This window comes from Pseudomonas sp. zfem004, from assembly GCF_032621715.1.
Classification (GTDB): Bacteria; Pseudomonadota; Gammaproteobacteria; order Pseudomonadales; family Pseudomonadaceae; genus Aquipseudomonas; species Aquipseudomonas sichuanensis.
Window position 1 is genome coordinate 1 of sequence record NZ_JAVYJF010000013.1, and the last position, 113,571, is coordinate 113,571.

The 113,571-nt window shown below is 65.1% G+C and carries 97 protein-coding genes, 6 pseudogenes and 2 riboswitches (1 of these 105 only partly in view); of the genes and pseudogenes, 37 read left to right on the forward strand and 66 right to left on the reverse strand.

Annotated elements, in window-relative coordinates:
* Nucleotides 1-172: 172 nt before the first annotated feature.
* The 9 genes from RTH46_RS15190 to RTH46_RS15230 form a co-directional block, all read right to left on the reverse strand.
* Nucleotides 173-736 carry an NUDIX hydrolase gene (locus tag RTH46_RS15190; protein ID WP_153788092.1) on the reverse strand — a complete coding sequence of 188 codons (564 nt, stop codon included), beginning with the start codon at nt 734-736 and terminating at the stop codon, nt 173-175.
* Between the two features lie 2 nt (nt 737-738).
* On the reverse strand, nt 739-1,491 hold the full coding sequence (locus tag RTH46_RS15195) for a GntR family transcriptional regulator (RefSeq protein WP_110996546.1): 753 nt from the start codon (nt 1,489-1,491) through the stop codon (nt 739-741).
* Between the two features lie 90 nt (nt 1,492-1,581).
* A complete protein-coding gene (locus tag RTH46_RS15200; protein ID WP_153788093.1) occupies nt 1,582-1,971 on the reverse strand; it encodes a carboxymuconolactone decarboxylase family protein in 390 nt (129 codons plus the stop codon).
* 155 nt (nt 1,972-2,126) lie between these two features.
* Entirely contained in the window at nt 2,127-2,612 is a 486-nt protein-coding gene (locus RTH46_RS15205; RefSeq protein ID WP_153788094.1) for a flavin reductase family protein, read from the reverse strand.
* A gap of 12 nt (nt 2,613-2,624) precedes the next feature.
* On the reverse strand, nt 2,625-4,106 hold the full coding sequence (locus tag RTH46_RS15210; RefSeq protein ID WP_316906016.1) for an aldehyde dehydrogenase: 1,482 nt from the start codon (nt 4,104-4,106) through the stop codon (nt 2,625-2,627).
* A complete protein-coding gene (locus tag RTH46_RS15215; RefSeq protein ID WP_153788096.1) occupies nt 4,103-4,936 on the reverse strand; it encodes an alpha/beta fold hydrolase in 834 nt (277 codons plus the stop codon). The genes RTH46_RS15210 and RTH46_RS15215 overlap by 4 nt, the downstream gene beginning before the upstream one ends.
* A gap of 68 nt (nt 4,937-5,004) precedes the next feature.
* Nucleotides 5,005-5,601, reverse strand: a complete 597-nt coding sequence (locus RTH46_RS15220; RefSeq protein ID WP_003256068.1) for an amino acid synthesis family protein — start codon at nt 5,599-5,601, stop codon at nt 5,005-5,007.
* Nucleotides 5,602-5,925: 324 nt separating this feature from the next.
* Nucleotides 5,926-6,966 carry an LLM class flavin-dependent oxidoreductase gene (locus RTH46_RS15225; RefSeq protein WP_153788097.1) on the reverse strand — a complete coding sequence of 347 codons (1,041 nt, stop codon included), beginning with the start codon at nt 6,964-6,966 and terminating at the stop codon, nt 5,926-5,928.
* A gap of 65 nt (nt 6,967-7,031) precedes the next feature.
* Nucleotides 7,032-7,517: a flavin reductase family protein gene (locus RTH46_RS15230; protein WP_316906017.1), complete on the reverse strand. Its 486-nt coding sequence runs from the start codon at nt 7,515-7,517 to the stop codon at nt 7,032-7,034.
* A gap of 318 nt (nt 7,518-7,835) precedes the next feature.
* On the opposite strand from RTH46_RS15230, the gene RTH46_RS15235 reads away from it, so the two are divergent.
* Nucleotides 7,836-9,239, forward strand: coding sequence for a purine-cytosine permease family protein (locus RTH46_RS15235; RefSeq protein WP_153788099.1), 1,404 nt, complete (start codon nt 7,836-7,838; stop codon nt 9,237-9,239).
* Nucleotides 9,240-9,339: 100 nt separating this feature from the next.
* On the opposite strand, the gene RTH46_RS15240 is transcribed toward RTH46_RS15235, so the two are convergent.
* Nucleotides 9,340-10,965, reverse strand: coding sequence for a methyl-accepting chemotaxis protein (locus tag RTH46_RS15240; protein WP_316906018.1), 1,626 nt, complete (start codon nt 10,963-10,965; stop codon nt 9,340-9,342).
* Nucleotides 10,966-11,194: 229 nt separating this feature from the next.
* Nucleotides 11,195-12,394 carry an NAD(P)/FAD-dependent oxidoreductase gene (locus RTH46_RS15245; RefSeq protein WP_316906019.1) on the reverse strand — a complete coding sequence of 400 codons (1,200 nt, stop codon included), beginning with the start codon at nt 12,392-12,394 and terminating at the stop codon, nt 11,195-11,197.
* Nucleotides 12,395-12,664: 270 nt separating this feature from the next.
* On the opposite strand from RTH46_RS15245, the gene RTH46_RS15250 reads away from it, so the two are divergent.
* The 3 genes and pseudogenes from RTH46_RS15250 to RTH46_RS26315 form a co-directional block, all read left to right on the forward strand.
* Nucleotides 12,665-13,210, forward strand: coding sequence for an Rrf2 family transcriptional regulator (locus RTH46_RS15250; RefSeq protein WP_316906020.1), 546 nt, complete (start codon nt 12,665-12,667; stop codon nt 13,208-13,210).
* A 972-nt stretch (nt 13,211-14,182) separates the two neighbouring features.
* Nucleotides 14,183-14,899, forward strand: a pseudogene (locus RTH46_RS26310) (PAS domain-containing protein); the annotation flags it as partial.
* Between the two features lie 102 nt (nt 14,900-15,001).
* Nucleotides 15,002-15,436 (forward strand): annotated as a pseudogene (locus tag RTH46_RS26315) (methyl-accepting chemotaxis protein); the annotation flags it as partial.
* Here RTH46_RS26315 and RTH46_RS15260 read toward each other — a convergent pair.
* The 7 genes from RTH46_RS15260 to RTH46_RS15290 all read right to left on the reverse strand — a co-directional run bounded on the left by RTH46_RS15260 (nt 15,411) and on the right by RTH46_RS15290 (nt 21,912).
* Nucleotides 15,411-18,701, reverse strand: coding sequence for a transporter substrate-binding domain-containing protein (locus RTH46_RS15260; RefSeq protein WP_316906021.1), 3,291 nt, complete (start codon nt 18,699-18,701; stop codon nt 15,411-15,413). The pseudogene RTH46_RS26315 and the gene RTH46_RS15260 sit on opposite strands and share 26 nt — an antisense overlap.
* A 3-nt stretch (nt 18,702-18,704) precedes the next feature.
* Nucleotides 18,705-19,319, reverse strand: coding sequence for a response regulator transcription factor (locus tag RTH46_RS15265; RefSeq protein ID WP_110994472.1), 615 nt, complete (start codon nt 19,317-19,319; stop codon nt 18,705-18,707).
* Nucleotides 19,320-19,524: 205 nt separating this feature from the next.
* A complete protein-coding gene (locus tag RTH46_RS15270; protein WP_110994473.1) occupies nt 19,525-19,767 on the reverse strand; it encodes a DUF1272 domain-containing protein in 243 nt (80 codons plus the stop codon).
* A 62-nt stretch (nt 19,768-19,829) separates the two neighbouring features.
* The gene (cobM, locus tag RTH46_RS15275; RefSeq protein WP_316906022.1) at nt 19,830-20,582 is read right to left on the reverse strand and encodes a precorrin-4 C(11)-methyltransferase; all 753 of its coding nucleotides are present in this window, start codon (nt 20,580-20,582) and stop codon (nt 19,830-19,832) included.
* A gap of 28 nt (nt 20,583-20,610) precedes the next feature.
* On the reverse strand, nt 20,611-21,021 hold the full coding sequence (locus RTH46_RS15280; protein WP_153788904.1) for a cobalamin biosynthesis protein: 411 nt from the start codon (nt 21,019-21,021) through the stop codon (nt 20,611-20,613).
* Entirely contained in the window at nt 21,021-21,716 is a 696-nt protein-coding gene (locus RTH46_RS15285) for a CbtA family protein (protein ID WP_279848177.1), read from the reverse strand. The genes RTH46_RS15280 and RTH46_RS15285 overlap by 1 nt, the downstream gene beginning before the upstream one ends.
* Nucleotides 21,717-21,726: 10 nt before the next feature.
* Nucleotides 21,727-21,912, reverse strand: a complete 186-nt coding sequence (locus RTH46_RS15290) for a CbtB domain-containing protein (RefSeq protein WP_153788906.1) — start codon at nt 21,910-21,912, stop codon at nt 21,727-21,729.
* A gap of 96 nt (nt 21,913-22,008) precedes the next feature.
* Nucleotides 22,009-22,235, reverse strand: a riboswitch (cobalamin riboswitch).
* A gap of 60 nt (nt 22,236-22,295) precedes the next feature.
* Nucleotides 22,296-22,495: riboswitch (cobalamin riboswitch) on the forward strand.
* Nucleotides 22,496-22,595: 100 nt separating this feature from the next.
* On the opposite strand from RTH46_RS15290, the gene cobW reads away from it, so the two are divergent.
* Genes cobW through RTH46_RS15310 form a run of 4 tightly spaced genes read left to right on the forward strand, consistent with a single transcriptional unit; the run spans nt 22,596 to nt 29,103 of the window.
* Nucleotides 22,596-23,663, forward strand: a complete 1,068-nt coding sequence (gene cobW / locus RTH46_RS15295; protein WP_153788907.1) for a cobalamin biosynthesis protein CobW — start codon at nt 22,596-22,598, stop codon at nt 23,661-23,663.
* A 3-nt stretch (nt 23,664-23,666) separates the two neighbouring features.
* Nucleotides 23,667-27,428, forward strand: a complete 3,762-nt coding sequence (gene cobN / locus RTH46_RS15300; RefSeq protein ID WP_316906023.1) for a cobaltochelatase subunit CobN — start codon at nt 23,667-23,669, stop codon at nt 27,426-27,428.
* 2 nt (nt 27,429-27,430) lie between these two features.
* Entirely contained in the window at nt 27,431-28,435 is a 1,005-nt protein-coding gene (locus tag RTH46_RS15305) for an ATP-binding protein (RefSeq protein ID WP_316906024.1), read from the forward strand.
* Between the two features lie 53 nt (nt 28,436-28,488).
* Nucleotides 28,489-29,103: a vWA domain-containing protein gene (locus tag RTH46_RS15310; protein WP_256671416.1), complete on the forward strand. Its 615-nt coding sequence runs from the start codon at nt 28,489-28,491 to the stop codon at nt 29,101-29,103.
* A 106-nt stretch (nt 29,104-29,209) separates the two neighbouring features.
* Here the strand turns inward: RTH46_RS15310 and RTH46_RS15315 are convergent, their stop codons facing one another.
* On the reverse strand, nt 29,210-29,476 hold the full coding sequence (locus tag RTH46_RS15315) for a hypothetical protein (protein WP_279848173.1): 267 nt from the start codon (nt 29,474-29,476) through the stop codon (nt 29,210-29,212).
* Nucleotides 29,477-29,809: 333 nt separating this feature from the next.
* Between RTH46_RS15315 and RTH46_RS15320 the strand changes: the two genes are divergently transcribed.
* The 6 genes from RTH46_RS15320 to RTH46_RS15345 all read left to right on the forward strand — a co-directional run bounded on the left by RTH46_RS15320 (nt 29,810) and on the right by RTH46_RS15345 (nt 38,484).
* On the forward strand, nt 29,810-31,141 hold the full coding sequence (locus tag RTH46_RS15320) for a sigma-54 dependent transcriptional regulator (protein ID WP_153788911.1): 1,332 nt from the start codon (nt 29,810-29,812) through the stop codon (nt 31,139-31,141).
* A gap of 95 nt (nt 31,142-31,236) precedes the next feature.
* Nucleotides 31,237-32,385 carry an L-threonine dehydrogenase gene (yiaY, locus tag RTH46_RS15325; RefSeq protein WP_316906025.1) on the forward strand — a complete coding sequence of 383 codons (1,149 nt, stop codon included), beginning with the start codon at nt 31,237-31,239 and terminating at the stop codon, nt 32,383-32,385.
* Nucleotides 32,386-32,890: 505 nt separating this feature from the next.
* A complete protein-coding gene (locus tag RTH46_RS15330; protein ID WP_316906026.1) occupies nt 32,891-34,804 on the forward strand; it encodes a sigma-54-dependent Fis family transcriptional regulator in 1,914 nt (637 codons plus the stop codon).
* A gap of 3 nt (nt 34,805-34,807) precedes the next feature.
* Nucleotides 34,808-36,535 (forward strand): ABC transporter ATP-binding protein, encoded by a 1,728-nt coding sequence (locus RTH46_RS15335; RefSeq protein WP_316906027.1) that lies wholly within the window; start codon nt 34,808-34,810, stop codon nt 36,533-36,535.
* Entirely contained in the window at nt 36,525-37,202 is a 678-nt protein-coding gene (locus tag RTH46_RS15340; protein WP_316906028.1) for a S8 family serine peptidase, read from the forward strand. Before RTH46_RS15335 ends, RTH46_RS15340 begins: the two co-directional genes overlap by 11 nt.
* Nucleotides 37,195-38,484 (forward strand): NAD(P)/FAD-dependent oxidoreductase, encoded by a 1,290-nt coding sequence (locus RTH46_RS15345; RefSeq protein ID WP_316906029.1) that lies wholly within the window; start codon nt 37,195-37,197, stop codon nt 38,482-38,484. The genes RTH46_RS15340 and RTH46_RS15345 overlap by 8 nt, the downstream gene beginning before the upstream one ends.
* A 172-nt stretch (nt 38,485-38,656) precedes the next feature.
* Here the strand turns inward: RTH46_RS15345 and RTH46_RS15350 are convergent, their stop codons facing one another.
* The gene (locus tag RTH46_RS15350) at nt 38,657-39,970 is read right to left on the reverse strand and encodes a hypothetical protein (RefSeq protein WP_316906030.1); all 1,314 of its coding nucleotides are present in this window, start codon (nt 39,968-39,970) and stop codon (nt 38,657-38,659) included.
* 120 nt (nt 39,971-40,090) lie between these two features.
* Entirely contained in the window at nt 40,091-41,584 is a 1,494-nt protein-coding gene (locus tag RTH46_RS15355) for an aldehyde dehydrogenase family protein (protein WP_316906031.1), read from the reverse strand.
* Between the two features lie 410 nt (nt 41,585-41,994).
* Here RTH46_RS15355 and peaA point away from each other — a divergent pair, with 410 nt between their 5' ends.
* The 5 genes from peaA (at nt 41,995) to RTH46_RS15380 (ending at nt 48,290) form a co-directional block, all read left to right on the forward strand.
* Nucleotides 41,995-43,560, forward strand: a complete 1,566-nt coding sequence (gene peaA, locus RTH46_RS15360) for a quinohemoprotein amine dehydrogenase subunit alpha (RefSeq protein WP_153786987.1) — start codon at nt 41,995-41,997, stop codon at nt 43,558-43,560.
* Nucleotides 43,561-43,613: 53 nt separating this feature from the next.
* The gene (peaB, locus tag RTH46_RS15365) at nt 43,614-45,044 is read left to right on the forward strand and encodes a quinohemoprotein amine dehydrogenase maturation protein (RefSeq protein WP_316906032.1); all 1,431 of its coding nucleotides are present in this window, start codon (nt 43,614-43,616) and stop codon (nt 45,042-45,044) included.
* A gap of 1 nt (nt 45,045) precedes the next feature.
* Nucleotides 45,046-45,369 carry a quinohemoprotein amine dehydrogenase subunit gamma gene (qhpC, locus tag RTH46_RS15370; RefSeq protein WP_046855356.1) on the forward strand — a complete coding sequence of 108 codons (324 nt, stop codon included), beginning with the start codon at nt 45,046-45,048 and terminating at the stop codon, nt 45,367-45,369.
* Between the two features lie 19 nt (nt 45,370-45,388).
* A complete protein-coding gene (gene peaD / locus RTH46_RS15375; RefSeq protein ID WP_110994492.1) occupies nt 45,389-46,510 on the forward strand; it encodes a quinohemoprotein amine dehydrogenase subunit beta in 1,122 nt (373 codons plus the stop codon).
* 106 nt (nt 46,511-46,616) lie between these two features.
* Nucleotides 46,617-48,290 carry a fatty acid CoA ligase family protein gene (locus RTH46_RS15380; protein WP_316906033.1) on the forward strand — a complete coding sequence of 558 codons (1,674 nt, stop codon included), beginning with the start codon at nt 46,617-46,619 and terminating at the stop codon, nt 48,288-48,290.
* 127 nt (nt 48,291-48,417) lie between these two features.
* On the opposite strand, the gene mobA is transcribed toward RTH46_RS15380, so the two are convergent.
* The 3 genes from mobA to RTH46_RS15395 all read right to left on the reverse strand — a co-directional run bounded on the left by mobA (nt 48,418) and on the right by RTH46_RS15395 (nt 53,365).
* Complete coding sequence (mobA, locus tag RTH46_RS15385; protein ID WP_316906034.1) at nt 48,418-48,993, reverse strand: molybdenum cofactor guanylyltransferase MobA; 576 nt, start codon at nt 48,991-48,993, stop codon at nt 48,418-48,420.
* Between the two features lie 62 nt (nt 48,994-49,055).
* Entirely contained in the window at nt 49,056-52,178 is a 3,123-nt protein-coding gene (locus RTH46_RS15390) for an efflux RND transporter permease subunit (protein WP_316906035.1), read from the reverse strand.
* Nucleotides 52,179-52,189: 11 nt separating this feature from the next.
* A complete protein-coding gene (locus RTH46_RS15395; RefSeq protein ID WP_316906036.1) occupies nt 52,190-53,365 on the reverse strand; it encodes an efflux RND transporter periplasmic adaptor subunit in 1,176 nt (391 codons plus the stop codon).
* 158 nt (nt 53,366-53,523) lie between these two features.
* On the opposite strand from RTH46_RS15395, the gene RTH46_RS15400 reads away from it, so the two are divergent.
* Nucleotides 53,524-54,225, forward strand: coding sequence for a response regulator transcription factor (locus RTH46_RS15400; protein ID WP_316906037.1), 702 nt, complete (start codon nt 53,524-53,526; stop codon nt 54,223-54,225).
* 6 nt (nt 54,226-54,231) lie between these two features.
* Nucleotides 54,232-55,530: an ATP-binding protein gene (locus RTH46_RS15405; protein WP_316906038.1), complete on the forward strand. Its 1,299-nt coding sequence runs from the start codon at nt 54,232-54,234 to the stop codon at nt 55,528-55,530.
* A 97-nt stretch (nt 55,531-55,627) separates the two neighbouring features.
* On the opposite strand, the gene RTH46_RS15410 is transcribed toward RTH46_RS15405, so the two are convergent.
* From RTH46_RS15410 to wecB, 5 genes are all read right to left on the reverse strand, one after another.
* Nucleotides 55,628-56,716, reverse strand: coding sequence for a sensor domain-containing diguanylate cyclase (locus RTH46_RS15410; protein WP_153786994.1), 1,089 nt, complete (start codon nt 56,714-56,716; stop codon nt 55,628-55,630).
* 103 nt (nt 56,717-56,819) lie between these two features.
* A complete protein-coding gene (locus RTH46_RS15415; RefSeq protein WP_153786995.1) occupies nt 56,820-57,659 on the reverse strand; it encodes a DUF4434 family protein in 840 nt (279 codons plus the stop codon).
* Nucleotides 57,659-60,661 carry a phage receptor gene (locus tag RTH46_RS15420; protein WP_316906039.1) on the reverse strand — a complete coding sequence of 1,001 codons (3,003 nt, stop codon included), beginning with the start codon at nt 60,659-60,661 and terminating at the stop codon, nt 57,659-57,661. Before RTH46_RS15420 ends, RTH46_RS15415 begins: the two co-directional genes overlap by 1 nt.
* Nucleotides 60,658-62,832: a cyclic di-3',5'-guanylate-activated glycosyltransferase NrfB gene (gene nrfB, locus RTH46_RS15425; protein ID WP_153786997.1), complete on the reverse strand. Its 2,175-nt coding sequence runs from the start codon at nt 62,830-62,832 to the stop codon at nt 60,658-60,660. The genes RTH46_RS15420 and nrfB overlap by 4 nt, the downstream gene beginning before the upstream one ends.
* Nucleotides 62,829-63,983: a non-hydrolyzing UDP-N-acetylglucosamine 2-epimerase gene (gene wecB, locus RTH46_RS15430; protein ID WP_153786998.1), complete on the reverse strand. Its 1,155-nt coding sequence runs from the start codon at nt 63,981-63,983 to the stop codon at nt 62,829-62,831. Before wecB ends, nrfB begins: the two co-directional genes overlap by 4 nt.
* Before the next feature lie 251 nt (nt 63,984-64,234).
* On the opposite strand from wecB, the gene RTH46_RS15435 reads away from it, so the two are divergent.
* The gene (locus tag RTH46_RS15435) at nt 64,235-64,672 is read left to right on the forward strand and encodes a PACE efflux transporter (protein ID WP_153786999.1); all 438 of its coding nucleotides are present in this window, start codon (nt 64,235-64,237) and stop codon (nt 64,670-64,672) included.
* 186 nt (nt 64,673-64,858) lie between these two features.
* Nucleotides 64,859-66,415: a threonine ammonia-lyase, biosynthetic gene (gene ilvA, locus RTH46_RS15440; protein ID WP_316906040.1), complete on the forward strand. Its 1,557-nt coding sequence runs from the start codon at nt 64,859-64,861 to the stop codon at nt 66,413-66,415.
* Nucleotides 66,416-66,433: 18 nt separating this feature from the next.
* On the opposite strand, the gene RTH46_RS15445 is transcribed toward ilvA, so the two are convergent.
* From RTH46_RS15445 to RTH46_RS26325, 11 genes and pseudogenes are all read right to left on the reverse strand, one after another.
* Nucleotides 66,434-68,635, reverse strand: a complete 2,202-nt coding sequence (locus tag RTH46_RS15445) for an LTA synthase family protein (RefSeq protein WP_153787001.1) — start codon at nt 68,633-68,635, stop codon at nt 66,434-66,436.
* A gap of 136 nt (nt 68,636-68,771) precedes the next feature.
* Nucleotides 68,772-70,049, reverse strand: a complete 1,278-nt coding sequence (locus RTH46_RS15450; RefSeq protein ID WP_316906041.1) for a hypothetical protein — start codon at nt 70,047-70,049, stop codon at nt 68,772-68,774.
* Nucleotides 70,050-70,095: 46 nt separating this feature from the next.
* Nucleotides 70,096-70,839 carry a hypothetical protein gene (locus tag RTH46_RS15455; RefSeq protein WP_153787003.1) on the reverse strand — a complete coding sequence of 248 codons (744 nt, stop codon included), beginning with the start codon at nt 70,837-70,839 and terminating at the stop codon, nt 70,096-70,098.
* Nucleotides 70,840-70,871: 32 nt separating this feature from the next.
* Nucleotides 70,872-71,552: a C39 family peptidase gene (locus RTH46_RS15460; RefSeq protein ID WP_153787004.1), complete on the reverse strand. Its 681-nt coding sequence runs from the start codon at nt 71,550-71,552 to the stop codon at nt 70,872-70,874.
* 66 nt (nt 71,553-71,618) lie between these two features.
* Nucleotides 71,619-73,070, reverse strand: coding sequence for a heme utilization protein (locus tag RTH46_RS15465; RefSeq protein ID WP_153787005.1), 1,452 nt, complete (start codon nt 73,068-73,070; stop codon nt 71,619-71,621).
* Nucleotides 73,071-73,119: 49 nt separating this feature from the next.
* A complete protein-coding gene (locus RTH46_RS15470) occupies nt 73,120-73,692 on the reverse strand; it encodes an adhesin (RefSeq protein WP_279846412.1) in 573 nt (190 codons plus the stop codon).
* A gap of 1 nt (nt 73,693) precedes the next feature.
* The gene (locus RTH46_RS15475; RefSeq protein WP_153787007.1) at nt 73,694-74,131 is read right to left on the reverse strand and encodes a hypothetical protein; all 438 of its coding nucleotides are present in this window, start codon (nt 74,129-74,131) and stop codon (nt 73,694-73,696) included.
* A gap of 297 nt (nt 74,132-74,428) precedes the next feature.
* Nucleotides 74,429-74,980 (reverse strand): AAA family ATPase, encoded by a 552-nt coding sequence (locus RTH46_RS15480; RefSeq protein WP_153787008.1) that lies wholly within the window; start codon nt 74,978-74,980, stop codon nt 74,429-74,431.
* Nucleotides 74,977-75,543: a nicotinamide riboside transporter PnuC gene (gene pnuC, locus RTH46_RS15485; RefSeq protein WP_153787009.1), complete on the reverse strand. Its 567-nt coding sequence runs from the start codon at nt 75,541-75,543 to the stop codon at nt 74,977-74,979. Before pnuC ends, RTH46_RS15480 begins: the two co-directional genes overlap by 4 nt.
* A gap of 234 nt (nt 75,544-75,777) precedes the next feature.
* Nucleotides 75,778-76,512 (reverse strand): methyl-accepting chemotaxis protein, encoded by a 735-nt coding sequence (locus RTH46_RS26320; protein ID WP_371923701.1) that lies wholly within the window; start codon nt 76,510-76,512, stop codon nt 75,778-75,780.
* 138 nt (nt 76,513-76,650) lie between these two features.
* Nucleotides 76,651-77,412, reverse strand: a pseudogene (locus tag RTH46_RS26325) (cache domain-containing protein); the annotation flags it as partial.
* A gap of 297 nt (nt 77,413-77,709) precedes the next feature.
* Here RTH46_RS26325 and RTH46_RS15495 point away from each other — a divergent pair.
* On the forward strand, nt 77,710-78,540 hold the full coding sequence (locus RTH46_RS15495; protein ID WP_125466206.1) for an undecaprenyl-diphosphate phosphatase: 831 nt from the start codon (nt 77,710-77,712) through the stop codon (nt 78,538-78,540).
* Complete coding sequence (locus tag RTH46_RS15500; RefSeq protein WP_153787011.1) at nt 78,540-78,962, forward strand: DUF1294 domain-containing protein; 423 nt, start codon at nt 78,540-78,542, stop codon at nt 78,960-78,962. Before RTH46_RS15495 ends, RTH46_RS15500 begins: the two co-directional genes overlap by 1 nt.
* 55 nt (nt 78,963-79,017) lie before the next feature.
* Here RTH46_RS15500 and RTH46_RS15505 read toward each other — a convergent pair whose 3' ends face one another.
* Complete coding sequence (locus RTH46_RS15505; protein WP_316906043.1) at nt 79,018-79,380, reverse strand: MmcQ/YjbR family DNA-binding protein; 363 nt, start codon at nt 79,378-79,380, stop codon at nt 79,018-79,020.
* On the reverse strand, nt 79,373-80,275 hold the full coding sequence (locus RTH46_RS15510; RefSeq protein WP_153787012.1) for a LysR substrate-binding domain-containing protein: 903 nt from the start codon (nt 80,273-80,275) through the stop codon (nt 79,373-79,375). Before RTH46_RS15510 ends, RTH46_RS15505 begins: the two co-directional genes overlap by 8 nt.
* 133 nt (nt 80,276-80,408) lie before the next feature.
* Between RTH46_RS15510 and RTH46_RS15515 the strand changes: the two genes are divergently transcribed.
* Entirely contained in the window at nt 80,409-81,020 is a 612-nt protein-coding gene (locus RTH46_RS15515; protein WP_153787013.1) for an FMN-dependent NADH-azoreductase, read from the forward strand.
* 134 nt (nt 81,021-81,154) lie between these two features.
* A complete protein-coding gene (locus RTH46_RS15520; protein ID WP_316906044.1) occupies nt 81,155-82,213 on the forward strand; it encodes a dienelactone hydrolase family protein in 1,059 nt (352 codons plus the stop codon).
* Here RTH46_RS15520 and RTH46_RS15525 read toward each other — a convergent pair.
* From RTH46_RS15525 to RTH46_RS15535, 3 genes and pseudogenes are all read right to left on the reverse strand, one after another.
* On the reverse strand, nt 82,163-83,353 hold the full coding sequence (locus RTH46_RS15525; RefSeq protein ID WP_316906045.1) for an MFS transporter: 1,191 nt from the start codon (nt 83,351-83,353) through the stop codon (nt 82,163-82,165). The genes RTH46_RS15520 and RTH46_RS15525 overlap by 51 nt on opposite strands.
* Before the next feature lie 226 nt (nt 83,354-83,579).
* The gene (locus RTH46_RS15530) at nt 83,580-85,166 is read right to left on the reverse strand and encodes an ABC-F family ATPase (protein WP_153787016.1); all 1,587 of its coding nucleotides are present in this window, start codon (nt 85,164-85,166) and stop codon (nt 83,580-83,582) included.
* 32 nt (nt 85,167-85,198) lie between these two features.
* Nucleotides 85,199-85,575: pseudogene (locus RTH46_RS15535) on the reverse strand (integrase).
* A gap of 321 nt (nt 85,576-85,896) precedes the next feature.
* Between RTH46_RS15535 and RTH46_RS15540 the strand changes: the two are divergent.
* Nucleotides 85,897-86,157 carry a hypothetical protein gene (locus tag RTH46_RS15540; protein ID WP_153787017.1) on the forward strand — a complete coding sequence of 87 codons (261 nt, stop codon included), beginning with the start codon at nt 85,897-85,899 and terminating at the stop codon, nt 86,155-86,157.
* 648 nt (nt 86,158-86,805) lie between these two features.
* Nucleotides 86,806-87,102 carry a hypothetical protein gene (locus tag RTH46_RS15545; RefSeq protein ID WP_279846488.1) on the forward strand — a complete coding sequence of 99 codons (297 nt, stop codon included), beginning with the start codon at nt 86,806-86,808 and terminating at the stop codon, nt 87,100-87,102.
* Nucleotides 87,103-87,195: 93 nt separating this feature from the next.
* On the opposite strand, the gene RTH46_RS15550 is transcribed toward RTH46_RS15545, so the two are convergent.
* From RTH46_RS15550 to RTH46_RS15560, 3 genes are all read right to left on the reverse strand, one after another.
* Nucleotides 87,196-87,741, reverse strand: a complete 546-nt coding sequence (locus RTH46_RS15550) for a DUF4410 domain-containing protein (RefSeq protein ID WP_153787020.1) — start codon at nt 87,739-87,741, stop codon at nt 87,196-87,198.
* A 60-nt stretch (nt 87,742-87,801) separates the two neighbouring features.
* Nucleotides 87,802-88,230, reverse strand: a complete 429-nt coding sequence (locus RTH46_RS15555) for a hypothetical protein (protein ID WP_153787021.1) — start codon at nt 88,228-88,230, stop codon at nt 87,802-87,804.
* A 74-nt stretch (nt 88,231-88,304) separates the two neighbouring features.
* Nucleotides 88,305-88,511 (reverse strand): hypothetical protein, encoded by a 207-nt coding sequence (locus RTH46_RS15560; protein WP_153787022.1) that lies wholly within the window; start codon nt 88,509-88,511, stop codon nt 88,305-88,307.
* 279 nt (nt 88,512-88,790) lie between these two features.
* On the opposite strand from RTH46_RS15560, the gene RTH46_RS15565 reads away from it, so the two are divergent.
* On the forward strand, nt 88,791-89,135 hold the full coding sequence (locus RTH46_RS15565) for a hypothetical protein (RefSeq protein ID WP_256671361.1): 345 nt from the start codon (nt 88,791-88,793) through the stop codon (nt 89,133-89,135).
* Nucleotides 89,136-89,229: 94 nt separating this feature from the next.
* A complete protein-coding gene (locus RTH46_RS15570; RefSeq protein ID WP_153787024.1) occupies nt 89,230-89,733 on the forward strand; it encodes a methylated-DNA--[protein]-cysteine S-methyltransferase in 504 nt (167 codons plus the stop codon).
* A gap of 6 nt (nt 89,734-89,739) precedes the next feature.
* Here the strand turns inward: RTH46_RS15570 and RTH46_RS15575 are convergent, their stop codons facing one another.
* Nucleotides 89,740-89,982, reverse strand: a complete 243-nt coding sequence (locus tag RTH46_RS15575; protein WP_125464155.1) for a hypothetical protein — start codon at nt 89,980-89,982, stop codon at nt 89,740-89,742.
* 136 nt (nt 89,983-90,118) lie between these two features.
* Between RTH46_RS15575 and RTH46_RS15580 the strand changes: the two genes are divergently transcribed.
* Entirely contained in the window at nt 90,119-90,628 is a 510-nt protein-coding gene (locus RTH46_RS15580) for a DUF2867 domain-containing protein (RefSeq protein ID WP_316906046.1), read from the forward strand.
* Between the two features lie 3 nt (nt 90,629-90,631).
* Here RTH46_RS15580 and RTH46_RS15585 read toward each other — a convergent pair whose 3' ends face one another.
* Nucleotides 90,632-91,144: a DUF3016 domain-containing protein gene (locus RTH46_RS15585; RefSeq protein ID WP_316906047.1), complete on the reverse strand. Its 513-nt coding sequence runs from the start codon at nt 91,142-91,144 to the stop codon at nt 90,632-90,634.
* 75 nt (nt 91,145-91,219) lie between these two features.
* On the opposite strand from RTH46_RS15585, the pseudogene RTH46_RS15590 reads away from it, so the two are divergent.
* Nucleotides 91,220-91,786: pseudogene (locus tag RTH46_RS15590) on the forward strand (metallophosphoesterase); the annotation flags it as partial.
* Between the two features lie 106 nt (nt 91,787-91,892).
* Here RTH46_RS15590 and RTH46_RS15595 read toward each other — a convergent pair.
* The gene (locus RTH46_RS15595) at nt 91,893-92,513 is read right to left on the reverse strand and encodes a LysE family translocator (protein WP_316906048.1); all 621 of its coding nucleotides are present in this window, start codon (nt 92,511-92,513) and stop codon (nt 91,893-91,895) included.
* Nucleotides 92,514-92,575: 62 nt separating this feature from the next.
* On the reverse strand, nt 92,576-93,391 hold the full coding sequence (locus tag RTH46_RS15600) for an AraC family transcriptional regulator (protein ID WP_316906049.1): 816 nt from the start codon (nt 93,389-93,391) through the stop codon (nt 92,576-92,578).
* 136 nt (nt 93,392-93,527) lie between these two features.
* Here RTH46_RS15600 and RTH46_RS15605 point away from each other — a divergent pair, with 136 nt between their 5' ends.
* Complete coding sequence (locus tag RTH46_RS15605; RefSeq protein WP_279846495.1) at nt 93,528-94,151, forward strand: LysE family translocator; 624 nt, start codon at nt 93,528-93,530, stop codon at nt 94,149-94,151.
* 181 nt (nt 94,152-94,332) lie between these two features.
* Here the strand turns inward: RTH46_RS15605 and RTH46_RS15610 are convergent, their stop codons facing one another.
* The 14 genes and pseudogenes from RTH46_RS15610 to RTH46_RS15675 form a co-directional block, all read right to left on the reverse strand.
* Nucleotides 94,333-96,765 carry an autotransporter outer membrane beta-barrel domain-containing protein gene (locus RTH46_RS15610; RefSeq protein ID WP_316906050.1) on the reverse strand — a complete coding sequence of 811 codons (2,433 nt, stop codon included), beginning with the start codon at nt 96,763-96,765 and terminating at the stop codon, nt 94,333-94,335.
* Between the two features lie 131 nt (nt 96,766-96,896).
* Entirely contained in the window at nt 96,897-97,172 is a 276-nt protein-coding gene (locus RTH46_RS15615) for a peptidylprolyl isomerase (RefSeq protein ID WP_008095636.1), read from the reverse strand.
* A 36-nt stretch (nt 97,173-97,208) separates the two neighbouring features.
* Nucleotides 97,209-99,167: an acetoacetate--CoA ligase gene (locus RTH46_RS15620; RefSeq protein WP_316906051.1), complete on the reverse strand. Its 1,959-nt coding sequence runs from the start codon at nt 99,165-99,167 to the stop codon at nt 97,209-97,211.
* 65 nt (nt 99,168-99,232) lie between these two features.
* A complete protein-coding gene (gene eco, locus RTH46_RS15625) occupies nt 99,233-99,712 on the reverse strand; it encodes a serine protease inhibitor ecotin (protein WP_153788559.1) in 480 nt (159 codons plus the stop codon).
* A gap of 55 nt (nt 99,713-99,767) precedes the next feature.
* Nucleotides 99,768-100,538, reverse strand: coding sequence for a 3-hydroxybutyrate dehydrogenase (gene hbdH, locus RTH46_RS15630; protein WP_110994957.1), 771 nt, complete (start codon nt 100,536-100,538; stop codon nt 99,768-99,770).
* 10 nt (nt 100,539-100,548) lie between these two features.
* A complete protein-coding gene (locus RTH46_RS15635; RefSeq protein ID WP_110994958.1) occupies nt 100,549-101,940 on the reverse strand; it encodes a GntP family permease in 1,392 nt (463 codons plus the stop codon).
* A 252-nt stretch (nt 101,941-102,192) separates the two neighbouring features.
* A complete protein-coding gene (locus tag RTH46_RS15640; protein WP_316906052.1) occupies nt 102,193-103,578 on the reverse strand; it encodes a sigma-54 interaction domain-containing protein in 1,386 nt (461 codons plus the stop codon).
* Between the two features lie 132 nt (nt 103,579-103,710).
* On the reverse strand, nt 103,711-104,727 hold the full coding sequence (locus RTH46_RS15645; RefSeq protein ID WP_153788563.1) for an ABC transporter permease: 1,017 nt from the start codon (nt 104,725-104,727) through the stop codon (nt 103,711-103,713).
* Entirely contained in the window at nt 104,727-105,785 is a 1,059-nt protein-coding gene (locus tag RTH46_RS15650) for a microcin C ABC transporter permease YejB (RefSeq protein ID WP_316906053.1), read from the reverse strand. The genes RTH46_RS15645 and RTH46_RS15650 overlap by 1 nt, the downstream gene beginning before the upstream one ends.
* A complete protein-coding gene (locus tag RTH46_RS15655) occupies nt 105,782-107,614 on the reverse strand; it encodes an extracellular solute-binding protein (protein ID WP_316906093.1) in 1,833 nt (610 codons plus the stop codon). The genes RTH46_RS15650 and RTH46_RS15655 overlap by 4 nt, the downstream gene beginning before the upstream one ends.
* A 127-nt stretch (nt 107,615-107,741) precedes the next feature.
* A complete protein-coding gene (locus RTH46_RS15660; protein ID WP_003258780.1) occupies nt 107,742-108,023 on the reverse strand; it encodes a peptidylprolyl isomerase in 282 nt (93 codons plus the stop codon).
* A gap of 83 nt (nt 108,024-108,106) precedes the next feature.
* Nucleotides 108,107-109,168 carry a 3-deoxy-7-phosphoheptulonate synthase gene (locus RTH46_RS15665; protein WP_110994962.1) on the reverse strand — a complete coding sequence of 354 codons (1,062 nt, stop codon included), beginning with the start codon at nt 109,166-109,168 and terminating at the stop codon, nt 108,107-108,109.
* Nucleotides 109,169-109,862: 694 nt separating this feature from the next.
* Nucleotides 109,863-110,108, reverse strand: a pseudogene (locus tag RTH46_RS15670) (DUF3077 domain-containing protein); the annotation flags it as partial.
* Nucleotides 110,105-110,344, reverse strand: a complete 240-nt coding sequence (locus tag RTH46_RS15675) for a hypothetical protein (RefSeq protein WP_316906054.1) — start codon at nt 110,342-110,344, stop codon at nt 110,105-110,107. The gene RTH46_RS15675 and the pseudogene RTH46_RS15670, both read right to left, overlap by 4 nt.
* Before the next feature lie 564 nt (nt 110,345-110,908).
* Between RTH46_RS15675 and RTH46_RS15680 the strand changes: the two genes are divergently transcribed.
* The 3 genes from RTH46_RS15680 to benB form a co-directional block, all read left to right on the forward strand.
* Nucleotides 110,909-111,874, forward strand: coding sequence for an RHS repeat-associated core domain-containing protein (locus RTH46_RS15680; protein WP_316906055.1), 966 nt, complete (start codon nt 110,909-110,911; stop codon nt 111,872-111,874).
* A gap of 253 nt (nt 111,875-112,127) precedes the next feature.
* Nucleotides 112,128-113,486 carry a benzoate 1,2-dioxygenase large subunit gene (benA, locus tag RTH46_RS15685; protein WP_316906056.1) on the forward strand — a complete coding sequence of 453 codons (1,359 nt, stop codon included), beginning with the start codon at nt 112,128-112,130 and terminating at the stop codon, nt 113,484-113,486.
* On the forward strand, nt 113,483-113,571 hold the start of the coding sequence (benB, locus tag RTH46_RS15690) for a benzoate 1,2-dioxygenase small subunit (RefSeq protein ID WP_153787809.1). It continues 397 nt past the right edge of the window; the window shows 89 of its 486 coding nt (coding positions 1-89); it begins with the start codon at nt 113,483-113,485; its stop codon lies beyond the right edge, outside the window. Before benA ends, benB begins: the two co-directional genes overlap by 4 nt.

Sequence of the window (113,571 nt, forward strand, 5' to 3'; positions counted from 1 at the left end):
AGGGGCCGTATGATGGAGCGGGCGGCTTTGCCTACTTTGGCCAAGACCAAAGTAGGCCGCCGTAAGGGCGGAAAGGTGACTATGCGTCGCCATCGCCGCTGAATGCGCATACATCTATCAAAACCAACACACTAAGCCCCGAACCCGAACCCGAACCCGAACCCGAACCCACTTAACGAATGAAATGCACCTTCCCAGTATCATCATTCCCCATATAGATCCCATACACCCCCGCCTGCCGCTCAAGAATGTACCGCTCCAGAATCTGCCGAATCGCCGGGTAGTAAATCTCGTCCCACGGAATCTCGTCAGGCTCGAAGAACTTGTAAGCCAGGGTCTCAGGTCCATACTCCCCAGTCTCCTCGGTCGCAATGGCCCGGAAGATGATGTAAACCTCGCTGATCTGCGGCACGCTGAAAATCGAGTAGGGCGAGACGATCTCGCCCCGCACGCCACTCTCTTCCCACACCTCGCGCAACGCCGCCTGCTCGGTGGTCTCGCCGGCCTCCATGAACCCCGCCGGCAAGGTCCAGGTCCCCGGCCGCGGCGGAATGGCCCGCTGGCACAACAGGTACTTGCCATCACGTTCGATGATGCAACCGGCAATGATCTTCGGGTTGATGTAGTGGACGTAGCCGCAGCCGGTGCAGTGCAGACGTTCGTGGGTGTCGCCGTTGGGGACGCCCCGGGCCAGTTCCGTGGTGCAGTGCGGGCAGTAGCGCGGGGCGGTGGGCATGGTCAGCGGCCTATGCGAGGGTCCTTGAGGGGCAGGGGAGCGACGATTTCGCGGACCTTGGCGTTGTCGTCCTGTTTCTGGCGCAGGTAGTCCAGTGCCACCTTCGCAGCAGCGCGTACGTGGTCGACCGAGGCCTGGTGGGCGACTTGCGGGTCGCCGCTCTTGATCGCCTCGACGATCTTTTCCATTTCACGGTTGCTGGCGCTGCGGCGGTTCTCTTGCGACACCGAAGTGGCGCGCAGGTAGCTGATGCGCGCCTGCAACTGGCGCAGTTGCTGGGCGGCCACCTGGTTGCCCGAGCCCTCGAGCAGCACGTCGTAGAAGCCTTGCACCGAGTCGAGCACCTGCTGCAGCTCGCCGTCTTCCAGCGCTTCGCGGTTGACTTCCAGAGCGCGCTCCAGGGCGCGGATGTCCTTGGTCTTGGCGTTGAGGGTGAACAACTGGACGATCAGGCCTTCGAGCACGCAACGCAGCTCGTAGATGTCGCGGGCGTCTTCCAGGGTGATGATGGCCACGCGCGGGCCCTTGGCGTCGGCGAACTCCACCAGGCCTTCGGATTCGAGGTGGCGCAGGGCTTCGCGGACCGAAGTGCGGCTGACACCGAGGCGATCGCAGAGGTCGCGCTCGACCAGGCGATCGCCCGGCAGCAGGTGGAAGTTCATGATCGCGCTGCGCAGTTTGTCCAGCACGATTTCACGCAGGGTAACGGGGTTGCGGTTGACCTTGAAGCTGTCGTCGAGTGGCTGGCGTTTCATCAGGGGCGCTCTTTTATGAGGCTGTTGCGCCAACATCGCGAAGGGCCACGAACCGTGGCGCTCCTTGCAGTGGTTCGAAACAGCCCGTTGTTAACGGGTTGACTCTGCATCGGCTTCGGCGAAGGCCTCGCGGGCCAGGCGGAAACTGTCCACCGCCGCAGGTACGCCGCAATAAATGCCGACTTGGAGCAGGATCTCGCGAATCTGTTCGCGGCTCAGGCCATTGCGCAAAGCGCCGCGGATGTGCAGCTTGAGCTCGTGGGGCCGGTTGAGCGCGGAAATCATGGCCAAGTTTATCATGCTGCGCTCTTTGAGCGACAAGCCATCGCGGCCCCAGACGTGGCCCCAGCAGTACTCGGTAACCAGCTCCTGGAGCGGCTTGGTGAACTCGTCGGCGTTCTGGATCGAGCGGTTGACGTAGTCCTCGCCGAGTACCTGGGTGCGGATCTTGAGGCCTTGCTCGTACTTTTCGTTGCTCATCTGCCGAGGTCCTTGAACGTTGAATAAAAATGGGGGCCGCAACCGAAGGTGAGGGGGTATGCGCGGCCCCCGGAAACTTTGGGGCGCCTATCGCGGGGCAAGCCCGCTCCCACGCATGTGACTTCGTGGGAGCGGGCTTGCCCCGCGATGGGATTTCAACCCAACGGCGGCAGCGCGCCGAGCTTGCCCTTGTGGTAGACCATCGGGGTAACCGGGTCGGCAGGCAGCACCAGGTTCTTCACCGCACCGACGATGATCGCGTGGTCGCCACCGTCATACTCGCGCCACAGTTCGCACTCGATGATCGCCGTGGCCTTGGTCAGCAACGGGTTGCCCAGTTCACTCAACTGCCAGTCGATGCCCTTGGCCTTGTCCTTGCCCTTGCCGGCGAAGGCATAGGCCTCGGCGGTCTGGTCGGCGGACAGCAGGTGGATGGCGAACTGCTTGCTGTCGCGCAGGATCGGGTAGGTGTCCGAGGCGTAGTTGGGGCAGAACAGCACCAGCGCCGGGTCGATCGACAGCGCGCTGAACGCGCTGGCGGTGATGCCGACGATGGCGCCGTCGGCGTCCAGGGTGGTGACCACGGTGACACCGGACGGGAACGAGCCCATCACGTCTTTGTAGATGCCGGGTTCGATCATCTCGTGTTCCTCTTAACGCATCACGAACGGGTCGGGCATGGACGCGGTGGAGAGGTTGATCCACACCGTCTTCAGCTCGGTATAGGCGAGCACCGAATCGATGCCGCTCTCACGGCCATAGCCGCTGTTCTTGAAACCGCCGATGGGGGCCATGGCCGATACCGCGCGGTAGGTGTTGACCCAGATGATCCCCGAACGCACGTCGCGGGCCAGGCGGTGGGCGCGGCCCAGGTCGCGGGTCCAGATGCCGGCGGCCAGGCCGAACTGCGAGTCGTTGGCCATCGCCAGGGCCTGTTCTTCGGTCTTGAAGCGGATCACCGCCGCGACCGGGCCGAACACTTCTTCCTGCATGATGGTCATCGAATTGCTGTCGCACTCGAACAGGGTCGGCTCGTAGAACCAGCCGTCACCTTCGACCTCGGCACGCTTGCCACCCATGCGCAAGGTGGCGCCTTCGGCCTTGGCCGCGGCCACCAGGCCTTCGATCACGGCCAGTTGCTGGGAGGTGGCGATGGGGCCCATTTCGCTGCGTTCGTCCTGCGGGTTGCCGATGCGGATGCTTTGGGCGCGGGCGATCAAGCGTTCGACGAATTCGTCGAAGATCTCGTCCTGCACCAGCAGGCGCGAACCGGCCACGCAGCTTTGCCCGGAGGCGGCATAGATGCCGGCCACGGCGCCGTTGATGGCGCTGTCCAGATCGGCGTCGGCGAAGATGATGTTCGGCGACTTGCCGCCCAGCTCCAGCGACAGCTTGGCGAAGTTCTCGGCGCTGCTGCGCACCACATGGCGGGCGGTGGCGGCGCCGCCGGTGAAGGCGATCTTGCGCACCAGCGGGTGGCGGGTGAGCGCCGCACCGGTGCTTGGGCCGTAGCCGGTGACCACGTTGACCACGCCAGCCGGGAAGCCGGCTTCGAGGGCCAGGCGGGCCAGCTCGAGGATGGTCGCCGAGGCGTGCTCGGAGGGCTTGAGCACGATGGTGTTGCCGGCGGCCAGGGCCGGGGCGAGCTTGATCGCGGTCAGGTACAGCGGGCTGTTCCAGGGGATGATCCCGGCGACCACGCCGATTGGCTCGTGCACGGTGTAGGCGAACAGGTCCGGCTTGTCCAGCGGCAGGGTGCCGCCTTCTAGCTTGTCGGCCAGGCCCGCGGTGTAGTGGAAGAACTCCGGCAGGTAGCCGACCTGGCCGCGGGTTTCGCGGATCAGCTTGCCGTTGTCACGGCTCTCGAGCTGGGCCAGGTGTTCCTTGTTCTCGGCGATCAGGTCGCCCAGGCGGCGCAGCAGTTTGCCCCGGGCGGTGGCGGTGAGGCCGCGCCAGGCTTTGCTGTCGAAAGCGCGCTGGGCAGCCTGCACGGCCAGCTCGACGTCGGCTTCGGCGGCGTCTGGCAGTTGCGCCCAGGCCTGGGCGGTGGCCGGGTCGAGGCTGTCGAAGGTCTTGCCGCTCTGGGCATCGAGCCACTGGCCGTCGATGCACATCTGGAAACGAACGAGGGTCATGCAACAATCCCCTTGGCGGATTCGGTGAGGGTGCGGGCTTGCTTGAGGAAGTCCAGCAGCATCTTGTTGACTTCGCGCGGCGCTTCCACCGGCATCATATGCCGTTGCTCGGCGAGGACCACGCTCTGCGCGCCGGGGATACGCGCGGCGAGCTGGCGGGTCATGGCCGGGGTGGAGCCGCTGTCGAGTTCGCCGGTGGCGATCAGCGTCGGCACCTGGATGCTGCCCAGGTCGCCTTCGCGGTACATGTCCTGGGTGGCGAACAGCGAATAGGTGGTGTGGTAGCCCTGCGGGTCGTTGCTGGCCAGCACTTGGCGGATGGCGGCGACCTGGGCTGGGTTGGCCGCCTTGTATTCGCGGCTGAACCAGCGGTCCAGGGCTGCGTCGACGTTAGCGTCGGGGCCCTGTTCAAGGGCTTGCGCGGCACGGGCGATCACCCCGGCGCTCTGCTCGGGGCTGCGGTTGAACACGCTGTTGAGTACCACCAGCGCGGCCAGGCGTTGCGGGTAATCGAGCGCGAAGGCGCGGGCCACCAGGCCACCCATGGAAAAACCGATCACGGTGGCCTGGGCGATCTGCAGGTGGTCGAGCAATTCGGCGAGCTGTTCGGCGTAGCCTTCGAGCGGCGTGTCGGCGGCGGGCACACGGCTCTGGCCATGGCCGAGCATGTCGTAGGTGATGACGCGGTAGTCGTTGGCCAGGCCGACGATCTGCCCGCCCCACATTTCCTTGTTCAGGCCCACGCCGTGGATCAGTACCACGGGCTGGCCCTGGCCCAGGTCCAGGTAACTGGTCCCGGTCGGTGTACGTTCAGCGACAGGCTGAATCATGGAGGGCGCTCCTTGAAGGTCGGGCGCGGCGGGTATGCTCGCCACGCCCAGGCCCGTCTTGGTTGTTGTTATTGAGCGTTGGCTTTTTCGGCAGCCAGTTCTTCCAGGTCGATGTAGCGGTTACCGATGCGCGGGTGCAGGCGACCACCGTCGGCGGCGCCCAGCACCACGACGATCTCGTCGGCGCGCGGGGCGTCTTCGATCTGCATTTCCAGGGTGATGTAGTGCGAGCGCAGGCCTTCGTCGTCCTTCTGCATCATCGGGATCTGGATCGAGGTGCCCGGGCCGCCGCGCTTGTTGGTGAAGCTCAGGTAGCTCTTGGCCTGCACGGCTTCGCGGTAGTGGTTGCCAAAGCGCAGGGTGTGGATCACCGCCGAGGCGTGCTCGATCTCGCCGTCGGCGCCGACCACGGCGGCTTTGCCGTAAGCCTCGATCTTGTCGGCACCGCCGATGGCGGCGGTCAGGCGCTCGACCATCAGTGCGCCCAGTTCGGAGCAGTTGGCGCGGATTTCCGGCTTCAAGTCTTCAACGAAACCGCGACCGGCCCATGGGTTCTTGATCACCACGGCCAGGCCGACCATGGTCACCGGCTTGTCGGTGGCCTTGCCGCCTTCGATGCGGGTTTCTTCGGAGTAGGTGACGATCTTGCGGATTTCGAAACTCATGGGGGGCTCCTGGTTAGGGTTATCAGCTCTTGTTGTCTGATGGTATACCATAATATTTGATGTGCAAGAGGTGACCGAAAATTTGTTTGGGCAGGGGACGAAAGGTCGGCTGATGCCTTGATATGTGTGCTGTCTGTACTGGCCTCTTCGCGGGTAAACCCGCTCCCACAGGTACAGCGCAACCTTTCAAGGCAGCGCAAACCCTGTGGGAGCGGGTTTACCCGCGAAGAGGCCAGATGCCGTTGTGAAAAAAAGCCCGCTCACGCGGGCCACAGGGGCCCACGGGAGCGGGCTGGTTCCCGCAAGATTTCAGGCAAAGGGAATTCAGGCGAAGGCCGGCACCACTTCCTTGATGAACAGCTCCAGCGACTTTTTCTTCTCGGCATGGGGCAGGCTGTTGTCGCACCAGAAGCTGAACTCGTCGACACCGAGTTCCTGGTAGTACTTGATGCGCGCAATGATCTCTTCGGGGGTGCCGATCATGGTGTTCTTGCGGATGTTGTCCAGCTCGAACGCTGGCACTTCGGCGAACTTCGATTCAGGGCTGGGCGCAAGGAAGCCATTGACCGGGGTGGTCTTGTTGCCGAACCAGGCGTCGAAGGTGCGGTAGAAGCGCGAGATGGCCTGGGCGCCGACTTTCCAGCCTTCAGGCTCCGCCGGGCTGTGCACGTGGGTGTGGCGCAGTACCATCAGTTGCGGGCGCGGCACATCCGGGTTGTTGTCCAGGGCGGCCTGGAACTTGTTCTTCAGGTCCAGCACTTCTTCGTCGCCCTTCATCAGTGGGGTGACCATGACATTGCAGCCATTGGCCACGGCGAAGTTGTGCGAGTCGGGGTCGCGGGCGGCGATCCACATCGGCGGCGTGGCGTTGAACGGCTTGGGCACGCTGGTGGAGGTGGGGAACTTGTAGACTTCGCCGTCATGGGCGTAGTCGCCTTCCCACAGTTTGCGCACCACCGGCACCATTTCGCGCAGGGCCTTGCCACCGTCGGTGGCCGGCATGCCGTTGGCCATGCGGTCGAATTCGAACTGGTAGGCACCGCGGGCCAGGCCCACTTCCATGCGACCGTTGCTGATCACATCGAGCAGGGCGCATTCGCCGGCCACGCGGATCGGGTTCCAGAACGGCGCGATGATGGTGCCGGCGCCCAGGCGGATCTTCTCGGTGCGTGCGGCGAGGTAGGCCAGCAGCGGCATCGGGCTCGGCGAGATGGTGTATTCCATGGCGTGGTGTTCGCCGATCCACACGGTGCTGAAACCGCCGTCTTCGGCCATCAAGGTCAGTTCGGTCAGGTCTTCGAACAGCTGGCGGTGGCTGACCTGTTCATCCCAACGTTCCATGTGCACGAACAACGAAAATTTCATGGGGCTTTCCTCGGAGCTTGTTGTCTTGTTGTTGCCTGCCGGGGCAGGGTTTCAGATGGGTTGCATCAGGCGAAGGCCGGCAGGCTGGCCATCTTGCCGCGGCAGTAGACCATTGGCCGTGGTGCCTCTTGCGGCACGATCAGGTTGTGCACCTTGCCGACCATGATGGCGTGGTCGCCACCTTCGTATTCGCGCCACAGTTCGCATTCGATGACGGCGGTGGCGCCGGCCAGGATCGGGTTGCCGAGGTCGCTCAGGGTCCACTCGATGCCGTTGGCCTTGTCCTTGCCCTTTTTCGCGAAGGCATAGGCCTCGGCTTGCTGCTCACCGGACAACAGGTGAATGGCGAAGCGCTTGTTCTTCATCAATACAGGGTAGGAGTCGGAGCTGTAGTTGGGGCAGAACAGCACCAGTGGCGGGTCCATCGACAGCGAAGAGAAGGCGCTGGCGGTGAGGCCGACGATCGAGCCGTCGTCGTCCAGGGTGGTGATGACGGTAACGCCGGACGGGAAGGAGCCCAGGACGTTCTTGTAGACAGTTGCGTCGATCATCTTGTGTACCTCGGAAGGGGCTGCGGTGGTCCGCGGTTTTTATCGTTGATGTGTCTGATGGTATACCGTAATACCTATTTTGCAAGCGGAATTTTCTGGTGCACGGATATCGCGATGAACGGTCAAGCCCCCGTATTCATTGGGTTTTGCAGTGAATTAGCTGCGCCAAGGCGGGGCGCCAGGCAGATCAGATGCGCTGAAAAAGCGCGGAGCAGTGTTGTCAAAAGTTTGGAATACCATAATATGGTCCGCAGCTGAGAGGCCGCCTTGAGCGGTTTCCATACAAAGATAAAAAACGACCTTTCGAGCTGAAAACCTATGTCCCAACCGTCGTCGCAACACCAGTTTGTCGAAAATCACACGGTCGATTACGTCCCACCTGCCGAGCGCCATGGGAAGGCGCGCGACCTGTTCACCCTGTGGTTCAGCACCAACATTGCACCACTGCCCATCGTCACCGGGGCCATGGTGGTGCAGGTGTTCCACCTGAACCTGTTGTGGGGCCTGATCGCCATCGCGCTGGGCCATCTGCTGGGCGGTGTGGTACTTGCCCTGGCCTCTGCGCAGGGACCGCAGCTGGGCATTCCGCAGATGGTGCAGAGCCGTGGCCAGTTCGGCCGCTACGGCGCGCTGCTGATCGTGTTCTTCACCGCGCTGATCTACGTCGGCTTCTTCATTTCCAACATCGTCCTGGCGGGCAAGTCGATCCACGGCATCGCCCCCAGCGTGCCGATGCCCAGCGCCATCGTCATCGGTGCCCTGAGCGCCACCGCCATCGGCGTGATCGGCTACCGCTTCATCCACATCCTCAACCGCATCGGTACCTGGGTGATGGGTTCGGCGCTGCTGGCCGGCTTCATCATGATGTTCGCCCAGGACCTGCCGGCCGACTTCTTCAGCCGTGGCGCGTTCAACCTGTCGGGCTTCATCGCCACTGTGTCGCTGGGCACCATCTGGCAGATCAGCTTCTCTCCATACACCTCCGACTACTCGCGTTACCTGCCGCGTGAGATCGGCATTGCCAAGCCGTTCTGGGCCACCTACTTCGGCGCCACCCTGGGTACCATCCTGTGCTTCAGCTTCGGTGCGGTGGCGGTGCTGTGCGTACCGGAAGGTACCGACGCCATGGCGGCGGTCAAGCAGGCCACCGGCTGGTTGGGGCCGATCCTGATGGTGCTGTTCCTGCTCAACATCATCAGCCACAACGCCCTCAACCTGTATGGCGCGGTGCTGTCGATCGTCACCGCGATCCAGACCTTCGCCGCCCAGTGGACGCCGAGCATCAAGGTGCGCGTGGTGCTGGCGACGGTGATCCTGGTGGCTTGCGGCATGGTCGCGCTGAACGCCTCGGCCGACTTCATCGGTGAGTTCATCGGCCTGATCCTGGCACTGCTGCTGGTGCTGGTGCCGTGGGCGTCGATCAACCTGGTGGACTTCTACCTGATCAAGAAGGGTGAGTACGACATCGCCTCGATCTTCAGCGCCGACGGCGGCATCTATGGCCGCTTCAACCACCACGCGATCATCGCCTACGCCTGCGGTATCCTGGTGCAGCTGCCGTTCGCCAACACGTCGCTGTATGTCGGGCCTTACTCGAACATCGTCGAAGGGGCAGACCTGTCGTGGCTGTTCGGCTTGATCGTGACCGTGCCGCTGTATTACTGCTTGGCCAGCCGTGGGCAGCCGGTGAAGGCGGGCAGGGTGGTTGGCGCGAACGACTGATTCATCGCGCAGATACATCGCGGGGCAAGCCCGCTCCCACAGAGTTAGCGTGGGAGCGGGCTTGCCCCGCGATGTTTTCATGCCGTGCAAAGCCCTCGGATCAAACCTTGAACTGCGCCACCATGGCGTTCAATTCCACTGCCAGGCGCGACAGGTCTTGCGCAGCCGCGCTGGTCTGGTTGGCGCCGGCGGAAGTCTGCATGGCCAGGTCGCGAATGTTCACCAGGTTACGGTCCACTTCCCGTGCCACCTGCGCCTGTTGCTCCGATGCACTGGCGATCACCAGGTTGCGCTGGTTGATCGAGGCGATGGCCTCGGCGATCAGTTCCAGCGCCTGGCCGGCCGACTGCGCCACTTCCAGCGTACCGTTGGCGCGGCCCTGGCTGCTGTGCATGGCGCTGACCGCACGCCCGGTGCCGTCCTGAATCCCTCCAATCATCTGCTCGATCTCAGCGGTGGACTGCTGGGTACGGTGGGCCAGAGCCCGTACTTCGTCGGCGACCACTGCAAAGCCGCGCCCGGCCTCGCCGGCGCGGGCTGCCTCGATGGCCGCGTTGAGCGCCAGGAGGTTGGTCTGCCCGGCAATCGAGCCGATCACGTCCAGTACCCGGCTGATTTCGTTGGCGCTGCTGGCCAGTTGTTCGATTTCCTGGGAGGTGCCGGTGACGTCGTCGACCAGGTGCTGGATCGAGCTCAAGGCCTGGTTGACCTGGTCGCGGCCGTCGCGGGTGGTCTGGTCGGCACCCTTGGAGGCATCGGCGGTGCTCACCGCGTTGTTGGCCACTTCCTCGACCGCAGCGGTCATCTGGTTGACGGCCGTGGCGGCCTGGTCGATCTCGGCGCTCTGCTGGTGCAGGCCGCGGCTGGTGTCTTCGGTGACCGTGTGCAGTTCTTCGGAGGCCGAGGCCAGTTGGTCGGAGGAGGCGGCGATCTTGCGCAGGGTATCGCGCAGGCTCTGTTGCATCTGGCTCAGGGCGCGCAGCAGCAGTGCCGGCTCGTCGCGGCCGCTGACCTGGATGTCGCGGGTGAGGTCGCCGGTGGCCACACGCTCGGCCACGGCTACGGCGTCGGCCAGTGGGACGACGATGCTGCGGGTAAGCAGGGTGGCGATGGCAATGAGGGCGATGATGATGACCAACAGTGAGCTGACGATCACGGTGAAGGCCTCGTCGGCCACGTCGCTGCTGCGCTGCGAAGCATCATCGGCGCCCTTGCCGTTGTAGGCGATAAGGGCCGCCATGGCTTTCATCATGCTGTCGGCATGCTGGGTGAGCGGGCCGCTGATCTTGCGCTTGGCATCGGCCGCGCGGCCGGCGTTGATGTCCTGCACGACTTCCTGCTGCAGGCCGTAGTACTGCTGGTAGGCAGCGTTGAAGGCATTGAACAGGGCACGGTCATCGGCGGCGATTATGGTGTCTTCGTAGGCTTTGAGGGCGGCTTGCAGCTGACCGTTGACGGTCTGCAGCAAGGCAGTGTTGCGGCCTCGCTCGTTGCTGTCGTCATCCAGAGCGGTGCGCAGGGTTACCGCACGGACGCGACCGAGGTTGCTGCTGATGTCGTTGAGGGCAACGATGGCGGGGATCCAGGTGATGCGAATTTCGTCGGTGGCGCTGTCCATCTGCCGGGTTTCGTAGAGAGAAAGCAGGCCCATTGCCAGAACCAGTGCACCTAAAAGTGCGAACACGCTGGCGGCGCGTTTGCCGATCTTCATATTCCGTAACTGCATGGCATGCTCCTTGACGTTGGCGTGCAGGCGTCAAGAGCATGGTTTGAGGGCCGTGATGGCGGGGCGCCAGGCTCTCGATGCGCTGCGGATTGAGTGTGTTCCTCACCTTCTCGATGTTTTTTTGGCGCCAATGATGCCATATGGCCATTATTATTGACCAGTCATTCAATGTAACAGCACGTACAGGCTGATCCGTCATTATCTGACGGATCAGTCAGTTTTAGTTCCCTTATACGATGGCAATCGCCGGGTCCGCGGCCGCCAGCGCCTGTTCACGGTCGGCTGCCGGTGGGTAGATCCATACGGTGTTGATCTGGCGCTTGAGGTTCTTGCCTTCCTGGCCTTGCAGCACCAGTTCGCGCTCCCAGCCCTCGCTGTAGGCCGCGCCCCATTCGCCCAGGTCCAGGCAGGTGACGTACTTCGGCTGGCGATATACCACTGGTGCCAGGCCCAGCAGGTCGGCCATGGCGTTGTTGCCCGAATGGCGACCCATGGGGATGGCGTGCTGGCAGGTCATCAGCGCGTGGTTGCCGATGTCGTCCACGGCGGCCCAGGCGACGTCGCCGGTGGCGTAGATATGCTCCTGGCCGACCACTTTAAGGTGCGGGTCGACCCGCAGCCGGCCCAAGGCGTCGCGCTCGCCTGCAACTTGCGCGGTCAGCGGGCTGGCCTTGACGCCGGCCGTCCAGATCACGGTGTTGCTGGCGATGTGTTGGCCGTTGTCGAGGGTCACGCCGCCTGCCTCCACGGCCACTACCGAAGCACCGGTCAGCCACTCGACACCGGCGTGTTCCGAGGCGGCGATGATGGCCGGGGTGATGCCGGCGCCAAGTGCAGCACCGATGCTGTCGGCACGGTCCACCAGCACCACGCGGACATTGCCTTCACCGAGGATGGCACGCAGGCGAGGCGTCATTTCGGTGGCGGTCTCGATGCCGGTGAAGCCGCCGCCGCACACCACCACGGTGTTGCGTGCCGGCGAGGCAGGCAACTGGGCCAGGCCAACCAGGTGTTTCTCCAGGCGTACCGCCGATTCCATCTGGTCGACATCGAAGCTGTGCTCGGCCAGGCCCGGCACGGCGGGGCGAGCGACCTGGCTGCCGGCGGCGAGGACCAGGCGGTCGTAGCCCAGTTGCTGGCGCTGGCCGTTGGCGTCGATGTAGCCGACCTGGCGCGCGGCGCTGTCGATGCTTTCGGCGTTGCCGTGGATGAACTGCACGCCAACCACATCGAACAATTCGCTCAGCGGGGCCTGCAAGGTGTGGGCATCGGCTTCGTAGAAGCGTGGGCGGATGCGCAGCTCCGGCTGCGGCGCCAGCACGCTGATGCGCACGTCGCCGGCCTGGGCCTGGTCGAGCAGGCGAGCGGCGCTCAGGGCGCTCCATACACCGGCAAAGCCGGCACCGATGATCAGGATATGTGGGGTCATGTGAGTGCTCCGCGAGGTGGGGGAAAGGGCTTCGGTGGTGCGTTGGCTGCCTCCCGAATAACTGCGACTGTATTGATCGTAGTTTGTCTCGGCAAGTATTTTTTTCAGCCCATCGCCGCCGAGGTTTTGGCAAGGGCGCTCAGAGCCTGCGGTTTTGCTGGATCGCAGGGGTTTTTTGTGCTGATAGGTTGGCGACGGGCGGCGAGCTGAAGCTTTGCCAGTTACCTTTTATGGGCGTAGTATTTGCGACAAATTCAGTCGGAGATTGACATGTCGCTCTACAGTGCCGGCGTCGAGTACGGTATCCATTGCCTGTTGTTCCTGGTCGACGAGCGTGGCGACAGCCGCGAGTCCAGCGTGCGTGACCTGGCCGAGTTGCAGGGTGTACCGCAGGAGTACCTGGCGAAGGTGTTTACCAAGCTGGCTCGGGCCGGGTTGGTTGCGGCTACCGAGGGTGTACGGGGTGGTTTCCGCCTGGCGCGGCCTTCGGATGAAATAACGGTGCTGGATATCGTCACGGCCATCGATGGGCACAAGAAGATTTTCGACTGCCGTGAGATTCGTGAGCGTTGCGCGGTGTTCGAAGGCTCGGCACCGGCTTGGGCGGTCGAGGGGACCTGTGCGATCAATGCGGTGATGCTGGGGGCGCAGAAGCGCATGGAGGAGGCGCTGGCGCAGCAGACGATCCTGGACCTGGCGCGGCGCTTTGGGCGCAAGGCGCCGGCGGCGTTTGGGCAGCAGGTTAATGAGTGGATGGGGGAGCGGCGGGAGGGGAAGGGGAGTGGTAGCGGGGATATACCGGTAGTGGCTGTTTAAGTTGTTCTAGGACTGCTGTTTCCTTTCTAGATTTTATTCAGTAAAAGCATTTTTGTTTTGATAGGTTTATGCGCATTCATTTGCGATGTCGACGCATAGTCACCTTTCCGCCCTTACGGCGGGTTACTTTGGTCTTGGCCAAAGTAACCAAAGCCGCTCGCTCCCATCATACCTACATCTCGCGCCTTCGGCTGCGCCGAAGGGTGCTGCGCACCAGGGCCCTCCAGACGCCTACGCTCAGCCTCCTGAAGTCGCAAAGTTAGGGGCGGCGCCTGGGCTGGCGTTAGCTGTCGCTAGTTGGATTAAGTGGGAACTCCGGATTGCAATCGCTGGCAAGTCGCAGCGGCGAACCGCAGCTCCCACAGGTTAGTGCGAAACTCACAGACTTGCGCTGTACCTGTGGGAGTCGGCTTGCCGGCGATAGGGCCCGAATAAACAATACATAAACAACAGCCAGGCTCAGATATACGCATTGCTGCTCTTGATCTTCTCTTGATCTTCTCTTGATCTTCTCTTGATCTTCTCTTGATCTTCTCTTGATCTGCTCTTGATCTTGCTTCTAAGCGCGCGATAGTCCAGGCAACACACGAGGGGACCCCGGAGCGCAGCGCAGGGGCCGTATGATGGAGCGGGCGGCTTTGCCTACTTTGGCCAAGACCAAAGTAGGCCGCCGTAAGGGCGGAAAGGTGACTATGCGTCGCCATCGCMAATGAATGCGCATACATCTATCAAAACCAACACACTAAGCCCCGACCCCGACCCCGACCCCGACCCCGACCCCGACCCCAAACACAAACCAGACCAACGGCTCAAATACCTAATCCAAAAGTGATATCAAAGCGCTTGCACGCCGGTAACGCCCATCTATGCTCAGGACATCCCGGGGGGGCAAAGGAGTCCCAGCGCATGTTCGAGTACCACCGCAAGTCCGACCTGGTCGAAATCCAGCGCTGCCGCCAGGCCCTGGCCGCCATGGAAGCGAAGCTCGCCGCCATCAGCCGCTCCATGGCCATGATCGAGTTCGCCCCCGATGGCACCATCCTCGAGGCCAACGACCACTTCTGCACGACGATGGGCTACAGCGCTGACGAGATCCGCGGCAAGCACCACCGAATATTCTGTGACCCCGCCTACGCCAAAAGCGCCGAGTACCAGCAACTGTGGCGTGAGCTGGGGCAGGGCAAGGCCATCAGCGGCACCTTCGAACGGCTGGACAAGGCCGGCCGCGAAGTCTGGCTCGAAGCCAGCTACATGCCGGTGATCGACGACCGCCAACAAGTCACCAGCGTCATCAAGGTGGCATCCGACATCACCCGCCATGTGATCGAAGAGCACGAGAGCGAGAGCCTGCTCAAGGCCATCGGCCGCTCCATGGCGGTGGTCGAATTCACCCCGGCCGGCAGGGTGATCAAGGCCAACCAGAACTTCCTCGACACCATGGGTTATCGCCTGGAGGAAGTGGTGGGCCGCCACCACGGCCTGTTCTGCCTGGCCCACGAACGTGAATCGGCCCAGTACCGCGAGTTCTGGGCTTCGCTGAACCGCGGCGAATACCACTCGCACCGCTTCGAACGGGTCAACAAGCAAGGCCAGACCGTGTACCTGGAGGCCTCTTACAACCCTATCTTCGACAACAAAGGGCGATTGACCAAAGTGGTTAAGTTCGCCAGCGACATCACCAACCAGGTCAGCACCCAACAGACCGCTGCCGATGCTGCCCACGCAAGCTCGGTGCAAACCGACGCCTGCGCGCGCAAGGGTACCCAGGTGGTGCAGCAGACGGTCGAGGTGATCGAGCAGATTTCTGCCGAGCTCAACCAGGCCGCACTCAGCCTCGATGCGGTGAGCAGGCAGTCCGAGCTGATCGGCCAGATTGTCCTGACCATTCGTGGCATTGCCGACCAGACCAACCTGCTGGCACTCAACGCAGCGATCGAAGCCGCCCGGGCTGGCGAGCACGGGCGTGGCTTTGCCGTGGTCGCCGATGAAGTGCGCAGCCTGGCCGCGCGCACCAGCAAGGCAACGCTGGAGATCGTCGAAGTGGTGCGGCAGAACCATGACCTGTCACTGAATGCCGTGGCCAGCATGCAGTCGAGCCTTACCCGCACCGGGCTGGGGGTGGAACTGGCCAATGAAGCGGGCACGGTGATCATGGAAATCCAGCAGGGCTCACGGCACGTGGTGGACGCGATCAGCCAGATCAGTTCGACCCTTCAATTGCATTGATACCCTGGCGCAGCTCTTGCTCCAGGCTCTGCAGGCTGGCCAGCAGACGGGCAAGCAATTGCTCGGTTGGCTGGCCCAGGGCCATGGCCCGCTCAATGGCTTCGCAGTCCTTCACCACGCCCCGCACCTTGAGCATCTTGGCGCCGCCCTTGATGCGGTGCACCGCCATGGCGAGGGCATCAGGGGGCGGTGAGGCTCCTAGCTCGTGCAGCGCTTGCAGGTCTTCTTGGGTGCTCTCGGCCAGCTGCTGCAGCAGGCGCAGGGTCAGTTGCTCGTCATCCTGGGTGAGGTGGCGCAATTGCTCCAGCGCAAATCCGCTTTGGCCAGGCGGCGGTGTGGCAACCATGGCTGCAACCGCCGGCAGCACGCTCGCCGACGCCAGGCCTGCACGCAGGTCTTGCAGGCCAATGGGCTTGAACAGGCACTCGTCCATACCATCGTCCAGGCAGCGTTGACGCTCTTGCGCCTGGGCATTGGCGGTGACGCCGATGATCACGCAGGCAGGCAGGCCCTGGTCACGTTCCAGCGTGCGAATGCTTCGGGTCAGTTCGTGCCCGTCCATGATCGGCATGTTGCAATCGGTGATCAGCACATCGAAAGGGTGCTTTCGCCACAATGCCAACGCGTCCTGGCCCTGTTCGGCGAGCACTACCCTATGGCCCAGCGTGCGCAGTTGCTTGTCGAGCAGCAACAGGTTGGCAGGGTAGTCATCGACCACCAGCACTCTCAATGAGGGGCTCTCGGCAGGGGGCGCAGCAGGCGTGGGTAATAGGCCCTCGGACGCAACGGCGATCGGCAGGTCGAGGTGGACATCCACCTGGGTGCCAAGGCCCTCGAGGCTTTGCAGGGTCAGGGTGCCACCCATCAGCTCGCACAGGTCGCGGCAGATCACCAGGCCCAGCCCCGCGCCTTGGCGAGCCCGGCGTCCGTCCATCTGGGTAAAGCTGGTGAACAGTCGCGCCTGGTCAGCGCTGCTGATACCCACGCCGCTATCCTTCACCTGCAACATGACACCCACCGATTGCTCGTCGTGCGCAGCCACCTCCAGTGCAACGTCTATCCGCCCCTCCTCAGTGAATTTGATCGCGTTGCTCAACAGGTTGGACAACACCTGCTTTAGCCGCAGGGGGTCGCCGAGCACCCAGCAGTGCTCCGTGGGTAGCGTGGCACGCAGATGAATGCCCTTGGCACGCGCATTGCCTTCGAATACCCGTTGTGTGGCGCGCACCAGTCCGACCAGTTCCATGGGCACCGGTTGCAGGGTCATGTGCCCGGCTTCGATGCGTGAAATATCGAGAATGTCGCCAATCAGCTCAAGCAGCCCGGTCGCCGAGCCATGGGCGGTTTCCAGCGCCTGGCCATCGATGCGGCCATGACGGCTGTCTTCCAGGGCCAGTTCGAGCAAGCCGATGACCGCGTTCATCGGCGTGCGGATTTCATGGCTCATGACCGCGAGAAACGTGCTTTTGGCTTGGTTGGCCTGTTCAGCGTCCTCTTTCGCCTGGCGCAACTGCTCCAACAGCCCGCGGCTGAGCTGCAGTTGATCCTGCAGTGCATGCTGGGCCTCGGTGCGCTGATGGATGAGTTTGCGCAGGTAGCTGTTCCAGAACACCACGCCCGCCAGCAAAACGCTGGCCGCCACCAGCACCTGGAGTGCCAGGGTTCGGTAGTTGCGCCAGGGACTGTCGCTGACTACCGCACTGGTACGCCAGCGATTGACCAGTTGTTCAAGCTCGTCAGGCGCAATGCTCAATAGCGCCTTGTCGAGGATGGCTTGCAGCTGGGGTTGTGCAGGGGCGACGGCGAAAGCCGCGAGCGCGGGTTCATCACCCAGTTGCGCAGCGATCCGCAGGTCACCCTTGAACACCTGGCTGATGAAGTAGCTGGCGTTGATATAAGGGCTGAGCGCGACATCGGCTTTGCGTTTGAGCACCGCTTCCATCAGTTGCAAGGGATTGTCCACCTCGACTGGGCGCACGCGAGGTGCCTGCTGCAGTAGTCCCTCGAGCAATGGCGAGCCGCGCAACAGCGCCACCCGCTGGTCGTTCAGCGGCTGTGCCGGGTCCAATGGCGGGGAGCCAGTGCGCATCACCAGCACCTGCGCAGTGGCCAGGTACGGGCGGCTGTAACGCAAGCGAGTGGCCAGCTGCGGGTCATAGCCAATGGCGCCGAGCATGTCGACCTTGCCCTGAGTCGCGGCATCGACCATCTCGCCGAACGACTGTGCGCCGACCACGTCGAAACGCAGGCCGGTGCGCAGGCTGATATGTTCCAGCACGTCCATGGTCAGGCCGCGTGGTTGCTGCTGGCTATCGGTGAAAGTCAGCGGTGCGAGGGCAGTATTGATCATTACCTTCACCGTGCGGTGCTGGGTGATCCAGGCGCGCTCTTCGGCGGTAAGGGCGTCCAGCCGGCGATCGAGCAGGATGCTGGTGCTGCCACTGGTCCAGCGGCGCAGGATGTTCAGTCGTTCGCTGTCGGCGATGCGTCCCAAGGCCTGGTCGATCAGGGCGCGCAGACGCTGGTTGTCGCGGTCCAGGGCAAACGCGAAAGTGCCGGCCGGCAGTTTGACGAAGTGATCGACCTTGACTGCGCCCTGGTAGCTTCTGCTGATCACGTAGTCGCTGCTGATAGCGTCGCCCAGGTAAGCATCTGCCTGGCCCAGCGCGACCGCCGCGACCCCGGCCAGGGTAGAGCGGTACAGGGTTATCTGGGCGCTGGGGTAGAGCTGCTGGACGGCTTGCAGGGGCAGGTAGTGATCGACCAGGGCCAGGCGCTGGCCGGCCAGGTCGCTGCCCTCCAGCAGAGCACCGCCCTGTCGGCTGACGAGTACCGGCAGGTCATCGGCATAGGGCAGGCTCAGGGCGAGTTCGGCGTCGTCGGCTTCGAAAGCGTTGGAGGTGCCCAGCAGGTCGATCTCGCCACGGCGCAGGGCAGCAATGGCCTGCGCGCGGGTAGGATAGCGCCGTACCTGGATGGGAATCCCCAGTTGCTCGGCGATCAGGCCGGCGTAATCGGCGCTCAGACCTTCGTAGTCGTCCTGGCTGGTGTTGATGTCGAAAGGCGGGTAGTCGGGGCGCGAACCACCCAAGGTCAGTACCCGGCGTTCGCGCAGCCATTGGCGGTCGTTTTCGTCCAGGGGCAGTGGCGCTGCGGCGCTCTGGGCACGGGCCAGCAGGTGACGGTCCTCGCTGGTGGTCTGGGACAGTCCCTGAAGCGGCACCAGCAAGGTCAGCACCAGGCACAGCAGTGTGCCCCTGCTCATGCTTCAGCCCGCGTTGTTACGTTTGGCCAGGTCGACCATTTCCACCAGTGATTCGACCTTGAGCTTCTCCATGATCCGGCCGCGGTAAGTACTGATGGTCTTGGCGCTGAGGTGCATCTGCTCGCCGATCAGCTTGTTGCTCTGCCCCGCGCAGAGGCGGCGCAGTACCTCCATTTCACGGTTTGACAGGCTGCCCAGTCGTTCACCCTCGCTTTCCAGGGTGTTGCTGTTGACTGCCATCTGCGGGAAGGTCGAATAGCCTTTCACCAGTGCCTTGAGGGCAAAGACCAGGGCGTCGAGGTCCTCGTCCTTGTTGACGAAGGCCGAGATTCCGGCGTCCATGCACCGGCGTACGTACAGGTCAGCCGGCTGGCCGGTCAGCGCCATGATTCTGGGGGAGGGGTTGAGCAGTTTGAGGCGTTTGATCACTTCCATGCCATCGAGGTCGGGCAGGCCGATATCGAGGATGACCACATCCGCCTTGGTCTGCTCGGCCAGGCGTGCGGCATCCTTGCCTTTACCGGTTTCGCCGACGACGGTGAAGCGCTCCCCCTCGAGCAGCATGCGTACAGCAAGGCGAACAATGTGATGGTCATCGACCAGCAGCACGGATGTCATGTGAAACTCCTGTCGGATTGAGCCCATGTCCTGTCTTCCATCAGGCTCCCGCCTGCGGATCAACTGGGCTGCGCGCACATTACGGTGATTCCGAACCCTTGGTAATAGGCGAGTATAGGCGCGTTGAAAAGACAACAGGGATTTGTAGAAAAGGACTACAAAAGGGGCGTGGGAGCGCCCCAGGAAAGGCATTGAGGCAGGCGGCTCAGCTGCAGGCGGGATGTGCCTTGAGGATGCGCTCGCTGGAGGCGGGGTTGTTCTTCAGGGCCTGGCCCACCCGGGGCGGGCGGCTGAGCAGCGGGCCGCCGCAGTTGGGGCAGCGGCCGTGCAAGTGCTGGTCATTGCAGCTGCGACAGAAGGTGCATTCGAACGAGCAGATCAAAGCGTCCGGGCTGTCGCCCGGCAGGTCGCTGTTGCAGCACTCGCAGTTGGGGCGTAGTTCGAGCATGGGCGTGGCTCCGTAAGGTGACAGGGCAGTGTGCGCCGTCGCCACCTCTGGCGGCAATCGCTTCAGTTGCCCGGGCGGTACAGGTGGGCATGGCCGGCGCGGTACAGCGCCGATTCGGCGAACGGCGCATCGCCCAACACATGGCCGACCAGGATCAGCGCCGTGCGCCGGAAGCCCTTGCTGGCCACGCGCTCGACGATGTCCGCCAGGGTGCCCCTCGCCCAGTCCTGATCGGGCCAGGTGGCTCGGTGAACCACGGCGATCGGGCAGTCGGCGCCGTAATGGGGCAGGAGTTCCTCGACGATCCGCGCCAGGTTCTTGATGCCCAGGTGGATGGCCAGGGTGCTGCCATGCCGGGCCAGGTCGGCCAGTTGTTCGCCGGCCGGCATCGGTGAGCTGTCGCCGTAACGGGTCAGGATCACCGTCTGCGACACCTGCGGCAGGGTCAGCTCGCAACCCAGCAGCGCGGCGCTGGCGGCGGTGGCGGTCACGCCGGGGATGATCTGGTAGTCGATGCCCAGTTCGCGCAGGTGGCGGATCTGTTCACCGATGGCGCCGTACAGGCTGGGGTCGCCGCTGTGGACGCGGGCAACGTCCTGGCCGTTGAGGTGGGCCTGGTGCATGGCCTCGACGATCTGCTGCAAGTGCAGTTCGGCACTGTTGATCACGGTTTCGGCACGGTGCCCTTCGAGCACGGCAGCGGGGACCAGGGAGCCGGCATAGATGATCACCGGGCACTGGCGGATCAAACGCTGGCCTTTGACCGTGATCAGTTCCGGATCGCCGGGACCGGCGCCGATGAAGTAGACCGTCATGGGGAGTCCTTGCAGGTAAAAGGGCGGATTATCCGCCGATGGCCAGCGCCAGGGTAGCGCCGCCGAGTCGCTGGCGCGTTACGCGCAGGCCAGGCTGTACCGAATCGCGGGCAGCCAGGGCCAATGCGGTGCTTTCGGCCACACCCCAGCAGCCGGTCTGGGCGAACGCGATGGCCGAGCGCTGGCTGAGCAGCGGCTCGTAGCCGAGCAGTTGCCCGGCATCGAAACAAGTGAACGGCAGCCCGAGCCGCTCGGCCAAAGCCAGCAGGCCAGGTTCGCGGGCCTTTGGCGCGATGCTGGCGATGCCGCGCAGCGCGCTGAGCGGCAGGGCGTGCTCAGCCAGGGTCTGGCGCAGCAGGACCGCCAGGGTCTCCACCGGGCAGCCGCGGCGGCAGCCAAAGCCGGCGTACAGCGCCGGCGGCTTGGCAGATTCCAGCATCAGGCTTGGCTGGATCGACGGTACAGCCAGGCGCTGAGCAGGCCCAGGGCCACCCAGAACGCGGCATTGGTCAGCCAGGAAGCGATCTTGAACTGGGTTTCCAGTGCTTCGGGTGCCAGGCTTTCATGCACCGCTGGCTGTGGCGCGCCGATCACATGGGGGATCACCAGCAGCACTGCGCCAAGCACCTTCAACAGCCAATGCCGGCTGAACACCAGCAATGCCAGGCCAGCGGCGGTGGCGGCGGCGGTGCCGATCCACCAGGTCTGGCGTTGGCCCAGGTCGGCAGCGGCGGTGCCCGGCAGCTCCGGCGGCAGGCCCAGGGTCGGCGCCAGGCAGAACACCGCAAAGCCAGCCAGGCCCCACAGCGCACCGGTGCTGACACGGCCCGGCTCACGCAGGCTGTACAGCGCGACGAGGATCAGCGCAAAGCCGACGGCGACCACCAGGTTGCCACCGGTGGTGGACAGCACGCGCTGCCAGCCGTCTTCCGGCGCCCAGGCTTCGGCGCTGTGCTCATGCTCGTGGGGGGCGGCAGCTTCGCCATGTTCATGGTGCTCGGCTGCCGGGGCGGCGCTTTCATAGGTCTCCGCCTGAAGAATCAGCGGGGCGACCCAGAAGCTTTGCAGCAGCGTCAGCAGCAGGGCGGCGAGCAGCCCACTGAAGCCCGCGGTGCGGGCAATACGGGTAATCATGCGGGGCTACTCAGTGGCAGGGGAAGGCGGCGCTGTGGCGGGTGTCGTGGGCAGCGTTGTGCACCGCCTCGATGTGCGAGAAGCCGGCGAAGTAGACCAGGCACAGGCCCAGCAGGCTGGCGCCGATGGCGACGACCATGCGTTGGCTGAGTGTGGCGGGGGTGGCGATGCTGTGTTTTGCGCTGGTAATCGGCATGACGCGTTCCTCTGCTGCTTTTATTGGGGCAACGGACAGGCGCGGCGCTCCCGGGCAGGACAGCCCAGGGAATACGACAGCGCCCGCCCACCGCGGGGTGTTGATGTGGTGTCAGGCCGGTCTCCGGGCTGGCGAGGTGGAGCGGGGCTCCATCTGTTGGCGTCACCTTCCCATGCCTGTTGAGCCGGCACAGTGGTCAAGACGCTTCACTCGCTTACCGTTGCGGGGGCAGCACCGGCCTTGTCCGTTGTCTATTAAAGACGCTGGACGCACCGGTTTCCCGTTTCACCCCCAGTGGGGGCACCTGAACGCAGTGCGCTAGCAAATCATGGGGCGTGGCTTGCGTCAATCGCCCCGGCGGTTGACCGGTGTCGGGCGGATGCGTAGCCTTGCCGCTTCGAGGTTCTTCGGCCCAGGCCGAAGCTAAGACGGGAACGCGGTCCAAGCCGCGGCTGCCCCCGCAACTGTAAGCACTCAAAAGGATCGGCACAGCCACTGCGCAAGCGCGGGAAGGCGCCATCCCACCGGCGCCGCTGCCGGAACAGTGCAAGCCAGGAGACCTGCCTCGCAACGTTTTCGACTATCAACCGGGCGGGGTGATCCGGTGGCGAACGCGCCCGGCCGGCAACGCCCGAGGCTGTCGTCCCGCATGCCCGCGCCATTGCTGCCAAGGGCATCGCGACATGAAAACACTGGCCAAGCTCCCCGTCACCATCGTCACCGGCTTCCTCGGCTCGGGCAAGACCACCTTGCTGCGCCACATGCTCGACAACGCCCAGGGCCGCCGCATCGCGGTGATCGTCAACGAGTTCGGCGAGCTGGGCATCGACGGCGAAATCCTCAAGCAGTGCAGCATTGGTTGCACTGAAGAAGAAGCCAACGGCCGCGTCTACGAGCTGGCCAACGGCTGCCTGTGCTGCACCGTGCAGGAAGAGTTCTTCCCGGTGATGCGCGAACTGGTGGCGCGCCGCGGCGACCTCGACCACATCCTCATCGAAACCAGCGGCCTGGCCCTGCCCAAGCCTTTGGTGCAAGCCTTCCAATGGCCGGAAATCCGCAACGCCTGCACCGTCGATGCGGTCATCACCGTGGTCGACAGCCCGGCCGTGGCCGCCGGCACCTTCGCCGCCTACCCGGACCAGGTCGACGCCCAGCGCAAGCTCGACCCCAACCTGGACCACGAGTCGCCGCTGCATGAACTGTTCGCCGACCAGCTGGCCAGCGCTGACCTGGTGGTGCTGAACAAGGCCGACCTGATCGACGCCGAAGGCCTGGCCAAGGTGCGTGCCGAAGTCGCCGAAGAACTGCCGCCGGCGGTGAAAGTGATCGAAGCCAGCAGTGGCCGCCTGCCGCTGGAAGTGCTGCTGGGCGTGGGTGCCGAATCCGAGGCGCACATCGATGGCCGTCGCACCCACCACGATTCGCACCACGACGGCGATGACCATGACGATCACGACCATGACGCCTTCGACTCGATCTCCATCGACCTGCCAGAGGCCGACGAAAGCCTGTTGCTCGATGCCCTGACGCAACTGGTCACCGAGTTCGGCATCCTGCGCGCCAAAGGCTTCGCCGCGATCCCCGGCAAGCCGATGCGCCTGCTGATCCAGGGCGTGGGCACGCGCTTCGACAAGCACTTCGACCGCGCCTGGCGCAGTGACGAGCCGCGCATCACCCGCCTGGTGCTGATCGGCCAGGACCTCGATGCCGTGCACCTGGAAGCGCGCCTGCGCCAGGCCCTGGGCGCCTGACCCATGCACCTGCTGCGGACCCAGCCCGGCGGCTTCGTGCCGGACGACAGCATTGCCGACCTCGGCCAGACCCCCGCCGAGCTGGTGATCCTCTGCAGCGGCGATTCGCACCTGGCGCTGCTCGCCGAAACCGCCGAGCAGTTGCCGGACGACTTCCCCAGCGTGCGCCTGGCCAACCCCATGCAGGTGCAGAACCACGCCTCGGTCGACTTGTATGTGGACGAAGTGCTGCGCCACGCCAAGGTTATCCTGGTGTCGCTGCACGGTGGCGTCGGTTACTGGCGCTACGGCGTCGAGCAGTTGGTGGAACTCAGCCAGCGCGGCGTGCAGCTGATCCTGGTGCCCGGCGATGATCGCCCCGACCCGGAGCTGACCGACCTGGGCACGGTGCGCGGCGAGCAGGCCGAACGCCTCTGGCACTACCTGCGCCAGGGTGGCAAGGCCAACGCGGTCAACCTGTTCAACTGCCTGGCCAGCCAGTGGTTGGGGCGTGACTACGCCTGGGCTGAACCGCAGCCGTTGCCGCGTACTGCGGTTTACCACCCGGCCAAGGCCAGCGCCGAGCTGCAGGACTGGTACGCCGACTGGCACCCCGAGCAACCGGTGGCGCCGCTGTTGTTCTATCGCTCGCACCTGCAGGCGGCCAACACTGCCTTCATCGACGTGTTTTGCCAGCGCCTGCAAGCCTGTGGCCTGAACCCGCTGCCGATTGCCGTGGCCAGCCTCAAGGAGCGCGCCTGCCTCGACCAGGTCGAGGCCTGGCTCGATGAGGTGCAGGCCGAAGTGGTGATCAACACCACCGGCTTTGCCTTGTCCAGCCCCGAACAGCCCAACCTGCGCCCGTTGCGCCGCGATGTACCGGTGCTGCAGGCGATCTGCGCCCAGGACAACCAACCGGCCTGGGAGCAGAGCGAACAAGGCCTGGGCGCTCGCGACCTGGCCATGCACATCGCCTTGCCGGAGCTGGACGGGCGCATCATCACCCGCCCCGTGAGCTTCAAGGACCTGGCCTGGCGCAGCGAGCGCAGCCAGTCCGATGTGGTCTGCTACCGGGCGCATCACGAGCGCATGGACTTCGTCGCCGAACTGGCGCGGCGCTGGGTCGAGCTGGCGCGCCTGGGCAACCAGGACAAACGCGTGGCGCTGGTGCTGGCCAACTACCCGACCCGTGACGGGCGCATCGGCAATGGCGTCGGCCTGGACACCCCCGGCGCCGCACTCAACATCCTCAAGGCCCTGCAGGCGCAGGACTACCCGGTGGCCGGCCTGCCCGGCAGCGGCACCGAACTCATCCACCAGCTGCTCGGCGGGGTGACCAACGACCTCGACCACCTCGACCAGCGCCCCTGCGCCCAGAGCCTGAGCCTGGCCGATTACCACAGCGCCTTCGCCGCATTGCCCGAGGCCAACCAGCGCGCCGTGCTGGAACGCTGGGGCCCGCCCGAACAGGACCCGATGTACCGCAGCGGCCGGCTGATGGTGGCCGGCCTGCGCTACGGCCTGACCTTCGTCGGCATCCAGCCGGCGCGCGGCTACCAGGTCGACCACAGCGCGGTGTACCACGACCCCGACCTGGTGCCGCCCCACGGCTACCTGGCGTTCCACTTCTGGCTGCGCAACGGCTATGCCGCCGATGCAGTGATCCACGTCGGCAAGCACGGCAACCTGGAGTGGCTGCCGGGCAAGGGCGTCGGGCTGTCCAATGCCTGCTGGCCAGACGCCTTGCTCGGCCCGCTGCCGAACATCTACCCGTTCATCGTCAACGACCCGGGCGAGGGCGCCCAGGCCAAACGGCGCACCCAGGCGGTGATCATCGACCACCTGATGCCGCCGCTGACCCGTGCCGAGACCTACGGCCCGTTGCGCCAGCTGGAGCAGTTGGCCGACGAATACTACGAAGCGCAGCTGCTCGACCCGCGCCGTGCCCAGGAGCTGCAGCGCGACATCCTCGCACTGCTCAAGGCCAACCACATCGACCGCGACCTGCAGCTCGAAGGCCAGCTGGACGACGCGGCGGTCTGGCTGCCGCGGCTGGACACCTACCTGTGCGACCTCAAGGAATCGCAGATCCGCGATGGCCTGCACGTGTTCGGCCAGTCGCCCCAAGGCCGGCTGCGCAGCGACACGCTGCTGGCGCTGTTACGGGTGGAGCGCGGCGACGGCAAGGGCGGCAATGCCAGCCTGATCCGCGCCCTGGCCCGGGCGCTGGGGCTGGGTTTCGACCCGCTCGATTGCGACCTCGGCCAGGCCTGGCAAGGGCCGCGCCCGGCGCTGCTGCAGCAGCTGGACGCGGCGCTGTGGCGCACGGCCGGGGATACCCGTGAACGGCTCGAACTGCTGGCGTTGACCTTGATCGAACAAGCGCTGGCAGGCGACTGCCCACTTGAAGGGCAAGCTGACTGGCAACCGGTACGCGAGGTGCTGCAAGCGCTGGTCGAGCAGGTTGCGCCCAACCTGGACGCCTGCGGCGCTGCCGAAATCGACGGCCTGCTGGCGGCCCTGGCCGGGCGTTTCGTTCCCGCCGGGCCCAGCGGCGCACCGAGCCGTGGCCGCCTGGACGTGCTGCCCACCGGGCGCAACTTCTATACCGTCGATGTGCGCAACCTGCCAACCACCACTGCGTGGCGGCTGGGCTTCGCCTCGGCCAACCTGATTCTCGAGCGCCACCTGCAGGACCACGGCGACCACCTGCGCCAGTTGGGCCTGTCGGTGTGGGGCACGGCCACCATGCGCACCGGCGGCGACGACATTGCCCAGGCCATGGCGCTGATGGGCGTGCGCCCGGTGTGGGCAACCGGCAGCCAGCGCGTCGACGACTTCGAGATCTTGCCGCTGAGCCTGCTCGACCGCCCACGCGTCGATGTCACGCTGCGGGTCTCGGGCTTCTTCCGCGATGCCTTCGGCAACCTGATCCGCCTGTTCGATGCGGCGGTGCAGGCGGTGGCCGCGCTGGACGAGCCGGATGACCTCAACCCGCTGGCCGCCCGCGTGCGTGCCGAGCGTCAGGCGCTGCTCGCTGACGGCCTGGATGAAGAGCAGGCAGCGCGCCAGGCCGGCTGGCGCGTATTCGGCGCCAAGCCCGGCGCCTATGGCGCAGGGGTGCAGAACGCCATCGACGGGCGCCTGTGGCACAGCCGCGACGACCTGGCCGAGGTCTACCTCAACCACGGCGGCTACGCTTACGGCGCCAGCGACGAAGGCACCCCGGCCCGCGCCCGTTTCGCCCAGCGCCTGAGCCAGGTGCAGGCGGTGCTGCAGAACCAGGACAACCACGAACACGACCTGCTCGATTCCAACGACTACTACCAGTTCCAGGGCGGCATGCTGGCCGCCGCCGAGACCCTGGCTGGCACCACCCGGGCCAGCTACCACGGAGATCACAGCCAGGCCGACCGGCCGCGTATCCGTACCTTGAAGGAAGAGCTCAACCGGGTGATCCGCGCCCGCGCGCTCAACCCCAAGTGGATCGACGGCGCCAAACGCCATGGCTATAAAGGTGCCTTCGAGCTGGCGGCGACGGTCGACAACCTGTTTGCCTTCGACGCCACCACCGGGCTGATCGACGACCATCATTACCAAGGCCTGGCCGACGCCTACGTGCTCGACCCGGCGACCCGTGATTTCATGCGCGAGCACAACCCCGAAGCCCTGCGCGACCTCACCGAGCGCCTGCTGGAAGCCCAGCAGCGTGGCCTCTGGCAGGACCCGGGCGACTACCGCGAGAGCCTCGAGCAACACTTGCTCGAAGGCGAGGAAGACTGCTGAACATGAACGAACCCGTGCAATTCCCCCTGGCCGCCGTGGTGGGCGCCGACGACCTGAAGCTGGCCCTGTGCCTGACCGCCATCGACCCGAAGATCGGCGGTGTACTGATCGAAGGCCCACGCGGCATGGCCAAGAGCACCCTGGCTCGTGGCCTGGCCGACCTGCTGGGCGATGGACCGTTCGTCACCTTGCCGCTCGGCGCCACCGAGGAGCGACTGGTCGGTACCCTCGACCTGGACGCCGCGCTGGGCCAGGGCCAGGCGCGTTTCGCCCCGGGCGTGCTGGCTCACGCCGACGGCGGCGTGCTGTATGTGGACGAGGTCAACCTGCTGCCCGATCCGTTAGTGGACCTGCTGCTGGATGTGGCCGCCAGCGGCACCAACCGCATCGAGCGCGATGGCATTTCCCATCGCCACGCCGCGCGCTTCGTGCTGATCGGCACCATGAACCCGGAGGAGGGCGAGCTGCGCCCGCAATTGCTCGACCGCTTTGGCCTGAACGTCGCCCTCGACGGCTTGCCGGCACCCGAGGCGCGCCAGCAGATCATTCGCCGGCGCCTGGCGTTCGACAGCGACCCTGAAGCCTTCTGCGCCCAGTGGGCCAATGCCCAGACGCAATTGCGCGAGCGCTGCCGGGCCGCGCGCGAGCGCCTGGCCGCGATCGCCCTGGACGACCAGGCGCTGGCCTGGATCACCGAACGCTGTTACGCCGCCGGGGTCGATGGCCTGCGTGCTGATCTTGTGTGGCTGCGCGCTGCACGCGCCCATGCGGCCTGGCGTGGCCACATGGCCATCGAAGAGCAGGATGTGGATGCCGTCGCCGAATTTGCCTTGCGCCACCGTCGTCGGCAGGCGTCTGCGCAGCCGCAGGCCACCCCACCCGGCGCCGGCGAGCAGTCGCAGGCACCGGGCCAGGCCCAGGGGCAGGGCGACTGGGGCGCCTTGCCGCCGCAGCCGGTGGCCAGTGGTGCCCGGCGCGAGGTGCCGAACTGGGCAAAAAAGCCCTGAGCATCCGCCGCCGCGACGCCCAGGCGGCAGATGCCAGACCCCGCGTCGGCCAGTTGAACGGTGCTTCCCGTGGCCGCGCCCGTGCGGCCGAAGATGGCCGCATCGCCTGGCTGCCAACCCTGCTCAAAGGCCGCCCCCGCCAGCGCCGTGACCTGTGCTGGCAGCAGCGTCAGGCCCAGGCGCCGGAACTGTGGCTGGTGATCGTCGATGCTTCGGCCTCCACCCGTCGCCACCAGGCCCTGGCTCAGGCCAAGGGCCTACTGGCCGGGGTGTTCGACAAGGCCTACCGGCAGCGTGCGCGGTTGGCGCTGCTGACCGCCAGTGGCAGCAAACCGCAGTGGCAACGCCACGGGCTCAAGGCTTCGGCGGCGCTCCAGCCCTGGCTGCAGCAGCTGGGCGCTGGCGGTGGCACACCGCTGTTTGCGGCCCTTGAAGAGGCAAGGCACTGGTTGCTGGCGCGGGGCAAACGGCTGCCCAACGAGGTGCAGCGCTGCCTGTTGCTGACCGATGGTCGCCTGCAGGGGTGGCAGGCAGCGCAACCGCTACCGTGCAGTACATTGCTGGTGGATATGGAATTGGCTGCGGTACGTGTGGGCCGCGCACGGCAACTTGCCGAACAACTTCATGCCGATTATCGGCATATCGAGCAGTTCGATACCGTCAATTGAATGGATTAACTGCGACGGGATGTCGCATGAACGAAAGTTGTAGCGAGGGGAACTTTAAAGTTTTACCTGTGCGTGCAGGGCACGCACAGGAATCGCCGTGGTGTGCTTATTCAGGCATCGACCAGGGTTGCAGGTCATAGCCTTTCTGGGACAGTTCGGCACGCACTTCCTCGATCAGGCTGGCCCATTGCGCAGGGTCCGAATAAACCCGCGAAGAGACTTGCTTGGCGCCGATGCGGGCGCTGGTCCGGTCGATCACTGCCAGGCTTAGTTCGCCGGTACCGTTGGGTGCATCCCAGGCGACGCACTGGAAGGGTTCGAAGGCGTGGTCGGCAATCAGCAGTGCTTCGTTGACACGGAGCGGGGCGTTCATGGGTTCGGTCTCTCTATGGTCCCAAACAGCGAAAAGTGTTTCCGCGGTGTTATTCCGGTACAGGTTACAGCGCGGTGTTAATCGTACTGATGCTCCAGATCAGGGGATGAGTCACACAATCGAAGAATTTTTTTATCTGCACGCATTGCAAGGTATTTCTGCGTGCCGTCTGTGACGTCAATAAAATACGAAAATTCCCGGGCGGCTCAAACACGGGCGAATCGGGCTGACCAACGGTAGTGGGGGCTGTCAAGTTCATTGCTACTGTTACTTTTGGCGTCGCAACTTACTGTTTATAGATAAAAAACCCTATTCCGGCGCCAAGGAATGGTCATGCTCGAGCCTGCCGCCCAACGTCGCTTGCTGATCGTCGATCCCTGCGACGATTGTCATCGATTGTTGCCGGGCCTGCGCGGCGTCGGCTGGGATGTGCGCAGCTGCAGCCTGGACGTTGCCCTGGAGCACCCCTGCGATGTCGGCCTGCTGCGCCTGCAGGCCTCGCACCTGCGTCACCCCGACGCGGTCAAGGACATGATCAAGCGCAGCAATACCGAATGGATTGCCGTGCTCAGCGCCGAAGAGCTGCGCATGCAGAATGTCGGCGATTTCGTCTGCGAATGGTTCTTCGACTTCCACACCTTGCCGTTCGACGTGTCGCGGGTGCAGGTCACCCTCGGCCGCGCCTTCGGCATGGCGCGCCTGCGTGGCCGTGGCGCGGTGCGCGACGGTGAGGCCGAGCCCGAGCACGAACTGCTGGGGGAGAGCCGGCCAATCCGCGAACTGCGCAAACTGCTTGGCAAGCTTGCACCCACCGAATCGCCGGTGCTGATCCGTGGCGAGAGCGGTACCGGCAAGGAACTGGTGGCGCGCACCCTGCACCGCCTGTCGCAGCGCCATGACCAGCCGTTCGTCGCCATCAACTGCGGCGCGATTCCCGAACACCTGATCCAGTCCGAGCTGTTCGGCCACGAGAAGGGCGCATTCACCGGGGCCCACCAGCGCAAGGTGGGGCGCATCGAAGCGGCCAATGGCGGCACCCTGTTCCTCGACGAGATCGGCGACCTGCCGCTGGAGCTGCAGGCCAACCTGCTGCGCTTTCTGCAGGAACGGCACATCGAGCGGGTCGGCAGCACGCAGCCGATCGCCGTGGATGTGCGGGTGCTGGCGGCGACCCACGTCGACCTGGAAAAGGCCATCGCCCTCGGGCGTTTCCGTGAAGACCTGTATTACCGGCTCAACGTGCTGCAGGTGGTGACCGCGCCGCTGCGCGACCGGCATGGCGACCTGTCGATGCTGGCCAGCCATTTCGCCCGTTTCTACAGCCTGGAGACCGGCCGTCGGCCGCGTTCCTTCAGCGACGGCGCGCTGGCGGCCATGGGCCGCCACGACTGGCCGGGCAACGTGCGTGAACTGGCCAACCGCGTGCGCCGCGGCCTGGTGCTGGCCGAAGGGCGACAGATCGAGGCCCCGGACCTGGGCCTGCACGACCAGGTCGAACAGGAAGCCCTGTTGGGCACGCTGGAGGACTACAAGCACCGCGCCGAACGCCAGGCCCTGTGCGACGTGCTCAACCGGCACAGTGACAACCTCAGCATCGCGGCCAAGGTGTTGGGGATCTCCCGGCCGACCTTCTATCGGCTGCTGCACAAGCATCAGATCCGCTGAAGCTCGTTCGCGCACCCTAGTTGCCCTGGATCAACACCCGGCCACTGCTTCAGGTGGATGCTCAAGCTCTAACGAAAGCTTGAGAGGACTCGGCCATGAGCAGCACCTTCTTCATCCCTGCCGTGAACATCATGGGCATCGACTGCCTGGACGAAGCCATGGCCGCCATCGCCGGCTACGGCCTGCGCAAGGCGCTGATCGTGACCGACCAGGGCCTGGCCCGCGCAGGCGTGGCCGAACGCATCGCCGGGCTGCTGGCCATGCGCGATATCGACGCGGTGGTGTTCGACGGCGCCAAGCCCAACCCGAGCATCGCCAACGTCGAGGCCGGCCTGGCCGTGCTGCAGCGCGAGCGTTGCGACTGCGTGGTCTCGCTTGGCGGTGGTTCGCCCCATGACTGCGCCAAGGGCATTGCGCTGTGCGCCACCAACGGCGGGCATATCAGCGACTACGAAGGGGTGGACCGCTCGAGCAAGCCGCAACTGCCGCTGATCGCCATCAACACCACCGCCGGCACCGCCAGCGAAATGACCCGTTTCTGCATCATCACCGACGAGGCGCGCCACGTGAAAATGGCCATCGTCGACCGCAACGTCACGCCCATCCTGTCGGTCAACGACCCGGCGCTGATGGTCGGCATGCCCAAGTCGCTGACCGCAGCCACCGGCATGGACGCGCTGACCCACGCCATCGAAGCCTATGTGTCGACTGCCGCCACGCCGATCACCGACGCCTGCGCGCTCAAGGCCATCAGCCTGATCAGCGACAACCTGCGCCAGGCGGTGGCCGACGGCAGCGACCTGCAAGCCCGGGAGAACATGGCTTACGCCCAGTTCCTTGCCGGCATGGCCTTCAACAATGCGTCCCTGGGCTACGTGCATGCCATGGCGCACCAGTTGGGCGGGTACTACGACTTGCCTCATGGGGTGTGCAATGCCGTGTTGTTGCCCCATGTGCAGCGTTTCAATGCCAAGACCAGCGCCGCGCGTTTGCGTGACGTGGCCAAGGCCATGGGCGTGAAGGTGTGCGGGCTGGAGGCGGAGCAGGGGGCAGGCGCTGCGATTTCTGCCATTGAGCACCTGGCGGCGGCGATCGGCATTCCGGCTGGGCTCGCTGAGTTGGGGGCGAAGGTTGAGGATGTGCCGGTGCTGGCGGCCAATGCGCTGAAGGATGCCTGTGGGTTGACCAACCCGCGGGTGGCCAGCCAGGCGGAGATCGAGGCGATCTTCAAGGCGGCGTTTTAGGGGCTTGGGGATTGAGTAGAGGCTGATAGGTGCCTGCCGATGTTTTTGCAGCGCCCATGAGATCGAGCGCCGCCCGTGCGGCGCTTCGCGGGTGAACCCGCTCCCACAGTTTGTTTCGGGCCAATTATGCCTGTGAGGGTACCGCTGCCCGCCTTGGTGCATGTCTCAAGTCGGGTGAAGCCCACCTCAATACTGCGTCGTACCAACAAAGCGGACCAGTTTATGGCACAGGAGAGACTGGCCCGAAATGAACTGTGGGAGCGGGTTCACCCGCGAAGCGCCGCGCGGGCGGCGCTCGATCTGATAGGCGCTGCAATTCTATCGCCCTGCACCTGGTGGCCCACATGCGATCCCACCTGCAATCCCCCTTGAAAACGCCACAACCTCGCCACCCCAAGCCCCTTTTTGCCTGCTCCCCTGATGACGGCCGAAGAATTCTGACGCACACTGCCGAAAATTCCGATGCCCGATGCCCCGCCTTGCCGGGGCACAGCTGGAGCACGCAATGGCGCGACAATCACTCACAACAAACGCCCATGACCCGCTGCAACAATCCCGCCTGGTCCGCCTGAAACTGGCCAACGAGGGCGAACTGCCCTCGGGGATGCTGCGTGACGAAATCGACGCCTCCTGGCGGCGCAGCCTGAGCCATGGCCTGGACTGCCTGCAGGGCGAGCAGGTAGGCCTGGGCATTCGCCATGGCCTCGACCTGCGCGCGCTGCTCGAGCACAACCGGCTGCTGATCGACGCGGTCACCCCCGAGCTGGACTACCTGGTACGCCGCCAGGGCCAGAGCGGCATCGTCATTCTCGGCGACGCCCAGGCCAACGTGCTGGCCATCGAAGGACAGAAGCATGCGCTGGAACGCGAGGGCCTGCGCGACCTGCACCCCGGCAGCTGCTGGAGCGAGGCGCTGCGCGGGACCAACGCCATCGGCACGGCCGTGGTCGAAGGCCAGCCCACCCTGATCAACTGCGGCGAACACTACCTCGACCGCCTCAGCCCGTTTTCCTGTACCTCGGTACCGCTGCGCGACCCCCGTGGCGAAGTGATCGGCGTGCTCGACGTGACTCGCGAAGGGGTCATGGCCCAGCCTCAGGACAGCCTCACCGCGCTGATGCTGGCCGCCGGCAACATCGAGAGCCGCCTGTTCGGCCTGTGCCACCCCGAGCACCTGGTGCTGGCGTTTCACAGCCGCCCGCAATACCTGGCCAGTGCCTGGCAGGGACTGCTGGCCCTGAGCCTGGACGGCGAAGTACTGGCCGCCAACGACAATGCCTGCCAATTGCTCCAGCTGAGCCGGCAAGCGCTGCTCGGCAGGCGCTGCAGCGACTTGCTCGGCGAGCGTTCGCCAGCCTTCATCTCCCGCCTTTGGCAAGGCGGTGTCAGCAGCGTGCAAACCGCCAAGGGCGATTTCTTCTTCCGCGCCGTGCAGCTGCCGCGCCACGCCAAGCTCAACGGCACCACGGCGAACGCCAGGCCCGCAGAACCGGCCAGGGCCCAGGCCCTGGAAGCGCTGGCCGGCGGTGATGCGCGCCTGGCCCGTGGCCTGCGCATGGCCCGTCAGGGCCTGGCCAATGGCTTGCCGGTGCTGTTGCTGGGCGAAACCGGCACCGGCAAGGAAGTCATCGCCCGGGCGCTGCACCAGGCCAGCCCGCGTGGCGACAAAGCCTTCATCGCGGTCAACTGTGCGGCGATCCCCGAGGGGCTGATCGAATCGGAGCTGTTCGGCTACCGCGAAGGCGCCTTCACGGGTTCGCGCCGTGGCGGCATGGTCGGGCGGCTGATGCAGGCCCACGGCGGCACGCTGTTCCTCGACGAAATCGGCGATATGCCGCTGGCCTTGCAGGCCCGCCTGCTGCGCGTGCTGCAGGAACGCCGGGTGGCGCCGTTGGGCGCGGGTGACGAGCAGGAGATCGACGTGGCCTTGATCTGCGCCACCCACCGCGACCTCAAGCGCCTGGTCAGCGAGCAGCATTTTCGCGAAGACCTGTACTACCGGGTCAATGGCGTGTCCCTGCGCCTGCCGGCGCTGCGCGAGCGCGACGACCTGGCCAGCATCATCGAAACCCTGCTGGGCAAGTTCGGCGCGCGTGGCGTGAGCCTCGACCCGGCGCTGGCCGGCCTGCTCGAAGGGTTCGACTGGCCGGGCAACATCCGCCAGTTGGAGATGGTCCTGCGCACCGCCCTGGCCATGCGCGAGGACGGCGAGCAGGTGCTGACCCTCGACCACCTCACCGACTGCCTGCTCGACGAGCTGGCCAGCGGCACGACGCCCTCCGGCAGCCTGCGCGACAACGAGCTGGAACTGATCCGCGGCGCCCTGGCCCGCCACCAGGGCAATGTCTCGGCGGCGGCCGAGGCGCTGGGCATCAGCCGCGCCACCCTGTACCGCAAACTCAAACAGTTGCGCGGCTGAACCATGGGCGGACTGTTCTCACGCTTGATCGAATCGAGTGACCCGCTGCTGATGCGCCAGGCCCTGGCCTGGCTGTACGGCTTCGTGCGCCCGCAGCGGCGCGCCATCGGCGTATTGCTGGGGTTGTCGCTGGGCGCTTCGTTGCTGGCCCTGGCGCAACCCTGGCTGGTCAAGACCCTGATCGACGAGGGCCTGCTGGCCAAGGATTACCAGACCCTCTGGCACATGGCTGCAATCATGATCGGCGTCGGCCTGCTCGGCACCGTGCTGGCGGGGGTGAACCGCTACCTGCACACGCGGCTGTCCGGGCGCATCCTGTTCGCCCTGCGCGATGACCTGTACCGGCACCTGCAGCAGCTGTCGCCGACCTTCTACGGGCGGCGGCGCACCGGCGATATCCTTTCGCGGCTGGACGGCGACGTTGCCGAGATCCAGCGCTTTGCCGTGGACTCGCTGTTCTCGGCGGTGTCGGCGGTGATCGGCCTGGTCGGCGCGCTGGCCCTGATGTTGCTGCTGTCCTGGCAACTGTCGTTGCTGCTGGCGTTGCTCATCCCGCTGGAAGTGCTGTGGCTGCGCTGGATGCGGCGCAAGGTCGAGCGCGAGGTGCGCAGCCTGCGCGAGCGCTCGGCGGACGTGTCGTCGTTCCTGGTCGAAACCCTCCCAGCAATGAAGTTCATCCAGGCCGCCGGCCAGCAGCACCGCGAGGCCGAGCGCCTGGAAGGCCTGGGGCAGGGCTACATGAGCCAGCTGCTCAAGGTACAGCTGACCGAGTTTTTCACCCAGGCGGTGCCCGGCACCCTGACCTCGTGGTGCCGCGCCTGTGCCTTCCTGGTCGGCGGCTGGTGGGTGATCCAGGGCACCTGGCAGCTCGGCGCACTGATCGCGTTTTCCACCTACCTGGGCATGGCGGTCGGGCCCGTGCAGAGCCTGCTGGGGCTGTACGTGGCGGTGCAGCGCATGGCCGTGAGCCTGGGGCGGGTGATGGAACTCAAGCGCGAGCCTGTTGCGGTCCAGCCCGCCGAAGCGCCGCTGCCCATCGCCGACGGGCCCGGCGAATTGCGCCTGGAGGCGGTGCACTTTGCCCACGATGAGCGCCAGGGCGGGGTGCTGCGCGGCGTCGATGCCAGCCTGCCTGGCGGGCTCAAGGTCGCTATCAGCGGCGCCTCCGGCGTCGGCAAATCGACCCTGATCGACCTGCTGCAGCGCTTCTACGACCCCGATGCCGGGCGCATCCTGCTCGATGGCATCGACCTGCGCCAACTCGATTTGCAGGCCTTGCGCCGGCGTATCGCGGTGGTCAGCCAGGACATTGTGCTGTTCCGTGGCACCCTGGCGCAGAACCTCGCCTACAGCACGCCCGAAGCGACCCGTGAACAGCTGGAAGCAGTGGTGCGGCTGACCCGCCTGGACGGTTTGGTCGGCAGCCTGCCGCTGGGCCTGGACGGGATGCTCGGCGAGCGTGGCCAGCAGTTGTCCGGCGGCCAGAAGCAACGTATCGCCATCGCCCGGGCGCTGCTGCAGCAACCGGCGATCCTGGTGCTCGACGAGGCCACCTCGGCAGTGGACGAGGCCACCGAGCGCGAAGTGATCGCCGCCATCGACCAGTTGTTTGCCGGGCGCACGCGCATTCTGATCAGCCACCGCGCCTCGACCTTGGCCGATGCCGATGTGCACCTGCACTTGAGCGACGGCCTGTTGCGCATCAAGGAGCCGGCCGGGCATGACCAGTGAACTGCGCGTTGGCCTGATCGACAGCGGCTGCTCGCCCGGGCAGGCCGCCATGCTGCTCGATGCCCGGCGCTTCTGGCTGGCGGACGGCGTGTTGCAGGAAGGCGAGGCACTGCCCGATGCCCTTGGCCATGGCAGCGCCGTGCTCGAGCGTATTCGCGCTGAGGCAGGTGCCATGCCGCTGCTGCTGGCCCAGGTGTTCGACCGCCAGTGGAGCACCAGCGCCCTGCAAGTGGCTGCCGCGCTGCTGTGGCTGGTGGAGCAGGGCGCTGCTGTGATCAACCTGAGCCTGGGCCTGCACCAGGACCGCCCGGTGCTGCGCCAGGCCTGCGCCGAAGCCCAGGCGGCCGGGGTGCTGCTGTGTGCCTCCAGCCCCGCGCGGGGCGAGCCGGTATATCCGGCAAGTTACCCGGGGGTGATCCGGGTAACGGGTGATGCCCGCTGCGCGCCGGGTGAGTGGTCATGGCTGGGCACCGCCCAGGCCGACTTCGGCGCCCATGTCGGCACGACCGGCGGGGCGGGCGCCAGCCTGGCCTGTGGCGCGTTCAGCGGTCGGGTTGCTGCCGTCTTGCGCAACCGGCCCGAGCTGGAGCACATGGCGTTGGTTCACTGGCTCAAGCACCACGCGGCTTACACGGGCCCGGAGCGTAAGGGGCAGGCTGATGGCTGACGCGCGCATTGTCGTACTCGGTGCGGGCCCTGCCGGCGCCGCCACGGCCCTGGGGCTGCGCCGCCTGGGGTACGCCGTGACCGTGGTCAGCGACTGGCGCCGCTTCGCCGCCATCGAAGGGGTTTCCCAGCGCGTGCTCGACGGGTTGCAGCATGCCGGGCTAGGCGCCGCACTGGCGCAGGCCACCACCCCCGCCGAGCGGCAGGTGCACTGGAATGGCGAACAGCTGCGCCTGAACCAGGAGTGCTTGCTCGACCGTCAGCGATTCGACCGGGCGTTGCGTGACGACCTGCGTCGGGCCGGGGTCGAGCTGCTCGAAGGCCGGGTGCGCGAGGTGCTGCGCGATGGCGGCCACCGGGTGCGCCTGGACGATGGCCGGGTGGTGCAGGGCGACTTTCTGGTCGAGGCCCGTGGCCGCCAGGCGCCGTTGGCCGAAGGGCGCCTGCGCGGGCCGGAGACAGTCAGCCTGCTGAACCTCTGGCAGGGTAAACCGGGGCCAGCGGCCTCGGCCGTGGAGAGCCTGGACGATGGCTGGGCGTGGATGGCGCGGCTGGCCGATGGCCGTTGCTACTGGCAAGTGACGCTGGATGCCGCTACCACCAGCCTGCCGGGCAAGGCGCAGCTGGCGGAGTATTGCGCCGAACGCCGGCGTGGTTCGGCGCAGGTACTGGCGCTGTTCGATGAACAGGCCTTCGCCCCCGCGCAGGTGCATGCCCGCAGCAGCACGGCGATCCTGGCCGGCGCCTGCGCAGGCGATGACTGGCTGCGGGTGGGGGATGCGGCGATGGCGGTAGACCCGCTGTCGGGTAATGGGATTTTCCAGTCGTTGTCGTCGGCGTTGCAGGCGCCGGTGGTGATCAACACCTTGTTGCAGCGGCCTGAGAGCGCTGCTCTGGCGCAACGTTTTCATCAGGAGCGTATCGAGCAGCTGTTCCTGCGCTTTGCTCGTATTGGCCGGGATTTCTATGCCCAGGAGCAGGCGCGGGCGACCGGTGCGTTCTGGGCTGCACGCCGCACGTGGCCGGATGCGCAGCCGATCCATGCCCAGGCCGCCTGGCGCGCGGTGAGGGTGGAGCGTCGGCCGGTGTTGCGCGATGGCTTCGTGGAGGAGGCCGAGGTGGTGGTCACGGCAGACCAGCCGTTGGGGGTGTGGCACCTGCAAGGGGTTGAGTTGGCGCCTGTGGTGCGTGGCCTGCGCGCGGGGCTCGAGCTGGAGCAGGTGCTGGCCGGGGAGTCGCAGGCCATGGTGCGGCGGTGGCTTGGCGAGCAAGGTTATCGCTGAAAACCAGGGGCCGCTTTGCGCCCCATCGCCGGCAAGCCGGCTCCCACCCCGATTGCATAGGCCTGGGTCATGCGCAGACCCTGAGGGAGCTGCGCATGGCTTGGTTCGACGCGGTCATTGTGGGAGCCGGCTTGCCGGCGATGGCGGGGGCATAGGCAACGCCGAAGTCTCGTCAGAAGAACGTCCCGACCACCAACTGCAGATAGGTCCCGGTATCCCGGCTACCCAGCTGCACCCCGCCATTATCGGCATTGCGCTGCGGTTTGTAGAACCCCACCAACGGGCTGATCAGCCAGTGCTCGTTGACCATCCACTCCAGGTACAAGTCCAGCTCGCGGCCACCGAGATTGCCCCGGTCGGTGCTCAGCGGGTCAAAGTCGAAATACAGCGCGCCCACGGTCAGCCCCTCACGTGGCTTGGCCTTGAGCGCCACATGGTGGACCTGGCTGTTGCTGTTGAACGGCCCGGCATAGTTGGCCGCCACTTCACCCTGGAACCAGGTGCCGTAACCGCGGCTAAGGCCATAGAACAGCGGGTCGAAGTGTTCTGAAAAGCGGCTGTAGCGGTAGGTGGCGGTGGGTGACCAGGGCAGGCCGGAGAAGGTCCAGTTGCCTTCCAGGTACCACGCATCCTCACGCCCGCCGGTGCGGTCCTGGGTGACATATTCTGCCGCCAGCTCCAGCTCCTTCACCCCCAGGTTGCCGCGCCCGCGCAGGCTTACCGTGTCCATGCCATCGCGGTGCTCGAGGCCGAGGATCTCGGCGTAGCGCCGGTCCACGTCCAGGCCGTGGATCCAGCTCAGGCCGACGGTGCCGGCGTCGGCCACATGCTCAAGGTTGGCCACGGCCATGGCGCTGTCGGCCTGGAAGTGGTTGTCGGACTTGAGCCACATCAGGTCGCCGCGCCACCCCTGCTTGCCGCCCAGGCGCAGCACGGCGGTGCGGTCGAAGGCCTTGCGCGCGGCCAGGTAGTAGGCGCCGCCCCGGTCGAAGTTGGCGCCCAGGTCGACGTTGCCGGCGTTGACCGGGTCGCCCTGGATCAGGAAACCATCGCCCAGGGTGACCAGCTGGCGGCCACCGGAAATATCGATACCGTCTTCGCCCAGCGCCGGGAACAGGGTGCCGGAGCGCCAGCCCAGGTACAGGTCTTCGACGGCGGTGCGGCGTTCGTCGCCCAGGGTGAAACCGGCGGCGTCGCCATCGCCCCAGGTGGCGGAGCTGAGCAGGCTGAACGCGCCGTAGAGCGCGCCGCTGTCGGCGATGGCCTGGCTGGCGCTGAGGCCGTACTTGACGTAGCCCTCGCGCCAGTTGCTGCTGCCGGGCTGACGGTTGCCGAACTGGTTGAAGCTCTCGTCGCTGTGGAAGATGCCGAACAGGGCTTCGAGGTTGGCGTCGAGGGTGGTGCCGCCTTCGTTGTAGAGGGGGTGGGCCTGAGCGAGCGGTGCGGCCAGCAACAGGGCCAAACTGCAGGCGAGCGTGTGCTTCATGGTGTGCTCCATGTTTTTATTGTGATTGGTGTGTTGCCTGGGGCGGCCCTATCGCGGGGCAAGCCCGCTCCCACGCATGACCCGTGGGAGCGGGCTTGCCCCGCGATGAGTCCATAAGACTCAGAGCTTGATCAGCACCGACTTGAGCTCGGTGTAATGCTCGATCGCCGCCGCGCCCATCTCGCGGCCGACGCCCGAGAGCTTGTAGCCGCCGAACGGCAGCGCCGGGTCCAGGGCGCTGTGGCAGTTGACCCAGACCGAGCCGGACTTGATCCGCGGGATCATCCGGTGCACCGCGGCCAGGTCGTTGGACCAGATGCTCGCGCCCAGCCCGTAGGGGTTGTCGTTGGCCATGCGCACCACCTCATCGAGGTCATCGAACGGCATGGCCACCAGCACCGGGCCGAAGATTTCCTCCTGCACCAGGCGGTGGCGCTGGTCGACGTCGACGATCACTGTCGGCTTGACGAAGTAGCCCGGGCCGAAGCCTTCGCCGCCGCAGGCGATGGTGGCGCCCAGTTCACGCCCCAGCTCGATGTAGCCGGTGACCCGGTCCTGCTGCTTGGCCGAGATCAACGGGCCCATCTGCACCGACGGGTCCAGGCCGTTGCCGAGCTTCATGCCATTGGCGATGCCGGTGATGTCGGCCACCACGTTGTCGAAATGCTTGCGGTGCACGTACAGCCGCGAGCCTGCGCAACACACCTGGCCCTGGTTGAAGAAGATCGCCGTGGCAGCACCGGCGGCGGCCTCCTGCAGGTTGGCGTCGGGCAGCACGATGGTCGGCGACTTGCCGCCCAGCTCCAGGGTGACGCGGGTCATGTTGTCCATGGCCGCCTTGCCGATCAGCTTGCCGACCTCGGTGGAGCCGGTGAAGGTCAACTTGTCCACGCCCGGGTGGCGGCTCAGCGCGGCGCCGGCGTTAAGGCCAGTGCCGGTGACCACGTTGAAGACCCCGGCCGGGTAGCCGGCTTCGTCCACCAGCTCGGCGAGCTTGAGCACGGTCAGCGGGGTTTCGTCGGCGGGCTTCAACACCATGGTGCAACCGGTGGCCAGGGCCGGGCCGAGCTTCCAGCAGGCCAGCAGCAGCGGGAAGTTCCAGGCGACGATGGCGCCGACCACGCCAACGGCTTCGCGACGCACGAAGCCATGGAACTGGTCGTTGGGCATCAGCGGCAGCGAAGGCTCGACCGTGCTGCCCTCGACCTTGGTGGCCCAGCCGGCCATGTAGCGCAGGAAGTCGATGGCCAGTTGCACGTCCATCACCTGGGCCACGGCGGCGCTCTTGCCGTTGTTCAGGCATTCCAGTTCGGCCAGTTGCTGGGCATCGCGCTGCATCAGCTCGGCCAGGCGCCACAGCAGGTTCTGCCGTTCACGCGGGCGGGTGCGGCTCCAGGCCGAATCGTCGAAGGCCTGGCGCGCGGCGCGCACCGCACGGTCGACATCCTCCGGGTCGGCCGCGGGCACCTCGCCAAGGACTTCGCCGGTGGCCGGGTTGCGAAAGCTCAAGGTGCGACCGCTGGCGGCGTCCTGCCAGTCGGCGCCGATGCGCATCCTGAGCTTGCGGGCGAGGAAGTCGCGTGTGGCGGGGAGGATCGGCAGTTCGGAATGCATGGGGGCGGTGCCTCTTGTCATGGTTGTGACCAGGGCTGGGCAATGGGCGTGCCAAAGGAGTCGGATGCCGGGCAAGGCCCGGCAGGCGGTGGTTTTTGTCGAATTGGGAGATAAAGGAGTCAGAGGTGATCTGTTGCATATTGAGATCGGGTGAGACGTCATGTGATACAGATTTACGGACCCTGGCATTACCAACCCCAGCGGTTGTCTCAAGGTGAAACACCCAGTCGCGAAATGGGACGTTCACCTACAATCCCAAACGCCGGCCCATACCCGCAAAACCCAGGCAACTCACTGATCCAAAACATTTTTGCTGCAACTGGCACACTTCCTGTATCGCAACTGTCACATGCACACCGCAGTACCCAAGCGTGCAATAACGATAAGAACAACACCGTGGAGGTCTGACCTTGAAGACGACTCGACTCCGGCGGCAGGCGGGGACACTGGCGCTGGTCGCCACCGCACTGCTGTCCGCCCAGGCCATGGCGGCCGAGCAGGGCCCGAGCCTGTTGCAGAACAAGTGCATGGGGTGCCATATCCCCGAGGGCAACGACAGCTACAGCCGTATCAGCCACCAGCGCAAGACCCCCGAAGGCTGGCTGATGAGCATCGCCCGCATGCAGGTGATGCACGGTTTGCAGATCAGCGACGACGACCGCCGCACCCTGGTCAAGTACCTGGCCGACAAGCAGGGCCTGGCCCCCAGCGAGACCGATGGCGTGCGCTACGCCATGGAGCGCAGGCTCAACACCGTCGAGCACTTCGACGATCAGCTCAGCCAGATGTGCGGGCGTTGCCACTCCGGTGCCCGGGTTGCCTTGCAGCGGCGCCCGGCCCAGGAATGGGAACATCTGGTCAACTTTCACCTCAGCCAGTGGCCGTCCCTCGAATACCAGGCCCAGGCCCGCGACCGCGACTGGCTGGACATCGCCCTCAAGCAGATGGTGCCGGACCTGGCCAAGCGCTTCCCCCTCGACAACCCGGCCTGGGCCGAATGGCTCAAGGCCCGGCCCAAGGCCGACGCGCTGGTGGGGCAGTGGGCGTTCAGTGGCCATATGCTCGCCAAGGGCGATGTGCGCGGGGTGATGAGTGTCAGCGCAGGCGAGGGCGACACCTTCAAGGTCGAGGTCAAGGGGGCTTATGCCGACGGCACGCCGTTCAACGGCAGCGGTTCGGCGATCCTCTACAACGGCTACGAGTGGCGCGGCAACGTCAAGGTCGGCGAGGCCAACCTGCGCCAGGTGTTCGCCGCCATCGACGGGCAGATGAAGGGCCGCATGTTCGAGGCCGAGCATGACGAGCGCGGCCTGGACTTCAACGCGGCCAAGGCTGGCCAAGGGCGTTTGCTGGCGGTGCAACCAGCCTTCATCAAGGCCGGCAGCGACAGCGAGATCACCCTGGTGGGCAGCGACCTGTCCGGCAAACCGGACCTGGGCGCGGGCGTGCAGGTGACCGAGGTGCTGGAGTCGACCCCGACGCTGATCCGGGTCAAGGCGCGTGCCGCCAAGGATGCCGCCGCCGGCCAGCGCGAGGTGTCGGTGGGCGCGCTCAAGGGCTTGCAGTTGGCGGTGTACGACAAGGTCGACGAGGTCAAGGTGGTGCCGGCGTTCTCCATCGCCCGCATCGGCGAAAACGGCGCCTCGGTGCCCAAGGTCCAGGGCCGTTTCGAGGCCGAGGCCTGGGGCAAGGACGCCAGCGGCCAGCCGCTGCGCATCGGCTACCTGCCAGCTACCTGGAAAGTCGAGCCGTTCAACGAACGGGCAGTCGAGGACGAAGACGTCAAGTTCGCCGGGCAGATGCAGGCCGACGGCGTGTTCGTGCCTGGCGGCGCCGGGCCCAACCCTGAACGCAAGATGATGACCAACAACGCCGGCAACCTGAAGGTGGTCGCCACCCTGGCGGACGGCGGGCAGACCGGCGAGGGCCACATGATCGTCACCGTGCAGCGCTGGAACAACCCGCCGCTGCCATGAGGGCAAGGGCGAAGCGCGTAAACACCTGACGAATCGATTATCGGGAGGTCGCCATGGGCGCACTACTGAACCTGGTCGAACGCAACCTGCACGAAGTGCAGGTGGACGCCGACCGCATGCTGTTCCATATCCCCAGCAGTTCGCTGTTCGCCACCGATGCGGTGACCGGCGGCATCATCGACACCCTGCGCCGCCAAGGCTGCTCTGCCGAGGAGCTGATGCAGCAGCTCGGCCAGCAGTTCGACGGGCAGGACATCCAGGAAACCCTGCGCGAGCTGATCGCCCTGGAAGTGGTCAGCGACGGCTCGCCGCTGACCCCGGAAATCGCCCTCAAGCAGGTCGAGCGCACGGCGCTCAACACCGTGGTGCTCAACGTCAACACCGGTTGCAACCTCAGCTGCACCTATTGCTACAAGGAAGACCTCGACAAGCCTTCGGCTGGCAAGAAGATGAGCGCCGCCACCGCCGAGGCCTCGGTGGAGATGCTGCTCAAGGAGTCGCCCGACGAAACCCGCTACAGCGTGGTGTTCTTCGGCGGCGAGCCGTTGTCCAACCGGCCGTTGATCGAGCACATGGTGGCGTACTGCGAGCGGCGTTTCGCCGAGGCCGGCAAACAGGTGGAGTTCATCATGACCACCAACGCCACGCTGCTCACCGAAGAGATCGTCGACTGGCTCAACGCCCACCGTTTCGGGCTGTCCATCAGCATCGACGGGCCCAAGACCGTGCACGACCGCAACCGCATCACCGTGGGCGGGCAGGGCACCTACGACGTGGTGCGGCGCAAGGCCGACATGCTGCTGTCGCGCTACGACAGCCGACCGGTGGGGGCCCGCGTGACCCTGACCCGTGGCATCACCGATGTAGAGACCATCTGGAACCACCTGTTCAACGAGATGGGCTTTGCCGAGGTGGGCTTCGCCCCGGTGACATCCGGTGACATGGCCGACTTCAACCTCACCGGCGAAGAGCTGGTGCAGGTGTTCGACAACATGAAGGCCCTTGGCCGGCGCTACCTGGAGGCAGCGTTGGAGCATCGCAACATCGGCTTCTCCAACCTGCACCAGTTGATCACCGACATCCACGAGGGCCACAAGAAGGCCCTGCCGTGCGGTGCCGGGCTGAAGATGCTGGCGGTCGACCACCAGGGCGAGCTGAACCTGTGCCACCGCTTCACCGGCTCCAGCCTGCCGACCTTCGGCAACGTGCACCAGGGCGTGAAGCAGGCGCAGCTCAACGACTTCCTGTCACAGCGCCTGGACCGCACCGGCACCGGCTGCGACAGCTGCCGCATCCGCAACCTGTGTTCCGGCGGCTGCTACCACGAAAGCTACGCCCGCTACGGCGACCCGCAGCACCCGACCTACCACTACTGCGAGCTGATGCGCGACTGGGTCGACTTCGGCATCGAGGTCTACAGCCGCATCATGGCCGCCAACCCGGCCTTCATCGATCGCTACATCACCCCCAGGAAGGCGCACTGACATGAAGCACCTCAAACCGCTGAACAACAAGGCGCGCATCCTTGAGCAGGCCGCCGCCGAGGACCGCGTCGAAGAAGTGCTGGCGATGAGCGCCGTGGCCGGCTGCACCGCCACCACCGACCCGGGTTGGGAAGTGGACGCCTTTGGTGGCGTCAGCTCGCTGTGCCAGCCGATGGAGGCCGACCTGTATGGCTGTTCCGACCCTTGCTGGTGGCCGGCCCAGGTGCCGGACATGATGAGCACCTACCAGGACTGGAACGCCCAGGCGACCAACTCCGCCGAAGACTGGCGCAACCTCGGCACCGTATTCCCGAAAGACAAATAGAACGACAAGGGGAAACCGCATGAAACCTGGATTCTGCGCGCAACTCGCGCTTACCGTCGCCGCCACGGCCTGCGCCTGGGCGGCCCAGGCCGACGACGCAGGCAAAGCCCTGCAGGCCGGCCACGAATACCTGATCGCCACCAACTACCCGAACAACCTGCATGTGGTCGAGGTGGCCAGCGACACCCTGTACAAGACCTGCCGCATGCCCGACTCGTTTGGCCCTGGCACGGCGATGATGGCGCCGGACAACCGCACCGCCTACGTGCTCAACAACCACTTTGCCGACATCTATGGCATCGACCTGGACAGCTGCAAGACCACCTTCCACGCCAACCTGTCCAGCGTGCCAGGCGAGGTGGGCAAGGCCATGTACTCCTTCGCCATCAGCCCCGACGGCAAGGAAGTCTATGCCACGGTCAACCCCAGCCAGCGCCTGAACGACCATTACGTGGTCAAGCCGCCGCGCCTGGAGGTGTTCCGCACCGGCGACGGGCTGGACGCCAAGCCGGTGCGCACCTTCCCGATGCCGCGCCAGGTGTACCTGATGCGCGCCGCTGACGACGGCAGCCTGTATGTGGCCGGGCCGGACATCTACAAGATGGACGTGAAGACCGGCAAGTACACCGTCGCCTTGCCGCTGCGCAACTGGAACCGCCCCGGCTACAGCGCACCCGACGTGCTGTACTTCTGGCCGCACCAGAGCGCGCGGCATGAGTTCTCGATGCTCTACACCATCGCCAAGTTCAAGGATGCCAAGCAGGATCCGGCCACCGCCGAGCCGCTGTACGGCTACCTGAGCATCGACCTGAAGACCGGCAAGGCCCACACCGAGGAGTTTGCCGAGTTGACCGAGTTGTATTTCACCGGCCTGCGCTCGCCGAAGGATGGCAACCAGATGTATGGCGTGCTCAATCGCCTGGCGCGCTACGACATCAAGCAGAAGAAACTGGTCAAGGCCGCGAATCTGGAACATACCTACTACTGTGTGACCTTCGACAAGGCGGGCGACAAGCTGTACCTGGGCGGCACCTTCAATGACCTGGCGGTGTTCGACCCGAATACCCTGGAGAAGGTGAAGAACATCAAGCTGCCAGGCGGTGATATGTCGACCACCACGCCGCAGGTGTTCGTCCGGTAACCCCATCGCGGGGCAAGCCCGCTCCCACGTGGTGAACTGCTCCGTGGGAGCGGGCTTGCCCCGCGATGGCGGTGGTTCAGGTAGACCAGAACAACAAGAGATACCCATGACCCAGCCAAGCTATTCCCAAGGCAACCCCGACAAACCCTTGCTCAACCACTGCATCGGCGATGCCTTCGACGCCACCGTCGCCTGCTTCCCCGACCGCGAGGCCCTGATCGTCCGCCACCAGCAGTTGCGCTACACCTGGCGGCAACTGGCCGAAGCGGTCGACCAGCACGCCCGGGCCCTCATGGCCCTTGGCGTGCAGGCCGGTGAACGCCTGGGCATCTGGGCGCCCAACTGCGCCGAGTGGTGCATCACCCAGTTCGCCAGCGCCAAGGTCGGCGCGATCCTGGTCAACATCAACCCGGCCTACCGCAGCAGCGAGCTGGACTACGCCCTGGGCCAGTCCGGCTGCCAGTGGGTGATCTGCGCCGATGCCTTCAAGACCTCCGATTACCACGCGATGCTGCTCGGGCTGGTGCCCGGCCTGGGCGATAGCCACCCCGGTGCCCTGGCCAGCGAGCGCTTGCCCGAGCTGCGTGGCGTGATCAGCCTGGCCAGCGCGCCGCCAGCAGGTTTCCTGGCGTGGCCGGCCCTGCAGGCCAGGGCCGGCGAGGTGACCTGCGAGCAACTGGCCGCCCGTCAGGCCAGCCTGCGCCCGAGCGACCCAATAAACATCCAGTACACCTCCGGCACCACCGGTTTCCCCAAGGGCGCCACCCTCAGCCACCACAACATCCTCAACAACGGCTACATGGTCGGCGAAAGCCTCGGCCTCACCGAGCACGACCGCCTGGTGGTGCCGGTGCCGCTGTACCACTGCTTCGGCATGGTCATGGCCAACCTTGGCTGCATGACCCACGGCAGCACGCTGATCTACCCCAACGACGCCTTCGACCCGCTGCTGACCCTGCAGGCCGTGGCCGAAGAGCGCGCCACCGCGTTGTACGGCGTGCCGACCATGTTCATCGCCGAGCTGGACCACCCGCGCCGGGGCGAGTTCGACCTGTCCAGCCTGCGCACCGGGATCATGGCCGGCGCCACCTGCCCGATCGAGGTGATGCGCCGGGTGATCGGCGAGATGCACATGGGTGAAGTGCAGATTGCCTACGGCATGACCGAGACCAGCCCGGTGTCGCTGCAGACCGGCGCCGATGATGATCTTGAGCGCCGGGTGACCAGTGTCGGCCGCACCCAGCCACGGCTGGAGAACAAGATTGTCGACAGTGAGGGCGACACACTGCCGCGCGGCGAGATCGGCGAGCTGTGCACCCGTGGCTACAGCGTGATGCTCGGCTACTGGAACAACCCCAAGGCCAGCGCCGAAAGCATTGATGGCGAGGGCTGGATGCACACAGGCGACCTGGCGGTGATGGACGAGCAGGGCTATGTGCGTATCGTCGGGCGCAGCAAGGACATGATCATCAGGGGGGGCGAGAACATCTATCCGCGGGAGCTGGAGGAGTTCTTCTTTACTCACCCGGCGGTGGCTGATGTGCAGGTGATCGGTGTTCCGTGCAGCAAATATGGCGAGGAGATCGTGGCCTGGGTTCGTTTCCACCCGGGGCACAGTGCCAGCGAGGAGGAACTGCGTGAGTGGGCGAGGGCGCGGATTGCACACTTCAAGGTGCCGAGGCACTTCCGATTTGTTGATGAGTTTCCGATGACTGTGACGGGGAAGGTGCAGAAGTTCAGGATGCGCGAGATCAGTATCGGGGAACTGTCTGGGCGTTGAGCATTGCTTTCATTGGCCTCTTCGCGGGTAAATCGCACCGGCGCACCGCCGCTCCCACAGGTACAGCGCCGCCCTCTGTGGGAGCGGGTTTACCCGCGAAGAGGCCGGCACTGGCAGTCGCGATGATTCAGTCCTGCAGCAATTCCGGGCTGTTGAAGTTGCTCAGCCGCTGATCATCCTGCGCACACTCCAGCCTCTGCACAGTCTCAACCAACAGCGCCTTCTGCAAACTCCGCTCACCCACCGCCCACGCCTGCTCCAGCCCCGCCAGCACCCGCCGCGGCAGCACACTGAACATCGGCTGCCAATACCCCCCCTGACGGACCATCGCCGCACTGTCGTGCGCGACAGCCAGTTTCAGCAGGTCCTCTATCAGCACCTGATCAACCAAAGGCGCATCGCACGCCAGCAGCACCACCCATTCATGCCTGGCGACCTTCAACCCGGCAATCACCCCAGCCAGCGGCCCAGGGAAGTCGACCTCGGCATCGCCAACCAGTTGGTCGGCATAGGGCCGATACAGCGCCTGGTTGCGATTGCAGGAAATCACCACATCGTCGGACAACCCTCGCACCACCCGCTGCACATGGGCCACCAGCGGCTCGCCGCGCCATGGCACCAGGCCTTTGTCACGGCCGCCCATGCGCTGGCCGCGGCCGCCGGCGAGGATGAGGATCGAGCAGGGGGGCAGGGCAGTGGGCATGAAAAAGGGTTCCGGGCAGTCAATGCCGGGAACCCTCTCATTCAACGCAGGGGCTTGTCCAGTCAGCTTTCGCTGGCCACTGGCGTGCCTTCCCTGGCCCGGTCACGCCCGGCCAGGCGCATCACCACCACGAAGAACACCGGCACGAACACCACGGCGAACGTGGCGCTGAGCATGCCGCCGATCACCCCGGTACCGATCGCCTGCTGGCTGGCCGAGCTGGCGCCGCTGGCGATGGCCAATGGCACCACGCCGAGGATGAATGCCAACGAGGTCATCACGATCGGCCGCAGGCGCAGGCGGGCGGCCTGGATCGCGGCCTGGCTGGCATCGACGCCCTGGTCGACCAGTTCCTTGGCGAACTCGATGATCAGGATGGCGTTCTTCGCCGACAGGCCGATCAGGGTAATCAGGCCGACCTTGAAGAACACGTCGTTGGGCAACCCGCGCAGGGTCACAGCCAATACCGCGCCAAGCACGCCCAGCGGCACCACCAGCAGCACCGCGGTGGGGATCGACCAGCTTTCGTACAGCGCCGCCAGGCACAGGAACACCACCAGCAGCGACAGCGCCATCAGCAGCGGTGCCTGGCTGCCGGACAGCCGCTCCTGCAGCGACAGGCCGGTCCACTCCAGGCCGGCGCCGGCAGGCAGCTGCGCCACCAGGCGCTCGATCTCGGCCATGGCTTCGCCCGAGCTGTAGCCGGGCGCCGGTTCGCCGGAGATCGACACCGCCGGGTAGCCGTTGTAGCGGGTCAGCTGCACCGGGCCGCTCTGCCAGTGGGCGGTGACGAAGGCGCCCAAGGGCACCATCTTGTCGCTGTTGTTGCGCACATGGATCTTGAGCAGGTCCTCGACCTGGCTGCGCTGGTCGCCTTCGGCCTGCACCACCACCCGCTGCATGCGGCCCTGGTTGGGGAAGTCGTTGACGTAGTTGGAGCCCACCGCGGTGTTGAGCACCTCGCCGATGGCGGCGAACGACACACCCAGCGCATTGGCCTGGCGGCGGTCCACTTCCAGCGCCACCTGCGGGCTTTCGGCCAGCGAGGCTTCGCGCACGTTGACCAGCAGCTTGCTCTTGCGCGCCTGCTCCAGCAGCTGGTCGCGGGCCTGCATCAGTTCGCTGTAGCCCATGCCGCCCCGGTCCTGCAGGCGGAACTCGAAGCCGCTCGACTCACCCAGGCCGTCGACTGGTGGCGGCAGCACCGAGTAGGCGATGGCGTCCTTGAGCTGGGTGAAGGCCATGGTCGCGCGGTCGGCGATGGACTGCGCACTGTCGTCGCTGCCGCGCTCGGACCAGTCCTTGAGCGTGGTGAAGGCCAGCGCCGCGTTCTGCCCGCTACCGGAGAAACTGAAGCCCAGGATCAGCGTGGTGTTGGCCACGCCCGGCTCTTCGGCGTTGTGCGCCTCGATCTGCCGCGCCACTTCGATGGTGCGGGCCTGGCTGGCGCCCGGCGGCAGCTGGATATCGGTGATGGTGTAGCCCTGGTCTTCGGTGGGCAGGAACGCACTGGGCAACTGGCTGAAGCCATACACCAGCACCCCCACCAGCGCGGCATACACCAGCAGGTAGCGGCCGCTGCGCGCCAGGGCGTGGGTGACCCAGCGCTGGTAGCCGTTGCTCATGCCCTCGAAGCGGCGGTTGAACCAGCCGAAGAAGCCTTTGCGCTCGTGGTGCTCGCCCTTGGCGATCGGCTTGAGCAGGGTGGCGCACAGCGCCGGGGTGAGGCTCAGGGCGAGGAACGCCGAGAACAGGATCGACACCGCCATCGACACCGAGAACTGCTGGTAGATGACCCCCACCGAGCCTTTCATGAAGGCCATCGGCAGGAACACCGCCACCAGCACCAGGGTGATGCCGACGATGGCGCCGCTGATCTGGCCCATGGCCTTGCGCGTGGCCTCTTTGGGCGGCAGGCCTTCCTCGGCCATGATCCGCTCGACGTTTTCCACCACCACGATGGCGTCGTCCACCAGGATGCCGATGGCCAGCACCATGCCGAACAGGGTCAGCACGTTGACCGAGAAGCCCAGGGCGTTCATCACCGCGAAGGTGCCCATCAGTGCCACCGGCACCACCAGCGTCGGGATCAGGGTGTAACGGAAGTTCTGCAGGAACAGGAACATCACCGCGAACACCAGCACCATGGCCTCGACCAGGGTGTTGATCACTTGCTTGATCGACACTTTGACGAACGGCGAGGTGTCGTAGGGGATGTCGTATTTCACCCCGGCCGGGAAGTAGCGCGACAGCTCATCGAGCTTGTGCTTGACCAGGGTGGCGGTTTCCATGGCGTTGGCGCCTGGCGCCAGCTTGACGCTGAAGGCGCTGGTGGCCTTGCCATTGAGGCGGGTGCCGTACTGGTATTCCTGGGCGCCGATCTCGACCCGGGCGACATCGCCGACGGTCACCGCCGAGCCATCGCGGTTGGCCCGCAGCACAATGGCGGCGAACTCTTCGGGCGTGCTCAGCTGGCCCTTGACCAGCACGTTGGCGGTGATTTCCTGGGTCGGCCGGGTGGGCAGGTCGCCGATACTGCCCGGCGCCACCTGGGCGTTCTGCGCGGCAATGGCCTCGGCCACATCGTTGGGCGTAAGGCTGAAACCGACCAGCTTGGCCGGGTCGATCCAGATCCGCATGGCCCGTTCCGAGCCATACAGTTGCGCCTTGCCCACGCCCTTGACCCGGCGAATCTCGTTCATCACGTTGCGCGCGAGGATATCCGACAGGGCGATCTCGTCGAGGCTGCCGTCCTCGGAGGTGAGGGTGGCCAGCAGCAGGAAGCCGGTGGACACCTTTTCCACCTGCAGGCCCTGCTGGGTGACCGGGCGCGGCAGGCGCGACTCGATCACCTTGAGGCGGTTCTGTACGTCCACCTGGGCCAGGTCCGGGTTGGTACCGGGCTGGAAACTGGCAGTGATGGTGGCGCTGCCCAGGCTGCTTTGCGAGGCGAAATACAACAGGTTGTCGGCGCCATTGAGCTCCTGCTCGATGATGCTGACCACGCTTTCGTCCATGGTCGCCGCCGAGGCGCCCGGGTACACGGCGTAGATTTCCACCTGCGGCGGCGCCACGTCGGGGTACTGGGCCACCGGCAACTGCGGCAGGGCCAGGCCGCCGAGCAGCAGGATGAACAGCGCGACCACCCAGGCGAAGACCGGGCGGTCAATGAAGAACTGCGGCATGGATCAGGCCCTCACTGGCCGTTGTGCTGGACGATGGGGAGTGCGTCCGGTTGTTCGTCGACCTGCACCTGGTCACCGGCCTTGACGTGCTGCAGGCCCTCGACCACGACGCGTTCGCCCGGCTTGAGGCCGTCGTTGACGATCCAGCGGTCGCCCTGGGCGCTGCCCAGCTGTATCTGGCGCTCGCTGATACGGTCCTGCTGGTCGACCACCAGCACCTTGGGTACGCCGGCGCTGTCGCGCAGGATTGCCCGTTGCGGCACGCTGATGCCCTGGGGTTGCACGGCCTGGTCCAGGCGCACGCGCACGTAGCTGCCGGGCAACAGGTCGAGGTCGGGGTTGGGGAACTCGCTGCGCAGGGTGATCTGGTTGGTGCTCGGGTCGACGCTGAGGTCGGAGAACAGCAGCTTGCCGGGCAGCGGGTAGGCGCTGCCATCGTCCTGGATCAAGGTGGCCTTGACCTGGCCCTGGCCGACCTGTTGCAGCTCGCCGGCCCGCAGCGCGCGGCGCAGGGCGTTGAGCTCGCGGGTCGACTGGGTGACGTCGGCGTGGATCGGGTTCAACTGCTGGATGGTCGCCAGTGGCGTGGTCTCGTTCTGGCCGACCAGCGCACCTTCGGTCACCAGTGCCCGGCCGATGCGCCCGGAGATCGGCGCGGTGACGGTGGCATAGCCGAGGTTCAAGCGGGCGCGCTCGAGGGCGGCCTTGGCCTCGGCCACCGCGGCGTCGGCCTGCAGGAAGCTGGCGCGGGCATTGTCGTACTCCTGGCGGCTGACCGCCTTGTCGTCGACCAGCTGGCGATAGCGCTGCTCTTGCAGGCGGGCCTGGTAAACCGTGGCCTCGGCCTTGGCCAGGGTGGCGCGGGCGCTGTCCAGGTCGGCCTTGAACGGCGTCGGGTCGATCAGGAACAAGACATCGCCCTGCTTGACGTCGCTGCCTTCGCGGTACACCCGCTTGAGCACCACCCCGGCGACCCGGGCGCGGACCTCGGCGGTGCGCGGGGCGAGGATGCGTCCGCTGAGTTCGCTGCTGATGGCCAGCGCCTGCAACTGCAGGGTTTCGACCCGCACCTGCGACACGGGCGCCTGTTCGGCCTGTTCGGCAGCGTCATCGCAGCCGGCAAGCGCGAGGGTTAACAGCGCCAATAGCGCCAAGGGGCGCAGGCGCGGAGTGCTCAGAATGGACATACGGATCTTCCAGGGTTGATCGGGCCTATGCTAAGGCAAGCGTTCGCGGGGGCGCTGTTAAGCTCTGTAGGGGGTATGTGAAAAAGTGTGAAGCAGCGGCGGCACCCGGCGCAGGATTCGATATCCTGCCTCCCTTCACTCCTTCGTCAAAGCCCTTTATGCCGAACCTTCTCCTGGTCGAGGACGACAGCGCACTGTCCGAGCTGATCGCCAGCTACCTGCAACGCAACGACTTCCATGTCCGGGTGATCGCCCGTGGCGACCATGTGCTGGATGCGTTCCGCCAGCTCAAGCCGGACCTGGTGATCCTCGACCTGATGCTGCCGGGCCTCGACGGCCTGCAGGTGTGCCGCCTGCTGCGCCAGGAGTCGCAGAGCCTGCCGATCCTCATGCTGACCGCCCGCGACGACAGCCACGACCAGGTGCTGGGCCTGGAGATGGGCGCCGACGACTACGTGACCAAACCCTGCGAGCCCCGTGTGCTGCTGGCCCGGGTGCGCACCCTGCTGCGCCGCAGCGGCATCCACGAACCACGCCTGGACAGTGAGCAGATCCTCATCGGTGGCCTGCACATCGACCTGGCCGAGCGCACGGTGAGCTGGCGCGGCGAAGAGGTGGAGCTGTCCAGCGGCGAGTACAACCTGCTGGTGGTGCTGGCGCGCAACGCCGGCGAGGTGCTCAGCCGCGACCGCATCCTGCAGCAGCTGCGCGGCATCGAATTCAACGGCACCGACCGTTCGGTGGACGTGGCCATCTCCAAGCTGCGCCGCAAGTTCGACGACAGCGCAGGCGAGGCGCGCAAGATCAAGACCGTGTGGGGCAAGGGCTACCTGTTCAGCCGCGTCGAGTGGGAGTACTGATACGCCATGCTGAAGATCCTGGTGCGCCTGTACCTGGTGATCATCGTCGCCTATGCCGGTGCCTTGCTGCTGATCCCCGATGCCATCGTCGGCGCTTTCCATGGGCGCTTCATGGCCTACAACCTGGACCAGACCAAGGGCGTGCAGTCGTTGATCGCGCGCCAGTTCCAGCAGGCGCCGCGGGAGCAGTGGCCCGCGATTGAGAAGGAACTGGCCGAAGCCTTCGCGCCGCTTGAGGTGCAGTTGCTGGCCATGGACAAGGCCGACCTCGACCTCGAAGAGCGCACGCGCCTGGAGCAAGGGCTGCACGCTGTGCGTATCGCCGACTGGGGGTACTACGAAACGGTGCTGGCGCCGCTCGACAAGCAGTGGCTGGTGCGCCTGCATTCACCCCCCGACCCGTTCGATATCAACGTGCTGTCGTGGGGTGTCACCGTGCTGATCGGGGCCGCCATGCTGGGGTGCCTGCTGCTGTGGGTGTGGCCGCACTGGCGCGACCTGGAGCGGTTCAAGGAAACCGCGAGGCGCCTGGGCCAGGGCGATCTGGCCGAGCGCACACACATCCCGCCGCGTTCGAACATCGGCGAGCTGGCCGGGGTGTTCGACACCATGGCCGGCGACCTGGAACGCCACGTCAACCAGCAGCGCGAGCTACTCAATGCCGTGTCCCATGAGCTGCGCACGCCGCTGACCCGGCTGGACTTCGGCCTGGTGCTGCTGTTCGACGAAGTGCCACCCGCCTGCCGCAAGCGCCTGCTGGAGCTGGTCGGCCATGTGCGTGAGCTGGATGAGCTGGTACTGGAGCTGCTGTCGTACAGCCGCCTGGAGAATGCCAACCAGGCCCGCGAGCGGGTCGAGGTATCGCTGCTCGAGCTGGTCGACAGCGTGCTCGGCAGTTTTGCCGAAGAACTCGATGGCCGGGGTATCCAGTGGGAAGTACGCAGCGAGGGCGACTTGCCGCGCTTCGTGCTCGACCCAAGGCTGACCGCCCGCGCGGTGCAGAACCTGGTGCGCAATGCCATGCGCTATTGCGACGAGAGCCTGCTGCTGCGCCTGCGCCTGGAAGACGACGGCGCCTGCCTGCTGACGGTGGAAGACGACGGCATCGGTATCCCGGTGGAGGAGCGCGAGCGGATCTTCCAGCCGTTCTACCGCCTGGACCGTAGCCGGGATCGCAATACCGGCGGGTTCGGCCTGGGGCTGGCGATCAGTCGGCGAGCCATCGAGGGGCAGGGCGGGACCTTGACCGTGGCGCAGTCGGCGTTGGGTGGGGCGCAGTTCAGGATTCGCCTGCCAGCGGGGTGATGCTGCTCATCGCGGGGCAAGCCCGCTCCCACAGGCAGAGTGCAGGTCTTGAGTTCGGCGCGGTCAGGTGGGAGCGGGCTTGCCCCGCGATGGCAGTTCAGGTTGCCACCAACTGTCGTGTCCACAACACGAACCGATCCTTGCCGCTGTGCTTGGCCGCATACAACGCCTGGTCCGCGCGGATCAGCGCCAGGTTCAAGGTGTCGCCACGGTCTACCCGCGCCAGGCCGATGCTGATGGTCACCGCGTGCTCGCCGACATCCTCACGCACCCGCCGGCACAACGCGCCGACCTGCTGCTCGGCGCCTTGCTCGTCCAGCCCCTGGAAAAAAATGGCGAACTCCTCGCCACCCAGCCGGGCAATCTCGTAACCCGTCATGGCGGCCCGAATATGCGCGGCCACGCGTTTGAGTACCTCGTCACCGATGTCATGGCCGAAGCGGTCGTTGACCTGCTTGAAGTTGTCGATATCGATCATCGCCAGGTATTGCCCCGGTGCGGCCAGTTGCAACTGGCGCTCGGCCTTGGCCATGAACGAGCGGCGGTTGGGGATTTCGGTCAGGGCATCGATGTAGGCCTGCTCCAGCAGCACCTTGGTCAGGTAGAAGTTGTGCAGCTTGGCCTGGCGCAGGCGCAGGTAGCTGTAGATCACCAGGCCGCTGAGGAACACCGCATAGCTGAGCAGCAGGGCGCCTTCGAGCGCGAAGGGCTCGACCCGGGTGTGGTGGAAGGGGTTGAGCACCACCCAGGCGATGGCCATGGCGCAGAAGAACGACCAGCGCCGTACCGGCAGCACCGACACGGTGTACAGCACGGTCGAGACGGTCAGCACCAGCCACACCGGGCGCACGGTGATGGGTACGCCTTCGATGACCAGGCGCAGCCCGAGGGTGATCACCGCCATGAACAGCAGGTTGAGCACATCGAAGTGCTGGCTGCGGCGGGTAAAGCCCAGCACCACCGTGAGGCAGCCGAGCACGGCCAGGAAAATCGCCGAGCGCCAGGTCAGGCCCTGGTCGCCCAGGTAGCTGACGATCAGGTCGAACACCACCCAGATGCAGATGCCGACGCAGAAGATCAGCAGGCAGAAGCGGCGCATGGCCTCGAATTCGTGCTGGCGGAACTCGGCGCGCAGGGCGGCCGGGGCGACCTGCTGGCGGATGTGGGCTTCGAGGGTTTTGTACATGTTCAGGGTTGCCTGCAGCTGATGTTTTGTTGTCTCGGGCCTATCGCGGGGCAAGCCCGCTCCCACGGAGCCCCGTGAAGGCACTCACTCCAAATGGCAGGGTTCAATCTTGCGACAGCACACCTTTTGCCCAAGGCCGGTAACGCAAGGCAAACACCGCTTCGGTATGGCATCCCCCGGTCAACATCGGCTGCGCGGGCTCGGCGCGAAACGCTTGCCCTGGCGCACTGACCTGGCGAAAGGCTTCGCGAACGATCCCCACCCGGCACGGCAGCGCCTGTTCGTAAGCCTGGCGCACCAGTGGTGGCAAACGCCCGGTACCGACGCCGTCCTGCCACCAGACACTCAGCCCAAGGCTGGCGAGCTCGTCGAGCCAAGCGCCGTTGACCCCTGGCGAGAGCTGCCCGGCGCTGAACGTACTGATATGCAGCGGCTTGTCCAGTTGGCGGTTGAAAGCCTGAAGTTGTGTTTGCAGCGCTTGCCGACGCTCGGGGTCGCGAAAGTGCAGATCGTCCAGTTCCATGGGCAGGTACCAGCCGGCTACCGGCAGTTGCCAGCTGTCGCGCAGGTGCTGATAGTGGCTCAGCGAGCGGCCCAGCTGAGCCTTGAAGTAGTTGTTCAGGCCTTCACCATCCAGTTGCTCCAGCCGCTGGTAGTAGGCCGGGTCCATGTACAGCCCCAGCACCAGCTCCAGCCCTTGGGCACGGGCTTCACGCAGGCTGGCGGCGAGCCAGCCGTCGCTGCCGCCGAAATCGCTGTCGCCATAGGCGCTCCACTGCACGATCAAGGTCTTGCCGCCTTGGGCCACGGTGGCGTGCCATAGCTGCTGCCATTGGGCTGGGGTGACCGTGGCATCGCGGTTGAGCGGCTGGTAGAACAGGCGCTGGTCGGCCTGCGCGGGCAGGCACAGGGCAAGCAGGCAAGCCAGCATCAGCGTACGCATCAGAAGTTCATCTCCACACCCAGCAGTACACCGTTGGCCCGCTCGTAGAGGTTGCCGCCCAGCGACTGCTGGTACTCGGCACGCACCTTGAGGGAGCCGCGATAGGCGTTGTAACGGTCGTCGTCGAACCACCACTGCCAGCGCACGCCCACGCCCGTGCGGGCATCCTGGCGCCAGTCGTTGCTTGGGTCCTGGCTGGAAAACTCGAGGAAGCCGTAGGGCATGATCGTCTGCGGCGAGTCACCGCGCAGCTTCCAGGCATGCCCTTGCTGGAAGCGCGACAGCCAGGCATGGTCGCCGGCGCGGGTCCACCAGGCAGCGTCGAGGTAGAGGAAGCGCTCGTCCCAGTCGTCCTCGTCGATGCGCCAGTCGTTGCGGTAGCGGCCCTGGTCGAGGAGCGACGCCGTGGCCCGCAGCAGCAGGTCGTTGCTCGATTCGGCGTGGTGACGCAGGTCGCCCCAGTTGCCGCCGACCTTGGCCGGGCTGAGCAGCTCGCCCAGGCTCAGGCCGCTGTAGTGGTCGTTGTCGATCTGGCGTTGGTGGTACAGCTCGGCGTACAGGTTGAGATTGGCCTGGCCCAGCGGCTTGTAGCGCAGGCCCACGCCGGTGCCCATGCTTTGCGCGTAGTCAGTGCGGCTCTGGCCGCCGAACAGCACCCGGCCATACACCGACAGCGTGCTGCCGTTGCGGCTGGGCTCTTCGCCCAGGGCGTGGTCCCACATGGCCAGCTGGACGTTCTGCGATTGGGCACGGCGCGAGCTGCCGCTGCGCTCGCCGGTATCGAGGAACTTGTCGTTGGTCGAGGTGCCGGCCGGCGACCAAGTGCTGGCCAGGGTGATGCTGTCACGCCGTGACAGGGTCTCGTGGGCGCGGCGCTGGCGGTATTTGCGTGCCTCCAGGCTGCCGAACTCGTCGTCGCCGTCGACCAGGTTCTGCTCCACGTCCAGTACCCGACGCAGCTCGCGGCGGGCGGCGGCGCTGTTTTCGGCTTCGTCGTAGCGCAGGGCCAGGGTTTCGCCGAGGCGGTAGTCCTCGGGGAAGTCGCGGGTGGCCTGCTCCAGGTAAGGAATCGACTGGCGGCGCTGCTGCGGGTCGGGCGAGCCGGCCAGGCGCATGCCGTAGTCGGCGCGGTAGCGAGGCTGGTTGGGTGCCAGGCGCACCGCTTCGGCGAGCCATGCGGTGCTCTGGGCGCTATCACCGGCCTGCTGGGCGGTGCCGGCGGCGGCATAGTAGTGGTCGGCGCGCGGCGCGTGGCGCAGGGCTTCGTGTTGGTACGCCAGCGCTTGTGCGGTATCGCCCTGGCGCTGGGCGATGGCGGCACCCAGTGCCCAGTCGTCGGCGCTGTTGTGCGCTGCGGCGTCCCAATGGCGGCGTGCGGCGTTGGCGTCGCCGGCATTCAAGGCGCTGCGTGCGGCGGTTAGGCGGGCGTTGTCGGTCCAGGCACTGGCCGGCAGGCTGTTCCAGATTGCCAGGGCCGCCTGGGAATCCCCCGAGGCCTCCAGGGCGTAGGCCAGGGGCAGCCGGCTGCCGGTGTCGCCCAGGCGCTCGGCGGCCTGGTAGTAGACCACCGCTTCGCCGGGCCGATCGGGCATGGCACAGCGGCCCAGAGCGCGGTATTGGCCGGCCTCACTCGGGTTGGTCGGGATCGCCCGGCGCACGGCATCGCAGTGGCCGTTCTCGGCCAGGCGGCCGAGCAGTTGCGCGCGGGTGACGGCATCCACCCGTGGCACCAGGGCAAGAATGCGCTGGCTGTTCAGCGGGCCGTCGTTGCGGGCATAGAGGTTGCCCAGGCGTTGCAGCAGCGAGGGCGTGAGGCGGCCCTGACGGCGGTCGTAGGCCTGCTCGAGCAGTTGTCGGGCGCGTTCGGTCTGGCCTTGTTGCAGCCACATGAAACTGGCCTGCTCCAGCGCGGCAAGGTCGCCGGTCTGGCGGTAACGCTGCTCCCATTGCGCAGGCGTGTGGGGTTGCGGTGGGCGAGGCGGGTCGCCGTACAGGCGCTGCTTGAGGATGGCGTAAGCGCGTTCATTGTCGTTGGCCTGGCATTGGCCCAGCTGCTCGCGGGCCAGCGCCGGGTCCTTGCGCGACAGCCAATCGACGGTCTCCAGGCACGGGCGCTGCAATTGGTTGCTCAGGCTGCGCACCAGTGCGGCGTCGTTGCCAGCGCGGGCCAGCTCCCACAATTGCTGGCGCTGTTCAGGCTGCTGCAGTTGTTCGGCGGGCAGGCTCTGCAACCAGCGCTGGGCTTGCTGGTTGTGGCCCATGGCGATGGCACGTTCGGCCATGGCCAGGCGCGCCTGGGTGGCGGCCTGGGGGGATGGGGCGCTGGCCAGCAGGGCGGTCAGGCCCTGTTCGTCGACCTGCTGGATATAGGCGTTGGCCAGGCGCTGCCAGTCTGCCGGCGGCAACTGGCCCTTGGCGGCCAAGGGTTGCAGCTGCTCGATGGTTTCGCCCCAGTTGCGCAACTGTTCGGCGAACGTGCCCCGGGCCAGGCGCAGCACTTTGCTGTCGTCCCGTGGCGGCAACTGGTTGAGCCAGTCCAGGGCGCGGCGCGCACCGCCGAACTTGGCCAGGCTCAGGCTGTAGGCCTGCCACAGGCGGATGCGTTGATTGGTGTTGCTGCTGGCCAACCAGCCTTCCACCTCACTGGCGGGCGGTGGGTCCTGTTCGATCCAGGTCAGGCGCAGCTCGAGCAGGGCGTCGGCATGTTCGGGGTTGTCGTCGAGGTCATCGGCGATGGCCTCGGCCTCCTTGTAGCGGCGTTGGTGGGCAAGGGCTTCGGCGAGCAGGGCGCGGGCTTCGTTGTTGTTCGGCACGCGCTTGAGCACGTGGCGGGTCAGCCGCTCGACCTCGGCCCAGTTGTCCCGTTGCGCCTCACGGTAGCCACGTTCCATGAACGGGTAGCTGGTGAACCGCTGGAAGTCGCTCATCGGCGCCGTTGGCGCGGCCAGGGCGCAAGTGCACAGCATCAGGCTGGCCATACTCAGGGAAAAGCGCGGCGTCATGCCACCTCCCGGGTCAGTTCATAGGCGGCCTGCTGCTCGCTGGCCTGTTCGTCGAGCGCCTGCTGCAACACGGCCTCGGTGATGATCCCGCGTTCGATCAAATGTTCGCCAAGGCTCTGCCGTTCGGGATCGAAGTCGATCAGTGCCTGGTTGAACAGGGTGGTCGGGACCATGCCGCGTACTTGCAGCAGGGTGCCGAGCATGACCTGGTGGGTGCAGACGTTTTCCATCAGCTCGGCATCGTCCTGGTGGCGCTCCAGCACCTTGAGCATCTGCCGGGTCTCGGGCTGCTGCCAGGGGCTCGGGTAGTGGTAGCGCAGGCCGAGCGTGACCCGGCCCTGGGGGGCCAGGCGGGCACGCACCGGGCGCTTGAGCTGGCGGCTGATCACCCCCAGCGAGACCTGGCTGACCGGGCTTTCGCTGGCCAGCACCAGGGTGTCGCCGTCTTCCTCCACCGGTAACACGCCGTAGTGGGTGGCGAGCTTGCGCGGCAGCTTGTCGATCAGTTGCCGCTCGATCTTGAAGGGGTTGAGGGGCGCCCACGGCAGGTCGAGCTGCTCGGCCAGGGTCTGGACCAACTGTTCGCTGGTCAGCCAGCCGCGCAACAACAGCTCACGGCCCAGGCGCCGGCGCACCGGGCTGGTAATCGCCTGCTCCAACTGCTGTTCGGTGATCAGGCCCTTTTCCATCAGGCGATGCCCCAGTGGCGTGCGCGCCGGGGTGGCGAGGGCAGGGAACTCATGGGTGGTCTTGTCCCAGGCCACCCGTCGTGAGTCGCCCATCTCCATCACCTGGCGCAGGGCGCGCAGGTTGGCGAAGAAATTGACGAAGTTGCTCCACATCATGCGCGGCGCCGACAGCAGCCCCTCGAAGATGCCGTAGTAGCGGGTGACGAACCAGAACCGCTGGAACAGCCGGTTGACCAGCAGCAGGCCATTGAGCCAAAGCAGCAGGCTGAGCAGCTTGCTGTCGCTGAGGATCGACATGAAACGCCACGACTCCGGCGCGATCACCGTGACCAGCCACATGGCCAGCAGTACCAGCAACAACAGGTTGACCAGGAAACTCAGCAGGTAGGCGAACAGGCCACGGCGATCGCGCCAGAGGAAGTAGTTGAGTGCGCCGGTGCGGCTCCAGCCGAGGTTGCTGGTGCCCTGGAACACGATGCCGACGATCCACCGCGACTTCTGCCGGATGGCGTGCTGCCAGTCGCGGGGGAAGTGCTCGCGCACGCAGATCACCTGGGCGAACGCGCGGCTCATGCCGGGGCGCCACTCCTGTTTGAGGGCCAGGGCCGGGTCGGTGATGGAGTAGCGGGCGAAGATGCACTTCATGCCCTTTTGCTTGAGCCTGAAACCGATGTCGTAGTCCTCGGTCAGCGATTGCACGTCGAAGGCGATGCCGTCGCCGTCCTCGAGCAGGGCGCTGATCGCCCGGCGGCTGAAGCAGGTACCCACGCCGGCGCTGGGCACCTGGCCGGTGAGCGCCTCGCGCACGATCACGTCCTTGCCGTGGTTTTCGGCGAACTCGTCGACATAGTGCCCGGCGGTGAAGCCTTTCCATTCCGGGGCGTAGGGGTACACCGGGATCTGGATCATGTCCTTGTTCGGCAGCAGGTAGTTGAACAGGCGCAGTTCCATGGGCGAGATGACGTCTTCGGCGTCATGCAGGATGAAGCCGGCGAACTCGATGCGTGCGTCCTGCTGGAAGCGCAGGATGGCGTCGATGATGTTGTTCAGGCAGTCGGCCTTGCTGGTGGGGCCGGGGCGGGCGCAGACCACCTTGTGCACGTTGGGGTAGTGCAGGCACACGGCATCGACGTCGGCCTGGGTTTGCGGGTCGTTGGGGTAGGTGCCGACGAAGATCTGGTAGTTCTCGTAGTCGATGGTCGACGCCGCCAGGCGGGCCATCTCGCCGACCACGCCGACTTCGTTCCAGGCCGGGACCATGATCGCCAGGGGTTTTTCCGGCACCTCGAACAGGCGTTTCTCGTCGGCCTTGTCGTGCTTGTCGTAGATGCGAAAGCGCCGGATCAGCGTACGGCCCCAGTAGCACAGATCGATGAACAGGTCGTCCAGGCCGAGCAGGAACATCAGCGAGGCCAGGATGATGGCAACGATCTTCAGGCCGAACAGTACGTAGGTGAGGAAGTCGACGAAGGCCAGGCTCATGCGTTGGCCCGTGCGGCATGTTGTTCGGCGAACCAGCGGCTCAGGCGCTCGGCGATGCGCTCGCTGGCATGGCCGTCACCGAACGGGGTGTAGACCCGGGCCATGCGCGCGTAGGCGTCGGGGTCGTCGAGCAGTTGGCTGGTTTCGTGGACGATGCGTTCGGTCAGGGTGCCAACCAGCTTCACCGTGCCGCCCTTGAGTACGGCGGGGCGCTCGGTGACCTTGCGCAGGACCAGCACTGGCTTGCCCAGGGCGGGGGCCTCTTCCTGCACGCCGCCGGAGTCGGTGAGGATCAGGTGGGCACGGTTCATCAGCCAGACGAAGTGCGGATAGTCCTGGGGGGCGACCAGGTGGATGTTGTCGCGACCGGACAGCACGCTGTACACGGCGTGCTGCACCTGCGGGTTGAGGTGCACCGGGTAGAGGAACTGAACGTCCGGGTAGCGCAGGGCGAGTTCGGCCAGGGCCAGGCAGATGCGCTCGAAACCGCTGCCGAAGTTTTCCCGACGATGGCCAGTGATCAGCACCATGCGCTGGTCATCGCGCAGCACGTTCAGCGGCGACTCGGCGGCGGGCCGCCAGTTTTCGCGCTGCAGTTTGTCGCGCATCCACAGCAGGGCGTCGATCACCGTGTTGCCGGTGACCTCGATGTGCTCGGGCGGCACGCCCTCACGGATCAGGTTGGCGTCGGAGTCGCGGGTGGGAGTGAAGTGCAGGTCGGCGAGCACCCCGGTCAGGCGCCGGTTGGCTTCCTCGGGCCAGGGTTGCTGCAGGTTGCCGGTGCGCAGGCCGGCCTCGACGTGACCGATGGGAATGTGCCGGTGGAAGGCGGCCAGGGAGGCGATGAAACTGGTGGTGGTGTCGCCGTGCACCAGCACGATGTCGGGCCTGGTCTGTTCATAGGCCCTGTCGAGCTTGTCCAGCAGGTCGCGGGCCAGGCCGTTGAGGGTCTGGTTCTGGGTCATCACCTTGAGGTCCTGGTCGACCCGCAGGCCAAAGGCGGTGAGCACTTGTTCGAGCATCTCGCGGTGCTGGCCGGTGGAGCAGATATGCAGGTCGACTTCGGGCCAGTTGCGCAGCACCCGGGCCAGTGGGGCCATCTTGATTGCTTCAGGGCGGGTACCGAATACCATCATGACGGTGTAGGCCATGGTCTAACTCCTCGTTCGATTCCCTGGACGAAGTTGTAGGACAAAGCGCTCCTCGCGAATGATTGATACAAGCAGTCGGAGGCGTGGTTGTCCAATGGGGGAGTGGGCGCAAGCGGTCCAGGTCAATGCCATGGGTTTGCACGGCAACTTGTGGAGTTGTGCGTGCCGGCGAGGGTTCAAAATTTATTGCAGGCTTTTTCAAGGAGGCCAGATTTTGTTATGTTGTAGCTCTTTGTTTTCGGGAGCGGCACATGCAAGGCAAGGCCCGCAAGATCGTCCAGGCCATCCTCTACGAGGCTATCGCCGTGGCCTGCGTGGCACCGGCGCTGGAGCTGGCGTTCGGCGCCGGCATGGCCGAATCGGCGGTGTTGTCGATGCTCATGTCGGCGATCGCCATGAGCTGGAACATGGCCTTCAACTGGGCCTTCGAGCGCTGGGAAGCGCGCCAGCCCCAGCGCAGCCGCACCTTCCTGCGCCGGCTGTTGCATGCCCTGGGTTTCGAGGGCGGGCTGGTTCTGATCCTGCTGCCGCTGGTGGCCTACTGGCTGGGTATCAGCCTGTGGGCGGCGCTGATCACCAACCTGGCGTTGTTCGCCTTCTTCTTTGTGTATGCCTTTGTCTTCCAGTGGGGCTTCGACAAGGTGTTCGATGTACCGCTATCGGCACAGGACGCCGCGAAAGGGTGTTGACTTGCCAGAACTGCGCAGGATAAGTTCCCGACCCATGAACACATTCCCGCACCTGCGCACCGCGAACATTATTATTACCGCCATTATCGAATTGGCGGGCTAGCGCGTACGTGCACCGAACCCGCCCTGGAGGCGGGTTTCTTCTCTCTGACTCCTGGGCAACATCAACAAGACCAGGAGTCATCGATGACCAATCTGAGCGTCAGCCCCCGTACAACGCCCCAGCAACTGCTGTCCGAGCAGGTGCGCCGCATTCTTGGCGCGCCGGTATACGACCTGGCCATCGAGACCCCGCTGCAACCGGCTCCTGCGCTGTCGACCGCGCTTGGCAACCCGGTACTGCTCAAGCGTGAAGACCTGCAGCCGACGTTCTCGTTCAAGATCCGCGGCGCCTACACCCGCCTGTCACGCCTGACCGACGCTCAGCGCGCGCGCGGGGTGATCACCGCCTCCGCGGGCAACCACGCCCAGGGCGTGGCCATGGCGGCCTCGCACCTGGGCATCAAGGCCACCATCGTCATGCCCACCACCACGCCTTCGCTGAAGGTCGAAGGCGTGCGCTCGCGTGGCGGCCATGTGGTGCTCCACGGCGAGAGCTTCCCCCATGCACTGGCCCATGCGCTGGCTCTGGCCGACCAGGACGGCGCGACCTTCGTGCCGCCGTTCGACGACCCCGACGTGATCGCCGGCCAAGGCACCGTGGCCATGGAGATCCTGCGCCAGCACCCTGGCCCGTTGCACGCGATCTTCGTGCCGGTGGGCGGCGGCGGGCTGATCGCCGGCATTGCCGCCTATGTGAAGTACCTGCGCCCGGAGGTGAAGGTGATCGGCGTGGAACCGGCCGACTCCAACTGCCTGCAGGCCGCCCTGGCCGCTGGTGAGCGGGTGATCCTGCCGCAGGTGGGGACTTTTGCCGACGGCGTCGCGGTGGCGCAGATCGGTGCCCACTGCTTCGAGCTGTGCCGGCACTTCGTCGACGAGGTGGTGACGGTCGGCAACGATGAGCTGTGCGCGGCTATCAAGGACATCTACGACGATACCCGCTCGATCACCGAGCCCTCCGGTGCCCTGGCGGTGGCCGGGATCAAGAAATACGTGGCCCGCGAAGGGCTGCAGGGGCAAGTGCTGGTGGCCATCGACTCGGGTGCCAACGTCAATTTCGACCGCCTGCGCCATGTGGCCGAGCGTGCCGAGCTGGGTGAGCAGCGCGAGGCGGTGATTGCCGTGACCATCCCTGAGCAGCCCGGCAGTTTCCGGGCGTTCTGCCAGGCCCTGGGCAAGCGCCAGATCACCGAGTTCAACTACCGCTATTACCCAGGCAAGGAGGCGCGGCTGTTCGTTGGCGTACAGACCCACCCGCAGCACGACCCGCGCGAGCAACTGCTGGCGAGCCTGGCCGGGCAGGGGTATCAGGTGCTCGACCTGACCGACAACGAACTGGCCAAGCTGCATGTGCGCCACACCGTGGGTGGGCATGCCGCGCCAGGGGTGAACGAGAAGGTGCTGCGCTTCGAGTTCCCCGAGCGGCCGGGTGCGTTGCTGGGCTTCCTCGAGCGCCTGGGCAAGCGCTGGAACATCAGCCTGTTCCATTACCGCAACCACGGCGCGGCCGAAGCGCGGGTGTTTGCCGCGCTGGAGGTGCCGGATGACGAGTTGCAGGGGTTGCCGGCGGCGCTCGACGCGATGGGCTACCGCTATTGGGACGAGACCGACAACCCGGCATACCGCCTGTTCCTGGGGTAAGGCCCAGGCGGTTGCAGCTCAGCTGGAATGGGCGATATGCCCTTCGACCAGTTCGTCCGCAGGCTCTTCCTCGCCCGGCAGGGCGGTGATGACACTGAAGTCGCTGACTTCGACTTCACCGCCGCCGTAGCCCAGCAAGTGGAAGGAAAAAGCCTTGCGCTGCGTCGGGTTGTCGAAGTCGAACTCCATCTCCAGCGGCTGGCCAGCGGTCACCAGCACCTCTTCGGGCAGGCCCAGCTGCACGTCCTGCTCGCTTTCCTTGGCCTTGAGGCGGATATAGGCGTCGTGCTGCGGGTCGAGCGCGCGGACCTTGATGCGCACCTTGGTGCGCGAACCCTCGGGCATCTCCAGGTATTGGGCGCCGATCAGGTTGTCGGCCCAGTCGTCGCGGATGCGCTCATGCAGGGCGATGGGCGCCGGCCCGCCGAATTGGTATCGCAGGTTGAGCGGGGTTTGCAGCAGCGACTGGTCGAGGGTGGTTGCCAGCAGGTTGATCTGCGGTCCGAGGCTGTCCTCGCCACGGCCAAGGAATTTGGCCTGCTCGGCGATGAAGCCTGTGCTGGCGTAACGCCGGCAGCGTTGCTGGAAGTCGCACTCGCTGAGGGTGCCCTGGCCATCGTGGTAACGCAGCACGCCGTTGGTGTAGGCGATCATCTCGCGCCCGGTGTCGTAGTCGCGGTACAGCGAGCGCCCGGCCAGGGCCGCGGGGATCGGCAGGGCATAGTAGTCGAGCAGCGAGGTGGCCAGGTCGATATGGCCGTAAGTGCCGCGCTTGAGCCGTGGCAGCTGGGCCTGCTCGGGGGCGAGGGTCAGGTTGAAGCCCCAGGATGACGCCAGGCGCACGCCATCGATGCCGTGGGACTCGTCCGAGGTGATCACCACCAGGGTGTCCTTGAGCACACCCTGGCGTTCCAGGTTGTCGAGGAAGCTGCCCAGGGCATCGTCGAGGTAGGCAACGGCGGCCTGCTTGGCGGTGTCGTAGCGTTGCAGGTAGTCCTCTGGCGCCGAATAGGGCTGGTGGGTGCCGACGGTGAGCAGGGTGAGCATCCAGGGTTGGCGTTGCTTGCGCAGCTCGCCGACATAACCCAGGGCCCCTTCGAAGAAGGCGCGGTCGTCCTTGCCCCAGGGGAATTCCAGGTAGTTGTCGTTGTTGAACCATTCCAGGCCATGCACCGCGTCGAAGCCGATGTGCGGCATGATCCGGTCCTTGGCCATGAAACGCAGCCCGGCGCCCTGCAGGTAGTGGGTGGAGAACCCGGCCTGGCGCAGTTGCGCCGGCAGGCAGGCCTGGTTGCGCAGGTCCTGGGTCAGCAGCTCGACGCCCTTGGGCGTGCCGTTGGCCAGCTTGTCGTAGTCGCCGCAGAGCATGGCGTACAGGCCGCGAATGGTCTGGTGGGTGTGCAGCACGTAGTCCGGCGTGTTCATGCCGCGCTCTGCCCAGCGGCTGAGGTTGGGCATCAGGTCCTGGTCGAAGTGGCTGCCGATGGCTTCACGGTTGGCGCGAATGTAGGCGCCGGGGATGCCTTCCAGGGTGATGACCAGCAGATTGCGAGCGCTGCCAGGGCCGGCCAGCAGCCTCTGGCCGTTGAGGTCGGCCTGGGTCAGCCCGGCGCTGGGCAGTGGTGTCACCGGGGTTTCGCCCATGGCCAGTACCCGTGCGCGCTGCTGCAGGTTGCCAGTGGCGGCCGAAAGCAGTTGGTGCGGCAGGTTGTACTGGCGCCATTGATCGGCGTCGGAGGGGAACAGCTGCTCGCTGCCCCAGTGGCTTGCCAGCAGCACCACGGGCAGCGCCCAGGCTGCGCGTGGCAGTGGTTGGCTGCGCTTTCCACGGCTGAACCAGCTGCTGGCCAGCAGCACCAGCAAGGCACTGCCCAGCAGCCAGGGTAGCCAGGGGTGGGCGAGGGCGCCGCCGGTGGAGTTCTCCATGAACTGCGGGTCGAACAGGTAGTGCAGGTCGGTCTGGTTGGGCAGGCGGCCGACCGCGCTGACCAGCTCGGCCGAAGCGATCAGCAAGGCGCCCCAGGCCAGCAGTACGGGCAGGGCCAGCCAGCTTGGCCAGCGTCGCAGCAACATCACCAGCAGGCTGCCGATGGCCAGGTCCGAAAGGTAGCCCAGGGGGTCGGACCAGCCCAGCAGGGCACGCACCACCAGGGGGATGACCAGCACCAGTGTCACCAGGGCAAACAACCGGGCGCGGGGGTGGCCGAGCAGGTTTCTCACGTAAGCATTCCTCTTGCCATGAAACTGTCACACAAATGTGCGCGATGATATCAGGCCGGAGGTATGAAAGTGCCTTAGGACAAGGCTGGTTACCAAAACGTGGGCTCGTCACGCGAGCCCTGTTCTGCTGGCAAGTTCAGAAGTAGTACGGGAATTTCAGGCTGAACGAGAAGTCCGGCGCATCTTCGGTCAGGCCAATGGCCAGGTTCGGCACGATGGTCAGGTTGTCGGTGGCGGCGAAGGTCAGGCCGACGTTGAAGTTGGCTGCGTTGTAGTCGCTGTTGGAGATCGACTGCCAGTCGCCACCGTCGGGCCTGATCTTGCTTTTGCGAGCGAACTGGTCGGTGACCGAGAACGACATGCTCATCCGCTCGTTCAGGGCGAAGGCGATACCGCCGCCGATTTGCCAGGAGTCGCCGAGCTTCACGTCACCCTTGACCTTGGTGTTGGCCTGGGGGCTGATGTCGCTGAACGAATCCTGCACGTTATAGGTGTAGGACAGGCTGCCGAACAGCACGGCCGGGTCGAAGGTCTTGACCAGCGAGATACCCGGGGTGATCGACCACACGCCATTGCCGGTCGGCAGGTCTTCGGGGATCGCCAGGTTGTCGTTGCCTGGGTCCTGCCGGAGTTTGATCCCGTAAGGGTCCTTGCCGGTCGGTGCCTTGATGCGCAGCGTGGCGACCGCGTCAGGCCAGTTCTCCGACTCGTCGATGAACTTGTAGGCCACCCCGACGTTGACGTCGCCAAGGGTGGGGTCGCGAGTGACGGTGCCTTCGGAGTTCGCCGCGGCGGCCCCCCCCGCGCCCCCGGAGGAATAGGTGGATTCGCGATACACGATGGGCGCGTTGATGTCGAACTGCCAGCGCTGGTCGACGTTGTAGCGTGCGGTCAGGTCCAGGGTCCAGTTGTCAGCCTTGACACGGTCGATGTTGATGTTGCCAAGGAAAATCGCGTCCAGCGCCAGAAAGCCGTTGAGGGTCAGCGCACGGGTGTCGTAGTGGGTGTAGGTCAGGCCGGTTTCGACGCTGAACTTGCCGCCACCAAAGAAGCCACTGGCTTCGTCGTACAGGTTGGAGACGCTTTGCGCGGGCTGGGAGTCGTCCTGCAGCGACTGACCGTAGGAGCTTCCGGTCGTGCCTGGTGCGCCAGTGGCCACGGTATTGGAACCCTTGACCCCTTCGGCGGGCGACTTGACCAGGCGTTTTGGGGCAGGTGCTGGCGGGGCTTCCTCGACTTGCCTCAGGCGTTGTTCCAGCACCATCAGGGCATTTTGTTGCGCTTCATAGCGTTGCTTCAGTTGGACCAGCTCCTGTTTCAGCGCTTCGACTTGTGGGTCCGATGCTGCCAGCAGGGTGGCAGGGGCCAAGGTACTCAGACAGACGATAGTTCTGAACGTCAACAAACGATGCATGGATTAGCCGTCCCTTCTGACTGCAAACGATGAGACTGAGCGTAGATCAGTATCCGAGATTGCGAAGGCCTTTGAGTTGGTCCAGGTTGGCGTTCATCGGCCCTGCCGCGGCGTTGTCGCGCAGCACCACATTGAGCGAGGTGATGTTGCGCACCTGGTTGCTGGAGCCGAGCAGGGTGGTGCTCTGCATCAGCCCACCCTGGCCCAGGCGCTGCAGGGTATTGCCCTGGTTGTTGCCGGCGATGATGTTCATCTGCACGCCATTGCCGGCCGAAGAGACACTCAGCGAACCTGCACCGTTGGCTCCGGTCAGGGTCGAGCCTGCAGCCAGCGCCTGGCCTTGCGCTTGGTCAGCCAGTGGCTGGTTGCCCTTCACAACGGTGATCTGGACATCGTTGTAGGCACTGTTGTAGTCGCCCGCCGCGCGTACCACTTGGGTGACCCCTTGGGTGCTGTTGAGGCCAGCACCCCCGGTGACGGTACCGGTACCGGCGCTTTGGGTCTGCGACGAGCCGCTGCCTTTTTCATTGATGATCGACACATAGAACTGTGGCTTGATAGTCGATTGTTGAATCTGCATCGAGGAGGTGGCGCCGATCACTTCACCGTTGGCGTTCTGCCAGGTGCTGGACATGACGATGCCGAAACTGACGATCCGCCCCGGCATCACGTAACGCCCGCGTAGATTCGCCAGTTCCTGGTCCTTGAGCTCGATGGGTTTGAACGTTTCTGCCTGGGTTGGCAGGCTTGCGGCCAGGCAGGCCGCAATCAGCCAGATCGGAGTCTTCATGGGAGGTTCCCCAGGGCGTCATGCCCGATTCGTTAGAAGAAGTCGCTTCTGATGAAACCGAAATCCAGCAACTCTGCGTCCTTGACCGGGGTGAATTGGTTGACGCGGTTCTTGGCGCTGAGCGGAAGGGGTGGCTCGAGCAGCGCATTGCCCTTGTCGTAGCCTTGGCCGATGACGGCGAAGATGATGCCGTTCCAGCCCTTGACGAAATCGTCGATCTTGAAGCGTTTGTGGCCCAGCACCGGGTCGCCGATGTAGACCCAGCCCCTGTCGACCCGCTGCATGACCACGAAATGCTTGTAGCCACGGATATCCATCAGCACCACTACCGGGATGCGGATGTCATGCAGGGACTCTGGCGCTACCCGATAGCCACGGGCGCGCATGCCCAGGCTTTCCACGTAGCGTTTCATGTCGAGCATCGAGAAGCCCTGGGTGCGGACCAGGTCCTGGTCGGCATTGGCCAGCATGCCCTCGATCACATGTTGCTCATCCACGTCCAGCCAGTAGGCCTGGCGCAGGATGGTTGCCAGCGACGCGGCGCCGCAACTGAAGTCGGTTTTCTGCTGCACAAGGTCGGCGAACTTGCGTTCGCGAATGCTCTGGATCGGTTTGTAGATGACCGCGCCACCCGGCAGGACGGACAACGGCATCTGGGCGGCTTCGATCACACTGGCCAGGCACAGCAGTAACGCCAAGGCGAAAATTCGCATGTTCGATGCCCCCATCGGTCCAGTTCGAAGGAAGGCCCCCCGAAGGGGGCCTCCTGGCTACAGCGATCAGAACGAGGTGTTGGAGATGGCCAGCGAGTTGCTTTGCTGGTTGCCCACACCGGCGGCCACGTTGACGCCCAGGTTGCCGCTGCCACCGTTCAACGAACCACTCATGGTGGCGTTGTTGGTTACAGGGTTGGCCCAGCCGGTCGGGGTCAGCACTTGGAAGGACACAGTGTTGCTCAGCGAGTACTCGCTAGCTTCGCTCCAGCTCTTCGAGATGCTGTCCGACGATTGCGAAGCTTTCTCGCCGGATTTCTCGTAGGCCGAAGCGTTGGCTTTTTCCCAGGCCGATTCGTGTGCCTTCTCGTATGCGTTGTTGCGAGACTTGTCATACGACGAGTCATGGTTGCGATCATACGAAGAGTCATACGCCTTCTCGAACGACGAGTTGCGAGTCTTGTCGAACGCCGAGTCGCTGGACGAGCTGTGCGACTTGTCGATCGATGCGTCGAGCGAGGCGGTCAGCGAAGCATCGAACTCACCACTGCTGGAGCGGGTGCGGTTGCCGAAGGTTTGCGACTGCGAGGCACTGCCCGCAGCGCTGGCATCCAGCGAAGCAGTCACCGAAGCGCTCGAGGTCGAGCTGTGGTCGCTGCTGGCGGTGCCGTTGACATTCGAGCTGTGGGAGCCGCTGGCATTCATGCTGTTGGAGCCGCTGGAGCTGCTGCTGTTGGAGCCACTGGCAGTCATGCTGCTAGAGCCGCTGGAGCTGCTGCTTTGCGAGCCACTGGCGCTGCTGCTTTGCGAGCCAGACGCGCTATAGCTGGAGCTGGAGCTCTTGTCGATGCTGGCATCGAACGAACCGCTGCTAGAGGACGAACCGCTCTTGGTGGTGGTGAGCGTTATCGTATCGACGCGGTAGGTGCGATCGGCTCTGTTTTCGACGGTCAGGCCAGGTCCATTCTGGTTGGCCGAAGCAGTGGCGGTGGAGTTGCCGACGGGCGCACTGTTGTTGGCAATGGCCATGGTGTTTTTCTGCTGGTTCAGGTCGCCGCCCGCGACGTTGATACCCACGTTGCCGCTGGTGTTGTCAGCCGAGCCGCTCATGACTGCGGAGTTTTGGGTAGACCAGTTGTACACGCGGTTGTTGTTGCTGTACTGGTCGACCTTGGCGGTGGCAGTTGCGGTGCCGAACACAAAGTCGTTGTCGGACGCGGTGTTGGCGATGGCCGCTGCGTTGTCCTGCTGGTTGCCATTACCGGCCGCCACGTTGATGCCGACGTTACCGCTGGCGCCACTGGCGGAGCTGCTCATCTCGGCATTGTTGACGGTGCCTTCGTTGATGATCTTGTTACCGGTGCTTCTTTGCGCATCGGTCGCTTTGGCCGTGGCGCTGGTGTAGACCGTTTTGTTGTGGTTGTGGCCACGCCGGTCGTTCTGATCCGCTTGTGCAGCAACAGCCATGACCGCAGCAATTGCGAAAACCAGAGGCTTGATTGCCATCGAGGGTTTCATGGTGTTTCTCCGTCTTTTTAGGTTAAGTGTTGTGCTTACCTTTTTTGGGTCATTCCGCGACCCGGACGCTGAGGGTGTTGGCCATGCGGTTTCCCACCCCGGCGCTCTGATTCAACTGAATCACCCCACGGCTACCGGTGAATGCCTGGTCGCTGGTGCTGACCTGGCGATAGCCGGGTGCGGAGTCAGTTGCATCGGAGGTGTTGCGCAGCGCCACGTTCTGTTGCAACAGGACGCTGTCATCGAGACTTTGCGGTTGGGCACTGATGCTGATGCGCAGTGCGTTGGCTTGCTGGGTACTTGCGCCGGCGCTCTGGTTCACGCCCAGTACGCCGCTGCCATGGCTGAAAGCATCGCCCTGGATGCTGGCGCGGCTGTCCCTGGCAGGGTCGACCGTGGTCTGCAGGCGTTGGCGGATCTGTGTCGTCGCATTGGCCGAGTGGCCATTGGCCAAGGCACGGGCGTTGGCTTGTTGCTGGAAGTCGCCGGCCGCCTGGTTGACCGCCATGTTGCCCCGGTACTGGCTGGCGGAACTGTCGATGATGGCGGTGTCGACTATGGGGGATTGGGCAAATGCCGGGGCACTGCAAAGGGTGGCCAGAATCAGCAGCGAATGCCTCATGTCATTGGCCTCGGGTAAGAGCTTGCAGAGGCGCAAGGCCGCGCTGCACGCTGGAATTGACCATGTTGGCGATGCCGTTGCCGGAGCCGGTGCCACGTCCGGCGGCGAGATTGGGCAACTGGGACTGGGTACTGATGTTGCCGCCCATGTTGTTGGTCTGCTGGGTGATCAGGGATGAGATGCCCGCGCCACTGCTGATACTGGCGAAATCACCATCGCTGAGCTCGTGGGTCTGCCTGATGATCTGTGCCGACGGGTTGGCATTGGCCGTGGTCGGGGACGGGTCTGGTATCACCGGCATGCGCGTTGCGTTGCGCACCTGCACATCACGAGTGATGACGATGAGGCCGTTATCGGCCTGGGCCACGAGGCTCAGACTTGCCCCCAGGGTGAAGCCGACCAGCAGGAGGCAAGACACGCCTCTGTCGAATTTCCTCACGATGGCTACTCCCTCAATCGGACGCTGGTCGTTCAGCGTTGCGAGTACAGAGAGCAGAAGCTGTGCCGCTTTTTGTTTTCCGTTGAGAATCAGAGGCTTGTTCGAGCTAACTCGAAAAGCACCGCGATTGCTGTGTCAGCACTGAAACAGTGCCCTGTCCACAGGTGCCGCAGGCCGCGTAGTACGGGGGATGTGAAGAGATTGTCGGGCAGTGTCTCAGCGCTGACACACTTCCCTCATTTCTGGGCGGCGACCCCCATTTGCGGGGGCTGCGCGGTGGTGGGGTGTATCAGTGCATTAACATTCGGTGGCACAGGCTGGCACCTGGCCATCGAGCAGTCGCCCTACTGCGGCGAGGGCGGCGGCACTGCGCTGGGGCCAATCGCCCTCTATCACCTGATAGGGCCGTTGCTGTGCCTGCAGCCAATCCAGGCTGTCGGCAAAGAACTGTTGGCGCAGGGCAAGCTCAGGCTGGCAGCGCAGGCCATCGCCCACCCAGGCCACACCCTCGGGCCTGAGCAGCAGGTGCAGGTCGTAGTGGCGTGCGTTCAGCGCCTGCTCGATCCAGGGCGGGCAATCGGCGAACAGCGCGCGGCTCCAGAGGATGTTGCTGAGCAGGTGGGTGTCGAGAATCAGCAGGGACGGCGCCAGCTGGCGGGCCTGATCCTCCCATTGCAACTGGCCGCGGGCGATGGCGGGGATGTCGGCATAGCAGGTGTCGCGCTGCTCCTGCTCCATGAAATGGCGCACGTACTCACCCACCAGTACGCCACCGAAGTGCGCCTGGATCTCACCGCCAAGCCAGCTCTTGCCGCTGGATTCCGGGCCGCACAGCACCAGTGTCTTCATGCGGCGGCCAGCGCCGGGTCGCGGCGCCACTCCAGCCAACCACGCACGGCGATCAGGGTAAACAGGGCGTACAGTGCGGCGGTGAGGTACAGGCTCTGGTACAGGAACAGGCCGACGAAGATCACGTCCAGCACTACCCACAGCGCCCAGCATTGCAGGCGTTTTTGCGCCATCCACAGTTGCGCCACCAGGCTGAAGCCGGTCAGCGCTGCATCGAGCCAGGGTTGCTCGGCATCGGTGTAGTGGCTCATGGCCGCGCCCAGTACCAGGCTGGCTGCCAGGCCAGCGGCCAGCCCCTTGAGTATCGGCGCCATGGCCAGGCGGGTGACCTGGCGGGCGTCCTCGACCCGGTCCGGGCGGATCCACTGCCACCAGCCGTATAGCTGCAACACCGCGTACACCAGTTGCAGAAGCATGTTCGAATACAGCTTCATCCCGTAGAAGATCCAGCTGTACAGCACGACCATCACCAGCCCGATCGGCCAGCACCAGGGGTTCTGCTTGACGGTGAGCCAGACGGCGATGACGCCGAGCGCGGCGGCGAAGAGTTCGAGGCCGGACATCGGCAATCCTTCAAGGCGGGGAAGGGCGCGATGCTACAAGCAAGGGGCGGCAGGCTTCAAGCGATCGCGGGGGTTTTGCTGGTATAGGGGGATTGGGTTTGGTTTGCGATGTGTTCGGCGAAGGAGATGCAGCGCCTGTGAGATCGAGCGCCGCCCGCGCGGCGCTCGATCTCACAGGCGCCATAAATCCCGCGCCATACCCCTAAGGCCTCAAACACCAGTGAAGGCCTACCTCTAAACCCTGAACTGGCGCAGCAACTGCTCCAGATCCTCACTCAACCGCGCCAGCGCAGTCCCTGCATCACTGGACTGACGCGCAGCTTCGGCGGTCTGCTGCGACAGCCCGGCGGTTTCGGTGACGTTGCGGTTGATCTCTTCCACCACATGGGACTGCTGCAGGGTGGCGCTGGCAATCGAGGCGTTGAGTGCGCCCAGGTTGTTCAGGGCATGGCTGATGGCATCCAGGCTGGTGCCCGCCTCGCGGGCTTGCGCGACGGTCTGGCGCGAGGCCTCGCTGCTGGTGTCGATGGCCTTGACCGCAGCCTCGGACTGCCCCTGCAGGTGCTCGATCATGGTCTGGATTTCGGCAGTCGACTGGGCGGTGCGCTGGGCCAGCAGGCGCACCTCGTCGGCGACCACGGCGAAACCACGGCCTTGCTCGCCGGCACGGGCAGCCTCGATGGCGGCGTTGAGGGCGAGCAGGTTGGTCTGTTCGGCAATGGCGCGGATCACTTCCAGCACGCCGCCGATCTTGGTGCTGTGGCTGGCCAGCTCGCGGATCACCTGGACCGCCTGCTCGATGGTCGCCGAGAGTCGATCGATCTGCTGCAGGCTGCCATGGATCGCCTGCTGGCCATGGCCGACCTGCTGCTGCGCATCGCGCATCTCGCTGGCGGCCTGTTCGGCATGCTTGGCCACGTCGTGCACGGCGTAGCTGACTTCGTTGATCGCCGTGGCCACCTGGTCCATCTGCAGTGATTGCTGGGTGCTGTGCGCCTGGGCGGAACCTGCGCTGTCGCCGACCTGTCCCGCTGACGCGGCCAGGGCGTGGGCGGCGCCCTGCAACTGGCCGACCACGCCCTGCAGCTTGCCGTTGAAGCGGTTGAAGTGCTCGCCCAGATGGGTGATTTCGTCGCGGCCGTGGGTGTCCAGGCGCCGGGTCAGGTCGCTCTCGCCGCTGGCGATGTTGCCCATGGCCTGCACCGCCTCCTGCAGTGGTCGGGCGATGCTGCGGGCAATGAGCATGACCACCAGGGCCATCAACAGGGCGATACCCAGGCCCACCAGCGATGCATCACGCAGTTGGCGGGCGAACTCGGCCTGCACGTCGTCGATGTAGACGCCCGAGCCGATGACCCAGCCCCACGGCTCGAACAGTTGTATGTAGGAGGTCTTGGCCACCGGCTCACTGGCGCCGGGCTTGGGCCAGCGGTAGTCGACCGGGCCGGCGCCCTGGGCACGGGCCAGCTTGACCATTTCGTTGAATACGGCAAACCCGTCGGGGTCGCGGATGGCCGAGAGGTCCTGGCCATCGAGCTTGGGGTTGGCCGGGTGCATGATCATCTTCGGTTGCAGATCGTTGATCCAGAAGTAGTCGTTCTGGTCGTAGCGCAGCCCGCGTACCACTTGCAGGGCCTGCTGCTGGGCGGCTTCGCGGCTGAGTGTGCCGGCGGCCTCCAGGCCCTGGTAGTGGGCCAGCACGCCTGCGGCGGTCTGCACCACATGGCGGGTCTTCTCGGCCTTGGCCTGGTACAGGTCGCCATGGATCTGGCGCAGCATCAGCAACCCCAGCACCAACAGCATGGCCACGGCCACCAACAGGATCAGCCACAGGCGGCGGCTGATCGACATCGACCTCAGGGTCTTCATGATGCGTTACTCCGGTCTTGTTCTTTTTATCGAAGGCATCCAAGCATGCTTTGCCGCCAAGCCACACACGACCAACGGCTAAGTGCGCACAGCGCGCGATCCGTGTTGCAGGTAACGCAAGCCTTGAACCAAGGGCTCTGCTAGGATTTCGGCCGTGTCAGATGAAACCTTTAGGCCGCCGGGCATTTGTGCTGGCATTGCCACTTCTGTCGCTGTAAAAAAGCCGCGCCGCGTGCGGCAACTACGTGAAAATCACTACAAGCGGCCCGCCAGGAGCGGTGCTGCATCGGGGGAATGATGGATTTTTGGAGTGCCTTGCAGGCAATCATCTTGGGCGTTGTCGAGGGCCTGACGGAGTTCTTGCCGATTTCAAGCACCGGGCACCAGATCATCGTCGCCGACCTGATTGGTTTTGGCGGTGAGCGGGCCATGGCGTTCAACATCATCATCCAGCTGGGCGCAATCCTTGCGGTGGTCTGGGAATTCCGGCGCAAGATCTTCGACGTGGTGCTGGGCCTGCCCACCCAGGCACCGGCGCGGCGCTTCACCGCCAACCTGCTGATCGCCTTCATGCCGGCGGTGGTGCTGGGGGTGCTGTTCGCCGACCTGATCCATGAGTACCTGTTCAACCCCATTACCGTGGCTGCGGCCCTGGTGGTCGGCGGGGTGATCATGCTCTGGGCCGAGCGTCGTCAGCACCGCATCGAGGTGGACCATGTCGACGACATGAGCTGGCACCACGCCCTGAAGATCGGTTTCGTCCAGTGTCTGGCGATGATCCCGGGCACTTCGCGTTCCGGTTCGACCATCATCGGCGGCCTGCTGTTCGGCCTGTCGCGCAAGGCGGCCACCGAGTTCTCGTTCTTCCTGGCCATGCCGACCATGGTCGGTGCGGCGGTTTACTCGGGCTACAAGTACCGCGAACTGTTCCAGCCCGGCGACCTGCCGGTGTTCGCCCTGGGCTTCGTGGTGTCGTTCATCTTCGCCATGATCGCCGTGCGCGCGCTGCTCAAGTTCATCGCCAACCACAGCTATGCCGCGTTCGCCTGGTACCGCATTGTCTTTGGCCTGCTGATCCTGGCCACCTGGGAGTTCGGCTGGGTCGACTGGTCGACGGCGCACGGCTGATGGCGCGCCCGCAAACCGCTGCCCGTGGCGAGGCCCAGGGCGTCCGTAATCCACGCCTGAAGCTGCTGGTTCTGGCCGGGCTGTGCCTGTTGCCGGTACTGGGCGGCCTGCAGATGGGCTTGAGCGGGCAGTCGTGGCTGCCCTTGGCGCTGTACCCGCTGGTGAGCCTGGTGAGCCTGCTGCTGTACTGGCAGGACAAGCAGCAGGCGCGCAACCAGGCCTGGCGCACCCCGGAGAAAGTGCTGCACGCCAGCGAGCTGCTCGGTGGCTGGCCCGGGGCGCTGCTGGCCCAGCAGCTGTTTCGGCACAAGACCCGCAAACTGTCCTATCAGCTGGTGTTCTGGGGCATTGTCGCGCTGCACCAGGTGTTCTGGTTCGATCACCTGCTGCTGGGCGGTCGCGGGATGGGGCAGTTGCTGTAGCTAGCCATCGCGGGGCAAGCCCACGCAAAGAGCAGGCTTGCCCCGCGATGCAGAGTCAATCCAGCAACAACCCCACCTGCGTGCGCTTGGGCAAGCGCCGCACCACCAACTGGTGCGAGCGGCGCAGCAGGTCACACAGCTCGTCACGGCCTACGGGGTAGGGCGCAACCATGCTGACCCACTTCGCCCGTGCCAGATAAGGCGCCGGGCGAATCCCCGGCCGATCGCAGTAGCCCAGGAACAGGTCGTCGGCTACCTTGAACGACAAGCCGGCTCCCCCCAGGTCGGCGACGGCAAACATCTTGTTGCCGGCCACCGAAAACACCCGGATCCCGCCCCACTTGTAATCCTCGCGCGCGCCGGGCAACGCCAGGCAGAACTGCGCGATCTGTTCCTCGGTCATCCCTTTCTCAGACATAACGCTCTCCACAGGCTTCGAACGAAATCGCCAGGTGATCGATCCATGCCCGCACCGCCGGCAGCAGGCCGCGCCGGTGCGGATACACCGCCTGCAGGTAGCCGCCGGGCAGCGACCAGTCCGGCAGCAGGCGCACCAGTTCGCCACGTGCCAGCTCTTCCTCGCAGAACATGCTCGGCAGCGCGGTGAAGCCCAGGCCGGCACGCACGGCGGCGTTGCGCACGACGAAGTCATCGATGGCCAGGCGCGGCTCCAGGGCCACCTCTTCCTGGCGGCCGCCCGGCCCGTGCAGGCGCAGGTGCACCAGCCGGTCCGCCTCGGCGGCGCCCAGCACTGGCAGGCTGGCAAGCTCGGCGGGCTCGCGGATGTGGTCGGCAAAACCCGGTGCGGCCACCAATTGCATCTGTGCCTGGCGCAGGCGCCGGGTGACCAGGGCCGGGTCTTCGTCACCCAGGTCGCGCACCCGCAGGGCCACGTCGATGCCTTCGGAGATCAGGTCGACCCGGCGGTTGAGCAGCACCATGTCCAGCTGTACCAGCGGGTACTGGGCCAGGAAGCGGCTGATCACATCGGGCAGGAAGGCATGGGCCAGGGCCACCGGGCAGGACACTCGCAGCCGCCCACGGGGTTCGCTGGACATGCTGGCCACCACTTCATCGGCCATCTCCGCCTCCAGCAGCATGGCCTGGCAATGGTGCAGGTAGCGTTCGCCCACGGCGGTCAGCTTCAATTGCCGCGTGGTGCGTTGCAGCAGGCGGGTGCCCAGACGTTCTTCCAGTTCGGCGATACGCCGTGACAGGCGCGACTTGGGGATGCCCAGCTGGCGGCCAGCGGCAGCGAAACCGCCGGCTTCGACCACCTGGGCGAAATAGAAGAGGTCGTTGAGGTCTTGCATGGAACCGTCTCATTGTTCTATCAGTGGGACAAACTAACGCATTTTTGCTGCCTTATCAGCCATTGGCTGGTTCGATAGGATTCTCCCCATCGTGATCGCCCACCGCCGCGGTCGTCATTTACAGGAGAGTCTCATGAAACTGTTGCACATCGATTCGAGCATTCTGGGCGACAATTCCGCCTCCCGTCAGCTGAGCCGCGAAGTGGTCGAAGCCTGGAAAGCCGCCGACCCGAGCATCGAAGTGGTCTACCGCGACCTGGCTGCCGACGCCATCAGCCACTTCTCCGCCGCTACCCTGGTAGCCGCCGGCACCCCGCAGGACCTGCGTGACGCCGCCCAGGCCCACGAAGCGCAACTGAGCGCCGAAACCCTGGAAGAATTCCTGGCCGCCGACGCGGTGGTGATCGGTGCGCCGATGTACAACTTCAGCGTGCCGACCCAGCTCAAGGCCTGGATCGACCGCATCGCCGTGGCCGGCAAGACCTTCCGCTACACCGAAGCCGGCCCCGAAGGCCTGTGCGGCGACAAGAAGGTGGTCCTGGTGTCCACCGCTGGCGGCCTGCACCAGGGCCAGCCAACCGGTGTTGGCCATGAAGACTTCCTCAACGTCTTCCTTGGCTTCATCGGCATCACCGATGTCGAAACCGTTCGTGCCCACGGCCTGGCCTACGGCCCTGAGCACCGCGCCAAGGCCATCGATGCGGCCCAGGCGCAGATCGCTGGCGAGCTGTTCGCCGCCGCCTGATCACCTGAGCCACTGCAGAGCCGATTGTCGCCTCGAGCGCCGATCGGCTTTTTTCATTCAGTTTTCATGTAGCTGTGCTTGGCCGGGCTCTATGCTGGCGAAACACGTCCGCCCGGTCACGGGAGCGCCCCTGCATGACTCCGTTTCGTACCCTGTTGGCCATTGCCCTGTTCGGCGGCCTGCTGGCCCAGGCCAATGCGGCAACCTGGGTGGCCGGCCTGCACCGACTCACCCTGGCCGACCCGGTGGACCGCAGCCCCATGCAGGCCCTGGTGTTCTACCCCTCCAGCGGCGAGGCGCGGCCTGTGCGTATCGAGGGCTACCAGACTCGGGTTGCCCAGGACGCCCCCGTTGCAATGGGTCGCTTCCCTTTATTGGTGATCTCCCACGGCAATACTGGCAGCCCCATGGCCCTGCACGACCTGGCCAACGGCCTGGCACGCCAAGGCTTCGTGGTGGTGGCGGTGATCCATCCCGGCGACAACAGCCGCGATCGTAGCCGCCTAGGCACGCTCAGTAACCTCTATGGCCGGCCGCTGCAGGTCAGCGCCGCTATCACAGCTGCACGCGCCGATACACTGGTCGGCCCCTATTTGAATGACGGCAAGGTCGGGGTGATCGGCTATTCGGCCGGCGGCGAGACGGCGCTGATCCTGTCTGGCGCGCAACCCGATCTCGATCGCCTGCGCCGTTATTGCCAAGAGCGCCCGAACGACGCCGACGCCTGCAAGACCCATGGTGTGCTGATTGCAGACCACAGCGAGCTGGGGCCGCGGGCTGATGCGCGGGTAGGCGCTGTGATGCTGATGGCGCCCCTGAGCCTGATGTTCGGCCGCCACGCCTTGGCCGGGGTGCATGTGCCGGCGCTGATCTACAGCGGCGACTCGGACCAGTTGCTGGCCCTGGAGCACAATGCCGATGCCCTGGCGCGCAAGCTGCCGCAGACGCCGGACTACCGGTTGCTCGCTGGGGCCGGGCATTTCGTGTTCATGGCGCCGTGCGACGACGAGCAACACCAGCGCATGCCGGTATTGTGCAAGGACGCCGACGGCGTAGACCGCCGGCATATCCACCGTTCGCTGCGCAGCGAAACCACGGCCTTTTTCAGCCAGGCACTGGGCGCGCCCGAGCCTGCCGAGCGATCAGCCGCGCTGGGCGCGGCGGGCCAGCAGCAGCGTCAGGCCAACCCCTGACAAGGCGAGCAGGGCGGCGACGGCGAAGATCGAGGCGTAGCCCATCTGTATCGCCACCGCGCCCATCAGCGGGCCGGCAATGGCCAGCGCCAGGTCGAAGAACACCGCATAGGCACCCAGCCCGGCACCCCGGCTACTGCTGGGCACCTGCCTGATCGCCTCGACGCCCAGCGCCGGGTACACCAGCGACAGGCCGAAGCCGGTCAGCCCTGCGCCGACCATTGCCCACAGCGGTGAAGGTGCCTGCCACAGCAGTGTCAACCCCAGCACCTCGGTGGCCATGCAAGCAATCGCCACGTTGTAGCCACCGAAGCGGTTGACCGCGTTGACGAACAGCAGCCGCGAAACGATGAAACACAGGCCGAACGCGCTCAGGCACAATGCAGCGCCTTTCCAGCCGCGCTCCAGATAATAAAGGGTGACGAAGGTGGTCAGGGTGCCGTAGCCGATCGACGCCAGGGTCAAGCCCAGGCCGCAAGGCGCCACCCGGCCGAACGCCGACCAGAAGGGCAGGCGCTCGCCGCGCACTACCGTCACGTCCGGGCGTTTGCGCAGCGCCAGCAACGCGCCTATTGCCAGCACCAGCAGCGCCGGCCCCAGCACCCAGAAGCCCTGCATATCCACCAGCAGCACACCGACCGGCGCACCGATGGCGATGGCGCCGTAGGAGGCGATGCCGTTCCACGAGATCACTCGCGCGGTGTGCTCCGGCCCCACCTGGCCAATCCCCCAGCTCAAGGTCGCCACCCCGATCAAGCCTTGGGCGATGCCCAACAGCAGGCGCCCGCCGAGCAACAGCAGCAGGCTCAGCCAGGGCAGGGCGAGGGTCCAGGCCGAGAGCAGGGTGAGCACGCCGCAACCGGCGATGCCATACAAGCCGAAGCGAATCGCTCGCTTGCCGCCCAGAGTGTCGGCGACCCGCCCGGCAAAGGGTCGGCTCAGCAGCGTGGCGAGGTATTGCAGGCCGATAGTCAGGCCGGCGACCACTGCGCCGTAGCCGAGTTGGTCGTGGACATGGCTGGGCAGCACTGCGATCGGCAGGCCGATGCAGAGGAAGGCGATGAAGGTATAGAAAACGATGGCGAGGATTTGCAGGGTGATGCTAGAGGGGTTGCCGGGGGCGGGTTGTTGCACGGTCATGGGCACGTTCGCGGGTAGGCGGTTGGGCGTACCGGCATCATGGCCGTTGTGCGGGGGAAAAGAAAGCAGGCTAACGAATTATTCGTTGGGTGGTGCCATCCAGTTGGATTGCTGGTGGCTGCTTCGCGGGTAAACCCGCTCCCACAGGGTTTCGATTTACCTGTGGGAGCGGGTTTACCCGCGAAAGCGTCCTCCCAGGCGGTACAGACCGACCAGGAAGGCTCGATTACACCACCACGCCCTGGCTACGCAGGTAATCGTCGTAGGTGCCGCTGAAGTCCACGGTACCTTCAGGCGTCAGCTCGATGATGCGGGTGGCCAGCGACGATACGAACTCACGGTCGTGACTGACGAACAGCAGGGTGCCCGGGTAGTTTTCCAGCGCCAGGTTGAGCGCCTCGATCGATTCCATGTCCAGGTGGTTGGTCGGTTCGTCCATCACCAGCACGTTGGGCTTTTGCAGGATCAGCTTGCCGAACAGCATGCGGCCCTGTTCACCACCGGAGATCACCTTCACCGACTTGAGGATCTCGTCGTTGGAGAACAGCATGCGCCCGAGGGTGCCGCGGATCACCTGTTCACCGCTGGTCCACTGGCCCATCCAGTCGAACAGGCTCACGTCTTCTTCGAAGTCGTGGGCGTGGTCCTGGGCGTAGTAGCCCACTTCGGCGCTGTCGGTCCACTTAACCTCGCCCTTGTCCGGGGTCATTTCACCGACCAGGGTGCGCAGCAGGGTGGTCTTGCCGATGCCGTTGGGGCCGATGATCGCCACGCGCTCGCCGGCTTCGATGGTGAAGCTGAAGTCCTTGAACAGCACCTTGTCGTCGAAGGCCTTGGCCATTTTCTCGACGATCACGGCCTGGCGGTGCAGTTTCTTGTTCTGATCGAAGCGAATGAACGGGCTGACCCGGCTCGACGGCTTGACCTCGGCCAGCTGGATCTTGTCGATCTGCTTGGCCCGCGAGGTGGCCTGCTTGGCTTTCGAGGCGTTGGCCGAGAAGCGGCTGACGAAGCTCTGAAGTTCGGCGATCTGGGCTTTCTTCTTGGCGTTGTCCGACAGCAGCTGCTCGCGCGACTGGGTGGCGGCGGTCATGTACTCGTCGTAGTTGCCCGGGAACAGGCGCAGCTCACCGTAGTCCAGGTCGGCCATGTGGGTGCAGACGCTGTTGAGGAAGTGACGGTCGTGGGAAATGATGATCATGGTGCTGTTACGCGCCGTGAGGATCGTTTCCAGCCAGCGGATGGTATTGATGTCCAGGTGGTTGGTCGGCTCGTCCAGCAGTAGCACGTCCGGGTCCGAGAACAGCGCCTGGGCCAGCAGCACGCGCAGCTTCCAGCCCGGTGCCACTTCGCTCATCGGGCCGAAGTGCTGTTCCAGCGGAATACCCAGGCCCAGCAGCAGTTCGCCAGCGCGGGATTCGGCGGTGTAGCCGTCCATCTCGGCGAATTCGGTTTCCAGCTCGGCGACGGCCATGCCGTCTTCTTCGGTCATTTCTGCCAGCGAGTAGATGCGATCGCGCTCGGCCTTGACCTTCCACAGCTGCTCGTGGCCCATGATCACGGTGTCGATCACGGTGAATTCTTCGTAGGCGAACTGATCCTGGCGCAGTTTACCCAGGCGCGTGTTCGGCTCGAGCATCACCTGGCCGCCGGACGGATCCAGGTCACCGCCGAGGATCTTCATGAAGGTCGACTTGCCGCAGCCGTTGGCGCCGATCAGGCCGTAGCGGTTGCCGTTGTTGAATTTGACCGAGACGTTTTCGAACAGCGGCTTGGCGCCGAATTGCATGGTGATGTTAGCGGTAGAAATCAAGTGCTTGTCCTGCGGGGGTTCCAGAGGTGTATTTAGGCCCTCTCGTCAGTTTTGGGCCAATTCTGGGCCAATTCGACGCGGGGCGGCAGCTTCTCCAGCTCCCTCCAGTCCGAGGAGGAGCTGATCCATTTCGCGTAGGTAGAGAGCAACATCTCGACGCTATGGCCGAGCTGGTTCGCGATGAACGCTTTGGTTCATCCCAGCCATCAGGCACATGGTTACGTAGGTGTGGCGGGTGTCGTACTGCCGGCGTTCACGGATGTCCAGCGCCTTGGGCGCTGATTTGAAGTGGCGGATTGTAACACTTGGTTCGTTGATCCACAGCTGACTTTGAAGCTACCCGCCTCAAGTCGGCCTGGCATTGCGCCTGCCGTATGGCTTTGAGTGTTCGATCGTTCAGCAACGCCACCCGGTGATACGTTGTCTTCGTCCGGCCTGCAGGCTGGTGGTCAACGATGATGCGCTGGATTGTTGCTTTGCGCTGGGAGGCACAACGCTACTACGCCACGACCCAGGCTACCTACTGGCTTTCCGTCCAGGGTGGATGGGCGCATAGCCAACTGATAGGCTACTCGTTTTTCGATATCAAAATGCCATGAATACACGGATTGTTGCGGCGACGATCGCTGCGTTTAACCTTTTAGTAAGTCCATATGCAGCTGCTTGGTGGATGGAGGATGGTAGACCTCGGTATCTGGTATCCGAGATCAGATGGTGCGAAATCGTAGTAATGGATGCCGTCGACGTCATGGCGGCGAAGCAGTTCAAAGAGCCTCTTGCAGAGTACGACGGATCCCTCGGTGGATTAGGGGTTGGCTACAGATTTCGACTAGAAGAGAAGGCAAAGGAATACCCAGTTGGCGATACCCAAGACGAAAAAGCCAACATCCTTCGCAAGTTTGTAGAGGATTCAAGGGTTATGTGCTGGGGGGATCACAGGAAAATGGTTGCGCCCACCGAGCCTAAGCCAGGTCCATCCTTCCGTGGCTGAGCTTTTCACAAATAGCGCCGGGGTGGGGGGATGGCCGGATCCAGTTCCGGTATCAGCCCGTGCCTAATGGCATGAGCGGTGTACTGACTGACGGCAGGATTCATCAACACTGCACTTTTTCTAGAGATCATATTCTGGTTGTTTTTTTACTGGCTCGGCTGGCCAGTCGTTAAGATGGCCAGCCTGGGCCGGCTCCCGAAAAGCGATTGGCGAAGTGAGACCACCGAAAGAAATTGGGTATCAGGCGTTGGAATTGCGGTGTTTGCTTCCATCAGCATGTTGCTTTGGGGTCAGCTTTTTTGAAGATTGATCGGTCTGAAATGGATATTTCTGGTTAGGGAGAACGCTTATGTTTGCTGTCGGTATTGCGCTGCTTGCTGTTGGGCTGGGTACTTCGAACGCTGGCCTGTGGATACCGAGCGCCGCGCTCATGGTCGCCGGGGCCGTGAAGCGAGCACGTAGCTGATTCTCGGACTCAGTGAACTGGATCAACAACCGTGTCAAAGCTTCTTCCCAAGTTTTGGCTACAGCCTATAAGCGCCGCCCTAGCAGCGTCGCGTTATCGTTGAATAGGTAAAGGTGTTGGCGGGCAAGGCCGATCTAAGCTATTGCTCCGATCTCGGCCAATCCACTCAAAAGGAGCGTGAGATGAAGCGATTACTGCTGTCGGCTTTGCTGGTAGCGTCAGGCGCGGCTCAAGCTGGTATTCCACTGCTGAACGCAACATGCCCTGGTAAAATTGAAGTCCACGCGGACGAGGGCGGGCCGATCTACATCAATGGCAAAGAGGGCAAACTGAAGAAGTTCAACGAGAACTACTTCGAAGCCAAGGCCAGCGGAATAACCGTTTCGCTATCGATTAACCCGGACGGCTCTCCGAGCGTTGCCTATACCGGAAGGAACCGGGCCAATGGCATTTGCCAGGTGAAGGAGCAGGGTTCGTAAGGTCGCTGGCGGGCAGTGCAGGAGGGGCAGGAGATCGCTCCATTCTCACGGCCCTGAAAAAGCCCGCGTTTCGCGGGCTGTTCTCAGGCAGCGTCAGTTTGATTTGGCTGTCTTGATGTCACTGATGATTTTTTGCGAAATCGCTTCGGCCTGTTTTTTCGTCATGGCCGACATCACGCCTTCCCAGGCGGACGAAGACGTGTCGTATGTGCGAGTGCCGATCAGTTTTTGCGATTTCAGGTACGAGTATTCAGCACTCGAGTTGATCCACGCATTGCCCACCATGACACCGGCCCCATAGCGAGCTCCGGGAGTCAGGTATCGGAAGTTCGTGACATTGATTTTGACGCAGACGGCATCGTTGTCATCGGTCAGGGCTGCCTTTTCAGCGGCAAGGTTGAAGCCTGCGCGACTAGCCTCGGCGCGTAGCGCTTCATTCCACTCCTGTTTGAGGCGCAGCCAATCGTCGTTCTGCTGAACCTTGGTGTTCCCTTCGAGAGTGACGACCAGATTCTTTTTGGCGGGTTCTTGAATGACGAGCGTTTCGGTTCCGCTGCTCTTGACGGAGGCCGCGCAGCCGGTGAGCAGTAGAACCGCAGATGTGCAGGCGAGAAGGACGGTGGATCTGAAGCCTTTCATAGAATTTCCGTATTCCTAAAAATGAATGCGGCCGAAGCCTATAGCGGCGGTTTGGGCGTTTCAAGCTCGATAATGGGGGGCGGTTGACTGCACGCCCCGCTGACGTCGATCAATGGCAACGGCAATGCCCGCCAGCACTATTGCCAGGGTGTAGGCCAGAAGGCCCAGGTTGACCCCCATGATCATTTTCTCGGAACCGTCGCTGAGCACCATCGACCCGCCGTAGCCGTCCCGCAGCCAATAGGCCAGCAGGAAGCCGCCCGTAACGAACAGGGTCAACAAGCTCGCCAGCCGCAGATCGTTCCTGCCCCAGACCAGCCACACGCTGAAGGCACCCAGCGCGGTATTGGTGAACAGCTGCCAGGTCTCGTGCAGCCGGGCGTGTGGCGCCCAGGCCTGGTTGAACACGTGGGTATCGTTGATTTCAAGAATCGGCACCACGACCGCATAGAAGACGATACCCACCGTCACCAAAAGCTTCGACAACATCGGCAACCTCCTTGTCAGTGAACTGGCCGCTGCCAGCGCCCCGCACTGTAGCGGCCAGTTGCCCGGGCATCCAGCTACGATCTGGCCAAAGTCTCGGTACGCGAGGGCATGACGCCGGTGTGCGGTGGTGTCCTCAGCTGAATCTCGGTGTCCAGGCTTGGCAACCATCGCGCACATGCGCCGACTGCGGCGGTAAAAGGGGCGGCTTCCAGTCCACTCGGCGGCAGGTGCACATGCAGTTGATGACGGCGCTGCTGGATGAGCTTGTTGATGCGCTTCATGGCGGCACACCTCGATTGGCCTGTTCAACGTCGGGTGAGAAGGCCCGAGCATCAGTAGGCGCCTGTTTGCGCTCGCTGTGGCCCAGGGCCGACCAGCGGATCCGGCCAGCGGCCGCGACATGCGCGCAACGCCTGGCCTCCATAGCGAACCGGCATAACGGGCCGGTGGCGCCGGGGCTAACCTTTGAAATCGTAAGCTGACTATTAAAAAGGGTGGTTGCTGTCCGTCACTGTCCAGGGTTTCCTGATGGGGTGATCGGAGGTTGTATGAAGCGCTCGATGAGACCCCTGGTGGCGCTGGCTGCCGGGCTGCTGCTGGCAGGTTGTGCCCATGACCCTGACCTGCGGGCAGGCCACGACAATACCTTTGGCTCCACCGCGAAAAGCCCGCCTGACTACCTGCGCTGCGTGAAATCCGAACTGCCCGACTCGGCGAAGACCTACACGGTGCAGAATCAGGACGCCCTCGAGCTATTCGTCGAGAGCACCGACCCAAGCAAGGCCGATGGCCTGGTCAAGGTCACAGGTTCCGGCGGGCAGCATCAATACTCCGCCTACCAGCGTGATGCCTGGTACGACCATGGGCGTTTGCTCGATGCCGCGCAGATGTGCGCGCGGACCTAGGGCCGGGCTCGCCCGGGGGCATGGCAAGAAAGCGGATGCGCACAAGCGGTGCGCTGGGTACAGTGCGAAGACCCTGACCTGACCGGAGCCTGCCATGCCCTGCGCCTTTACCCTGATGCATTCGCCCGTCGGCACGCTGACGCTGGTGGCCCGCGGTGCGTGTCTGGCGGCGGTACTGTGGGAAGAGGAGCGGGCCAACCGGGTACGCCTGGGCGAGCTGCAGCGCGATGACCAGCACCCGGTCTTGCGTGAAACGGCCCGCCAGCTCGGTGAATACTTCGCCGGTCAGCGCCGCACCTTCGACCTGGCGCTGGATTTTGCCGGCACCGAGTTCCAGCGCCAGGTGTGGGCGGCGTTGTTGAGCATCCCCTTCGGCGAGACCCGCAGCTACAGCGATATCGCCCGGCAGATCGGCAACCCCGACGCAGTGCGGGCGGTGGGGGCGGCCAACGGGCGTAATCCGATCTCGATCATCGCCCCGTGCCATCGGGTAATTGGCGCTTCGGGGAGCCTGACGGGCTTCGCCGGCGGCTTGCCGGCCAAGCAGTACCTGCTGGCATTGGAAGGGCGCCAGAGCCTGGCGCTGGATTTCCAGTAACCGCCGTCAACTCAGCCAGGCACACAGCAACGCCAGCAACAGGGCCAACAGGCTGCCGCTGAACAAGGCGTAGTGGCGGTGAGCGCGCCGGGCATGCTGCTCGACTTCACGCAGGTACTGGCCTGGCGGCGGTGCGTCCGGGCGATGACGCAGGTCTTCGGCGATGTTTGCCAGCCCGCCCTGGATCAGCAGCCCCACCAGGTAGTAGCTGGTGGCATAGCTGGCCAGCGTCAGCAACAGATACTTCATGCCGCGGGTACTTCGGGTGTGGCGCGGGTGTTCACGACGGCATCCATCCTTGGCATCGGTTCGGACGCGCAGGATACTATCGGGCAGATCGCCTTCGCCAGCAGGAAGGTGCCGATTCCAAGGACGGAATACCCAGATGACTTATACCGCGACCATTCCAGGCGACTCGTTGATCAGCGCCCACGCCGCTCAGGCCGGGTTCCGCCATTGCCGGGCGATCAGCCTGGCGCAACCGGCACAACCGGCCATGGTGTTGTTCCTGCGGCTGATGGCCGGCATGCCCGGCTGGATCGATGCATTGATGGTGCTGCGCAACCGCCTGGTGGCGCTGGTCGGCCTCAAGGACCTGGGCCGGCTCACGGCCATCGACCCCGCACGCCCGGCCAGCAACTATCAACCCGGCGAGCGCGTGGGCATCTTTACCTTGCTGGCCAATACCGAGGACGAAGTGCTGCTGGTCGACCGCGACCGCCACCTGGATGTGTACATTGCGCTGACCCGCCGCCCGGCAGCCGACGGACAGTACCAGGTGCTGGTGAGCACCGTGGTGTGCACCCACAACCTGCTGGGCCGGTTGTACATGTTGCCGGTGGCGCCGTTTCACCGGCTGATTGCACCGATCGCCCTGCGCCGCCTGCGTGGTTGAGGTTCAGGCGTGCGGCTGCGGGGCAAAGCGCTGGCGGAACCAGTCGGTCAGCATGGCCTTCTCGGCATACAGCCGGTCGCTGCTGCCTTGGCGCCCCGGGCGGCTCAGGTACATCTTGTCACTGAGGTGCTCGGCCGCTTGGCGCGCTGGCTGGCCGGGCTGGTTCAGGGTGTAGCTGAGGTCGATGCTCGGCCAGGTGATCTCGCGCATGAAGCGCACATCGTAGGCCTGGCTGTGCCAGGGCTCGTAACGCCCGGCCAGGTCGATGTCGCGGATGTCGATCACCAGTTGCTGGCCCGGTTGCAGGTAACGCTGGCCGAGCTTGCGCAAATGTTCGGTCAACGCCTTGATCACCTGCGGGTCGGCGCCACGCTCATAGCCTTGGCCGTCGAGGCTGGCGTCGCGGAAGTTTTCCGGGTGCTCGAAACGCACCTCGACCTGGGCGGTCGGGGTGCCCTGTGCCATGCTGTCAAATGCCAGCACCATCAGTACGGCACAGGCCAGGGCGGTACGCATGATGCACCTCCGGGTGTGGATGGCTTGCCCGACCATTTTACGCCGGTGCCGAGGCCGTAGCAGAGGAACGATGCAATGAGCCGCTTCAGGCGGATAGCCGTCAACACCCGCGGGCGCGACCTGGCCGTGGGGGATATCCACGGGCACTTCCAGCGCTTGCAAGAGTGCCTGGATGGCGTCGGCTTCAACCCGGCGGTCGACCGCCTGTTCAGCGTCGGCGACCTGGTCGACCGCGGGCCGCACAGTGCCCAGGCTCTCGCTTGGCTGAGCCAGCCCTGGTTCCACGCGGTGCAGGGTAACCACGAAAGCCTGGCGATCAATTACCTGCGCGGTGGCCGCCTTGACCTGGACATGTACCGCGCGGCGGGGGGGGGGTGGTTTCTCGACTTGCCAGAAGATCAGCAACGGCCTTTTGTCGATGCGTTCCTCGAAATGCCTATCGCTCTGGAAGTGCAGACCCATGACGGACTGGTCGGCCTGCTGCACGCCGACAGCCCCTTCGCGCGATGGGAGGATCTGCGCGTGAGCCTGCTGGATGACGACGATCCGCGCATACGTGAAGTCTGCCAATGGTCACGGCGGCGCCTAAGGGAAGGCGACGAAGCCAGGGTCGAAGGGCTGCGTGCGCTGCTGGTCGGGCACACGCCGCTGCTCAAGGTCAAGGTGCTGGGCAATGTCTGGCACCTGGATACCGGCGGTTGGAGCAGTGGCTGCTTCAGTTTGCTGGACCTTGCCACGCTTGAGCTGGTCAGCCCCATGCCAGATGAACCAGCACAGCGACAGCCAGGGCAATCAGTATCACCCCCGAAGCCCGTTCCAGCCAGGGCAGGGCTTGGGCAAAGCGGCGCAGTACCCGACGACTGCCAATAGCCAGCGCCACCAGCAGGTCCCAGGCCAGCACCGCAGTGAACATCCAGCCGGCGTACAGCCCTTTGAGCACGACGTTGCTGCTGCCGATCATGCTCGCCAGGCTGGCATAGAACAGCGCGTTCTTCGGGTTGAGGATGCCTGAGGCGAAGCCCATGCCCAAACTGCCCAGCCAACCCCTGGCAGCCTGCCCGGTGGCCGTTGCGGCAGGCGTCAGGCTGCTGTGCCCGGCATGGCGCAAGAACAAGGCACCGATGTACAGCAGGTAGGCGCAACCGGCCAGTTGCAGGGCCACGAACATCGCACTGCCCGCGTGCAGCACCGCCACCCCGGCGAACGCTGCGCCGATGAATACGCCGTTGGCGAGGGCGATGCCCAGGCAGGCGCCACTGGCCACCCGCCAACCTGCGCTGGCCGAGGTGCGGGCCACCAGGAAAAAGTCCGGGCCAGGCGAGAGCAGGGCAAGAAAATGGGCGGTGGCGACGAGCAGGAACTGTTCCATCAAGCGGGTTTCCGAGTGGGAAAACCACAGTCTGTTCAGCTACCGGCCGGGTGTATTGAAGATTATTGCAAGCCGCCACGGTAGGCCCCGGGCGTCACCCCGGCATGGGCCTTGAACACCCGCTGGAAGTGGCTCTGGTCGGCGAACCCCAGCCGATAGGCAACCTGCGCCAGCGCACAGCCCTGACGCAGCAGCATCCGCGCCTGGTTGACCCGGGCATTGAGCAGGTAACTGTGCGGGGTCATCCCGGTGGCCGCGGCGAACGCGCGGATCAGTTGATAGCGACCCAGCCCGGCCTGCCGGGCCAGGCGGTCGAGGCTGAGTTCGGCCAACGCCTGCTCGTCGAGGCAGGCGACCAGCTCACCCAGCACTGAAGGGGCCAGCGCAGGCGCCGGTGGCAAGGTGGGCAGGGTGCTGAAGTCATGGTCGCCAATGAATGCCACCAGCGCAGCTTCCTTCTCCAGTGGCGAAACCTTCGAGAACAGCAGGTCGTTCAACGCGCAGAACTGCCGGTACAGACCCGGCGAGCGGGTGATGCGCGCCGGCGCCAGCGGCTCACCCGCCGCCACACCGGACTCCAGGCGCAGGCAGCGCAGCCAGTCGGCGTCCAGGTGCAGCATCTGGTAGCTCCAGGCCTTGCCGGGTTCGGGGTTGCAGGCGTGCACCCGTTGCGCCGGCACCAGCACCAGGGTGCCGGGCGTCAGCCGCACCACGCCTTGGCCTGCGCCAGTGAAGTGGCTGTAGCCGGCATCCACCGCGCCGATGGAGAAGCTTGGGTGGCTGTGCGCCTTGTAACAGGCGCGGCTATGGCAGGCGCGGCGGCTTTCGACGAAGGGCAGCGCCGGGTCATGCCAGATTTCACTGCGGGGCGAGGGCATGGCAGGCCGCCTGGTGGTCACGTGGGAGCAGGCAGTCTAATCACTGCTGACTGTTCCGGCCATTCGCCTGATCACTGTGCTTGACGTGCGGGCAGGCCGGGCGCGACCCTGCTGCGGTCCTTGAAGGAGAACAAGAATGGACCTGTCGAGCCTGCTGCTGTTCATCCCCGCCTGTTTCGCCCTGAACATGGCGCCGGGGCCCAACAACCTGTTGTCGCTGCACAATGCCAGCCGCTATGGCCTGCGCACCGCCTGCGTGGCCGGGGCCGGTCGGCTGCTGGCGTTCAGCGGCATGATCGCCCTGGCGGCCATGGGCCTGGCGGTGGTGCTGCATACCAGCGAATACCTGTTCCTGGCGATCAAGGTGCTGGGTGCCGGCTACCTGTTCTATATCGCCTGGCAGCTGTGGCGCGCGCCGGTGGGCGAGGCGCGGGTGGCGGGCGAGCAGCCGCGCGGTACCTGGAAGCTGGCACGCCAGGAGTTCTGGGTGGCCGCCGGCAACCCCAAGGCGATCCTGATCTTCACCGCCTTCCTGCCGCAGTTCGTCACGGTGGGCGGCAACATGCCGGTGAGCGAGCAGTTCTTGCAGCTGGGTGTGCTGTTCCTGCTGCTTGAGTGGGCGGCCATCGCCATCTATGCCGGGCTCGGCGCTTATCTGCAGCGCTGGTTCGAACGCCCCGGGCCACGGCGCGTGTTCAACCGAGTCAGCGCTTCGCTGCTGGGTTGTGCGGGGCTGGGGTTGCTGGCGGCGCGACGCTAGGTTTTGTGCAAAAAGCATGGTCATCCAATGTTGTGGGAGCGGGCTTGCCCCGCGATCTGCCGCAACTCGGCAGCAGAGCCTGAATATGCGGCACGTTTGACAATATTTGATATCGGGTAAAGGAGCGTTTCACGCTCCATCGCGGGGCAGGCCCACTCCCACGAAACTTTTCGTACAGAGCCTAGAACTGCCAGCGCAGGCCCAGGTTCACACCGCTGGCCTGCTGCTGGCGGCTGTCGAGGTTGGTGCTGTATTGCAGGCCTGCATGCAGGCTCAGCGCCGGACCCAGGCGTGCCGCCAGCCCGCCTTCGAGTTGCAGCGCGGTGTAGCGGTAGTCGGTGTCTATCCGGTCCACGCCGTTGAAGGTCAAGGTGTCGGCGCCGCCGTCGGCATGCCACAGGTTGACCTGGGCAAAGGGCTGCAGCAGCACCCTGTCTGTGGCCGGGAACATCCCCTCCAGGCGCAGGCCAAGGCGCCCGAGCCATTCCACCTGGGCGTCATGAGCGACCCGCGAGGCCCGGTCGCTGGCGCTGTCCAGGCTCACCCGCTGGGCGATCAGCTGAGCTTGGGGCTCCAGGCTCCACTGCGCGGTCAGCGCCAAGGGGTAGCCGCCTTCCACGGAGGCGGCCCATGCGTGGCCATCGAGGTCGAGCCTGTCGCCACGGTCGGAACGGGCACGGCCATCGAGGTGGGTGTACTGCAGCACCGCGTCCACATAGCCCTGGGCCGGCCCCACCCAGGTCCAGTAAGCGCCCAGGCTGTCGCCCTTGAGTTCAAGGTTGCCCACCGGGCTGTCTTCGCGGCCGAGGGCGAAGCCGCGTACATCGCCATCCAGGCGGCCATGGCTCAGGTACAGGCCAGCGTGCTGGCGATGGCCGTCGTCCGTGGCGCGGACATAAAGGTCCTGGCCCACCTTGAAGCCATATAGGTTGCCGTCCAGGGTCGGGGTCACAGTGCCGCTCCATTGCTGACGAAGGGTGCTGCCGTAGGCTTGGCCCCAGGTCGCAGGCGGCGTAGCTGCGGCGTCGAGCCACTGCTGATCACCCTGGCGCTGCTGAAAGGTGCCCAAGGCCTGGCGCACGACGATCGCGGCACTGCGCGGTGCGGCTGCGTAAACCGCCACCTCCGGGCGGTACAGGGGGATGACCCGCCCGGCCACCGGGGCGGGCAACGCGGCCTGGCCAGGGGCGGGCGCGGCTACCGGCGGCGTGCTCGGCGGGTCCACGCCAGGTGCCGGGGCAGGGGGCGCGACCAGGGTCGAGCGCAGGTACCAGTTGTTCTCGCTGCCGGCGGTGATGCCTCCCTTGAACAGGCGGTAGTCATAGGCGCCGGCCGACAAGGTCTGGGTCTGGATGAAGGCGTTGGCATTGCCGGTGGCGCCGTCGCGGGCCTCGACCACCTGGATGCCATTGCCTTGGGTGGCCGCGCCTGTGCCACCGAGGTTGCTGACCGAAAGCGCGGTCGAGCCGCTGATGCCACCCTGGCTGATCACCAGCCGGTCCGAGGCGGCGCCGTCCTGGCCGAGCACGCTGTTCAGGCGCAGCACGCCGTTGTCGCCGTTGTAGTCGCCGATCACCAGTAGCCGGCCAGCGCCATCGTTGCCTGCGCTCAAGTCGATGGTGCCGGCGTTGTTCAGCCCCACACGCTGGCCATTGGCAAAGGCCGCGACCGTGCCTTGACGCGAAGCCAGGGTGCTACCAGCAGCAATCTGCAGGGTGCCGGTGATAGTATCGGCATCCCCGAGCCGCAGCGTGTCGTCGAGCTCGAAACGGCTGCCGCCGGCAAGCTCGATCCGTTCCCAGTTGAGGTAGGGGGCGCCCCCTCTCGGCTGGCTGGCGATGAAGGTCAAGGCATCGCTGCCACTGCCAGCGTCGAGCGGGATGACCAGGGCGTCACTGGCCAAACCCTCGAGCTGCGCCGTGTCGTTGCCAGGGCCCATGTCCACCTGCGTGCCGATCCGCCCGCCGGTCCAGCTGAAGCGGTCGTTACCGGTGCTCATCAGCACACTGCCTGCAACCTGGCCGCCGTGGATCAGCACCTGGTCATCGCCGCCGCTGACGCTGATATTGCCGCCCACGCTGCCGCTGAAAACTTCCACAAAGTCCTTGTCGAAGCCGGTGACGATATTCCGGTCGATGCTGCCAGCGCGCAGGATGAAGGTGTTCTCGTCCAGGCGCATGTTGACGCTGCCGATCCGCCCGCCGTCCATCTGGGCGAAGTCACCGCTGTCGTAATTGCCCTTGATCCAGCCGCCGGTCATTTGAAAGCGGTCCAGGCCATCGCCTTGATTGAGGTCGCCCTCGATGATGCCGCCGCTCATGGTGAAGGTATCGATACCGGCGCCCTGGTTGACGTCGCCGCCGATTGAGCCCGAGGCAATGTCGATGGCGTCCTGGCCGGCACCGAAGGTCACGTTGCCGCTGATCGTGCCGCTGCCGCCGGCGGGTAGCAGCAGGCTGTTGTTGCCGCCGGTGTCGAGCAGTGAAGCGGCGCTGCCGCTGTCGCAGACATGGCTGTCATTGCCTGGCCCTGGGCTGAAGCTGCAGGCTGCGTGGGCCTGGGCAAGCAGCAACAGGGGCAAGGGCGCCAGTGCCAGCAACAGACGCATGTGCATCGCCAGGGCCTCCGTTATGCACAGAGCCCGCACCGCGCAAGCGCGATGTGCGGGATTACCCGCGATGTACTGCGTTCAGAAGGAGGGGCACAACTGGCAAAACTGTCAGGCGGCCAAGGGCCACCATCGGCTCAGTCGCGGTAGAACGTCTGCACCAGGTGGTAGCCGAACTTGCTCTTGATCGGCCCGTGCACCACCCGCAAGGGCTTCTTGAAGATCACCTGGTCGATGGCGCCAACCAGTTGCCCCGGGCGTACTTCGCCCAGGTCGCCGCCACGCTTGCCGGAGGGGCAGGTGGAGAATTTCTTCGCCAGTACGTCGAAGGCTTCGCCATTGGCGATGCGCTGCTTGAGCTTCTCGGCTTCGTCAGCGGTCTTGACCAGGATATGGCGGGCTTGGGCTTTCATGGAGATACCTGTACTTCGGGGCGAAAAAGGCCGCCATTATGCCTGATCGCGCAGCTCCGCGCGGTCGCGGAACTGCTCAAGTGCCTCGGGGTTGGCCAGGGCATCGGTGTTGTTGACCGGCAGCCCATGCACCACGTTGCGGATCGCCAGTTCCACCAGCTTGCCGCTGAGGGTGCGCGGGATGTCGCTCACCTGGGCGATCACCGCCGGGACATGGCGCGGGCTGGTGTACTGGCGGATGACCTCGCGGATGCGCTGGCGCAAGGCGTCATCCAGCTGCAGGCCATCGCGCAGGCGCACGAACAGCACCACGCGCACATCGTTGTGCCAGTCCTGGCCGATGGCCACGCTTTCCAGCACCTGCTCGACCTTGTCCACCTGCCGGTAGATCTCGGCGGTGCCGATGCGCACGCCACCGGGATTGAGCACCGCATCCGAGCGGCCGTGGATCACCAGGCCGCCGCCGGCGCGTTGCTCGGCGTAGTCGCCCTGGCACCAGGCCCCGTCGAACTGGCTGAAGTAAGCGGCGTGGTAGCGGCTGCCATCGTCGTCGCCCCAGAATCCCAGCGGCATCGACGGGAACGCCTGGGTACACACCAGCTCGCCTTTCTCGTCGATCACCGGCTGCCCCTGTGCATTCCACACCTGCACCGCCATGCCCAGGCCGGGCCCTGCAATCAGGCCACGGCGTACTGGCAGCAGCGGGTTGCCAAGCACGAAGCAGGAGACAATGTCGGTGCCGCCGGACATCGAGGCCAGGCACACATCGGCCTTGAACTTGGCATAGACGAAGTCGTAACTGTGTGGCGACAGCGCCGAGCCGGTGGACAACAGCAGCCTCAGGGTATCGAGGCGATGGCTTTTCATCGGCTCGCAACCGGCCTGCTCCAGGGCTGCGAGGTACTTGGGGCTGGTGCCGAAGGCGTTGATGCCTTCGCTATCGATCAGGTCGAGCAGCCGCTCCGGGCCCGGGTGGAAGGGCGATCCGTCATACAGCACCAAGGTGGCGCCCACCGCCAGGCCCGAGACCAGCCAGTTCCACATCATCCAGCCACAAGTGGTGTAGTAGAACAGCACGTCGTCGGCCTTCAGGTCATTGTGCAGGCCGTGTTCCTTGAGGTGTTGCAGCAGTACGCCGCCGGCCCGGTGGACGATGCACTTGGGCACGCCGGTGGTGCCGCTGGAGTAGAGGATGTACAGCGGGTGATCGAAGGGCAGGGCGACGAAGGTCGGGCTGCCGCCGGGCTGGAAAAAGTCATCCCACAGGCTGACCTGGGGCGCGTTGAACTCTTCGCTGCGGGTCTGCGCCCGGGTGTAGGGCACCACCAGCAAGTGTTCCAGTTGCGGCAGTTGGGCGACGACCTGGTTGATCTTGTCGACCTGGTCCACGGTTTTGCCTGCGTAGGCATAGCCCGCGCAGGCAATCAGCAGTTTCGGCGCGATCTGCCCGAAGCGGTCGATGATGCCGTGGGTGCCGAATTCCGGGGAACAACTGGACCACACCGCCCCAAGGCTGCTGGCGGCGAGCATCGCTACCAGAGTCTCCCAGGTATTGGGCATTACCGCCCCGATGCGATCACCCGGCACGATGCCGGCCTGGCGCAAGGCCCGTTGCATGCCGGCCACCTGGGCGGCCAACTGGTTATGGGTCAGGCACTGGCGGCTGCCGTCCTCACGCACGGCGACCACGGCGGGGCGGTCATCGCGGCGTTGCAACAGGTGTTCGGCGAAGTTCAGGGTGGCGCCGGCGAACCAGCGCGCATCGCGCAGGTGCGGGCCCTCTTTCAGCACCTGGCTTGCGGGGGCATGCCAGCGCACGTGGAAGTATTCACTGAGGGTCTGCCAGAAGGCAGCGCGGTGCTCGATGCTCCAGCGGTGCAGGGTGGCGTAGTCGTCGAGCTGGAGGTTGAAGCGCAGGTTGACCCGGCGGCGCAGGGCTTCCATGCGGCTGGCTTCGATCTGCGAGGTGGAGGGGCGCCAGAGTATGTCGTTCATGCCGGGACCCTCGGTGCAGTGATGGGGCAAGCCCGCCGCGAAGGCGGGCTTGCCGACACTGGCGGTTACTCCACTTTAGCCGTTTGTACGTCCGGCGAGGCCGACCATACCCGGTAGCGCACTTCGACACCCTTGGGCACGTAGACCACCACCGGCAGCTTGCTGTTGTAGCGCAGCATGAAGCCTTCACCGACTACCGGCACGAAGGCGTCGGTCTTCTTGTTGTCCGGGCAGGCCATCAAGGTGCTGGCCGGGCCGGCCACCTTGTCCAGGCGATAGTAGTTGTAGCCCCAGCCTTGCAGCGTGTGCTCTTCGAGCTTGCCGCCAAGGCGCTGGCGGTTGCAGTCCACCTTCAGCGTCTTGCCAGCGAGGATTTCCAGCTGGTAGGCCGATTCATCGGCCTGGGCCGGCAGGTGGATCACCTGCCGGGTGAAGCCTTTTTCCGCCTCGGGGTAGGGCGCGACGTCCTTCAGGCTGGCGGCCATTGCCGGGGCAGCGGCGGCCAGGGTCAGGGACAGGAACGCGGTGAGTTGGGCTTGGCGCATAAGGCCTCCTTGCAGATAAACGAATGCAAGACCGTGCCAGGCTCAACGCCCGCCCTCACTGGGCGAGCCAGCCACCATCGACGTTCCAGGCGGCGCCGCGAACCTGGCTGCCGGCCTCGCTGCACAGGAACAATACCAGCTCACCGAGGTGACGGGGTGTGACGAAGGCCAGCGAAGGCTGTTTCTCGGCCAACAGATCGTGCTGCGCCTGCTGTGGATCACCGCCGTTGGCGGCACGGTCGTCGATCTGTTTCTGTACCAGCGGGGTCAGCACCCAGCCGGGGCAGATGGCATTGCAGGTGACGTTGCTGGTGGCGGTTTCCAGACCGATCACCTTGGTCAGCCCGACCACGCCGTGCTTGGCGGCCACATAGGCAGCCTTGCCGGTGGAGCCCACCAGGCCGTGCACCGAGGCGATGTTGATGATCCGCCCCCAACCCCGCGCGCGCATGCCCGGCAGCGCCAGGCGGCTGCCATGGAACACCGCCGACAGGTTGAGCGCGATGATCTTGTCCCAGGCCTCGACCGGGAACTGCTCCACCGGCGCCACGTGCTGGATGCCGGCGTTGTTGACCAGGATATCGAGCGCACCGAACTCGCGCTCGGCCATGGCGAACATCTGCTCGATCTGCGCCACATCGGACAGGTCGGCCGGGTGGTGTGCAACCTTCACCCCGTGCTGTTTGATTTGCGCGATGGCCGCTGCCGGGTCGCCAAAGCCGTTGAGCAGGATATTCGCGCCGGCCTCTGCCAGCACCTGGGCGATGCCCAGTCCGATACCGCTGGTGGAGCCGGTGACCAGTGCGGTCTTGCCTTTGAGCGTCATGCAGTTCTCCTTAGACGATGCCGGTGGCGTAGAACGTGGCGATGACCACGAACACGGCCAGTGTCTTGATCAGGGTAATACCGAAAATGTCCTTGTACGCCTCGCGGTGGGTCAGCCCGGTCACCGCCAGCAGGGTGATCACCGCGCCGTTGTGCGGCAGGGTGTCCATGCCGCCGCTGGCCATGGCGGCCACCCGGTGCAGCACTTCCAGCGGGATATTGGCGGCGTTGGCGGCGGCGATGAAGCTGTCGCTCATGGCCGCCAGGGCGATGCTCATGCCACCCGACGCAGAGCCGGTGATGCCGGCCAGCAGGGTCACGGTGATGGCTTCGTTGACCAGCGGGTTGGGGATGCCGCGCAGGGCATCGGCCAGCACCAGAAAGCCCGGTAGCGAAGCGATCACCGCGCCAAAACCGTATTCCGAGGCGGTGTTCATCGCCGCCAGCAGGGCACCGCCGACCGCGCTTTTGGTGCCTTCGGCCAGGCGCTGGCGAATGCTGCCGAAGGCGCACACCAGTACCATCAGGATGCCCACCAGCAAGGCCGCCTGCACTGCCCAGATCGCCGTGAGCTTGGCCACGTCGCTTTGCACCGGTGCGGCCATGCCCGGTAGTTGCAGGGTATGGCTGGCGCCGTACCACTGTGGGATCCAGTGGGTGAACAGCAGGTTCATCACCCCCACCAGCAGCAACGGCGACAACGCCAGCCACGGGTTGGGCAGGGTGATGTCGTCGGCGGTCTCCGGTTCGTTGCGCAGGTTGCTCCCGTAGCCTTCACCCTTGCGCTGGGCCTTGTTGCGCTGGCGTTGCAGGTAGAGCATGCCGGCGCTGAACACGAATAGCGTGCCGATCAGGCCCAGCCATGGCGCGGCCCAGGCGGTGGTGTTGAAGAAGGTGCTGGGGATGATGTTCTGGATCTGCGGGGTGCCGGGCAGGGCGTCCATGGTGAACGAAAACGCACCCAGGGCAATGGTTGCCGGGATCAGGCGCTTGGGGATGTCGCTTTGCCGGAACATCTCGGCGGCGAACGGGTACACCGCGAACACCACCACGAACAGCGACACGCCGCCGTAGGTGAGCAGGGCGCAGACCAGCACGATCACCAGCATCGCCTGGCGTGTGCCGAGCAGGCGGATGGCGGCGGCGACGATCGAGCGCGAGAAGCCCGACAGCTCGATCAGCTTGCCGAACACCGCGCCCAGCAGGAACACCGGGAAATACAGCTTGATGAAGCCGACCATTTTCTCCATGAACACCCCGGTGAAGGCGGGGGCCACGGCGGCGGGGTCGGTGAGCAGCACGGCGCCAAGGGCGGCGATGGGCGCGAACAGGATCACGCTGTAACCGCGATAGGCGGCCAGCATCAGCAGGGCCAGGGCAGCGAGGGCGATGAGCACGGTCATCGTGGGGGATCTCCAACTGTTGTTTTTATGGTTGGAAATGCAGATAGCGGGAATCGTGCCAGGTTGCTAAGTCATTGATTTATAGGTGGAAAATTCAAATCGTTGAATTCACAGTCTCAATCTTGAGACACAGCTGCGTGGGAGCGGGCTTGCCCCGCGATGGCCTTCACAGGAAATACTCGATTTTATGCGGCCGACGCCCTCGCGGGGCAAGCCCGCTCCCACATTCCCCATTTTGAGATCTTGGTCTCTCTATTGAGACTCTATCCCCAGCGCCACCATCTTCTTGTACAAGGTCGATCGCCCCAACCCCAACGCCCGCGCCGCCTCCGGCACATTCCCGCCACTGCGCGCCAGGGCATCGACAATCAACCCGCGCTCGAACTGCGCGCACGCCTGACGATAGTCCAGCGCTGGCGAGGCCGTTGCCACAGGGCTCAACGGCCCCAACGCACTGATCAAGTCCGCCACATTCAAACGCGGCTGGTCCGCCAGCAAGGTCGCGCGCTCCAGCACGTTGCGCAATTCACGAATGTTCCCCGGCCAGCCATGGCGCCCCAGCAGCGCCTGGGCCTCGGGCTCCAGCTCGTACTGGCTGCCCAGCTCGGCCAGGATCGCCTCGCACAGCGCCGGTAGGTCCTCCAGCCGCTCGCGCAACGGCGGTACCTGGATCGGCAGCACGTTCAGCCGGTAGTACAGGTCGGCACGGAAGGCGCCACGCGCCATGGCCGCGTGCAGGTCGATGGAAGTGGCGGCGATGATGCGCACATCGCTGCGCAGCATCTGGTTGGAGCCCACCGGCTCGTATTCCTTCTCTTGCAGTACCCGCAGCAACTTGCTCTGCAGCGCCAGTGGCATGTCGCCGATTTCGTCGAGGAACAGCGTGCCGCCTTCGGCCAGTTGCAGCTTGCCACTGCGGCCCTTGCGCTCGGCGCCGGTGAAGGCGCCGGGTGCGGTGCCGAAGAATTCGGCCTCCAGCAGGGTCTCGGGGATGGCCGCGCTGTTGATGCTGACAAACGCTTTGTGCGCCCGCGCCGAGGCGGCGTGGATGGCGTGGGCCAGCAGCTCTTTGCCAGTGCCGGTTTCGCCCAGCAGCAGCACCGGCGAGTCGCTGGCCGCGCCGCGTCGGCCGCGGCGCTTGGCCTCAAGGCAGGCGGCGCTGCTGCCGACGAACTGGGCGAAGCTATAGCGCGCCTGGCGCGCGCGCAGTTGCGAGCGGGTGCTGGCCAGCTCCTGCTGCATGCTCGAGTAGCGCTTGAGCAAGGGGGACAGGCTGCGCAACTCGTCGAACAGGGCAAAGCCGATGGCACCGATCAGCGCGCCTTGGTCGTCGTGGATCGGCAGGCGCATCACCACCAGCGGCTCGTTGGGGGTGTCGAGCATGTCCAGCAGGATCGGCTTGCCGTTGCTCACCACCTCGCGCATCAGGCTGCCGGGGATCACCGCCTCGCAGGGCTGGCCGATGGCGTTGGCGGCGTCGGCCAGGCCGAAGCGCCGGGCGTAGCGCTCGTTCATCCAGACGATGCGCGCCTGGCGGTCGACGATCACCGTGCCTTCGCTGGATTGCTCGATGATCTCGAACAGCGAGCGGATTGCCAGCTGGCGGACCTGGGGGTAATCCTTGAGGTTGTCGTGCATGTTTGCAGTATCCGCTTGAATCAGAAGGCCCTATCGCGGGGCAAGCCCGCTCCCACGTGGGAGCATCTTAAATACCTGGCGCTATCCCTGTGGGAGCGGGCTTGCCCCGCGATAGGGCCGGTACAGGCAAATCTAACGCCGTGGATCGAACGCTTCACGCAGCGCATCACCGATGAACACCAGCAACGACAGGATCAGCGCCAGGGCAAAGAACGCGGTAAAGCCCAGCCACGGCGCCTCCAGGTGCTGCTTGCCCTGGGTCACCAGCTCACCCAGTGACGCACTGCCCGCAGGCATGCCGAAGCCGAGAAAGTCCAGCGCCGTAAGGGTAGTGATCGCCCCGGTGAGCATGAACGGCACGTAAGTCAGCGTGGCGTTCATGGCGTTGGGCAGGATATGCCGCAGCATCACCTGGCTGTCCGGCAACCCCAGCGCGCGGGCCGCCTTGACGTACTCCAGGTTGCGTCCGCGCAGGAACTCGGCGCGCACCACATCGACCAGCGCCAGCCACGAAAACAGCGCCATGATCCCCAGCAGCCACCAGAAGTCCGGCTCGACGAAGCCCGAGAGGATGATCAGCAGGTACAGCACCGGCAACCCCGACCACACTTCCAGCAGGCGTTGCCCGAGCAGGTCGACCCAGCCGCCGTGATAACCCTGCAAGGCGCCGGCGGTGACGCCGATCAGCACGCTGAGCACGGTCAGGGCAAAGGCGAACAGCAGCGATACCCGCGTGCCGTACAGCACCCGGGCCAGTACGTCGCGCCCCTGGTCATCGGTGCCCAGCCAGTTGACTGCGCTGGGCGGGCTGGGGGTGGGTACCTGCAGGTCGTAGTTGGGGGTGTCGGCGCTGAACGGGATGGGCGCGAACAGCATCCAGCCGCCCTGGCCCTCGATCAGTTGGCGCACGTACTGGCTGCGATAGTCGGGCTGGAACGGCAACTGGCCGCCGAACTCCTGCTCGGTGTAGCGCTTGAGCGCGGGGGTATACAGCTGGCCTTTGTACGACAGCAGCAGTGGCTTGTCGTTGGCCACCAGCTCCGCGCCGAGGCTGAGTATCAACAGGCCGGCGAACAGCCACAGCGAGGCCCAGCCAAGGCGGTTGGCGCGAAAGCGCTGCAGGCGGCGTCGAGCGATGGGCGAGAGCATCAGCGGCCCCTCGCGTCGAAGTCGATGCGCGGGTCGAGCGCCGTGTAGCAGAGGTCGCCGATCAGGCGGATCAGCAGCCCGGCCAGGGTGAAGATGAACAGCGTGCCGAACACCACCGGGTAGTCCCGCGACACCGCCGCCTCATAGCTCATGCGGCCCAGGCCATCGAGAGAGAAGATCACCTCGATCAGCAGGGAGCCTGCGAAGAACACCGTGATCAGCGCCTGCGGCAACCCGGCCACCACCAGCAGCATGGCGTTGCGTAGCACATGGCCGTACAGCACTCGGCGCTCGCTCAGGCCCTTGGCCCGGGCAGTGACCACGTACTGCCGGGAAATCTCGTCGAGGAAGGCGTTCTTGGTCAGCAGGGTCAAGGTGGCGAACCCCCCGATCACCAGCGCGCCGACCGGCAGCACCAGGTGCCAGAAGTAATCGGCCAGCTTGCCCAGCAGGCTGAGCTGGTCGAAGTCATCCGACACCAGCCCGCGCACCGGGAACCAGTTGAGCGAGGTGCCACCGGCAAACAGCACGATCAGCAGCAGGGCGAACAGGAACGAGGGCAGGGCATAGCCGACCACGATCAGCGCGCTGCTCCAGGCATCGAAGCGGCTGCCATGGCGCACCGCCTTGCGGATGCCCAGCGGGATCGACACCAGGTAGGTGATCAGCGTGGCCCAGAAGCCCAGTGACAGCGTCACTGGCAGTTTTTCGAGGATCAGGTCGGTGACCTTGGCGCCGCGGAAGAAGCTCTGGCCGAAGTCCAGCCGGGCGTACTGGCCGAGCATCAGCCACAGCCGTTCGGGGGCGGACTTGTCGAAACCGTACTGGCGCTTGATCTCCTCGATCAACTTGGGGTCCAGGCCACGGGTGGCGCGGGATTCGCTGTGCACCGCCTCGGCCCGCGCGCCGGGGGCGCCGCCGCCGATGCCTTGCAGCCGCGCGACGGCCTGTTCCACCGGGCCACCAGGGGCGGCCTGGACGATGGCGAAGTTGACCAGCAGGATCGCCAGCAAGGTGGGGATGATCAGCAGCAGGCGGCGCAGGATGTAGCTGGTCATGGCTGTTTCCCGAGCCGTTCGGCCATCTGTTCGGTAGTCAGCGCCGTCGGGCTGACCTCCCACCAGGCGTCCAGGCCTTCGTCATAGGTGGCCTGCACCTTGGGCAGGCCGAAGCGGTTCCACCACACCGTCGAGCTACCCGGCGGGTAGTAGTTGGGGATCCAGTAGTAGTTCCATTGCAGCACTCGGTCCAGGGCATGGGCATGGCGCAGCATGTCGGGCTGGCTGCTGGCGCGCACCAGCCCGTCGAGCAGGTGGTCCACCGCCGGGTCCTTGAGCACCATCAGGTTGTTCGAGCCCGGGTCGTTGGCTGCGGCGGAGCCGAAGTAGTTGTACAGCTCGCTGCCCGGCGACAGGGTCACCGGGTAGCCGGTGACGACCATGTCGTAGTCGCGGGCCATCAGGCGGTTGACGTACTGCGCGGCATCGACGTTGCGGATGTTCAGCTCGATGCCGATCTGCGCCAGGTTGCGCTTCCACGGCAGCAGCAGGCGCTCCATGCCCGACTGACCGTTGAGGAAGGTGAAGCTCAGCGGCTCGCCCTGGGCGTTGACCAGGCGATCGCCCTCGGGGCGCCAGCCGGCGGCCTGGAGCAGGGCCAGGGCCTGCAACTGCTGCGCGCGGATGATCCCCGTGCCGTCGGTGACCGGGGCGCTGAACACCTGGCTGAACACCTCGTCGGGCACCTGGCCACGCAGCGGTTCCAGCAGCTTGAGTTCGTCCGCGTCCGGCAGCGCGCGGGCTGCCAGCGGGGTGTTGGAGAACAGGCTCTGCTGGCGGATGTACATGTTGCGCATCATCTGCCGGTTGCTCCACTCGAAGTCCCAGAGCATGCCCAGGGCCTGGCGCACCCGGCGGTCCTGGAACTGCGGCTTGGCCAGGTTGAACACGAAGCCCTGGGCCACCTGCGGCTTGGCCGGGCCCAGGTGGGCACGCTGCAGGCGGCCATCGTCGAGCTGGGCGCCGTTGTAGCCGAGGGTGAAGGCGGTGGCGGAGAACTCGCGGTTGTAGTCGTAGCCGCCACCCTTGAGCACCTGGCGCGCCACCTCGGTGTCGCCGAAGTACTCGATGCGCAGGCGCTGGAAGTTGTACAGCCCACGGGCCACCGGCAGGTCTTTGGCCCACCAGTCGGCATTGCGCTCGAAGGTGATGCTGCGGCCGTTGTCGATCCGGCTGATGCGGTATGGGCCGCTGCCCACGGGCTTGTCGAAGCCCGCACCATTGGCGAAGTCGCGCTGCTGCCAGTCGTGTTCGGGCAGCACTGGCAGGCTCGCCAGGTCCAGCGCCAGGGTGCGGCCGTGCGGCTGCTTGAAGTCGAAGCGTATCTGCCGAGGGCCTTCGACCGTCACCCCGGCCACTTCGGCGAAACGGGTGCGGTAATTGAGGCTGCCCTTGCTCATCAGCAGCTCGAAGGTGAAACGCACATCCTCGGCGCGTACCGGCTTGCCATCGGCGAAAGTGGCGCGCGGGTCGAGGTACAGGCGCAGCCAGGCGTCGTCGGGGCTGCGCTCCAGGCGCTGGGCGATCAGGCCATAGACCGTGTAGGGCTCGTCGAAGGCGCGAATGGCCAGCGGCGCGTACAGCCAGCCTTCGACCTGGCTCACGCCAATGCCCTTGTCGATGAACGGCAGGATGTGGTCGAACTGGCCGATCTCGATGGCCGAACGGCGCAGGCTGCCGCCTTTGGGGGCGTCCGGGTTGACGTAGGCGAAGTGCTGGAAACTGGCGGGGTAGCGGGGGGCTTCACCGTAGACGGTGAGGGCGTGGGTGGGGGCGGCCTGGGCGACCGCCGACAGCGCCAGCAGCAGCGCGGCACATCCCGAACGCAGCCACCTGGTGAATGCGTGGGAGCGGGCTTGCCCCGCGATGGCGGACGTCAGGCCGACTGCATTGGCACTGGCGACGCCATCGCGGGGCAAGCCCGCTCCCACAGGGTGGCTGCGCAACAACCTGTAATCAGTCCTGGCGGCTGGTCACTTCCAGCAGGTGGTAGCCGAACTGGGTCTTGACCGGGCCTTGCACGGTGTTGACCGGGGCGCTGAATACCACGGTGTCGAATTCCTTGACCATCTGGCCTGGGCCGAACGAGCCCAGGTCACCGCCCTGGCGGCTGGATGGGCAGGTGGAATTGGCCTTGGCGATTTCGGCGAAGTCAGCGCCGGCTTCGATCTGTGCTTTGAGTTCGTTGCACTTCTCTTCGCTGCTGACGAGGATGTGGCGGGCGGTGGCTCGGGCCATGGGGGACTGCTCCTAGGGGGTGAAAAAGGGCAAGCCTAGCGCACTTGTCTAGGCCATGTCTCGCAAGGCTTGCCGACTGTTTCCTACAAACGTTTGGCCGCTTCGCGCAGCATGGTCTCGGTCGCGCTCCAGCCCAGGCAGCCGTCGGTGATGGACACGCCGTACTTCAGGGCACCGGCGCCCAATGCCTGGCAACCGTCGAACAGGTGGCCCTCGATCATCACCCCGACCAGCGAACGGTCACCGGCCAGGCGTTGCTGCAGCACATCTTCGAACACCGCAGGCTGACGCATCGGGTCCTTGCCACTGTTGGCATGGCTGCAATCGACCATGATGCGTGGCGCCAGGCCCGCCTTGGCCAGGCCCTGGCGCGCCTGGGCCACGCTGTGGGCATCGTAGTTCGGGCCCTTGTGGCCACCGCGCAGCACCAGATGGGTGTCCGGGTTGCCGAGGCTCTCGATGATCGCCGGGTAGCCCTGGGCGTCCATGCCGAAGTGGCGGTGCGGATGCGCGGCGCTGCGCATGGCGTCGCAGGCAATGGCGATGCCGCCATCGGTGCCGTTCTTGAAGCCGACCGGCAGCTCCAGGCCACTGACCATTTCACGGTGAATCTGCGACTCGGTGGTGCGCGCGCCAATGGCGGCCCAGCCCAGCAAGTCGTCGAAGTAGCCGGCGGCCATGGGTTGCAGCAGCTCGGTGGCGATCGGCAGGCCGCGTTCGATCATGCTCAGCATCAAGCCACGGGACAGGGCGATGCCTGCGTGCATGTCGTCGCTGCCGTCCAGGTGCGGATCGTAGGCCAGGCCTTTCCAGCCCACCGTGGTGCGTGGTTTTTCAACGTAGGCGCGCATCACCAGCAGCAGCTTGTCGCCGACTTCATGGTTGAGCGCCGCCAGGCGGTCGGCGTATTCCAGCGCCGAGCGCGGGTCATGAATCGAGCATGGGCCGACGATCACCAGCAGGCGTTCATCGCGGCCTTCAAGGATGGCGCGGATCGCCTGGCGATGGGCATGGACTTGCTGGGTGAGTTCGGTTGACAGCGGCATCTGCTGCTTGAGCAGGTGCGGGCTGGGCAGGCGCTTGCTGACAGTGGCGTTGGCCGCTTGCGGTTGGGTCAGGGGCAGGGCGAGGTTCGAGGCGTGCATGGCGTTTTTCCCTGGGCGGACGGCGGGTTCTGGCCCGCGCGGTCGGCCCTATCGAGGTGTTCGACTGGTCGTCAAATTGGGTAGTTGTGCGGCATTGCCACCGGAAATCGACCGAACGGAGGCGGCAGGCTGGCCCGAACGGGATTGGCTAAATCGCCATGCATAGGTGCTTGGGTAGTAGTAAGTGGCGTAGTTCATGAATCTGTCCTCAAGATGAAGCGTTGAAAGTGATGGCCCGGAAAAACAAAACCCCCGGTCGGGGAGCCGACCGGGGGTTTGAGTATTCTCGTGTTCGGCGGCCCCTCGAAAGTGGGCGCCGGGTGGGTTATCGGCGCCTAGTAGCTAAACCAATAACCAAAATAAAAGGGTGCAACGGCGTTACGACCGGCAACGGCCAGCACGCGGTGCGCAGGGCGACCGGTGGGGTTGGCGTGGTTGCAGGAATGTTTCGGCATGTTGCTCTCCAGTGAATGTGCCCGAGCTTACTGCACCTTGGCGGTAGCGTTCAATGGATAAATGCTATCGGTTCAATCAATGAAGCTGACTAACGCGCAAGCTGACATATGAGTTGGTGGAGCAGGCGCTTGGCGTGGCGATGTCCAACGACTTCGCCGGTTGAATCCAGCGCACGTCTTCGGGGCCTTTCGCGGGGCAAGCCCGCTCCCACGATATCTGCGTCGTGGGAGCGGGCTTGCCCCGCGATGAGGCCATTCTCCATGTCATCGATCAGCGCCTTGGCCATGGCGCTGAGGATGCGGGCGGTGCCACCGGCGATCAGGTCGCCTTCCATTTCGGCTTCGCGGGTGAGGTGGCGGATGCAGCCGAGCAGTACCGACAACTCGTCGAAGGCGTGCTGCAAGGGGATTTCGGGCTGGATGCGGAACAGCTCCAGGCAGGTGGTGGTGCCTGTGGTGCTCCCGTGGGTAGAGGGCTCGGTCATGGCTGCGCTCCTGTCTCGTGGCGGATCAGGGGGTAGAGCAGCTGGTTGAGGTAGATGCAGGTGTTCAGCAGGGTCTGGCGCTGTTCTTCGCTGTTGGTGTTGAAATACATATCGAGCACTTCGCGTAGGCAGCCCATCAATGAGGTGGCTTCGGTACGGGCGGCTTCGGGGGTGAGGTCGGGAGAGATGGACAGGTAAGGGAAGAAACGGGGTGGGTCGGGGACGATCTTTTTCATAGGTGTATCTCTTGTGCTGGCTCAGGGAGGCACCACCCCAGGCAATTCTCACAAAGCGAAGGGTGGCAGCCGTGAACGGGGTGAGAATCCGGGGCACAAGAAACCCGGTCAGACCGAAGTCTGCCCGCACACGGCTGCCATGAAAGAGAGGCCGAATTTCTTGAAGCTTCGGGATTCTCACACCCCGGTCACCAAATATGGCGACCGGGTGAAGTTAGCCCTGAGGGATTTCCCCGACAACGCAGCAACTTCCGGCAAGCGCGTAGGATAGTTCCCAAGCCTTCTGGGCTGAAGCATTTGGTTGCAGGTTCGGAAATGTCTTACGGGTTTGGTGGTATGCCTTGGGTGGGCCTGGCTGGCTACTGCGTGAGGGCGGCCAGGTGCCAGGCGAAAGGTTTGCAGCGCTCTTGAGGTCGAGCGCCGACCGTCACCTGCCCCAATACCTCCCAGACGGCTGGACAGAATGACCGCCGCTTGTGCCTGTCCACCTGACAATTCTGCCAGTTGCGGACCTGTCGGCCGTGGCTCACCTTTCTCCCGGACACGGATGAGAAGGAGGTTGTCATGCCAGCGCCAGCCCAACAGTTGTTTTTCTACTCCCCGGAAGGCTTCTGTTTAGTCAAGCAGGGCGTTACGGGCTACTCGGCGTTGTTTCGTGCAGCCGGACAGGCACTGGCTCAGCATGGGGAGGGGCGCGTCGAGTTTGGCGCAGCCGATCACCATGGTTCGGTACTTCGGTTGCTGGGGCGCGATGCCCCCTGCGAGATGGCCTATACAGCCCACGGGCACGTCGGTGCTGACTCCTGCAAGTCATTGCTACGTTTCAACGGGCAGCGCAAGGAAACCGTCACCGGGCACTATTTGCTGGGGGACGGATACCGCGTGTTCAGCCCGGTACTGATGCGGTTCGTGGCGCCTGACAGCTTGAGCCCGTTCGGCGTCGGCGGGATCAACGCCTATGGATATTGCGGGGGGGATCCCGTTAACAGGGTCGATCCGGATGGGCATATGTTCAAGGTGCCATTTGGCAATAGACCCAAGTCTTCTGCCCCTGTGACGCAGCCTAGCGTACCGAGCACGACCGGTCCTGGCTCTGCCCCCATGACCCAACCTAGGGTTCCGAGCAATACGGATCCTGCCTCAGCCACCATGACCCAACACGATGCGAACCGGCTTCTCTCCGCTCGGGTGCAGAGGCACAATCAAGCTGTGGCTAAAAAAAATCAGTATGAGCAAAGCTATGAGGGAGGGCTGGCCTATCTCGGAGAGGGAATTGGTACGACAGTCGAAAACATCAGTCAGGCTGGAGTGGCGTCTTTCAAAGAGCATGTTTTTGTCGAGGGGGTGGCTGTCAGTCTGACCCGGGATTATGCGACTCGCTCGCGAAATCCAAATTTCACGGTGTTGTTCAAAAAAACAGTGGGCCTGGAGCGTGCCATCAAGTCCGTGCTGCCAGCCGACGCCAATAAGTCGCCCACTGAAAAATGGCCGCTCAATGTGGAGAACCAAAACACCCGCACCGATGGATAACACTCTGCGCAATCTGGAGTCCAGTGCACGCTTTCAAGCCTTTTCGCGGGTAAACACGCTCCCACAGGACGGCGCCGGCCTTGCAATCGGCTCAATCCCTGTGGGAGCGGGTTTACCCGCGAAAGGGCCAGTACAGACGACACGAAACCCTGCCTGCACAATTCGGATAGCACTCTGCACGATCTGGATATCTGCGCCCCCACCCAGGGCATAACCTGACCCGGCCTGAACAATAACAATGGAGGCCCTGGCCATGTCCCTGGGATTCGACTACCTCAATGCCATGCTCGAAGATGACCGGGAGAAGGGCGTCTATCGTTGCAAGCGTGAAATGTTCACCGACCCGCGCCTGTTCGACCTGGAGATGAAGCACATCTTCGAGGGCAACTGGATCTACCTGGCCCACGAAAGCCAGATCCCCGCAAACAACGACTTCCTCACCCTGACCATGGGGCGCCAGCCGATCTTCATCGCGCGCAACAAGGACGGGGTGCTCAACGCCTTCCTCAATGCCTGCAGCCACCGCGGCGCCATGCTCTGCCGGCACAAGCGCGGCAACCGGTCCAGCTACACCTGCCCGTTCCACGGCTGGACTTTCAACAACAGCGGCAAGCTGCTCAAGGTCAAGGACCCGAGCAACGCCGGCTACCCCGACAGCTTCAACTGCGACGGCTCCCACGACCTCACCAAGGTGGCGCGTTTCGAGTCGTACCGCGGCTTTCTGTTCGGCAGCCTGAACGCCGACGTGAAACCCCTGGTCGAGCACCTGGGCGAGTCGGCGAAGATCATCGACATGATCGTCGACCAGTCCCCCGAGGGCCTGGAAGTGCTGCGCGGCGCCAGCTCGTACATCTACGAAGGCAACTGGAAGCTCACCGCCGAAAACGGTGCCGACGGCTACCACGTCAGCTCCGTGCACTGGAATTACGCCGCCACCCAGAGCCAGCGCAAGCAGCGCGAAGCGGGCGACGAGATCAAGACCATGAGCGCCGGCGCCTGGGCCAAACAGGGTGGCGGCTTCTACTCCTTCGACCACGGCCACCTGCTGCTGTGGACCCGCTGGGCCAACCCCGAGGATCGCCCGGCCTACGAGCGCCGTGACCAGCTGGCCGCCGATTTCGGCCAGGCCCGCGCCGACTGGATGATCGAGAACTCGCGCAACCTGTGCCTGTACCCGAACGTGTACCTGATGGATCAGTTCAGCTCGCAGATCCGCATCGCCCGGCCGATTTCGGTGAACAAGACCGAGATCACCATCTACTGCATCGCGCCCAAGGGCGAGAGCGCCGATGCCCGGGCCAAGCGCATCCGCCAGTACGAGGACTTCTTCAACGTCAGTGGCATGGCCACCCCGGATGACCTGGAAGAGTTCCGCTCCTGCCAGACCGGCTACGGCGGCGGCACCGGCTGGAACGACATGTCCCGCGGCGCGCAGCACTGGGTCGAAGGTGCCGACGAGGCGGCCAAGGAGATCGAACTCCAACCGCTGCTGTCGGGCGTGCGCACCGAGGACGAAGGCTTGTTCGTGCTGCAACACAAGTACTGGCAGGACACCATGATCCAGGCGTTGAAAGACGAACAGCAACTGATCCCCGTGGAGGCCGTGCAATGAGCCTGCATGACACCGTGCGCGACTTCCTCTACCGCGAAGCGCGCTACCTGGACGATGCCCAGTGGGACCAGTGGCTGGAGCTGTA

Coding starts and splice junctions, on each gene's coding strand:
- RTH46_RS15190 (WP_153788092.1), bottom strand. CDS start 736: ATGCCCACCGCCCCGCGCTACTGCCCGCACTGCACCACGGAACTGGCC.
- RTH46_RS15195 (WP_110996546.1), bottom strand. CDS start 1,491: ATGAAACGCCAGCCACTCGACGACAGCTTCAAGGTCAACCGCAACCCC.
- RTH46_RS15200 (WP_153788093.1), bottom strand. CDS start 1,971: ATGAGCAACGAAAAGTACGAGCAAGGCCTCAAGATCCGCACCCAGGTA.
- RTH46_RS15205 (WP_153788094.1), bottom strand. CDS start 2,612: ATGATCGAACCCGGCATCTACAAAGACGTGATGGGCTCGTTCCCGTCC.
- RTH46_RS15210 (WP_316906016.1), bottom strand. CDS start 4,106: ATGACCCTCGTTCGTTTCCAGATGTGCATCGACGGCCAGTGGCTCGAT.
- RTH46_RS15215 (WP_153788096.1), bottom strand. CDS start 4,936: ATGATTCAGCCTGTCGCTGAACGTACACCGACCGGGACCAGTTACCTG.
- RTH46_RS15220 (WP_003256068.1), bottom strand. CDS start 5,601: ATGAGTTTCGAAATCCGCAAGATCGTCACCTACTCCGAAGAAACCCGC.
- RTH46_RS15225 (WP_153788097.1), bottom strand. CDS start 6,966: ATGAAATTTTCGTTGTTCGTGCACATGGAACGTTGGGATGAACAGGTC.
- RTH46_RS15230 (WP_316906017.1), bottom strand. CDS start 7,517: ATGATCGACGCAACTGTCTACAAGAACGTCCTGGGCTCCTTCCCGTCC.
- RTH46_RS15235 (WP_153788099.1), top strand. CDS start 7,836: ATGTCCCAACCGTCGTCGCAACACCAGTTTGTCGAAAATCACACGGTC.
- RTH46_RS15240 (WP_316906018.1), bottom strand. CDS start 10,965: ATGCAGTTACGGAATATGAAGATCGGCAAACGCGCCGCCAGCGTGTTC.
- RTH46_RS15245 (WP_316906019.1), bottom strand. CDS start 12,394: ATGACCCCACATATCCTGATCATCGGTGCCGGCTTTGCCGGTGTATGG.
- RTH46_RS15250 (WP_316906020.1), top strand. CDS start 12,665: ATGTCGCTCTACAGTGCCGGCGTCGAGTACGGTATCCATTGCCTGTTG.
- RTH46_RS15260 (WP_316906021.1), bottom strand. CDS start 18,701: ATGAGCAGGGGCACACTGCTGTGCCTGGTGCTGACCTTGCTGGTGCCG.
- RTH46_RS15265 (WP_110994472.1), bottom strand. CDS start 19,319: ATGACATCCGTGCTGCTGGTCGATGACCATCACATTGTTCGCCTTGCT.
- RTH46_RS15270 (WP_110994473.1), bottom strand. CDS start 19,767: ATGCTCGAACTACGCCCCAACTGCGAGTGCTGCAACAGCGACCTGCCG.
- cobM (WP_316906022.1), bottom strand. CDS start 20,582: ATGACGGTCTACTTCATCGGCGCCGGTCCCGGCGATCCGGAACTGATC.
- RTH46_RS15280 (WP_153788904.1), bottom strand. CDS start 21,021: ATGCTGGAATCTGCCAAGCCGCCGGCGCTGTACGCCGGCTTTGGCTGC.
- RTH46_RS15285 (WP_279848177.1), bottom strand. CDS start 21,716: ATGATTACCCGTATTGCCCGCACCGCGGGCTTCAGTGGGCTGCTCGCC.
- RTH46_RS15290 (WP_153788906.1), bottom strand. CDS start 21,912: ATGCCGATTACCAGCGCAAAACACAGCATCGCCACCCCCGCCACACTC.
- cobW (WP_153788907.1), top strand. CDS start 22,596: ATGAAAACACTGGCCAAGCTCCCCGTCACCATCGTCACCGGCTTCCTC.
- cobN (WP_316906023.1), top strand. CDS start 23,667: ATGCACCTGCTGCGGACCCAGCCCGGCGGCTTCGTGCCGGACGACAGC.
- RTH46_RS15305 (WP_316906024.1), top strand. CDS start 27,431: ATGAACGAACCCGTGCAATTCCCCCTGGCCGCCGTGGTGGGCGCCGAC.
- RTH46_RS15315 (WP_279848173.1), bottom strand. CDS start 29,476: ATGAACGCCCCGCTCCGTGTCAACGAAGCACTGCTGATTGCCGACCAC.
- RTH46_RS15320 (WP_153788911.1), top strand. CDS start 29,810: ATGCTCGAGCCTGCCGCCCAACGTCGCTTGCTGATCGTCGATCCCTGC.
- yiaY (WP_316906025.1), top strand. CDS start 31,237: ATGAGCAGCACCTTCTTCATCCCTGCCGTGAACATCATGGGCATCGAC.
- RTH46_RS15330 (WP_316906026.1), top strand. CDS start 32,891: ATGGCGCGACAATCACTCACAACAAACGCCCATGACCCGCTGCAACAA.
- RTH46_RS15335 (WP_316906027.1), top strand. CDS start 34,808: ATGGGCGGACTGTTCTCACGCTTGATCGAATCGAGTGACCCGCTGCTG.
- RTH46_RS15340 (WP_316906028.1), top strand. CDS start 36,525: ATGACCAGTGAACTGCGCGTTGGCCTGATCGACAGCGGCTGCTCGCCC.
- RTH46_RS15345 (WP_316906029.1), top strand. CDS start 37,195: ATGGCTGACGCGCGCATTGTCGTACTCGGTGCGGGCCCTGCCGGCGCC.
- RTH46_RS15350 (WP_316906030.1), bottom strand. CDS start 39,970: ATGAAGCACACGCTCGCCTGCAGTTTGGCCCTGTTGCTGGCCGCACCG.
- RTH46_RS15355 (WP_316906031.1), bottom strand. CDS start 41,584: ATGCATTCCGAACTGCCGATCCTCCCCGCCACACGCGACTTCCTCGCC.
- peaB (WP_316906032.1), top strand. CDS start 43,614: ATGGGCGCACTACTGAACCTGGTCGAACGCAACCTGCACGAAGTGCAG.
- qhpC (WP_046855356.1), top strand. CDS start 45,046: ATGAAGCACCTCAAACCGCTGAACAACAAGGCGCGCATCCTTGAGCAG.
- peaD (WP_110994492.1), top strand. CDS start 45,389: ATGAAACCTGGATTCTGCGCGCAACTCGCGCTTACCGTCGCCGCCACG.
- RTH46_RS15380 (WP_316906033.1), top strand. CDS start 46,617: ATGACCCAGCCAAGCTATTCCCAAGGCAACCCCGACAAACCCTTGCTC.
- mobA (WP_316906034.1), bottom strand. CDS start 48,993: ATGCCCACTGCCCTGCCCCCCTGCTCGATCCTCATCCTCGCCGGCGGC.
- RTH46_RS15390 (WP_316906035.1), bottom strand. CDS start 52,178: ATGCCGCAGTTCTTCATTGACCGCCCGGTCTTCGCCTGGGTGGTCGCG.
- RTH46_RS15395 (WP_316906036.1), bottom strand. CDS start 53,365: ATGTCCATTCTGAGCACTCCGCGCCTGCGCCCCTTGGCGCTATTGGCG.
- RTH46_RS15400 (WP_316906037.1), top strand. CDS start 53,524: ATGCCGAACCTTCTCCTGGTCGAGGACGACAGCGCACTGTCCGAGCTG.
- RTH46_RS15405 (WP_316906038.1), top strand. CDS start 54,232: ATGCTGAAGATCCTGGTGCGCCTGTACCTGGTGATCATCGTCGCCTAT.
- RTH46_RS15410 (WP_153786994.1), bottom strand. CDS start 56,716: ATGTACAAAACCCTCGAAGCCCACATCCGCCAGCAGGTCGCCCCGGCC.
- RTH46_RS15415 (WP_153786995.1), bottom strand. CDS start 57,659: ATGCGTACGCTGATGCTGGCTTGCCTGCTTGCCCTGTGCCTGCCCGCG.
- RTH46_RS15420 (WP_316906039.1), bottom strand. CDS start 60,661: ATGACGCCGCGCTTTTCCCTGAGTATGGCCAGCCTGATGCTGTGCACT.
- nrfB (WP_153786997.1), bottom strand. CDS start 62,832: ATGAGCCTGGCCTTCGTCGACTTCCTCACCTACGTACTGTTCGGCCTG.
- wecB (WP_153786998.1), bottom strand. CDS start 63,983: ATGGCCTACACCGTCATGATGGTATTCGGTACCCGCCCTGAAGCAATC.
- RTH46_RS15435 (WP_153786999.1), top strand. CDS start 64,235: ATGCAAGGCAAGGCCCGCAAGATCGTCCAGGCCATCCTCTACGAGGCT.
- ilvA (WP_316906040.1), top strand. CDS start 64,859: ATGACCAATCTGAGCGTCAGCCCCCGTACAACGCCCCAGCAACTGCTG.
- RTH46_RS15450 (WP_316906041.1), bottom strand. CDS start 70,049: ATGCATCGTTTGTTGACGTTCAGAACTATCGTCTGTCTGAGTACCTTG.
- RTH46_RS15455 (WP_153787003.1), bottom strand. CDS start 70,839: ATGAAGACTCCGATCTGGCTGATTGCGGCCTGCCTGGCCGCAAGCCTG.
- RTH46_RS15460 (WP_153787004.1), bottom strand. CDS start 71,552: ATGCGAATTTTCGCCTTGGCGTTACTGCTGTGCCTGGCCAGTGTGATC.
- RTH46_RS15465 (WP_153787005.1), bottom strand. CDS start 73,070: ATGAAACCCTCGATGGCAATCAAGCCTCTGGTTTTCGCAATTGCTGCG.
- RTH46_RS15470 (WP_279846412.1), bottom strand. CDS start 73,692: ATGAGGCATTCGCTGCTGATTCTGGCCACCCTTTGCAGTGCCCCGGCA.
- RTH46_RS15480 (WP_153787008.1), bottom strand. CDS start 74,980: ATGAAGACACTGGTGCTGTGCGGCCCGGAATCCAGCGGCAAGAGCTGG.
- pnuC (WP_153787009.1), bottom strand. CDS start 75,543: ATGTCCGGCCTCGAACTCTTCGCCGCCGCGCTCGGCGTCATCGCCGTC.
- RTH46_RS26320 (WP_371923701.1), bottom strand. CDS start 76,512: ATGGACCAGGTGGCCACGGCGATCAACGAAGTCAGCTACGCCGTGCAC.
- RTH46_RS15495 (WP_125466206.1), top strand. CDS start 77,710: ATGGATTTTTGGAGTGCCTTGCAGGCAATCATCTTGGGCGTTGTCGAG.
- RTH46_RS15500 (WP_153787011.1), top strand. CDS start 78,540: ATGGCGCGCCCGCAAACCGCTGCCCGTGGCGAGGCCCAGGGCGTCCGT.
- RTH46_RS15505 (WP_316906043.1), bottom strand. CDS start 79,380: ATGTCTGAGAAAGGGATGACCGAGGAACAGATCGCGCAGTTCTGCCTG.
- RTH46_RS15510 (WP_153787012.1), bottom strand. CDS start 80,275: ATGCAAGACCTCAACGACCTCTTCTATTTCGCCCAGGTGGTCGAAGCC.
- RTH46_RS15515 (WP_153787013.1), top strand. CDS start 80,409: ATGAAACTGTTGCACATCGATTCGAGCATTCTGGGCGACAATTCCGCC.
- RTH46_RS15520 (WP_316906044.1), top strand. CDS start 81,155: ATGACTCCGTTTCGTACCCTGTTGGCCATTGCCCTGTTCGGCGGCCTG.
- RTH46_RS15525 (WP_316906045.1), bottom strand. CDS start 83,353: ATGACCGTGCAACAACCCGCCCCCGGCAACCCCTCTAGCATCACCCTG.
- RTH46_RS15540 (WP_153787017.1), top strand. CDS start 85,897: ATGGATGCCGTCGACGTCATGGCGGCGAAGCAGTTCAAAGAGCCTCTT.
- RTH46_RS15545 (WP_279846488.1), top strand. CDS start 86,806: ATGAAGCGATTACTGCTGTCGGCTTTGCTGGTAGCGTCAGGCGCGGCT.
- RTH46_RS15550 (WP_153787020.1), bottom strand. CDS start 87,741: ATGAAAGGCTTCAGATCCACCGTCCTTCTCGCCTGCACATCTGCGGTT.
- RTH46_RS15555 (WP_153787021.1), bottom strand. CDS start 88,230: ATGTTGTCGAAGCTTTTGGTGACGGTGGGTATCGTCTTCTATGCGGTC.
- RTH46_RS15560 (WP_153787022.1), bottom strand. CDS start 88,511: ATGAAGCGCATCAACAAGCTCATCCAGCAGCGCCGTCATCAACTGCAT.
- RTH46_RS15565 (WP_256671361.1), top strand. CDS start 88,791: ATGAGACCCCTGGTGGCGCTGGCTGCCGGGCTGCTGCTGGCAGGTTGT.
- RTH46_RS15570 (WP_153787024.1), top strand. CDS start 89,230: ATGCCCTGCGCCTTTACCCTGATGCATTCGCCCGTCGGCACGCTGACG.
- RTH46_RS15575 (WP_125464155.1), bottom strand. CDS start 89,982: ATGAAGTATCTGTTGCTGACGCTGGCCAGCTATGCCACCAGCTACTAC.
- RTH46_RS15580 (WP_316906046.1), top strand. CDS start 90,119: ATGACTTATACCGCGACCATTCCAGGCGACTCGTTGATCAGCGCCCAC.
- RTH46_RS15585 (WP_316906047.1), bottom strand. CDS start 91,144: ATGCGTACCGCCCTGGCCTGTGCCGTACTGATGGTGCTGGCATTTGAC.
- RTH46_RS15595 (WP_316906048.1), bottom strand. CDS start 92,513: ATGGAACAGTTCCTGCTCGTCGCCACCGCCCATTTTCTTGCCCTGCTC.
- RTH46_RS15600 (WP_316906049.1), bottom strand. CDS start 93,391: ATGCCCTCGCCCCGCAGTGAAATCTGGCATGACCCGGCGCTGCCCTTC.
- RTH46_RS15605 (WP_279846495.1), top strand. CDS start 93,528: ATGGACCTGTCGAGCCTGCTGCTGTTCATCCCCGCCTGTTTCGCCCTG.
- RTH46_RS15610 (WP_316906050.1), bottom strand. CDS start 96,765: ATGCACATGCGTCTGTTGCTGGCACTGGCGCCCTTGCCCCTGTTGCTG.
- RTH46_RS15615 (WP_008095636.1), bottom strand. CDS start 97,172: ATGAAAGCCCAAGCCCGCCATATCCTGGTCAAGACCGCTGACGAAGCC.
- RTH46_RS15620 (WP_316906051.1), bottom strand. CDS start 99,167: ATGAACGACATACTCTGGCGCCCCTCCACCTCGCAGATCGAAGCCAGC.
- eco (WP_153788559.1), bottom strand. CDS start 99,712: ATGCGCCAAGCCCAACTCACCGCGTTCCTGTCCCTGACCCTGGCCGCC.
- hbdH (WP_110994957.1), bottom strand. CDS start 100,538: ATGACGCTCAAAGGCAAGACCGCACTGGTCACCGGCTCCACCAGCGGT.
- RTH46_RS15635 (WP_110994958.1), bottom strand. CDS start 101,940: ATGACCGTGCTCATCGCCCTCGCTGCCCTGGCCCTGCTGATGCTGGCC.
- RTH46_RS15640 (WP_316906052.1), bottom strand. CDS start 103,578: ATGCACGACAACCTCAAGGATTACCCCCAGGTCCGCCAGCTGGCAATC.
- RTH46_RS15645 (WP_153788563.1), bottom strand. CDS start 104,727: ATGCTCTCGCCCATCGCTCGACGCCGCCTGCAGCGCTTTCGCGCCAAC.
- RTH46_RS15650 (WP_316906053.1), bottom strand. CDS start 105,785: ATGACCAGCTACATCCTGCGCCGCCTGCTGCTGATCATCCCCACCTTG.
- RTH46_RS15660 (WP_003258780.1), bottom strand. CDS start 108,023: ATGGCCCGAGCCACCGCCCGCCACATCCTCGTCAGCAGCGAAGAGAAG.
- RTH46_RS15665 (WP_110994962.1), bottom strand. CDS start 109,168: ATGCACGCCTCGAACCTCGCCCTGCCCCTGACCCAACCGCAAGCGGCC.
- RTH46_RS15675 (WP_316906054.1), bottom strand. CDS start 110,344: ATGAAAAAGATCGTCCCCGACCCACCCCGTTTCTTCCCTTACCTGTCC.
- RTH46_RS15680 (WP_316906055.1), top strand. CDS start 110,909: ATGCCAGCGCCAGCCCAACAGTTGTTTTTCTACTCCCCGGAAGGCTTC.
- benA (WP_316906056.1), top strand. CDS start 112,128: ATGTCCCTGGGATTCGACTACCTCAATGCCATGCTCGAAGATGACCGG.